This window comes from Pseudomonas sp. VE 267-6A, from assembly GCF_024126555.1.
Classification (GTDB): Bacteria; Pseudomonadota; Gammaproteobacteria; order Pseudomonadales; family Pseudomonadaceae; genus Aquipseudomonas; species Aquipseudomonas palmensis.
Genome location: NZ_JAMYBY010000004.1, coordinates 1 through 115,343, shown reverse-complemented (window position 1 = coordinate 115,343; position 115,343 = coordinate 1). Strand labels below are relative to the sequence as shown.

Genomic DNA, 115,343 nt, shown 5'->3' with positions numbered 1-115,343 from the left:
GCGCGTCACCGGTTATCACCAGGAGTAAATCATGCTCGCACCTTGGCAGCCGTTGCTGGAGTGGTGGTTCGGCTGGGGCACCAGCCCCCAGGCCGTGGCTGACGAGAAGAGTACGCTGTGGTTCGGCAAGCACCACGACGACGAGGCGCGCGAGCGCTTCGGCGAGCTGGCCGCGCAGGCGCTGGCCGGCGAGCTGGACGAATGGCTGGCAAGCCCCCAGGGCTGGCTGGGCCTGGTGCTGCTGCTGGACCAGCTGCCCCGCATGATCCACCGCGACACGCAGCACGCCTTCGATGGCGACCGGCGTGCGCAGGTGCTGGTGATGCAGGGCCTGGACAAGGCCTGGGACTACCAGCTGCTGCCGATCCAGCGGGTGTTCATCCTGCTGGTGCTGGAGCATGCCGAGGTGCTGGACTGGCAGAACATCAGCATCGAGCGCTATCAGTTGCTGCTGGATGCGCAGCCGGACAGTGACCGGCGCCTGTTCGAAGGTTTCCTGGACTATGCCGAGCAGCACCAGCGGGTGATTGCGCGGTTCGGCCGCTTCCCGCACCGCAACCTGGTGCTGGGGCGCCCGAGCACCGATGAAGAGATGGACTTTCTGCTGGAGCCGGGCTCGCGGTTCTGAGCTGAACCCAATCGCGGGTCAAGCCCGCTCCCACAAGGACAGCGATAGTCCTAGTGGGAGCGGGCTTGACCCGCGATTGTTTCACCCTAGATCCTGAAGCTGCCCACCAGCTGCTTCAACCTGTCCACCTGGCTCTGCAGGTCATTGCAGGCCCGCAGCGTCGCCTGCAAATTCTCCACCCCTTCCTGATTCAGCGTATTGATCTCGGTGATGTCGACATTGATCGATTCCACCACGGCCGTCTGCTCTTCGGTGGCGGTGGCCACCGACTGGTTCATCCCGTCGATTTCGCCAATGCGCACGGTCACGCTGCCCAGGCGCTCGCCGGCCTGGTTGGCAATGCCCACGCTGTGCTCGCTCTGGCGCTGACTCTCGGTCATGGTGCCCACCGCCACCTGTGCGCCGGCCTGCAACTGCTCGATGATCTTCTGCACCTGTTGCGCCGAGTCCTGGGTACGGTGGGCCAGGTTGCGCACCTCGTCGGCCACCACCGCAAACCCGCGACCGGCCTCGCCGGCACGTGCCGCCTCGATGGCCGCGTTCAGTGCCAGCAGGTTGGTCTGCTGGGAAATGCCGCTGATCACCTCGAGAATCTGGCCGATGTTCACCGTGTTGGCGTTGAGCGTCTCGATATGGGTGCTGGCGTCGCTGATCTTGCTCGACAGCTGGTTCATCACCGCAATGGTCTGGTCGACCACCTGCTGGCCGTCCTCGGCCAGGTTGCGTGCTTCGCTGGAGTGCTGTGAGGCAAGGGCGGCGTTGTGGGCGATCTCATGGGCGGCGGCGCCCAGCTGGTTGATCGCCGCCGCCACACTGCTGGTGCGGCCCGACTGCTGGTCGGCATTGTGGATCGACGCGTTCGAGGCGCTGACCACGCGCAGGGCCACTTCATTGACCCGACCGGTGGCCGAGGACACTTCGCTGATCGAGTTGTGGATACGTTCCACGAAGCGGTTGAACGAGGAGCCCAGCGCGCCGAACTCGTCATGGGCATGAATGCGCAGGCGCCGGGTCAGGTCGCCTTCGCCTTCGGCGATATCGTGCATGGCGCGGCCCATCACATGCAGCGGCTCCATCAGGACACGGATCAGCACGCCGAGCAAGGCGATGATGATCAACACGGCGATGGCCGTGGCCACGATGGCCGAGGTACGAAACTCGCCGAGCATGGCAAAGGCGTAGTCCTGGTCGACCACCATCGCCACGTACCAGTCGGCCGAAGGCACGCCGTTGACGCGGGTGAAGCTGATGAACTGCCGGCGCCCGTCCTGCTCGACTTCCTTGAGGCCGCTACCCGGCTGCGGCGTGCCCTGCGGGTAGGCATCGGCCAGGCGCTTGAGGGTCAGCGAGCTGTCCGGGTGGATCAGGATCTTGCCCTCGGCATTGACGATGAACGCCAGGCCGTGGCCGTCGAAGTTCAGCGAGTTGATGATGCTGCTGATGGTGTCCAGGTCGGTGTCGGCACCGCTGACACCGATCAGGCGGCCAGCCTGCTGCACCGGGGTGGCAATGGTGATCACCAGCTTGCCCGAGGAGGCCGAGACGTAGGGTTCGGTAACGATGCTGCGCCCGGCCTCGCTGGCGCCCTTGTACCAGCCGCGTACCCGCGGGTCGTAGTCGGCGGCGCGGTTGCCCGTGGGCACCGATTGCATGCTGCCGTCCTGGCCGCCGAAGTAGGTCAGGGTGAAGTTGCTGGCATACACCGGCAACGCCATCAGCCGGTCCAGGCTCGGCTTGCCGGGGCCATCCACGGCCACCTGCTGGGCAAACGAATGCTGCAGCTGGATGCGGCTCTGCAGCCAGGTCTGGATGTTGCTGGTGGTAAGGCTGCCGAGCTCCTGCATCGTGGCCTCGGTGTTGCTGCGCAGCGACTGGCGCTGGCGGTAATCGTTGAACAGGATGAAACAGGTAAACGCCACCGCGACCACGAGGGCGGCGGCCAGCAGGATCTTGTGGCTGAACTTCAGGTTTTTGGTCATTGCGAGGTCTGTCTGCACAAGGCGGTCAACGGGGAGGGCGCGGCGAAACGTCGCAGCGCCCTCCTGTGTCGTCCGCGCCGGGCAAAAAATGAGGCGGATGTGCGACTAGTCGACAAATGGCAACGATAACCGTGCAGGTAAATGGGGTTGCCGGGAACCGGATAGGGGTTTTTGCTTCTAAGCTCGAGTCAGGCCCCGTGCTTGCACCCTCATGTTCAGGAGTGACCCCATGTCGTTGCGTTCCCTCGCCCTGTTGTCGTTGTGCGTGTTGCTGGCCGCATGCAGCAAGATCAACCAGGAAAACTATTCCAAGCTCCAGGCCGGCATGCCCAAGGCCGAGGTCGAGCGACTGCTGGGCAGCCCCACCGAGTGTTCCGGCGCGCTGGGCATGACCAGTTGTACCTGGGGCGACCAGAAAGCCTTCATCAGCGTGCAGTACGCCGCCGACAAGGTGCTGATGTACTCGGGGCAGGGTCTCAAATGAAACGCCTGCCCCTGCTGTTGAGCCTGTGCGCCGGCCTGCTGCTGACCGGTTGTGCGCATTCGCGCGACGACGGGCCGTTGCCGCCCAAGACCGTCGACAGCGTCGACCTCAAGCGTTACCAGGGCAAGTGGTTCGAGCTGGCGCGGTTGCCGATGTTCTTCCAGCGCAATTGCGCGCAGAGCGAAGCGCATTACAACCTCAAGCCGGACGGCACGGTGGGCGTGCTCAACCGCTGCATCACGCTCGAGGGCGAGTGGGAGGAGGCCAGTGGTACGGCGACGCCACAGGTGCAGGGCAAGACCGACAAGCTGTGGGTGGAGTTCGACAACTGGTTCTCGCGGTTGCTGCCGGGGGTGACGAAGGGCGATTACTGGGTGCTGTACGTGGACAAGGACTACCAGACGGCACTGGTGGGCAACCCGGACCGCAAGTACCTGTGGATACTGTCGCGCACGCCGACGATTCCGGCGCTGGAGCGCGAGAGCCTGCTGGCGCGGGCGCGTCAGCAGGGGTATGACACCACGCGGCTGATCTGGCGCGTTTCGGACAGGGACATCGCGCACAGTCAGTGAGGGCCTCTTCGCGGGCCAAGCCCGCTCCCACAGGATCAGCATAAACCCTGTGGGAGCGGGCTTGACCCGCGATAATCACGGCGTGGTTCTGGCTCAGCCCAGCACTTCGCGAAGCACCCCGGCAAACGCCTGCGCACTCTGTTCTTCACCCGCATGCCTACCCTGCTTGACCACCCAATTGCCATTGACCATCACATCGCGCACCTGCCGGTCGCCGCCGGCAAACAGCCAGCGATTGAGAACCCCGTCCCCGCTCGCCGTAGCGATATACGGATCGGCCCCATCCAGCACGATCCAGTCGGCCCGCCGGCCCACCGCCAGCTCGCCAACCGGCTGCCCCAGCGCCTGCGCACCGCCGGCCAGGGCCGCATCGAACAGTGTGCGCCCCACCATCGGCTGATCGGCTCCATGCAACCGGTTGCGCCGCTGGTCGCGCAGGCGCTGGCCATATTCGAGCCAGCGCAATTCCTCCACCACGCTCAGCGACACATGGCTGTCCGAGCCGATGCCCATGCGCCCGCCCTGGGCCAGGTAGTCGACCGCAGGGAAGATGCCGTCGCCCAGGTTGGCCTCGGTCGTCAGGCACAGGCCGGCCACTGCCTTGCTGCGCGCCATGGCGCTGACTTCGCCGGGCTCGGCGTGGGTGGCATGCACCAGGCACCAGCGCTGGTCGACATCGACGTTTTCATACAGCCACTGCAACGGCCGGCGGCCACTCCAGGCCAGGCAGTCGTCGACTTCTTTCTGCTGTTCGGCAATGTGGATATGCACCGGGCAGGCCTTGTCGCCGGCAGCCATGACCTGGGCGATCTGCTGCGGGGTGACCGCGCGCAGGGAGTGAAAGCACAGCCCCAGGCGCTGCGCCGGTTGCTGGGCGAGCAGCGGCGCCAGTTGCGTGTGCAGGTGCAGGTACTGCTCGGTGCCGTTGATGAAGCGACGTTGCCCGTCATTGGGCGCCTGCCCGCCGAAACCCGAGTGGCTGTACAGCACCGGCAGCAAGGTCAGGCCGATGCCGGTGTCGGCGGCGGCCTGGCTGATGCGCAGCGACAGTTCGGCCGGGTCGGCATAGGCCTTGCCCTGGGCGTCATGGTGCACGTAATGGAATTCGGCCACCGAGGTGTAGCCGGCCTTGAGCATCTCGATGTACAGCTGGCGCGCGATGATGCCCAGTTGCTCGGGGCTGATCCGGCCCACCAGCCGGTACATCAGCTCGCGCCAGGTCCAGAAGCTGTCGTTGGGGTTGCCGGCCACTTCCGCCAGGCCGGCCATGGCGCGCTGGAAGGCGTGCGAGTGCAGGTTCGGCATGCCCGGCAGCAACGGCCCGGCCAGGCGCTCGGCGCCATCTGCCGAGGCGCCTGGCTGTACGCTATTCAACAGGCCGTCGGGGCCTGTCTCGATTCGCACGTTTTCTGCCCAGCCAGTAGGCAACAAAGCACGTTCGGCAAAGAACACGGACATCGGTACGCCACCCTTTTCTGGTTATTTGTATATACATATACAGACGTTTGCCTGCCCGGTAAACTGCGGCACTCTACCGGTCATACTCATCACCAAGGATTTTTGCCGTGTCGACACCTCCTGTCTCCGCGTTGGTTGCCCACATGGGCGAGGGCCCGGCGCCGCTGTATGCGCGGGTCAAGCAGATGATCGCCCAGCAGATCCAGAACGGCAGCTGGCCGCCGCATCACCGCGTACCGTCCGAGAGCGAACTGGTCACCGAGCTGGGCTTCAGCCGCATGACCATCAACCGCGCCTTGCGCGAGCTGACCGCCGAAGGCCTGCTGGTGCGCATGCAGGGCGTCGGCACCTTCGTCGCCGAGCCCAAGAGCCGCTCGGCGCTGTTCGAGGTCAACAACATCGCCGACGAGATCGCCGCGCGCGGCCACCAGCACAGCTGCAAGGTGATCACCCTGACCGAAGAGGCGGCAGGCTCGGAGCGGGCGCTGGCGCTGGACATGCGCGAAGGGCAGCGGGTGTTCCATTCGCTGATCGTGCACTACGAAAACGGCATCCCGGTGCAGATCGAGGACCGCTTCGTCAACGCCCAGGTCGCCCCGGACTACCTCAAGCAGGACTTCACCCGCCAGACCCCCTACGCCTACCTGTCCCAGGTGGCGCCGCTGACCGAAGGCGAGCACGTGGTCGAGGCGATCCTGGCGGAACCCGAGGAATGCCGCCTGCTGCAGATCGAGCCGGGCGAGCCGTGCCTGCTGATCCGCCGGCGCACCTGGTCGGGTCGCCAGCAGGTCACTGCGGCGCGCCTGATTCACCCCGGTTCCCGTCACCGCCTGGAAGGACGCTTCAGCAAATGAGTTCGTTGACCCTGTTACGTGCCGCCGACTACCCGCGCATGCCGTGGAAGAACGGCGGCGGCAGTACCGAAGAGATCACCCGCGATGGCGGGGCCGGCCTGGAGGGCTTTGGCTGGCGCCTGTCGATTGCCGACATCGCCGAGTCGGGCGGGTTCTCCAGCTTTGCCGGGTATCAGCGCGTGATCAGCGTGCTGCAGGGCGATGGCATGCGCCTGATGGTGGATGGCCAGGCCAGCCGCGAGCTGCTGGCATTCGATGCCTTCGCCTTCAGCGGCGAAAGTGCAGTGAGCTGCAACCTGCTGGGCGGACCGATTCGCGACTTCAACCTGATCTACGCGCCGCAGCGGTTTGCCGCGCGGTTGCAGTGGCTGCCGGGTGAAAGCCGGGTGTACAGCTCGGCCCAGACGCTGCTGGTGTTCGCGGCGCACGAGCGGGTGCGGGTCAAGGTCGCAGGGCATGCCGAGCAGTGGCTGGGTCGCTATGACTGCCTGCGGCTGGACGGCAACCACGGGTTGCTGGAGTTCGAGGTCAGTGGGCAGATCTGCCTGATCGAGCTGACCGAACGTTAAGGGCTTCGCCAGCAAGGCTGGCTCCTGCAGGTTCCATTCTTTTTTTGCGTGTGGGAGCCGGCCTTGCCGGCGAAGCGGACGACACTGTTTTTTGGTTGCCTGTACTTGTACATACAAGTAAATATATGTTTGTATTGCATCCATGGCAGTGCCATCCCGAATTCGCCTTTCGCTCGAGGAGCCCTTACGTGACGAACAAGCACAATAAATTCCGTGACGTCGAAATTCGCGCCCCGCGCGGCACCCAGCTCACCGCCAAGAGCTGGCTGACCGAAGCGCCGCTGCGCATGCTGATGAACAACCTCGACCCGCAAGTTGCCGAGAACCCCAAGGAGCTGGTGGTGTACGGCGGCATCGGCCGCGCCGCGCGCAACTGGGAGTGCTACGACAAGATCGTCGAGAGCCTCACCCACCTGAATGACGACGAGACCCTGCTGGTGCAATCCGGCAAGCCGGTCGGCGTGTTCAAGACCCACAGCAACGCCCCGCGCGTACTGATCGCCAACTCCAACCTGGTGCCGCACTGGGCCAACTGGGAACATTTCAACGAACTCGATGCCAAGGGCCTGGCCATGTACGGCCAGATGACCGCCGGCAGCTGGATCTACATCGGCAGCCAGGGCATCGTGCAGGGCACCTACGAAACCTTCGTCGAAGCCGGCCGCCAGCACTACAACGGCAGCCTCAAGGGCAAGTGGGTGCTCACCGCGGGCCTGGGCGGCATGGGCGGCGCGCAGCCACTGGCCGCGACCCTGGCCGGCGCCTGCTCGCTGAACATCGAATGCCAGCAGAGCCGCATCGACTTCCGCCTGAGCAGCCGCTACGTGGATGAACAGGCCACCGACCTGGACGACGCCCTGGCGCGCATCGCCAGATACACGGGCGAAGGCAAGGCCATCTCCATCGCCCTGCTGGGCAATGCCGCCGAAATCCTGCCCGAGCTGGTCAAGCGCGGCGTGCGCCCCGACATGGTCACCGACCAGACCAGCGCCCACGACCCGCTCAATGGCTACCTGCCGGCCGGCTGGACCTGGGAGCAGTACCGCGACCGCGCGCAGACCGAACCGGCGGCGGTGGTCAAGGCTGCCAGGCAGTCGATGGCCGTGCACGTGCAGGCCATGCTCGACTTCCAGAAGCAGGGCATCCCGACCTTCGACTACGGCAATAACATTCGTCAGATGGCCAAGGAAGAGGGTGTGACCAACGCCTTCGACTTCCCCGGCTTCGTACCTGCCTATATCCGCCCGCTGTTCTGCCGCGGCGTGGGCCCGTTCCGCTGGGCCGCGCTGTCGGGCGACGCCCAGGACATCTACAAGACCGACGCCAAGGTCAAGGAACTGATCCCCGACGACGCGCACCTGCACAACTGGCTGGACATGGCCCGCGAGCGCATCAGCTTCCAGGGCCTGCCGGCACGTATCTGCTGGGTCGGCCTGGGCCTGCGCGCCAAGCTGGGCCTGGCGTTCAACGAAATGGTGCGCAGCGGCGAGCTGTCGGCACCGATCGTGATCGGCCGCGACCACCTGGACTCCGGCTCCGTCTCCAGCCCCAACCGTGAAACCGAAGCCATGCAGGACGGCTCCGACGCCGTGTCCGACTGGCCGCTGCTCAATGCCCTGCTCAACACCGCCAGCGGCGCGACCTGGGTCTCGCTGCACCACGGCGGCGGGGTGGGCATGGGCTTCTCGCAGCACTCGGGCATGGTCATCGTGTGCGACGGCACCGACGAAGCCGCCGAGCGTATTGCCCGCGTTCTGCACAACGACCCGGCCACCGGCGTGATGCGCCATGCCGATGCCGGTTATCAGATCGCCATCGACTGCGCGAAAGAGCAGGGCCTGAACCTGCCGATGATCACGCGCTGAGCGGCGCCCTGGTCGATACTGAATTCATGATGGGCGTGAACGCCTTTCGAGACGGAGCAATAACGTGACCCAACTGACCCTGAAGCCTGGCACCCTGACCTTGGCTCAGCTGCGTGCGATCTACCAGCAACCGCTGACCCTGCAACTGGACGCCAGCGCCGACCAGCAGATCGAAGACAGCGTGGCCTGCGTCGAGCAGATCCTTGCCGAGGACCGCACCGCCTACGGCATCAACACCGGTTTCGGCCTGCTGGCCTCGACCCGCATCGCCAGCCACGACCTGGAGAACCTGCAGCGCTCGCTGGTGCTGTCCCACGCCGCCGGCGTCGGCGCGCCGCTGGACGACGCCCTGGTGCGCCTGATCATGGTGCTCAAGGTCAACAGCCTGAGCCGTGGTTTTTCCGGCATCCGGCGCAAGGTGATCGACGCGCTGATCGCCCTGATCAACGCCGAGGTCTACCCGCACATTCCGCTCAAGGGCTCGGTGGGCGCCTCCGGCGACCTCGCACCGCTGGCGCACATGTCGCTGGTGCTGCTGGGCGAAGGCAAGGCCCGCCACAAGGGCCAATGGCTGTCGGCCACCGAAGCGCTGGCGGTGGCCGGCCTCGAGCCGCTGACCCTGGCCGCCAAGGAGGGCCTGGCCCTGCTCAACGGCACCCAGGCGTCCACCGCCTATGCGCTGCGCGGGCTGTTCGAAGGCGAAGACCTGTTCGCTGCCGCCGTCGCCTGCGGCAGCCTCACCGTCGAAGCGGTGCTGGGCTCGCGCTCGCCCTTCGATGACCGCATTCATCAGGCCCGCGGCCAGCGTGGCCAGATCGACTCGGCCGCCTGCTACCGCGACCTGCTGGGCGACGGCAGCGAAGTGTCGGCCTCGCACCAGAACTGCGGCAAGGTGCAGGACCCGTACTCGCTGCGTTGCCAGCCACAGGTGATGGGCGCCTGCCTGACCCAGTTGCGCCAGGCCGCCGAGGTACTGGTGGTGGAGGCCAACGCGGTGTCCGACAACCCGCTGGTATTCGCCAAGGAGGGTGACGTGATCTCCGGTGGCAACTTCCACGCCGAGCCGGTGGCCATGGCCGCCGACAACATGGCCCTGGCCATCGCCGAAATCGGTTCGCTGAGCGAGCGGCGCATCTCGCTGATGATGGACAAGCACATGTCGCAGTTGCCGCCGTTCCTGGTGGCCAATGGCGGGGTCAACTCCGGCTTCATGATCGCCCAGGTCACCGCCGCCGCGCTGGCCAGCGAGAACAAGGCGCTGGCGCACCCGCACAGCGTCGACAGCATTCCCACCTCGGCCAACCAGGAAGACCACGTGTCGATGGCCCCGGCCGCCGGCAAGCGCCTGTGGGAAATGGCCGAGAACACCCGCGGTGTGCTGGCCGTGGAATGGCTGGCCGCCTGCCAGGGCCTGGACCTGCGCACCGGCCTCAAGACCTCGCCCAAGCTGGAGCAGGCGCGCCAGGCCCTGCGTGGCCAGGTCGCGCACTACGACAAGGACCGTTTCTTCGCCCCCGACATCGAGGCGGCCATCGCCCTGCTGGCCGCGGGCACGCTGACCGGCCTGCTGCCGGCCAAGGTGCTGCCCAGCCTCTGACGCCACCGGCTGGCCGTGCAGGCCAGCCGTCTGCCGCGCGAACCCTGGCGGGTTCGCGCTGCTTTTCGCCTACAAAAAAAACAGGAACGCGAAATGCAATCTCAAGCACAAGGTCTCAAGCGCGGGCTTACGGCCCGGCACATTCGATTCATGGCACTGGGCTCGGCCATCGGCACCGGGCTGTTCTACGGTTCGGCCGCGGCCATCCAGATGGCCGGCCCGGCGGTGTTGCTGGCCTACCTGATCGGCGGCGCGGCGGTGTTCATGGTGATGCGTGCACTGGGTGAAATGGCCGTGCACAACCCGGTGTCCGGCTCGTTCGGAAAGTACGCCAGCACCTACCTGGGGCCCATGGCCGGCTTCGTGCTGGGCTGGACCTACGCCTTTGAAATGATCATCGTGTGCCTGGCCGACGTCACGGCCTTCGGCATCTACATGGGCTTCTGGTTTCCCGAGGTGGCGCGCTGGGTGTGGGTGCTGGGCATCGTGTTCCTGATCGGCGGGCTCAACCTGTGCAACGTCAAGGTGTTCGGCGAGATGGAGTTCTGGCTGTCGCTGCTCAAGGTCGGCGCGATCGTGGCGATGATCCTGGCCGGTTTCGGCATCATGGCCTTCGGCCTGGCCAATGCCGAGGCGGGCAACACGGTGGGCATCGGCAACCTGTTCGATCACGGCGGTTTCATGCCCAACGGTGTCGGCGGCCTGATCGCCTCGTTCGCGGTGGTGATGTTCGCCTTCGGCGGCATCGAGATCATCGGTATCACTGCCGGTGAAGCCAAGGACCCGCAGCGCGTGATCCCCAAGGCGATCAACGCCGTGCCGCTGCGCATCCTGCTGTTCTATGTGCTCACCCTGTTCGTGCTGATGTGCCTGTACCCCTGGCCGCAGATCGGCAGCCAGGGCAGCCCGTTCGTGCAGATCTTCAGCAACCTGGGGATCGGTTCGGCGGCCACGGTGCTCAACATCGTGGTGATCTCGGCGGCGGTGTCGGCCATCAACAGCGATATCTTCGGTGCCGGGCGCATGATGTACGGCCTGGCCGAGCAGGGCCACGCGCCCAAGGGCTTCTCGAAGATCTCGCGCCACGGCGTGCCGTGGATGACCGTGCTGGTGATGGGCGCTGCGCTGCTCGGTGGCGTGGTGCTCAACTACCTGATTCCGGAAAACGTGTTCCTGCTGATCGCCTCCATTGCCACCTTTGCTACGGTATGGGTGTGGCTGATGATCCTGGTGACCCAGGTGGCCATGCGCCGCAGCATGAGCCGCGAAGAGGTCGCGCAACTGAAGTTCCCGGTACCGTTCTGGCCGTATGGGCCGGCCGCAGCCATCGCCTTCATGCTGTTCGTGTTCGGCGTGCTGGGCTACTTCCCCGACACCCAGGCGGCGTTGATCGTCGGCGTGGTGTGGGTGGTGTTCCTGGTGGCCGCCTACTGGCTGTGGTGCAAGCCGCGTGGCACGGTCACGCAGCCGGTGTCGACGCCTCAATAGTTACGGAGACTGTGCATGAAAACCCTCTGGCAGCACTGCCATGTGGCAAGCATGGCGCACGGCGCCTACTCGATCATCGAGGACGCGGCCATTGTCACCTGCGCCGGGCGCATCGAATGGATCGGCCCGCGCCAGGCGCTGGCAGGCCCTGTGCCTGACAGCACGGTCGACCTGGGCGGCGCCTGGGTCACTCCCGGGCTGATCGACTGCCACACCCACGCGGTGTTCGGCGGCAACCGCAGCGGCGAGTTCGAACAGCGCCTGCAGGGCGTGAGCTACGCCGAGATCGCCGCCCAGGGGGGTGGCATCGCCAGCACCGTGCGCGCCACCCGCGCCGCCAGCGAAGACGAGCTGTATGCCAGCGCCCTGCGCCGGGTGCAGGCCCTGATGCGTGATGGTGTGACCACCCTAGAGATCAAGTCCGGCTACGGCCTGGACCTGGACAACGAGCGCAAGATGCTCAAGGTGGCGCGCCGGCTCGGCGAAACGCTGCCGCTGACCGTGCGCAGCACCTGCCTGGCGGCGCATGCCTTGCCGCCCGAGTACGCCGAGCGCGCCGACGACTACATCACTCACATCTGCGAGCAGATGCTTCCGGCGCTGGCTGGCGAAGGGCTGGTGGACGCGGTGGATGCGTTCTGCGAATACCTGGCGTTTTCGCCGGCGCAGGTCGAGCGGGTGTTTCTCAAGGCCCGCGAGCTGGGCCTGCCGGTCAAGCTGCATGCCGAGCAGCTGTCGTCGCTGCACGGTTCGAGCCTGGCGGCGCGCTACCAGGCACTGTCGGCCGATCACCTGGAGTTCATGGACGAGGCCGATGCCATCGCCATGGCCCAGGCCGGTACGGTGGCGGTGCTGCTGCCGGGGGCGTTCTACTTCTTGCGCGAAACCCAGCTGCCGCCGATGGACGCGCTGCGCAGGCACGGCGTGAAGATCGCGATTGCCAGCGACCTCAACCCCGGCACCTCGCCGGCCTTGTCGCTGCGCCTGATGCTGAACATGGCCTGCACCCTGTTTCGCATGACGCCCGAAGAAGCCCTGGCCGGTGTCACCGTGCATGCCGCCACGGCGTTGGGGCTGGGCGACAGCCATGGCTCGCTGGAGGTCGGCAAGGTGGCCGACTTCGTGGCCTGGGACATCGAACGGCCGGCAGACCTGGCCTACTGGCTGGGCGGCGACCTGCACAAGCGGGTGGTGCGCCACGGCGTTGAACTGACCGATAAAGGGGAGGCTGCATGGACAAGGTCGTGAGTTTTCACCAGGGTACGCTGCCGCTGCTGGTCAGCATTCCCCATGCCGGGCTCAGGCTGACCCCGGCGGTCGAGGCCGGGCTGGTGGACGAGGCCAGGGGCCTGCCGGACACCGACTGGCACATTCCGCGCCTTTACGCCTTTGCCCGTGAGCTGGGCGCCAGCGTGGTGGTGGGCGAGTATTCGCGCTTCGTCATCGACCTGAACCGGCCCGAGGATGACCAGCCGCTGTATGCCGGCGCCACCACCGGGCTGTTTCCGGCCACGCTGTTCGAAGGGCAGCCGCTGTTCAAGGCGGGGCTGGAGCCGAGTGCGGCCGAGCGGGCGGGCTACCTGGAGGCCATCTGGCGGCCGTATCACGACACCCTCACCGGCGAGCTGGCGCGCCTGCGCGAGCAGTTCGGCTATGCGTTGCTATGGGATGCGCACTCGATCCGCCCGGTGATCCCTCATCTGTTCGACGGCACGTTGCCGGACTTCAACATCGGCACCTTCAATGGCGCGAGCTGCGACGCGGCACTGGCCGAGCGGGTCAGGGCGGTGGCGGCCGGCGCGCAGGGCTACAGCCATGTGCTCAACGGGCGCTTCAAGGGCGGGCACATCACCCGTCACTATGGCGCCCCGGCCAACAACGTGCATGCGGTGCAGATGGAACTGGCGCAGTGCAACTACATGGAGGAGGTGGCGCCGTTCACCTACCGCGACGATCTGGCGCAGCCGACCCAGCGGGTGCTGGAGCAGATGCTGGTGGCGATGCTGGGGTGGGGGCGCGAGCGTTACCCGGCATAGGACCGCGGCGCTGCCTTCGCCGGCAAGGCCGGCTCCTGCAGACGGTTGCGAACCGGTAGGAGCCGGCCTTGCCGGCGAAGGGGCCCGAAAGCCGAACACAGGTACATGCTCAAAGCGCATTTCGGGTTTATGATGCCCAACGGCAGCCTATTTCCCCACACGGAGTGCGTAATGCAGACCTTGTACCCGCAGATCAAACCCTACGCCCGGCACGATCTGGCCGTGGAAGCACCGCATGTACTGTACGTCGATGAAAGCGGTTCCCCGGAAGGTCTGCCCGTGCTGTTCATTCATGGCGGCCCGGGCGCCGGCTGCGATGCGCAAAGCCGCTGCTATTTCGACCCCAACCTGTACCGCATCGTCACCTTCGACCAGCGCGGCTGCGGTCGCTCCACCCCGCACGCGAGCCTGGAGAACAACACCACCCAGGCCCTGATCGAAGACATCGAGCGTATCCGCGAGCACCTGAACATCGAAAAATGGGTGCTGTTCGGCGGTTCCTGGGGGTCGACCCTGGCCCTGGCCTACGCCCAGACCCACCCCGAGCGCGTGCACGGGCTGATCCTGCGCGGCATCTTCCTGTGCCGCCCGCAGGAAATCGAATGGTTCTACCAGGCGGGTGCCAGCCGACTGTTCCCCGACTACTGGCAGGATTACATCGCGCCGATCCCCGCCGACGAGCGCGACGACCTGGTCAAGGCCTTTCACAAGCGCCTTACCGGCAACGACCAGATCGCCCAGATGCACGCGGCCAAGGCCTGGTCCACCTGGGAGGGCCGCACCGCGACGCTGCGTCCCAACCCGCTGGTGGTCGACCGCTTCTCCGAGCCGCAACGCGCCCTGTCGATTGCCCGCATCGAATGCCACTACTTCATGAACAACGCGTTCCTGGAGCCCGACCAGCTGATCCGCGACATGCCGCGTATCGCCCACCTGCCGGCGGTGATCGTGCACGGTCGCTATGACGTGATCTGCCCGCTGGACAACGCCTGGGCGCTGCACCAGGCCTGGCCCAACAGCGAGCTGAAAGTGATTCGCGACGCCGGCCACGCCGCCTCCGAGCCCGGCATCACCGATGCATTGGTGCGCGCCGCCGACCAGATGGCCCGGCGCCTGCTCGACCTGCCGCTGGAAGAAGCGTGAAGGGCCTGCTGCAACGCGCGCGTGGCGCGCGGGTAGAGGTCGACGGCGAGATCGTCGGGTCCATCGACCAAGGCCTGCTGGTGCTGGTCGCCGTCGAGCCCGGCGACACCCCGGCCCACGCCGACAAGCTGCTGCACAAGCTGCTCAACTACCGGGTGTTCAGCGACCCCCAGGGCAAGATGAACCTGTCGCTCAAGGACATCGACGGCGGCCTGCTGCTGGTATCGCAGTTCACCCTGGCTGCCGACACCCAGAGCGGCCTGCGCCCGAGCTTTTCCACCGCCGCGCCACCGGCACTCGGTGCCGAACTGTTCGACTATCTGCTGGCCCAGGCGAGGCTCAAGCACCCCACGGTGGCGAGCGGGCGTTTCGGTGCGGACATGCAGGTTCACCTGGTCAATGATGGCCCTGTGACATTTATGCTACAAATATGAAGGTGAAAAGGCCGCTGCTTGCATGAAAACAGCGGCTTTTCAGCATAAATAGTTGCTTGGCCCTGATGCGTTGTAACGCGGCCTGCTGGATAATCGCGCGAAATGTGGGCCTGCGTTCGCAGGCCCGTTTTACTCTGACTTGAGCATCGTCCGGAACCGTTTGGGGAATCATTGTGCCCTTTCGGAGTCCGAACAGTGCTCGCCAACCCGGCATACGTCGCTGGCCGTTGGTTCTTTGATCTGTTTTCGGCGAGGGTTGCTCGTGATTGTAAGTCCCTGTAATGCACCAAGAACTTCCGCCAATCGGCTGCGCAAGGCCTTCGTGGCAGCCTCTGCACTGGTCTGCCTGCTCAGCGCGGGCCAGCTCTGGGCGTTCAACCTCGACGACGTGGCAGCCAAGGCCAAAGACCTGGCCGGGCAGAAGTACGAAGCACCCAAGAGCAACCTGCCGGCCGTGTTCCGTGACATGAAGTACGGCGACTACCAGAAGATCCGCTTCCTGCAGGACAAGGCCGAGTGGGCCCAGGACAAGACCCCGTTCAAGCTGTCGTTCTACCACCAGGGCATGCACTTCGACACGCCGGTACGCATCAACGAAGTCACCGCCAACAAGGTGCAGGAGATCAAGTACGACCCGAGCCGCTTCGACTTCGGCGACGTGCAGTTCGACCCCAAGGCCACCGACAAGCTCGGCTACGCCGGCTTTCGCGTGCTGTACCCGATCAACAAAGCCGACAAGCAGGATGAAATCATGACCCTGCTTGGCGCCAGCTATTTCCGCGTGGTCGGCAAGGGCCATGTGTATGGCCTGTCGGCCCGTGGCCTGGCCATCGACACCGCGCTGCCGTCGGGCGAGGAGTTCCCGCGCTTCACCGAGTTCTGGGTCGAGAAGCCCAAGCCGACCGACAAGCACCTGGTGATCTACGCGCTGCTCGATTCGCCGCGCTCCACCGGCGCCTACAAGCTGACCCTGCGCCCGGGCACCGACACCATCGTCGACGTCAAGTCCAGGGTGTACCTGCGTGACCACGTCAGCCGCCTGGGCATCGCCCCGCTGACCAGCATGTTCCTGTTCGGCGGCAACCAGCCGTCCAAGGTGCCCAACTACCGCCCTGCGCTGCACGACTCCGAAGGCCTGTCGATCCATGCGGCCAACGGCGAATGGCTGTGGCGCCCGCTCAACAACCCCAAGCACCTGGCCGTGAGCAACTTCAGCGTCGAGAACCCGCGTGGGTTCGGCCTGCTGCAGCGCCAGCGCGAGTTCAGCCAGTTCGAAGACCTCGACGACAACTACCAGAAGCGCCCGAGCGCCTGGATCGAGCCGAGCGGCGACTGGGGCAAGGGCACCGTCGACCTGGTCGAGATCCCGACCGCCGACGAGACCAACGACAACATCGTGGCCTTCTGGAGCCCGGAAAAACTGCCTGAGCCCGGTGTGGCATCCGAATTCAACTACCGCCTGCACTGGACCATCGACGAGTCCGAGTTCCACTCGCCGAACCTGGGCTGGGTCAAGCAGACCCTGCGCTCCACCGGTGACGTCAAGCAGTCCAACCTGATCCGCCAGCCCGATGGCAGCATCGCCTTCCTGGTCGACTTCGAGGGCCCGGTGCTGGCCGCCCTGCCGGAAGATGCCAACGTGCGCAGCCAGGTGACCACCGACGACAACGCCGAAGTGGTCGAGAACAACCTGCGCTACAACCCCGAGATCAAGGGCTGGCGCCTGACCCTGCGCCTGAAGGTCAAAGACCCGAGCAAGGCCACCGAAATGCGCGCCGCGCTGCTGCGCGACGTGCCGGTCGAACAGCCCAAGCCGGCCAAGCCTGCCAAGCAGGACAAGGCCGCTGCCAAGCACGCCAAGCAGGAAAAACCTGCCCAGCCGCCAGCCGCCGATGCGGCGACCACCACCGGGACACCGGCCACCACCGAACAGGTGTTGACCGAGACCTGGAGCTATCAGTTGCCTGCCGATGAGTAACTCTTCACAAAGGCCGGAATCGCTTGGCGAGTACCTGGCCCATCTGCCCCTGAGCGACGAGCAGCGCGCCGAACTGGCCAGCTGCAATTCGTTCAGCGAGCTGCACCGACGCCTGTCGGCGCAGCCGCCGGTGGGTGAAAACGGTTCGGTACAGGGCTCGGTGGGCAGCCGCCTGACCCTGGACAGCGCCGCGGAACTGGAAGAGGCCGAGATGCTCGCCCTCGACGCCAGTGGCCGGGTGTGCCTGAAGGCCACCCCGCCGATCCACCGCACCCGGGTGATCCCCGAGCCATGGCGCACCAACATCCTGGTGCGCGCCTGGCGCCGGGTCACCGGACGTACCAACGCGCCGGCGCCTGAACAGCGCGAGCTGCCCAAGGCGCGCTGGCGCTGGGTGGGTTCGATGCGCCGCTACATCCTGCTGGCGTTGATGCTCGGCCAGACCGTGGTCGCCGGCTGGTACATGAAGGGCATCCTGCCGTACCAGGGCTGGTCGTTCGTCGACCTCGACGAAATCATGCACCAGTCGTTCATGCAGACCGTCACCCAGGTGTGGCCGTATGCGCTGCAGACCAGCATCCTGATCCTGTTCGGCATTCTGTTCTGCTGGGTGTCGGCCGGTTTCTGGACCGCGCTGATGGGCTTTCTGGAACTGCTCACCGGGCGTGACAAGTACCGGATTTCGGGCAGCAGCGCCGGCAACGAGCCGATCGAGGCCGGGGCGCGCACCGCACTGGTGATGCCGATCTGCAACGAAGACGTGGCCCGGGTGTTCGCCGGCCTACGTGCGACCTTCGAGTCGGTGGCGGCCACGGGCAACCTGGACCGCTTCGACTTCTTCGTGCTCAGCGACACCAACGACACCGACATCGCCGTGGCCGAACAGCAGGCCTGGCTGGACGTATGCCGTGAGGCCAAGGGCTTCGGGCGCATCTTCTACCGTCGCCGTCGTCGCCGGGTCAAACGCAAGAGCGGCAACCTCGACGACTTCTGCCGTCGCTGGGGCGCGGACTACCGCTACATGGTGGTACTCGACGCCGACAGCGTGATGAGCGGCGAATGCCTCACCAGCCTGGTGCGGCTGATGGAAGCCAACCCCGACGCCGGGATCATCCAGACCGCGCCCAAGGCGTCGGGCATGGATACCCTGTATGCGCGCATGCAGCAGTTCGCCACCCGGGTGTACGGCCCGCTGTTCACCGCCGGCCTGCACTTCTGGCAGCTGGGCGAATCGCACTACTGGGGCCACAACGCGATCATCCGCATGAAACCCTTCATCGAGCACTGCGCCCTGGCGCCGTTGCCGGGCAAGGGCGCCTTCGCTGGTGCGATCCTGTCCCACGACTTCGTCGAAGCCGCACTGATGCGCCGTGCCGGCTGGGGCGTGTGGATCGCCTATGACCTGCCGGGCAGCTATGAAGAGTTGCCGCCCAACCTGCTCGACGAGCTCAAGCGCGATCGGCGCTGGTGCCACGGCAACCTGATGAACTTCCGCCTGTTCCTGGTCAAGGGCATGCACCCGGTGCACCGTGCGGTGTTCCTCACCGGGGTGATGTCGTACCTGTCGGCGCCGCTGTGGTTCTTCTTCCTGGTGCTGTCGACCGCGCTGCTGGCGACCAACACCCTGATGGAGCCGCAGTACTTCCTCGAACCGCGTCAGCTCTACCCGCTGTGGCCGCAGTGGCACCCGGAAAAAGCCATCGCGCTGTTCTCCACCACCATCGTGCTGCTGTTCCTGCCCAAGCTGCTGAGCATCATCCTGATCTGGGCCAAGGGCGCCAAGGAGTTCGGCGGGCGCATCAAGGTCACCCTGTCGATGCTGCTGGAGATGCTGTTCTCCATGCTGCTGGCGCCGGTACGCATGATCTTCCACACCCGCTTCGTGCTGGCCGCGTTCCTGGGCTGGGCCGCGACCTGGAACTCGCCACAGCGTGACGACGACTCCACCCCGTGGAGCGAAGCGGTGCGCCGGCATGGCCCGCAGACCCTGCTGGGCGTGGCCTGGGCGCTGCTGGTGGCGTGGCTGAACCCGAGCTTCCTGTGGTGGCTGGTGCCGATCGTGGGCTCGCTGATGCTGTCGATCCCGGTGTCGGTGATTTCCAGCCGCACCAACCTGGGCCTGCGCGCCAAGGACGAGAAGCTGTTCCTGATCCCTGAGGAATACGCCACGCCGCAGGAGCTGCTGGCCACCGACCAGTACACCCACGAAAACCGCTGGCATGCGCTGAAGGACGGGTTTGTGCGGGCCGTGGTCGACCCGCAACAGAACGCCCTGGCCTGTGCCCTGGCGACCGCGCGCCATGGCGTGGCGGAGGTGGTCGAGCGCAACCGCGCCGAGCGCATCGCCAAGGCCCTGGAAGTCGGCCCGGCCGCGCTGGATGGCGCCACGCGCCTGGCGCTGCTCAGCGACCCGGTCGCCCTGGCACGGCTGCACAGCCGCGTGTGGGCCGAAGACAACCGCGCCTGGCTGGATGTGTGGCGTGAGTCGATTGCCAACGACCCGCACTCGCCGCTGTTGCCGCTGCACCCGCAGCACGAGGGGCAGGCAGCACTCGCCGGGGCCTGATCTGCGGGCCCCTTCGTCAGCAACGCTGGCTCCTACAGGTCATCCGTGCCGTTGTAGGAGCCGGCTTTGCCGGCGATGTTTCACTCCTTTTTCTGATACCAACAACGCCCCCCATGCGTTAGCATCCCCCCCGATAATAAAACTCGAAGTTTTCCTGCTGGGGGATCTGGTGATGATGAAAAAGTATCTGTCGATGCTGATGATCGGCGTCGCGGCACTGATGACGGTGAACGCTGCACAGGCAGCCGGCGCCATCGATGACGCGGTCAAGCGCGGCACCTTGCGCGTAGGCATGGACCCTACCTACATGCCGTTCCAGATGACCAACAAGCGTGGCGAGATCATCGGCTTCGAAGTCGATATCCTCAAGGCCATGGCCAAGTCCATGGGCGTCAAGCTGGAAACCGTCTCCACCGCCTACGACGGCATCATCCCGGCCCTGATGACCGACAAGTTCGACATGATCGGCAGCGGCATGACCCTGACCCAGGAGCGCAACCTCAAGCTCAACTTCAGCGAACCCTTCATCGTGGTCGGTCAGACCCTGCTGATCCGCAAGGAGCTGGCCGGCGAGATCAAGACCTACAAGGACCTGAACAACGAGAAGTACCGCCTGACCTCCAAGCTTGGCACCACCGGTGAAATGGTCGCCAAGAAGCTGATCGGCAAGGCCAAGTACCACGGCTACGACAACGAGCAGGAAGCGGTGATGGACGTGGTCAACGGCAAGGCCGACGCCTTCGTCTACGACGCCCCGTACAACGTGGTGGCAGTGAACAAGGCCGGCGCCGGCAAGCTGCTGTTCCTCGACGAGCCGTTCACCTTCGAACCGCTGGCCTTCGGCCTGAAGAAGGGCGACTACGACAGCCTGAACTTCATCAACAACTTCCTGCACCAGATCAAGCACGACGGCACCTACGATCGAATCCACGACAAGTGGTTCAAGGACACCGCCTGGCTGAAGGACATGGAATAAGGCCGCGGCCCCACGCCCGGTTCGAAACCCGACGCGCAGGCTGGCCCTGCGCGTTCGCTTTTACGGAAGTACCCCCGTGATCAAACACAAGAAAGCCCAGTGGCCCTGGCATGGGCTGACGGCGCTGGTCCTGATCGGCCTGGCGCTGAGCCTGTATTACGCAACCTCGGTGATCTCCTACGAGTGGCGCTGGAACCGTGTGCCGCAGTACTTTGCCTATCAGGCCGAAGTTGCCCAGCGCGCCGCCGAAAACGGCGTGATCGAGGCGATCGAGCGCAAGGGCGACATGGCCCGCGTCACCTTGCGTGACGAGAGCGGCGCCGAACAGGTGCTGAACGTCGAGCAGGCCAGCCTGCAGATGGACCGTGGCGACGACGTGGCCGAGGGCGACCTGATCGGCGTGACTCACCAGTGGGCCGCCGGGCCGCTGGCCTGGGGCCTGTTCACCACCTTGTGGATCTCGGTGGCGGCGGGGGTGCTGGGGTTGGTGATCGGCCTGTTCGCCGGCCTGTGCCGGTTGTCCAGCAACCCGACCCTGCGCGACCTGTCGACGGTGTATGTGGAGCTGGTGCGCGGCACGCCGCTGCTGGTGCAGATCTTCATCTTCTACTTCTTCATCGGCACCGTGCTCAACCTGTCCCGCGAGTTTGCCGGGGTGGCGGCACTGGCGCTGTTCACCGGCGCCTATGTCGCCGAGATCGTGCGCGCCGGGGTGCAGTCGATTGCCCGCGGCCAGGGCGAGGCGGCCCGTTCGCTGGGCCTGAGCGCCGGCCAGTCGATGCGCCACGTGGTATTGCCGCAGGCGTTCAAGCGCGTGCTGCCGCCGCTGGCCGGGCAGTTCATCAGCCTGGTCAAGGACACCTCGCTGGTGTCGGTGATCGCCATCACCGAACTGACCAAGAGTGGCCGCGAGGCGATCACCACCTCGTTCTCCACGTTCGAGATCTGGTTCTGCGTCGCCGGGCTGTACCTGCTGATCAACCTGCCGCTGTCGCATTTCGCCAGCCGGCTCGAGCGGAGGCTTGCGCAAAGTGATTGAAGTCCGTGACCTGGTAAAAGTCTTCGACACCCGTGGGCAGGTGGTGCGTGCGGTGGATCACGTCAGTACCGACGTGGCCAAGGGCGAAGTGCTGGTGGTGCTGGGCCCGTCGGGCTCGGGCAAGTCGACCTTCCTGCGCTGCCTCAACGGCCTGGAAACCTTCGACGAGGGCACCGTGGCCATCGACGGCCTGCAACTGGCCGACCCGAAGACCGACGTGAATGCCTACCGGCGTGAAGTCGGCATGGTGTTCCAGCACTTCAACCTGTTCCCGCACATGACCGTGCTGGAGAACCTGTGCCTGGCGCAGAAGGTGGTGCGCAAGCGTGGCAAGGCCGAGCGTGAGGCCAAGGCGCGTGCGTTGCTGGAGAAGGTGGGCATTGCGCAGAAGGCCAACGAGTTTCCCTCGCGCCTGTCTGGTGGCCAGCAGCAGCGCGTGGCGATTGCCCGTGCGCTGGCGATGGAGCCGAAGGTGATGCTGTTCGACGAGCCGACCTCGGCGCTGGACCCGGAGATGGTTGGCGAGGTGCTGGACGTGATGAAGACCCTGGCCCTGGAAGGCATGACCATGGTCTGTGTGACCCACGAAATGGGCTTTGCCCGGGAAGTGGCGGACCGCGTGCTGTTCTTCGACCATGGCAAGTTGCTGGAAGATTCGCCACCGGAGGCGTTCTTCACTGCGCCGAAGGACCCACGAGCCCAGGCGTTCCTGCGCCAGGTGCTGTAACCGCAGCGTGGCCTTCGCCAGCAAGGCTGGCTCCTGCAGGGTTTCGCCGTACCTGCAGGAACCAGCCGTGCTGGCGAAGAGGCCGTTACAGGCTGAACCGCCCGACCAACGTCTGCAACTGCCCCCCCAGCCGCGCCAGCTCCACGCTCGACGCCGCAGTCTGCTGGCTCGCCGTGGTCGTCTGATCGGCAATATCCCTCACCGTCATCACATTGCGGTTGATCTCCTCGGCCACCGAGCTCTGCTCTTCACTGGCCGTGGCGATCTGCTGGTTCATGCCCTGGATGCTCGACACTGTCTCGGTGATCTGCCCCAGCGCCGCGCCCGCCCGCCGGCTCAGTTCGACGCTGTCGCGGCTCAGGTCGCGGCTGCTGTCGAGCAGGTGCACCACCTGCGCCGTACCACTGTGCAGGTTGCCGATCAGCTCCTCGATCTCCTCGGTGGACTGCTGGGTACGCTGGGCCAGGCCGCGCACTTCATCGGCCACCACCGCAAAACCACGCCCGGCCTCGCCCGCCCGCGCAGCCTCGATGGCGGCATTGAGCGCCAGCAGGTTGGTCTGCGACGAAACCGACTTGATCACATCCAGGATGCTGCCGATACGCTCGCTCTCCTGGGCCAGCTGCTGCATGGCCAGGATCGACTCCTCCACCTGCCTGGCCAATTGCTCGATCTGCCCGATGGCGTCGTTGACCACCTGGTTGCCTTCGCGCGCCTGGCTGTCTGCGGCAGTGGCTGCCGCCGAGGCGAATTCGGCGTTGCGCGCCACCTCCAGTACCGTGGCGGCCATCTCGTTCATCGCGGTGGCCACCTGGTCGGTCTCGTCCTTCTGGTTGCCGGTCATCAGTTGGGTGCGCTCGGCGACACTCGACAGCTCGCCCACCGCAGCGGTCAACTGGCCGGTGCCCTGGCCGATGCCACCGATCAGCTCGCGCAGGCTCAGGGCCATCTGCTGCATGCTGTTCTGCAACTGCCCCAGCTCATCCTGGCGTGATACCCGCAGGTCGCTGCGCAGGTCGCCCTTGGCGATGCATTGCGCCGCTTGCAGGGTGCGTCTGAGCGGTTCGGTGATCTGGCGCGTGATCAGCCACGCGGCCAGGCTGCCGAGTACCAGCGCCAGCAAGGCGATGACGCTGAGCATGCTGCGTGCCTCGAGGGCTTCTTCGTCGCGCAGCTGGATCTGGTGTCGGGTCAGTACGCGACTGGCATCGCGCAGCTGGTTGCCCATGGTCTCCAGCCCGCCCTGAAGCTGCTCTACCGCAATGGCGGCCTGGCGGTAGCGGTCCAGCAACTGCACATAGCTGGCGAGCGCGGCGGTAGTGGCCTGCAGGTCGCTGGGCGGCAGGTTGCGCCTCAGATCGGCCAGGCTGGCCTGGGCGGCGCCGAGCGCGCTGGCACCCACCTGCTCGAAGGCACTCAGCGGGCTGAAGGTATAGGCCGGGGCGCGGCTTTGCTGGCCGGCGGTCTCGATGTGTCGTGCAAGCGTTGCGAACAGGCGCTGCTCCGAGGCCTGCCGTTCGCTGCCCTGGCGCTCGCCCAGCAGGGTCTTCTGCTCCAGCGTGTCGATGCCGTCGAGCAGGCGCTGCTCCTGTTCACGCAGGGCGGTTTCGTGCGTATGGCGCGTGCCGACGGCCTGCTGCAAGGTGTCGAAGTCGCGCACGAACTGGCCGACCACCTGCTGATTGGCCGTGATCACCTGGCGGTCGGCCGCATCGTCGAACTGCCCCAGCATGCTCTGCAGCAGGCGCTCCAGTTCGGTCAGGGTCGCGCTGATCCTGCGCCTGCTCTCGTCGTCCGCCAGCACCCGGTAGGTGATACGCTCGGCACGCAGGTCCTTGCTCAGGTCGTTGATCGCGGCAATCTGGGTGAGGCGCTGCGAGCTGTCGATGGATTCGTTCAGTGCATGCCAGCCGCCCAGGGTGGTCGCCAGCGTCAGCAGCAGGACGCTGGCAAATCCCAGGGCCAGCTTGAGCCTGACGCTCAGGTTGCCAAGCATCCGGTACAAAGGTGCGAACATGACGGTTCTCCAGTGAAATGAGAGATGTAGCGCCTGGATAGGGTCGGGCGCAGCTACCTGTGCTCATCGGCCACTGGAGGCCAAGCTGGACCTGCAAATGCTGTAGGAAAATTCCCATCTTGCAGGCGGAAAATTCCACCTAGAGCTGGAAGCGCCCGACCAGCGCCTGCAATTGAACCCCCAGGCGTGCCAGCTCGATGCTGGAGGCCGCGGTCTCTTCGCTGGCGGCGCTGGTCTGGTCGGACACGTCGCGCACGTTGATCACGCTGCGGTTGATTTCCTCGGCCACTGCACTTTGCTGTTCCGCCGCGGCCGCAATCTGCTGGTTCATCGCCTGGATCGACGACACCGTGGTGCTGATGGTGGCCAGCGAGGTGCCGGCGCGTCGGGTCAGCTCGACGCTGCTCAGGGTCAGCTCGCGGCTGTTGTCCAGAATCCCGGCGACCTCGGAGGTGCCGCGGTGCAGGCCGGCGATCAGGCCTTCGATCTCTTCGGTGGATTGCTGGGTGCGTCGGGCCAGGCCGCGTACCTCGTCGGCGACCACGGCGAAGCCGCGCCCGGCCTCGCCGGCGCGGGCGGCCTCGATGGCCGCGTTGAGCGCCAGCAGGTTGGTCTGCTGGGCTACCGACTTGATCACGTCGAGCACGCTGCCGATCTTGTCGCTTTCGGCCTTGAGCTGGGCCATGGCTTCGCCGGAGTGGTCGACCGCCGCCGCCAGGCGCTCGATCTCGTCGATGGCCTCGCTGACCACCCGATCGCCTTCGCCGGCCTGCTGGTCGGCCAGGGTGGCGGCCTCGCTGGCCTGCTCGGCATTGCGCGCCACATCCTGCACGGTAGCGGCCATTTCATGCATGGCAGTGGCCACCTGGTCGGTTTCGACCTTCTGCGTGCTGACCCCGCTGCTGGTCTGCTCGGTCACGGCCGAGAGCTGCTCGGCGGCGCTGGCGATCTGGGTCACGCCCTCGCCGATGCCACCGACCAGCTCGCGCAGGCTCACGGTCATGCGCTGCATCGCACGCTGCAGCTCGCCCAGCTCGTCGCGTCGCTCGGCCACCAGGGTCTGGCTCAGGTCGCCGCCGGCCACCCGTTCGACCAGGCGCAGGGTCTGCTGCAGGGGCGTGGTGATCTGGCGGGTGATCACCCACGCGGCCGCGATGCCCAGCAGCAGCGCAACGGCGATCGCCAGGCCCAGGTTGTAGCGTGCCTGCAGGGCCTGCTGGTCGACCAGCTCGGTCTGCGACTGGGTCAGCTCGTCGCTCACCGCCAGCAGGCTGTCGCCCAGCTGTGCCAGGTGCTGCAGGGCCGAGTCGCTGGCGCTGCGCGCCGCGCTGAAGTCGAGCACGGCAGCGCGGTAGTCGGCCAGTGCCCCCGCGGCGGCACGCAAGGTGTCGCGATAGGTGCTCGGTAGCCTGTCGGGCAGTGCGTCAAGCTGGCTGGCCGCCTGGTCGATGGCGGCCAGTGCCGGTGCCTCGAATTCGGCGCGGCCGCTGTAGGTGTAGCCGCGCAGGTGAAAGCGGGCCTGCTGGATCTGCTGGTCCACCGTCATCAGGCTGGCGTAGGCGCTGAAGTCGGCACGCTCGCGCAGGGCCTGCCCGACTGGCGCCAGCAGCACCACCGCGCGTTCGGCGCTGCTGCCCAGGGCGTCGCGTGCCTGCTGGCGCGCCTGCACCGTGGTCTGCAGCTCGGCGAAGGTGCGCCGGTACTGGTCGAGGGTGTTTTCCTGGCGTTGTACCCGGGCAAGGTTGGCCGGCACGTTGAGGCGCCGCTGCAGGTAGGCCAGGCGCTCGGCCACGTCGTCCAGCTCCTTGTCCATCTGCTGGCCGACGGCAGGCTCAAGGTTGCGCTCGTAGACCAGCCGCTGGTTGCGCACATCCTGGATCTCCTTGTTCACCGCCCCGATGTCGGTGAGCTTGTCACTGCGGTCGGCAAGGTCTTCCAGGGTGGTCCAGCCGATCAGGGCGATGCCCAGCGTCAGCAACAGAACCAGGGCAAAGCCCAGGGCCAGTTTCAGTTGAATGCTCAGGTTGCCCAGCATCCGATTCATCGTCACAAGCATGGTGGCTCTCCAGGTACGAGGTTCAGACGCACCCGTGGGTGCGCCAATGCGAACGCATCGGCTGGAGCGCCAAGGTCTGGACCTGCAAACGCTGTAGGACTTTTCGCTATTTGCTCGACGGCCACAGGGGGCCGGACACCGGCAGCGATCAACGCCGCTGCCGGCAGGGCGGGGGGTTACAGGCTGAAGCGGGCGACCAGGGTCTGCAGGTGGGTGCCCAGGCGCGCCAGCTCGACGCTGGAGGCGGCGGTCTCTTCGCTGGCGGCGCTGGTCTGGTCGGACACATCGCGCACCGTCATCACGCTGCGGTTGATCTCTTCGGCCACTGCGCTCTGCTGCTCGGCAGCGGCGGCGATCTGCTGGTTCATGGCCTGGATCGAGGACACGGTGCGGGTAATGGTTTCCAGCGAGGTGCCGGCGCGGCGGGTCAGCTCGACGCTGCTGCCGGTCAGGCTGCGGCTGTTGTCCATCACCGTGGCGACCTGCTGGGTGCCGTTCTGCAGGCCGGCGATCAGCTCCTCGATCTCTTCGGTCGATTGCTGTGTGCGCTGGGCCAGGCTGCGCACTTCATCGGCAACCACCGCGAAACCGCGCCCGGCCTCACCGGCACGAGCGGCCTCGATGGCGGCGTTGAGGGCCAGCAGGTTGGTCTGCTGGGCCACCGACTTGATCACGTCGAGCACGCTGCCGATCTTGGCGCTTTCGGCCTTGAGCTGACCCATGGCTTCGCTGGAGTGTTCCACCTCGGCGGCCAGGCGCTCGATCTGGTCGATGGCCTCGCCCACCACGCGGTCGCCTTCGCGGGCCTGCTGGTCGGCCATCTGCGCCGCCTCCGAGGCCTCTTCGGCGTTGCGCGCCACTTCCTGCACGGTGGCGGCCATCTCGTTCATGGCCGTGGCCACCTGGTCGGTCTCGACCTTTTGATTGTTGACCCCGGCGCTGGTCTGCTCGGTGACGGCCGAGAGCTGCTCGGCGGCGCTGGCGATCTGGGTGACACCATCGCCGATACCGCCGATCAGCTGGCGCAGGTTCACGGTCATGCGCTGCATGCTGTGCTGCAACTGGCCGAGTTCGTCGCTGCGCTCCACGCGCAGGTCGTGGCGCAGGTCGCCGCTGGCGATGCGGTCCACGGCGCCGAGGGTGTGGCGCAGGGGCACGACGATCTGGCGGGTGATGGCCCACGAGGCGAGGATGCCGAAGAACAGCGCCAGCGCCGTGGCCAGGGCCAGCATCGACTGGGCGTGCTGCGATTCGTCGTCGCGCAGCTGGGTGAGGCTGCGGCTCATCTGCTGGCTCAGGTCGATCAGCAGCGTGCCCTGTTCGGCCATGTGCTGCAGGGCCGCGTCATTGGCGGCCTGGGACTGGCTGAACTGCTCCACCGCGTTGCGGTAGGTGGCCAGCGCCTGGGTGGCGGCGGCCAGGGCATCGGCATGCTCGGCCGGCACCTTGGCCGGCAGGCTGCGGATGACGCTCAGGGCCTGGTCGATGGCCTGCAGGGCGGTCTGCTGCAGTTCGGCCTGCCCGCTGAAGATGTAGCCACGCACGTGGAAGCGGGCCTGCAGCATCAGCGCCTTGGCCTGCACGGCGCTGTTGAAGGTCTGGATATCGCCGCCTTGCAGCAGCCCGCGCTCTACCTGATCCAGCGATGCAGCGGTCTTTTCCGCGCTGCTGCTCATGGTCGCACGGCTGGCCTCGCGGGCCTGGGCCGCCTGCTTGAGGTCGGCGAAGGCGCGCTGGTACTGGGTAACCGCCTCGTTCTGGCGTTGCAGGCGGTCGCCGTTTTCGCTGGGCGGTATGTGCTGTTCCACGTTCTTGAGCTGGCGATCCAGCTCTACCAGGGCGTTCTCTACCGCGTCGGCGCTGGCGGCATCGCGTTTGTGCTCATAGGTCTGGCGGGCGATGCGCAGGTCCTGGGTGATCTGGTGAATCCGGGAAATCTCGCCCAGGGTGTCGCCGCGCTGGGTGACACCGTTGAGCCCCTGCCAGCCGGTGAGTGCGATCAGCAGGGTCAGCAGCAACACGGTGCCGAAGCCGATGCCGAGTTTGAGCGTGACGCTAAAATTGCCCAGATGGTGGGCGAACCAACGGTACATGGGGTGACTCCATTGCGGTCAGGCGGGGGCGGATGCGTGGTCTGTGGCCAATGCATCGGCCTGGGGTCACAAAACTGAAGGTGTGTATGAAAGGCGTCGCCGGCAAGGCCGGCTCCTACGCACAGCAGCGGACGCGGTGCTAGAACAACCGCGCCAGCAGGGCGGTGACCGCCGTCTCCACGCGCAGGATGCGCTCGCCCAGCTGTACCGGGTTCAGCCCGGCCTTGCCCAGCAGCTCGACCTCATACGGGATCCAGCCACCTTCCGGGCCGATCGCCAGGGTCACCGGCTCGGTCAATGCGCGCGGGCAGGGCGGGTGGTTGCCAGGGTGGCCGACCAGGCCCAGGGTACCCTCGGCAATCGCTGGCAGGCGATCTTCGACGAAGGGCTTGAAGCGCTTCTCGATCACCACCTCGGGCAGCACGGTGTCGCGCGCCTGCTCCAGGCCCAGCACCAGTTGCTCGCGTATCGCCGCAGGCTCCAGGAAGGGGGTTTGCCAGAAGCTCTTCTCGACCCGGTAACTGTTGACCAGGATGAGCTTGCCCACGCCCATGGTGGCCACGGTCTGGAACACCCGGCGCAGCATCTTCGGGCGCGGCAGGGCCAGCACCAGGGTCAGCGGCAGCTTGGCCGGCGGCGGCTGGGTGAACTCGACCGACAGTTCGGCTTCATGGCCCTCCAGGCGCAGCACCACGGCCTGCCCCATCAGCCCCCCCAGGCGTCCCACGCGCAGGGTGTCGCCCACCGCCACGCGGTGGATCTCCTGCATGTGGGTAAAGCGCCGGTCGCCCAGCACCACACGGTCGGCCGCGACGAAGTCGGCCTCCTCGAGCAGCAGCAGGTTCACGGCTGGGTGGCTGGCGGCTGGTCGTCAGGCTCGTCGGCCTGCACCGGGGCACTGCGCTTGCGGATGAGCCCGCCGAACAGCACGCCGACTTCGAACAGCAACCACATCGGCACGGCCAGCAGGGTCTGCGAGAAGATGTCCGGCGGGGTCAGCACCATGCCGACCACGAAGCAGCCGATGATGACGTAGGGGCGGATCTTCTTCAGGTACTTCACGTCGACCACGCCGATCCACACCAGCAGGATCACCGCCACCGGGATCTCGAAGGCCACGCCGAAGGCGAAGAACAGGGTCATGACGAAGTCGAGGTAGCTGGCGATGTCGGTCATCATCGACACGCCTTCGGGCGTGGCGCTGGCGAAGAAACCGAAGATCAGCGGGAATACCAGGAAGTACGCGAAGGCCATGCCGGCATAGAACAGGAAGATGCTCGACACCAGCAACGGCACTGCGATGCGTTTTTCATGGCGGTACAGGCCGGGGGCGATGAACCCCCAGATCTGGTGCAGGATCACCGGGATCGCCAGGAACAGCGAGACGATCATGGTCAGCTTGAATGGCGTGAGGAACGGCGAGGCCACGTCGGTGGCGATCATCGTGGCGTTGGCCGGCAGGTGGGCGCGCAACGGTGCCGAAACCAGGGTGTAGATCTGCTGGGCGAAGGCGAACAGGCCGGCGAAGATCACGAAGATGACCGCGACGCAGCGCAACAGGCGCGTGCGCAGCTCGGTAAGGTGCGAGACCAGCGGCATCGGCTGGTCGTTTTCCGGGATTTCGCTCATGGGGCTCGCGGCGGCTGTGTCGGTTCGGTGGGCGGTGCTGCTTCGACGGCAGGTGCAGGTGCAGGTGTCGGTGCAGTCACAGGTTCTGGTGCAGGCGCCGACGCAGCCTCGGTGGCGGTGGCGGCTGGCTCCGCGCCGGGGGTGTGCGCCGGATCGGGCTGTACCGATTGCGGGTTGAGGATGCGCCGGGCTTCCTGCTCCATGGAGAGGATGTGCTCGTTGTGCAGCTGGCGCCGGATATCGTCGGCACCGATCTCGCGCTCCACCTCGTTCTTGATCGCGTTGAAGCTGCGTTTCAGTCGGCCGATCCACAGCCCGGCGGTACGTGCAGCGCCCGGCAGGCGCTCGGGGCCGAGCACCAGCAGGGCCACCAGGCCGACAAGCAACAACTCACTGAAGCTGATCCCGAACATGTGTTCACTCTTTCCTGGTCGGCTCTTCGACCTTGTGCGCCTGGCCATCGAAGGTCTGCGGCTGGTTCAGCGGTGCAGCGGCGGGCGGCGGGGTTGGCTGGGCAGGCTGTACGGTGGGCTGCTCCGGCTTGTCTTCCTCTTCGTTCATGGCCTTCTTGAAGCCCTTGATCGATTCGCCCAGGTCGCTGCCCAGGTTTTTCAGTTTCTTGGTACCGAACACCAGTACAACCACCACCAGCAGGACGATCCAGTGTTTCCAGTCAAAAATACCCATGGTGCAATCCTCGATTGAATTCGTTAGGCCGACGGCTGGCGGGCGGCCTTCTCGTCGTGCCCGGACAGGCCGAAGCGGCGGTCCAGTTCGTCCAGCACGGCCTGCGGGTGCTGGCCCAGGGCGGCGAGCATGACCATGCTATGGAACCACAGGTCGGCGGTCTCGTAGATGACATCGCTGCATTCGCCACTGACGGCGGCGTCCTTGGCGGCGATGATGGTCTCGACCGATTCCTCGCCGACCTTTTCCAGGATCTTGTTCAGGCCCTTGTGGTACAGGCTGGCCACGTACGAGGTGTCGGGGGCCGCGCCCTTGCGCGATTCGAGCACTTCGGCCAGGCGGATCAGGGTGTCGCTCATGTCAGTGTCCTGCGCTGTAGATGGCATGCGGGTCTTTGAGTACCGGGTCGACGGTCTTCCACGCGCCGTTCTCGTACACGCGGTAGAAGCAGCTTTCACGGCCGGTATGGCAGGCGATGTGGCCCAGTTGCTCGACCATCAGGATGATCACGTCGGCGTCGCAGTCCAGGCGCATTTCATGCAACTTCTGCACGTGGCCGGACTCTTCGCCCTTGCGCCACAGTTTGCCACGCGAACGCGACCAGTAGATGGCGCGCTGCTCGGCGGCAGTCAGGCTCAGGGCCTCGCGGTTCATCCAGGCCATCATCAGCACGCGCCCGGTCTTGTGGTCCTGGGCGATCGCCGGTACCAGGCCATCGCTGTTCCAGTTGATCTCGTCCAGCCAGTCTTTCATGTTCGACTCCAAAATAGGCCACGGTCCCGCACCGATGCCACCTGCTAGTGTGCCAGCCACGCAGCAGGCTGGCTATCGGCGCACGATCAGGTAAAGGCCCCCGGCCAGCATCAGCCAGGCCGGCCAGGCTGCCGGGGCGCTGAGGCTCACGGCACCTGCGGCGAGGGTTGCACCGCCCGCCAGCAGGCCGGCACCGAGCAGGCGCAGGGCCCAGCGATCGCGCTGCTGCCAGGGTGGCGGCGGGTCGTTCAGGTGCGGTTGCGACATGCGTTCGAGCAGGTCGCGGGTCATGCCGGCCAGGTGCGGCAGTTGCTCGACCTGGCTGTGCAGGTTCTGCAGCACGTTTTTCGGGCTGACCCGCTCGCGCATCCAGCGCTCCAGAAACGGCTGGGCGGTGCTCCACAGGTCCAGGTCAGGGTACAGCTGACGGCCCAGGCCCTCGATGTTGAGCAGGGTCTTCTGCAGCAGCACCAGTTGCGGCTGCACTTCCATGTTGAAGCGCCGCGCTGTCTGGAACAGGCGCATCAGCACCTGGCCGAAGGAAATATCCTTTAACGGTTTTTCGAAGATCGGCTCGCACACGGTGCGGATCGCCGCCTCGAATTCGTTGAGCTTGGTCTGCGCCGGTACCCAGCCCGAGTCGATGTGCAACTGGGCCACGCGACGGTAGTCACGCTTGAAGAAGGCGAACAGGTTGCGTGCCAGGTAGTCCTGGTCCTCGGGGGTGAGGCTGCCCACGATGCCGCAGTCGATTGCGATGTACTGCGGGCTCCACGGCTTGACGGTGCTGACGAAGATGTTGCCCGGGTGCATGTCGGCGTGGAAGAAGCTGTCGCGAAACACCTGGGTGAAGAAGATCTCGACGCCGCGCTCGGCCAGCAGCTTCATGTCGGTGCGCTGGTCGGCCAGGGTGGCAAGGTCAGTGACCTGCACGCCATAGATTCGCTCCATCACCAGCACCTTGGGCCGGCACAGGTCCCAGTACACCTGGGGCACGTACATCATCTCCGAGCCTTCGAAGTTGCGTCGCAGCTGGCTGGCATTGGCCGCCTCGCGCAGCAGGTCGAGCTCGTCGTAGATGGTCTTCTCGTAATCGTTGACCACCTCGACCGGGTGCAGCAGGCGGGCATCGGCCGACACCCGCTCGGCGCCGCGAGCGATCAGGAACAGCCAGGCCAGGTCCTGCGCGATGATCGGCTTGAGGCCTGGGCGCACCACCTTGACCACCACCTCCTCGCCGCTCTTGAGGCGCGCCGCGTGCACCTGGGCCACCGAGGCCGAGGCCAGCGGTTCGACGTCGAAGCGGCTGAAGATCTCGCCCACCTTGGCGCCGAGCTGCGATTCGATCAGCGCCACGGCCTTTTGCGGGTCGAAGGGCGGCACGCGGTCCTGCAACAGCATCAGCTCGTCGGCGATGTCGGCGGGCAGCAGGTCACGGCGGGTGGAGAGCAACTGGCCGAACTTGATGAAGATCGGGCCCAGGTCCTGCAGCGCCAGGCGCAGGCGCGCGCCACGGCTCAGGGGCGACGGCTTGCGCGGCAGCCAGCGCCAGGGCATGGCGAAACGCAGGGTCATCAGCCACCAGGGCAGGGGCAGGTCGAACAGCAGGTCATCGAGACGGTAGCGGATCACGACGCGCTGGATGCGCAACAGACGGCGGACGGCAAGCAGCTTCATGCGTTATCGCTGGATTCAAGGGATCGGGCAAGGCGCGCAATGCGTGCCTCGAGGCGTTCTACATCGATTTTCAGGGCATCGAGCTCGGCGAAGCGCGCTTCGGCCTCGCGCTGGCCGACCAGGGTGCGGGCCTCTTCGGCCAGGTATTCGCCAAGGTTCTGGTTGAGGCTGGCCAGGCCCTGGCGGGTCCAGCGCGCGCGGCTGCGCAGGTGGCCGCCGATCAGCTGGGTGGCGACCGGGCCGAGCCAGCGCGAGAGTTCGTACTCCCAGTCCAGCTCCAGGTCCTGCAGCACGCCGACCAGGTCGAGCAGCACCGCGCTGTCGCCTTCGAGTTCCACCTGCGGGCTGTGCAGCACCGCCGGCTTGTCCTGGCTCAGGGCCAGTTGCAGCAGGCTGCTGGCCGGCGCACGCAGGGTGCAGTCGGCCTCGGTTTCCCAGTGGCTGGCGAGCATCAGGCCTTCATCGCCGGGCAGGATGTACAGCTGCAGCGCCGGCTGGCGGCAGTCGATGGCAATGATCTTGCCCTCGAGCGCAGCCAGGCGCGGCAGCGCAGTGCTGTCCATGCGCAACACACGGTTGAGACCGTGTTCGACGCTGGCGAGCAGCCCGGCCAGCAACATCAGGGCTTGATACCGCGGTGCAGGGCCACGATACCGCTGGTCATGTTGTGGTAGGTGACACGGTCGAAACCGGCGTCGACCATCATGGCCTTGAGGGTTTCCTGGTCGGGGTGCATGCGGATCGATTCGGCGAGGTAGCGGTAGCTGTCCGCGTCGTTGGTGATCAGCTTGCCGGCCAGCGGCATGAAGGCGAACGAGTAGGCATCGTAGACCTTGGACATCAGCTTGTTGGTCGGCTTGGAGAACTCCAGCACCAGCAGGCGGCCGCCCGGCTTGAGCACGCGCAGCATCGAGCGGATCGCGTCGTCCTTGTGGGTCACGTTGCGCAGGCCGAAGGCGATGGTCACGCAGTCGAAATGGTTGTCGGGGAAGGGCAGCTTCTCGGCGTCGGCCTGGACGAACTCGATGTTGCCGGCCACGCCCTTGTCGAGCAGGCGGTCACGACCGACCTTGAGCATCGAGGCGTTGATGTCGGCCAGTACCACCTGGCCGGTGGGGCCGACCAGCTGCGAGAACTTGCGCGCCAGGTCGCCGGTGCCGCCGGCGATGTCGAGCACGCGGTTGCCAGGGCGCACGCCCGACAGCTCGATGGTGAAGCGCTTCCACAGGCGGTGCATGCCGCCGGAGAGCACATCGTTCATCAGGTCGTACTTGGCGGCCACCGAGTGAAAGACTTCGGCGACTTTCTCGGCCTTCTGGCTTTCGGGGACATCCTTGTAGCCGAAGTGGGTGGTGGGTTCGGCGTGTTCGCCTTTGCGCTGGTCGTTCATATCGCTTCACCGGAAAAAATTACTGGCCATTCTAGGGCGTGCGGCTGCATTTGTCTTGGCGGGGTGTGTCGCAGGCGGAGGCAGGGGCATAATGGGAGTATGCCCTTCTAGCCAGGATTGATTGAATGACCCAGATCAGCGTCGAACGCAAACACAGCCTGGGGCGCGCAGCGGCCCGGGAAAAGGCCGAAGCCCTGGTGGACAAGCTGACCCGCGAGTACGACCTCAAGGCGCAGTGGAACGGTGACCGGGTAGAGGTCAGGCGCAGCGGTGCCAATGGCAGCATCGATATCGGCGACGACAGCATCCGGGTGGAGTTGAAGCTCGGGATGATGCTGTCGATGATGGGCGGCACGATCAAGGCCGAGATCGAGCGGGCCCTGGACAAGGCCCTGGCCTGAAACCGCTGTAGCGGGTCAAGCGGCTTCCGCAGGTTCACTGCAGGCCCTGTGCTCGCGGGCTTGACCCGCGACAGGGGCCTTCGCTGCACAGCAAATCCTGCCCTTAGGGTGAGGATTCTAATTTTTCCCCCTACCTTTGTGCCCAAGCCCAACTTTCACGGGCGTAACTCCATTTCCGTTCAAGCGTGAGGTGCAGAGCATGACCAAAGTGACCCTGAAGAAAATCGACGACGCCCCGGGCAAGGCCCTGGGCGAGGTGCGCGGCTACGCGCGCAAGATCTGGCTGGCAGGCCTGGGGGCCTACACCCGGGTCGGGCAGGAGGGCGCCGAGTACCTCAAGGAGCTGGTCAAGGCCGGCGAAACCGTGGAGAAAAAAGGCAAGAAACGCCTCGACCACGAACTCGATGCCGCCAACAGCGAGATCCAATCCGCCAGGCAGGAACTGGGCAGCGTGAAGGGCAAGGTCGAAGTTCAGCTGGATAAAATCGAAAAGGCTTTCGACACACGGGTCGCCAGCGCCTTGAATCGCATCGGCATTCCGTCTAAACATGACGTGGAGGCACTTTCTGCCAAGCTCGAAGAGCTGACGCTGTTGCTCGATCGTGTCGCACGCAAACAATAAGGAGAGCGGGATGGCTGGCAAAAAGACAACTGAGAAAGAGAGCAGCTCCTGGGTCGGGGGGATCGAAAAGTATTCCCGCAAGATCTGGCTGGCTGGTTTGGGTATCTACTCCAAGATCGATCAGGACGGCAGCAAGCTTTTCGAAACCCTGGTCAAGGACGGTGAGAAAGCTGAAAAGCAGGCCAAGGGCAGCGTCAACTCGGCCAAGGCCAGTGCCAAGTCTGCGACCTCGCGCGTAGGCGACGTGAAAGACCGCGCACTGGGCAAGTGGAGCGAACTCGAAGAGGCTTTCGACAAGCGCCTGAACAGTGCCATCTCGCGCCTGGGCGTGCCCAGCCGCAATGAGGTCAAGGCACTGCACCAGCAGGTCGACACCCTGACCAAGCAGATCGAGAAACTGACCGGTGCCTCGGTCAAGTCGGTCTCGGCCAAGGCGCCGGCCAAGCCACTGGCCAAGGCAGCACCTAAAGCGGCGGCCAAGCCTGCGGCCAAAACTGCGGCGGCCAAACCGGCAGCGGCCAAGCCAGCAGCCAAGCCGGCCGCGGCGAAAACCGCAGCCGCCAAGCCTGCAGCGAAAGCGGCGGCCAAACCTGCCGCCAAGCCGGCAGCAGCGAAAAAGCCAGCGGTGAAGAAAGCCCCGGCCAAGCCTGCTGCAGCCAAGCCCGCAGCGGCCAAACCGGCAGCGGCCAAACCGGCAGCGCCAAGTGCCAGTGCGGCACCGGCGCCAAGCCCGGCGGCCACTGCGGCGCCAGCCGCGTCGGCAGCACCAGCACCTTCGAGCCCGGCCAGCCAGGTCTGACTCGAGGTAGCTGTACAGAAAACGCCCGGCCTGTGTGCCGGGCGTTTTTATGTGGGGTGCCTGTGCTGGCCTCATCGCCGGCAAGGCCGGCTCCTACAGGTAGCGCGCCGTCTGTAGGAGCCGGCCTTGCCGGCGAAGCTCTTCAGCCTTCCAGGTACCTCAAGGCCAACTGCTCCGCCGCCAGGCGTGACTCCACCTCCAGGTGCGGCGCCACCAGCATCATCACCTGGTACACCACGATCCCGACCTCGCCCTCGCGCGCCAGAATCCGCTGGTAGTCCAGCGAGAACAGCAAGGTCATGCTGATCTGCTCCACCAGTTGCCCCAGTGCGCGGGTATCGCTGGTCACCTGCCCATGCGCCTTGAGGCTCGCTAGCAATGCCGCCAGCGTGCGCTTGAGCGCATTGAGCAGGGTGCGCATGCCCCGCGCCAGCTTGGGCAGGCGCCCGGTAAGGTTGGACAGGTCCTGGAACAGAAAGCGGTACTGCGCCATGCGCTCCACGATCAGGTGCAGGAACAGCCAGTAGTCCTCGGCATCCAGGCGCACCTCCAGGGGCGGGTCGAGCAGGGGCGTCAGCTCCTCCTCGAAACGCTCGAACAGGCCCAGCACCAGTGGCTCCTTGCCGTGGAAGTGGTAGTACAGGTTGCCCGGGCTGATGCCCATCTCGTTGGCGATTTCCAGCGTCGAGACATTCGGCTCGCCCTGACGATTGAACAGGTGCAGGGCGCACTCCAGGATACGGTCGCGGGTCTTCATCCGTTCTTCTTGCTCAGCGCACCAGCACGTAGGTGCCGGGTGCGGGGTCCATGGGAGGGTAATTGGCGCTGCCCAGCGACAGGTGGGTTTCGCGCTGCGCACCGGAGCGCGCCTGTATCCAGTCGAGCCACTGCGGCCACCAGCTGCCCTCGACCTTCTGCGCATCGTGGTACCAGGCCCGCGGGTCGCTGCTCAGCCTGGGGTTCTCGACAAAATGCGCCTTGGGGTGGCCCGGCGGGTTGAGGATGCTCTGCACATGCCCGCTGTTGGCCAGCACGAAGCGCCGTTCGCCGCCCAGCAGCAGGGCCGAGCGGTACACCGCGTCCCACGGGGTGATGTGGTCGTTGCTGCCGGCCACGTGGAAGCTGTCCACCGTGACCTTGTGCAGGTCGATCGGCGTGCCGCACACCTCGAGGCCGTCGGCGTGCGTCAGCGGGTTGAATTTGAAGAAGTCCAGCAGATCGCCGTGCAGCGCGGCCGGCAGGCGGCTGTTGTCGTTGTTCCAGTACAGGATGTCGAATGCCGGGGGCGCCTTGCCCAGCAGGTAGTTGTTGACGAAGTAGTTCCAGATCAGGTCGTTGGGGCGCATCCAGGCGAACACCCGTGCCATCTCGCGGCCCTCCAGCACGCCCTGCTGGTAGGAGCGGCGCTTGGCCGCCTCCAGGGTCTGCTCGTCGGCGAACAGGCTGGCGGGGCTGTCGAACTGGCTGTCGAGCAGGCTGACCAGGTAGGTGGCGCTGTGCACCCGGCGCATCTGGCGCTTGGCCTGCAGGTGGCCCTGCAGGGCCGCGATGGTCAACCCGCCGGCACAGGCGCCAAGCAGGTTGACGTCGCGGCTGCCGGTGATCGAGCGGCACACGTTCATGGCTTCCTCGACCGCCGCCACGTAGCTCGACAGGCCCCATTCGCGATGCCGGGCATCGGGGTTGCGCCAGCTGATCATGAAGGTTTGCAGGCCGTTCTTGAGGGCGTACTGCACAAAGCTGTTGGTCGGGCTGAGGTCGAAGATGTAGAACTTGTTGATCTGCGGCGGCACCACCAGCAGGGGCCGGGCGTACTGTTTTTCACTCATTGGGCGGTACTGGATCAGCTCCAGCAGCTCGTTGCGAAACACCACCGCGCCGGCGGTGCTGGCCAGGTTCCTGCCCACCTCGAAGGCGTCCGGGTTGACCTGGCGTGGCAGGCCGTCGTTGTGGCGCAGGTCGTCGAGCAGGTGGTTCAAGCCGCGCACCAGGCTCAGCCCGCCGGAGTTCAGCAGCTCCTTGACCGCCGCCGGGTTGAGCAGGGTGTTGCTGGGCGACATTGCATCGTTGAGCAGCGAGAACACGAAGTGCGCGCGGGCGCGGTCATCGTCGTCCAGCTGGCTCTCGTCGATCCACTGGCAGGTCTGCTGCTGCCAGGCCAGGTAGGCCTGCAGGCCGCGTCGGTACAGCGGGTTGAGCTGCCAGGCCGGGTCGTTGAAGCGGGTGTCGCGTGGCGAGGGCTGGTAGGGGGTATCGCCCAGCATCACGCGCCCCAGCTGGCCACCCAGCGCCAGCAGGTGGCGCGCCGTGTGCAGCGGGTGACGCAGGCCGTGGCGCCCCAGCTGGTGCACCGTCGACAGCAGGTCGCGACCGCGCAGGCCACTGATGGCGCTGCGCACGTTGAGATAGGCAGCGGGGGTCGGTACCCCGGGCTTCGCGGGCTTGTCTTTCATCCAGGCAACACTCCGTCGTCAGGCCATCAACCAATGTTTCAATGCAAGAGCGACACCAACCCGAACTGGCGCTGACATGCCCCGGCGCTCCTGCCGGGGGTGCAAGCGATAGAGGTGCTCAAGCGCTCGGGGCGGGCCGTGGATGCATGACGGCGCGTTGGCGCTCCTGCTGCAGGAATTTCATGATGATCGGGGCAACGGCTTCGGCCCGGGTGATCAGGAACAAGTGACCGTCGTCGATTATGTGTAGCTGGGCATTGGGAATTCGCCAGGCCAGCAGGCGCATATTGATCAGCGGGATCAGCGGGTCGTCGTCGCCGGCCAGCACCAGGGTCGGCTGCTGGATCTTGTGCAGCCAGTGGATGCTGGTCCAGCCCATGCCGGCGAACAGCTGCCAGTAATAGCCCAGCTTGCCCGAGGAACGCACCTTGGCCGCATGCGACGCGGCCAGGTTCGGGTCGCGGCGAAAGGCCCCGCCGTAGATTTCCGGGGCGATGCGGATCACATGGGACGGCTGTATGTAGCGCCTGGGGCTGGCCATCAGCCACAGCACCCGCGGCTTGCCCGGCACCATCACCGCACCGGCGGCGGTGGCCGCCAGCACCAGCTTCTTGCAGCGCTCGGGGTAATCGTGGGCGAACTGCTGGGCCAGCGCTCCGCCCCACGACACGCCGATGGCATTGACCTGCCCGTAGTCGAGGTAGTCGAGCATGCGCGCCGTCAGCTTGGCCAGCCCGGGGAAGCGGTAGGGCCGGCGCGGTGTCGACGAACCGCCCACGCCGGGCACGTCGAAGGCGATCACTTCAAGGTCCGGGTCCAGCGCATCGATGAACGGGAACACCAGCTCCAGGTTGGCGCCGATACCGTTGAAGATCAGCAGCGGCGTGAGGTGCGGCTTGCCGGGGCGAACGGCCGTGCGGATGGACTGGCCATCGAGCTCGACGGTTCTGAAGAGGTACGGTTGCGGCATGCGCGAGCCCTGTCGTGAGTAGCAGCGCCGCCTTGCCTGCGGCGGCGCCGGGTGTTTTCAGCGTTCGTGGACGTAGGTGCCGGGCGACGCTTCGGCGCTCGGGTAGGCCTTGTTGCCCAGCTTGGCGGGTGCCGGCTTGAGTGCGCCGGAGCGCTCGGCCAGCCACGCCTGCCAGTACAGCCACCAGGAATCGGTGTGCTTGGTGGAGTTCTCCTGCCAGTCGTCGGCCTGGGCCGGCATCTCGCTGCTGGTCATGTAGCGCGACTTGGGGTTGCCCGGCGGGTTGAGGATGCTCTGGATATGCCCGCTGTTGGACAGCAGGAACTCGACCTTGCCGCCGAACAGCTGCGCCGACTTGTAGCAGGACTTCCATGGGGTGATGTGATCGTTGGTGCCGGCCACGCTGAAGATGTCGGTGGTGACCTGGCTCAGGTCGATCGGCGTGCCGCACACTTCCAGTGCACCGGGACGCACCAGCGGGTTGTTCTTGAACATTTCGATCAGGTCGCCGTGGAAGGCGGCGGGCAGGCGCGTGGTGTCGTTGTTCCAGAACAGGATGTCGAACACCGGCGGCTCGTTGCCGAGCAGGTAGTTGTTGACCCAGTAGTTCCAGATCAGGTCGTTGGGGCGCATCCAGGCGAACACCTTGGCCATGTCGCGGCCTTCGAGCACACCGGCCTGGTAGGAATGGCGCTTGGCCGACTCCAGGGTCTGCTCGTCGACGAACAGCGCCACCTGGGTGTCGAGGGTGGTGTCGAGCACGCTCACCAGCAGGGTCAGGGCATTGACCTTCTTCTCGCCCAGTGCCGCGTAGTGGCCCACCAGCGCGGTGCAGGTGATGCCGCCGGAGCAGGCACCGAGCATGTTCAGGTCCTTGCTGCCGGTGATAGCCAGCACCACGTCGACGGCCTCCTTGAGCGCATCGATGTAGGTCGACAGGCCCCACTCGCGCTGGGACTTGTTGGGGTTGCGCCAGCTCACGATGAAGGTCTGCACCGTGGAGCGCAGGCAGAAGCGCGCCAGGCTCTTTTCCGGGCAGAGGTCGAAGACGTAGAACTTGTTGATCTGCGGCGGTACCACCAGCAGCGGCTTTTCGTGCACCTGCTCGGTGATCGGGCGGTACTGGATCAGCTCCAGCACGTCGTTGCGAAATACCACGGCGCCCTCGGTGGTGGCCAGGTTCTTGCCCACCTCGAAGGCGTCCATGTTGACCTGGCTGGGCATGCCGCCGTTGTGCACCATGTCCTTGGCCAGGTGCGACAGGCCGTCGAGCAGGCTCTTGCCACCGGTTTCGAAGAAGCGCTTGACCGCTGCCGGGTTGGCCGCGCTGTTGGTGGGGGCCATGGCCTCGGTCATCAGGTTGATGACGAAGTGCGCGCGGCTGATGTCCTGCTCCGACAGGTTGCTGTTGCCGATCCAGTCGTGCAGTTCCTTGCGCCAGGCCAGGTAGGTCTGCAGGTAGCGGCGGTACAGCGGGTTCTGGCTCCAGGCCGGGTCGCTGAAGCGGCGGTCGTCGCCCTCCGGCTGCAGGCCGGACTTGCCGAAGATCACGTCCTTGAGCTGCAGGCCGAAATGCGCGACGTGCTTGGCACTGTGCAGCGGTTGCTTGATGGCCTGACGCAGCACCATCCGGGCCGAAGACAGCAAATCCTTTCGGCGCAGGCCAATGATGGGGCTCAGGCCCAGGGTGTTTTCAGAGGCTTGGCGCTGCAGGTCATCGTTGTTCTTGTTACTCATCTACGACGCTCCGTTGTCCTGAGACGAGTACCGGCTGGGCTGTGGGCGTTGCACAGACGAATGCCCGGTACTACTGCTCGGGTGACCAGTGATAACGAACTGCGGTCCTGCGACCGGATGCGCGACGGTGATGAGCCCTGCGGGTTTATGCGTGTGAAGACAACCTGCTTTCGCTCGCGACCTCGGCATACCGGCCAGACCCTGCATCAACCCGCCCATGCAGGGTACTTGCCATATCCATTGGTTACCCGACTTTCATGGAATGCGCAAGCCGGCCAATCGCTGGCCGGCGCACGGGCATTCAAGCAAATAGAATTAGAAAATGCGCTCTAAAACGCCGGAGTGCCGGGCTAGAGCATCAGCTTGACGATCGACTCGGAAGGGTCGCGGGATTTGCCGGCCTTGGCCAGTTCGTCGAGGTACTCGGCCCACAGCTGGTCCTGGCGCAGGCACAGCTGTTCGAGGTATTCCCAGGTGAACAGGCCGCTGTCGTGGCCGTCGTCGAAGGTGAGCTTGAGCGCGTACTGCCCGGCGGGCTCGAGCTGGCTCAGGCCGACGCCGAGCTTGCCAAATTGTAAGATCGGATTGCCGTGGCCCTGGACCTCGGCGGAAGGGGAGTGCACGCGCAGAAATTCGGCGGGCAGGTGATACACCTCGTCGGGCCCGTAGGTCAGGCTCAGGGTCTTGGAGGCTTTGTGCAGATTGATGGCGGTAGGCAGACGGGGCATGGCTATAAGGCTCTTGGGCTTCAAGCTGCAAGCTACAAGCTGCAGGAGAAGGCGTCCAGCACCTCCGGCCTGCAGCTCGCCGCTTGCCGCTGAGCTACAGAATGTAGCGCGACAGATCTTCGTTCTGTGCCAATTCGCCCAGGTGGCTGTTGACGTACTCGGCGTCGATGCGGATCGGCGCTTCGCTGTGGGCGCTGGCCAGGTCGCCGGCGCTGAACGACACCTCTTCGAGCAGGCGCTCGAGCAGTGTGTGCAGGCGACGGGCACCGATGTTCTCGGTCTTCTCGTTGACCTGCCAGGCGATCTCGGCCAGGCGCTTGATGCCGTCGGCAGCGAACTCGATGTTCAGCCCCTCGGTCTTGAGCAGCTCGCGGTACTGCTCGGTGAGCGAGGCATGCGGTTCGCTGAGGATGCGCTCGAAGTCTTCCGGGCTCAGGGCCTTGAGTTCGACACGGATCGGCAGACGACCCTGCAGCTCGGGCACCAGGTCGCTCGGCTTGCTCAGGTGGAACGCACCGGAGGCGATGAACAGGATGTGGTCGGTCTTGACCATGCCCAGCTTGGTATTGACCGTGCAACCTTCGATCAGCGGCAGCAGGTCGCGCTGCACGCCTTCACGGGACACATCGGCGCCACCGACGTTGCCGCGCTTGGCTACCTTGTCGATCTCGTCGATGAACACGATACCGTGCTGCTCGACCGCCTCGAGGGCCTTGGCCTTGAGTTCTTCCTCGTTGACCAGGCGCCCGGCTTCCTCGTCGCGCACCAGCTTGAGCGCTTCCTTGACCTTGAGCTTGCGGCTCTTCTTCTTGCCCTTGCCCATGTTGGCGAACAGGTTCTGCAGCTGGTTGGTCATCTCTTCCATGCCCGGCGGCGCGGAAATGTCGACGCCGACCGCTTCGGCCACCTCGATCTCGATTTCCTTGTCGTCCAGCTGGCCTTCACGCAGGCGCTTGCGGAACAGCTGGCGGGTGTTGGAATCGCTGCTGTTGACCGGGTCTTCGTTGAAGCCGGTGCGGGCCGGTGGCAGCAGCGCATCGAGGATGCGCTCTTCGGCGGCGTCTTCGGCACGGTGGCGCACGCGCACGATCTCCTGCTCGCGCAGCAGCTTGATCGCGGCGTCGGCCAGGTCGCGGATGATCGACTCGACGTCACGGCCCACATAGCCCACTTCGGTGAACTTGGTGGCTTCGACCTTGATGAACGGCGCGTTGGCCAGCTTGGCCAGGCGACGGGCGATTTCGGTCTTGCCCACGCCGGTGGGGCCGATCATCAGGATGTTCTTGGGGGTGACTTCCACGCGCAGCTCTTCGGGCAGCTGCATGCGGCGCCAGCGGTTGCGCAGGGCGATGGCGACGGCGCGCTTGGCATCGTCCTGGCCGATGATGTGGCGGTTGAGTTCGTGGACGATTTCGCGGGGGGTCATGGACATAATGGTCGATGGTCCTGTGGGCAAGTGTTCAGCGTGGAAAAGCCCGACCGTCGGGGTCGGGCGCCAGAACAGCTGAATTACTCGGCCAGGTCCTGCTCCTCGATGGTCAGGTTGTGGTTGGTGAACACGCAGATGTCGCCGGCGATGTTCAGTGCGGTCTCGGCGATTTCGCGAGCCGACAGGTCGGTTTTCTGCAGCAGGGCGCGTGCGGCGGCCTGGGCGTAGGCGCCGCCGGAACCCATGGCGATCAGGCCGTCTTCGGGTTCGACGACGTCACCGTTGCCGGTGATGATCAAGGAGGCGTCCTTGTTGGCCACGGCCAGCATGGCTTCCAGACGGCTCAGCGAGCGGTCGGTACGCCATTCCTTGGCCAGCTCGACGGCGGCGCGAATGAGGTGGCCCTGGTGTTTTTCGAGCTGGCCTTCGAAGCGCTCGAACAGGGTGAAGGCGTCGGCGGTGGCACCGGCGAAGCCGGCGATGACCTGGCCGTGGTACAGGCGACGAACCTTCTTGGCGTTGCCTTTCATCACGGTATTGCCGAGGGAAACCTGGCCGTCGCCGCCCATGACGACTTTGCCGTGGCGACGAACTGAAACGATGGTGGTCAAGGGAGAGTCTCCACGCAGCGAGGCGAAAATGCCTGATGCAGACTCATATGGGGGTGGGGGGAAAGATTTCAACCTTTGCGGCCCCTTCGCCGGCAAGCCGGCTCCTACCGGTAGGAGCCGGCCTTGCCGGCGAAGGGTTTGACTCAGGCTTCGTGGCTGATGTGCCCGTCAACCAGGGTGTAACGCACCGCACCCGGCAGGCAGTGCCCGATGAACGGGCAGTTTTCGCCCTTGGAGCGCCATTGTTCGCCAGCCACGGTCGAGGCCTGCGGGTCGAACAGCACCAGGTCTGCCGCCGCACCCACCTGCAACTGCCCGGCCGGCAGGCGCAGGGCCGCCGCAGGGCCTGCAGACAAACGCTGCAACAAGGTTGCCAGGTCGAGCAGGCCGTCCTCGACCAGTGTCATCGCCAGCGGCAGCAGCAACTCGACGCTGCTGATGCCCGGTTCGGTGGCACCGAACGGCGCCAGCTTGGCGTCGCGCTCATGCGGCTGGTGATGGCTGGAAATCGCCTGGATCACGCCCCGCTTGACCGCATCACGCAGGCCGTCGCGGTCGGCGCGGGTGCGCAGCGGCGGTTGCACGTGGTACAGGCTGGAGAAGTCGCGCAGCGCCTCGTCGGTGAGGATCAACTGGTACAGCGCCACATCCGCCGTCACCGGCAGGCCGCGTGCCTGGGCCTGTTCGATCAGCTTGGCACCCCGGGCGCTGGTCAGCTGGCTGAAGTGCGCACGCACGCCGGTCTGTTCCACCAGCAGCAGGTCGCGGGCCAGGGCCACGGTCTCGGCGGTTTCCGGAATGCCCGGCAGGCCGAGGAAACTGGCCATCGCGCCCTCGTGGGCGAGGCCGCCCTGGGCCAGGTCGCGGTCCTGGGAATGGAAGATCACCGTCAGGTCGAAGGTGGCCGCGTAGTCCAGCGCGCGGGCCAGGGTGCGGGTGTTGGTGAAGCTGTTCAGGCCGTTGCCGAAGGCCACGCAGCCGGCATCGCGCAGGGCGATCAGCTCGGCCAGTTGCTCGCCTTCCAGGCCCTTGCTCAAGGCGCCGATCGGGTACACCTTGCTGTGCCCGGCTTCACGGGCGCGGTCCAGGATCAGCTCGGTGACTGCCGAGGTGTCGAGCACCGGCCGGGTCTGCGGCGGGCAGCACAGGCTGGTCACGCCACCGGCGGCGGCGGCGCGGGTTTCGCTGGCGATGCTGCCCTTGCGGCTGTAGCCGGGCTCGCGCAGGGCAACGCTCAGGTCGACCAGGCCGGGCGCGGCCACCAGGCCGGTGGCGTCCAGGGTCCGGGCGGGCTTGAAGCCGGCCGGGGCAGCGCCGATGGCGACGATCTTGCCGGCGTCGATGTGCAGGTCGCCGACCTGGTCCAGGCCGCTGGTTGGGTCGATGACACGGGCGCCGAGGATACTCAGGCTCACTGGGCGTTCTCCTGCTCGAATTGACGTTGCGCGGTCTGCCCGCTCATGGCCATGGACAGCACCGCCATGCGCACGGCGATGCCGTAGGTGACCTGGTTGAGGATCACCGAGTGGGCGCCGTCGGCCACGGCCGACTCGATTTCCACGCCACGGTTGATCGGCCCGGGGTGCATCACGATGGCATCGGGCTTGGCCCCGGCCAGGCGTGCGGTGGTCAGGCCGAACAGGCGGTAGAACTCGCCCTCGCTGGGCAGCAGGCCGCCGGTCATGCGCTCACGCTGCAGGCGCAGCATGATCACCACGTCGACGTCCTTCAGGCCTTGCTCCAGGTCGGTGTAGACCTTCACGCCGTACTGTTCGATGCCGATCGGCAGCAGGGTCTTGGGGCCGATCACGCGGATGTCCGGGCAACCCAGGGTTTTCAGCGCGAGCATGTTCGAGCGCGCCACCCGCGAGTGCAGGATGTCGCCGACGATGGCCACCGAGAGGTTCTCGAAGCCGCCCTTGTGGCGACGAATGGTCAGCATGTCGAGCATGCCCTGGGTGGGGTGCGCGTGGCGCCCGTCGCCACCGTTGATGATCGCCACCTCCGGGCACACGTGCTCGGCGATGAAGTGCGCGGCGCCCGAGTCGGCGTGGCGCACCACGAACATGTCGGCGGCCATGGCTTCAAGGTTGCGCAGGGTGTCGAACAGGGTCTCGCCCTTGCTGGTGGAGGAGGTTGACACGTTCAGCGTGATCACGTCGGCCGACAGCCGCTGGGCGGCCAGTTCGAAGGTGGTGCGGGTACGCGTGGAGTTCTCGAAGAACACGTTGCACACGGTCTTGCCGCGCAGCAGCGGGACTTTCTTGACCGCACGCGCGCCGACTTCGAGAAACGAGTCGGCCGTGTCGAGAATTTCGGTCAGCAGTTCGCGGGGCAAACCGTCGAGCGAGAGGAAGTGGCGCAGCTGGCCCTGGTCATTGAGCTGCAGCGGGCGCTTGGCGTCGATTGGCGTCATCGCGGGGGACTCTTAAAGGGCGGAAGCGGAAGCGAGGTCCTGGCGCTCGAGTTCGAGCGGCGCGGGGCCGGACAATTTTACCCGTTCATGGGCTTGCAGCGACAGGGTGGCGCCCACCACGTTTGGCCGGATCGGCAGTTCGCCGGCATCCAGGTCCAGCAGACACACCAGGGTCACGCTGGCCGGGCGGCCATAGTCGAACAGTTCGTTGAGGGCGGCGCGGATGGTGCGCCCGCTCATCAGCACGTCGTCCACCAGTACCAGGTGCTGGCCTTCGATCTCGAACGGCAGCTCGGACGGGCGCACCTGCGGGTGCAGGCCGTTCTGGCTGAAGTCGTCGCGGTAGAACGACACGTCGAGGGTGCCCAGCGGCGAATCGCTGCCCAGCTCGGCCAGCAGCGCCTGGGCCACCCATACGCCGCCGGTGCGGATGCCGATGAAGCGCGGTTCGGCGATGGCGCGGCGTTGCAGGTGGGCGCGAAGGTCAACGGCCATCTGCCGGATCAGTTCGGCGGGGTTGGGTAGGCTCATGCTTGCTCCTCAAGAGGCCGGGGCAGAGAGCTGGCCCGGCGTGTAACCGATGGTCGGGTTCAGGCCTGTTCGGCGTGGGCGTCGAGCCAGCCTTGCAGCAGCAGGGCGGCGGCAATCGCGTCCACCGGGTTGTCGCGGTAGCTGCCACGCTGGCCGCCACGAGCCATGCGTTCGCCCTTGGCCTCGAAGGTGGTCAGGCGCTCGTCGTGGGTGTAGGCCGGCACGTTGAAGCGGCCGTTCAGGCGTCGGGCGAATTTCTCGGCGCGCGCGCTCATTTCGCTGGGCGTGCCGTCCATGTTCAGCGGCAGGCCGACGACTACCGCGTCGGGTTGCCATTCCTTGAACAGTTTTTCCACCTGGGCCCAGTCGGGTGCGCCGTTCTGCGCCTTCAGGGTGCACAGCTCGCGTGCCTGGCCGGTGATCACCTGGCCGACGGCGACGCCGATCTGCTTGGTGCCGTAGTCGAAGCCCAGCAGCAGTTTGAGCGCCGCCATCAGGCGTGCCCCGCCTGGCTGGTGAGCAGGCTGAGGTTGATGCCCAGGCTGGCTGCGGCGGCTTCGAGGCGTTGCTCGCAGGCCATGCCGAAGATGATCTCGGGGTCGAACGGGCAGTTGAGCCAGGCGTTGTCGGCCAGTTCCGCTTCCAGCTGCCCGGCTTCCCAGCCGGCGTAGCCCAGGGTGATCAGGCTCTGCGCCGGGCCCACGCCGTCGGCGATGGCGAACAGCACGTCCTGCGAGGTCGACAGGGCCAGCCCGTCGAGCTGGACGGTGGCCTGGAAGGTCTTGTCGTTGGTGTGCAGCACAAAACCGCGGTCGGTCTGTACCGGGCCGCCGATATGGATAGGCACGTGGATGCAGCGTGCCGGCGGCTCGGTGTCCGGGCGCAGCTGCTCGAGGATATCGGCCAGGTTCAGCTCCTGCGGGCGATTGACCACCAGCCCCATGGCACCGTTGGCATTGTGCTCGACGATGTAGGTCAGGGTGTGGGCAAAGTTCGGGTCGGCCATGTGCGGCATGGCAATCAGGAACTGATGCTTGAGGTAACTCGGGCTGAGGTTTTTCATGGGGGTTAGTGTGGCGGCGAGCGGCCACGCTGACAAGGTGCGTGTCGAGCCTGCGGGCCGATTATGCCTGTTTCTTGGCGGTGCTAATCGGCACGGGCTGCTGTGTGAGGCGCTAGTTAGGTGACCCTGCGGTTGCTGATGTCGCGGCACTGCGCTGCTTTTTGAAGCGGGTACATTTTTTTCGCGGCGACCTACAACTGGTAACTGTGTCAGGTGACAGGTGGTTTGGATCAACTCATAGTCTCACCGCAAACCGAGCATTTGGCTTATCTAAAGGAGAAGTGCAATGATCACTCGGATGTCTATCAACGAAGCAATCGGAAATTTCTTTACTAGTGAGGTAACGCTTACAGGACGCGGTGACCCCGAACGCGCTTATCTGGTCTGTGTCAGTGGGACCGGAGAATACTGCGGCGAGGGTAAGACGTACGAGAATGGGTGTTTCACAATTACCTTCAAACCACCTGGCCCAAACCCTCACCATGGCTACCAATTTACGGTTAGGCATCTTGAAGACGATGGCACAGTAGGCAACAACCTGAACTGGTCTACTGCCGTCAACAACCCACTCGAAGGTTAATGATCTGACATGGCGAGTTGAAACTCTTCTCACTGTCTAGCAGTTGAGGCATGCCTCGCAGTTATTGTAAGTGCTGGTCCTGCTTCAATTGCGCGACAACATTTTTTGTTGGCCAGCTTCGGTAGTTTTGATTACGAACACTCGTACTTACAGGTGTTACTTGAGCCGCTTGACGACGTCAGGCGAGTACACCTTCGGCGATCAGTTGCTCGACAACCGATCCCCACGGGCGAAGCGCCACGTTCGAACAATTTCCAGCCGATCGATATCCGACAGGTCCCCGGTGAACGGCGCAAACGGCGCCGCCAGCCTAACGATGCGCTGCGCCGCCTGGTCCAGCAGCGGCTGCCCGGAAGATTCGAGCACCAGCACCTCGTACAGCGAACCGTCATGGTTGATCGACACCAACAGGCGCAAACTGCCGTAGATCTGCTGGCGGCGGGCCTCGTCCGGGTAGTTGAGGTTGCCGATGCGCTCGACCTTCTTGCGCCATTCATCCTTGTACCAGGCGCCCTTGTCGCGCATGGTCGAAGCCGCGCTCAGGCGGTGGATGCGCGGGCGCTTGGCATACAGCTGCTGTTCGTTGGCCAGCTCCGCCTCGAGGCTGGCGATCTGGCTGGACAGGTCGGCGCTGTCGAACGTCGGCGTGGCCGCCTTGGGTTGCACCTTGGGCTGCTGCTCCTTGGGGCGGGTCTCGACCTTCTGCGGCTTGGGCCTGGTGGTGGCCACCACCGCCTTGGGCGGGGCCGGCTGGGGCGCCACTTCGGGCTTCGCGGCCGGGGGCGGCGTCACCTTGTTGATCTTGCTGTCCTGGAACGGGGCGATCTCGGTGGTCTTGGGCACTGCCTTCTTGTCCAGCGTGCCGCTGCCCTGCTGGTTGTCCTGCGCCAGGTAATCGGCCTTCTTCGGCGGTGCCTCGCTCTTGAAGGTAGCCAGGGTGATTTCCATGGTGCGGCGGATTTCTTCAGGCTTGGCGAAGGTAAACCCCAGGCCCAGGATCAGCGCCAGGTGCAGCAGCGCCGCCAGGAACAGGGTAAAGCCCAGCCGGTCCGCCGCGCGGACACGGGGCGGGGCAAAATCGGCAGGAAGGTCGGCAGGAAGCGTCATCGATTATCCAGCAGCCGGGGCAGGGCCGGCGCAGCGGGGTGCCAGTCGAGAATGGACCGGCATGATACCCCACAACGCGGGCCCGCCACTTGTCGGCGGTCAGCGTGCCTTGAGCTTGCGATCAATGGCGTCCATCAGCTGCGCGCCGATTTGCGTGCCGTAGGCGTTGTCGATTTCGCGGATGCAGGTGGGGCTGGTCACGTTGATTTCGGTCAGGTGCTCGCCGATCACGTCCAGGCCGACGAACAGCAGGCCCTTCTCGCGCAGGGTCGGGCCCACCTGGGCGGCGATCCAGCGATCGCGCTCGGTCAGCTCGCGGGCCTCGCCACGACCGCCGGCGGCCAGGTTGCCGCGGGTTTCGCCGCTGGCCGGGATGCGCGCCAGGCAGTACGGCACCGGCTCGCCGTCGATCATCAGGATGCGCTTGTCGCCGTCCTTGATCGCCGGCAGGTAGGCCTGGGCCATGATCTGCTGGGTGCCCAGAGCGGTCAGGGTCTCGAGGATCACCGACAGGTTGGGGTCGCCCACGCGGTGGCGGAAGATCGAGGTGCCGCCCATGCCGTCCAGCGGCTTGAGGATCACGTCGCCGTGCTTGGCGGCGAATTCGCGGATGATGTCCGGGCGCCGGCTCACCAGGGTTGGCGGCGTGCACTGCGGGAACAGCGTGGCGAACAGCTTCTCGTTGCAGTCGCGCAGGCTCTGCGGACGGTTGACCACCAGCACCCCGGCGGCCTCGGCCTGCTCCAGCAGGTAGGTGCTGTAGACGAACTCCATGTCGAAGGGCGGGTCCTTGCGCATCAGGATCACGTCCAGTTCGCTCAGCGCGGCGTCGGTCTCGGCCTCCAGCTCGAACCAGTGCTCGGGGTCGGCGAACACCTTGAGCGGGCGCATGCGGGCACGGGCCACGCCTTCGCTCTGGTACAGGTCGTGCTGCTCCATGTAGAACAGCGACCAGCCACGGGCCTGGGCGGCCAGCAACATGGCCAGCGAGCTGTCCTTCTTGTAGGAGATCTGCGCGATGGGGTCCATGACAATCCCGAGGCGAACGCTCATGGGGTATTTCCTCTCGGCGGCGTGCTGCCGCAGTGGCTCGAATTGAAGTGCGTCAGGGTGGCGCCCGGCGGGCTGGCGGTCAAGGGGAAACGTCAGCCGGCAGGCATCGGCGCTGGGCGCGGCGAGGCTCGATGGAATGCACCCCCAGAGTGTGCTAAAAAGGCCTGGCACGTGGCCTGCAAGGCCCTTCCAGGCGATGGTAGAGCAATTATGGTACAGCCCGACACGGCGTTGAAGGTGATGGTGATCGATGACTCCAAGACGATTCGCAGCACTGCCGAAAAGCTGCTGGGCGAAGCCGGTTGCGAAGTCGTCACCGCAGTCGACGGTTTCGACGCCCTGGGCAAGATCGTCGACCACACCCCGGGGATCATCTTCGTCGATGTGCTGATGCCGCGCCTCGATGGCTACCAGACCTGCCTGCTGATCAAGCAGAACAGCGCGTTCAAGGACATCCCGGTGATCATGCTGTCGTCGCGCGACGGCCTGTTCGACAAGGCGCTCAGCCGCCAGGTGGGCTCTGATCAATTTCTGACCAAACCTTTCAGCAAGGAAGAACTGCTGGATGCGATCCGCGCCCATGTGCCGGGTTTCGCCGCAGAAGAACAACCCGCACCCTGACGTCGCCGCCCTCCTGGCCGCGGCGTCATGCCTTTATTGGGGAACAGCATGGCCCGAGTTCTGATCGTCGACGATTCGCCGACCGAAATGTACAAACTGACCGGAATGCTCGAAAAGCACGGGCACCAGGTGCTCAAGGCCGAGAACGGCGCCGATGGCGTGGCCCTGGCCCGCCAGGAAAAGCCCGATGCGGTGCTGATGGACATCGTGATGCCCGGCATGAACGGCTTCCAGGCGACCCGTCAGTTGAGCAAGGATGACGTCACCAAGGGCATCCCGGTGATCATCGTCACCACCAAGGACCAGGAAACCGACAAGGTCTGGGGCCAGCGCCAGGGCGCCAGCGACTACCTGACCAAGCCGGTGGACGAAGACACCCTGATCCAGGTCCTGAACAAAGTTCTCAAGGCTTGACCACGCGGCGCATGGGCGAATCGCTGACCGCCTTCGAGCTGTTGCTCGAAATCGACCGGCGCTGTCGCCTGCTGGCTGCCGACCTGCCATTGCAGGAAACCCGCCTGCAGACCTGGAGCGGCATCGGCTTTCGCATGGCCGAGCACTGGTTCGTGGCGCCCATGGGCGAGGTCGCCGAAGTGCTGCAGGAACCCCGGCTCAGCCGCATTCCCGGGGTCAAGCCATGGGTGGCGGGGGTGGCCAACCTGCGCGGGCGGCTGTTGCCGGTGATGGACCTGTGCGGTTTTCTCGGCCTGGGCCTGTCGGTGGTGCGCAAGCAGCGGCGGGTGCTGGTGCTGGACCACGAGGAGCTGTTCGCCGGGCTGCTGGTGGACGAAGTGGTGGGCCTGCAGCACTTTGCCCTGCACGGCCTTGAGCTGTCGCCGCCGGCGCCGCTGCTGCCGGCTGCGACCCCCTTCGTGCAGGGGCACTTTCAGCGCGAGCACTGCTGGGGCATTTTCAGCCCCTTCGCCCTGGCCCAGGCGCCAGGCTTTCTCGATGTGGCGTTGTAAAGGGATGCCAGACCTGTGACCAAGTTCAAGACCCGCCCCTCGGTACAAGGCTCGCGCAGCAGCGCGCAGATCGCCGCACTGTTCATCGTGCTGATCCTGTCGATCATTCTGCTGTTCGCCAACTTCGCCTACCTCAATACCCAGGCCAACTACGACAAGCAGTACATCGGCCATGCCGGCGAGCTGCGCGTGCTGTCCCAGCGCATCGCCAAGAACGCAACCGAGGCCGCCGCCGGCAAAGCCGTGGCGTTCAAGCTGCTCAACGATGCGCGCAACGATTTCGAACAGCGCTGGGGTTACCTGAAAAAAGGCGACCCGGCCACCGGCCTGCCGTCGGCCCCGGTGGCGGTACGCGGCGAGATGGATGCGGTGCAACGCGACTGGGAGAGCCTGCGCAAGAGCACCGACGCGATCCTGGCCAGCGAGCAGACCGTGCTGTCGCTGCACCAGGTGGCCGCGACCCTGGCCGAGACCGTGCCGCAGTTGCAGGTCGAGTACGAAAAGGTGGTGGAGATCCTGCTGCAAAGTGGCGCCCCCGCCAGCCAGGTGGCGGTGGCCCAGCGCCAGTCGCTGCTGGCCGAGCGCATCCTGGGCTCGGTCAACACCGTGCTGGCCGGCGACGACACCGCGGTGCAGGCCGCCGATGCCTTCGGCCGCGATGCCAGCCGCTTCGGCCAGGTGCTCGACGGCATGCTCGGCGGCGCGCCGTCGATCCAGGTCACCCGCGTCCAGGACCCGGATGCCCGTGCGCGCCTGGCCGAGATCGCCGAGCTGTTCCAGTTTGTCGCAGGCTCCGTCGACGAGATTCTTGAAACCTCGCCCGAGCTGTTTCGCGTGCGCGAGGCGGCCGGCAGCATCTTCAGCCTGTCGCAGACATTGCTCGACGAAGCCTCGCACCTGGCCAACGGCTTCGAGAACCTGGCCTCCGGGCGCACCCTGGATACCGTCGGCGGCTACGTGCTGGGCCTGCTGGCGCTGGCCTCGATCATCCTGATCGGGCTGGTGATGGTGCGCGAAACCAATCGCCAGCTCAGCGAAACCGCCGAAACCAACGAACGCAACCAGCAGGCGATCATGCGCCTGCTCAACGAGATCCAGGAACTGGCCGACGGCAACCTGACCGTCACCGCCTCGGTCACCGAGGACTTCACCGGGGCCATCGCCGACTCCATCAACTATTCCATCGACCAGTTGCGCGACCTGGTGGCGACCATCAACCTCAGCGCCGAGGAAGTCGCCAGCGCGGTGCAGGAGACCCAGACCACCGCACACCTGCTGGCCAAGGCCTCCGAGCACCAGGCCCAGCAGATCACCGATGCGTCGATTGCGGTGGGCGACATGGCGGAGTCCATCGACCGGGTGTCGGGGCACGCCTACGAGTCGGCCAAGGTGGCCGAGCGCTCGGTGGCCATTGCCAACAAGGGCAACGAGGTGGTGCACAACACCATCAACGGCATGGACAACATCCGCGAGCAGATCCAGGACACTGCCAAGCGCATCAAGCGCCTGGGCGAGTCGTCCCAGGAAATCGGCGACATCGTCAGCCTGATCGACGACATTGCCGACCAGACCAACATCCTCGCCCTCAACGCGGCGATCCAGGCGTCGATGGCCGGCGAGGCCGGGCGCGGCTTTGCGGTGGTGGCCGACGAGGTGCAGCGCCTGGCCGAACGCTCATCTTCGGCCACGCGCCAGATCGAGGCGCTGGTACGCGCGATCCAGGCCGACACCAACGAGGCGGTCATCTCCATGGAGCAGACCACCGCCGAAGTGGTGCGCGGGGCGCGTCTGGCGCAGGATGCCGGGGTGGCGCTGGCCGAAATCGAGGGTGTATCGCAGACCCTGGCCGAACTGATCCACAGCATTTCCGATGCCGCGCAGTTGCAGACCTCTTCGGCCGGGCAGATCTCCCACACCATGGCGGTGATCCAGCAGATCACCTCGCAGACCTCGTCCGGCTCGACCGCCACCGCCGAGAGCATCGGCAACCTGGCGCGCATGGCCAGCGAGATGCGCCGTTCGGTGTCGGGCTTCACCTTGCCGCCAACCACGGAGCCGCGCTGACCGGCGCGTGGGACTTTATGGCTACTAAAGTGCGTATCGCCGAGCGCCACGACAAGGTGGCCCTGGCCTGGGTCAAGGGCCCCATCGACGACTGCCTGGCCCAGGCCCGCCAGGCGTTGGAGCAGTTTGCCGGCGACGCTGGCGACAGCCAGGTGCTGGAGCGTTTCGACGCGCCGCTGCGCCAGGTGCGCGGCTGCCTGCAGATGCTCGAGCTGGAAGGTGCGGCCTTGCTGACCCGTGAAATGCAGCAGCTGGCCCAGGCCCTGGGCGAAGGCCGCGTGGCCTCTCGCGGTGACGCGCTGGGCGCGTTGTTCAGGGCGCTGGAGCAGTTGCCGCAGTACCTGCAACACCTGCGCGGCGCCCGGCACGAGCTGCCGTTGCTGGTGCTGCCACTGCTCAACCCGTTGCGTGCCGCGCGTGGCGCGCCGGCGCTGGCCCAGGCCAGCCTGCCGGGCGAGCAGGCCGTCGCCGAGCCCGCTGCGGGGCTAGGCCTGAGCCTCGGCGCGCTGCGGGACCCGCTTGAGGCGGTGCCGGGGCGCGATGCGATGCGTTCGGTGGTGCTGGCAGTGCGCGAAGACCTGGTGCGCATCAAGGAGCTACTGGACCTGTTCGTGCGCAGCGACCGCCAGCAGGTCGAGGCGCTGGCCCCGCTGCTGGCGCCGTTGCGCCAGATCGCCGATACCCTGGCGGTGCTCGGCTTCGGCCAGCCGCGCCGGGTGATCATCGACCAGGTGGCGGTGCTTCAGGCCCTGGCCCAGGGCCAGCGGGTGCCCGAGGACGCGCTGCTGATGGATGTTGCCGGGGCGCTGCTGTATGTCGAGGCGACCCTGGGCGGCATGGTGGGCTCGATCGAGTCGGTCAGCCAGGCCAGCGTACCCGGCACCGACCTGGACGACATTCGCCGACTGGTGCTGGACGAGGCCCACGGCGTGCTGCTGCAGGCCAAGGACCTGATCGCCGATTGCCTGGAGGCCGGCTGGGATCGCCTGCGCCTGCAACCGCTGCCGGGGCTGTTCACGCAGATCCGCGGGGCGCTGGCGATGCTCATGCTGCCCCGGGCGGCGGCGCTGGTGCGGCGTTGCCATGATTACGTCGAGACCCACCTGCTGTACGCCGAGCGGCTGCCGGACAACGCCGCGCTGGATCACCTGGCCGATGCCCTGTGCAGCCTGGAACTGTACCTGCAATGGCGCGCCATCGACCCCCAGGCCGACCTGGACGAATGGCTCGAGCGCACCCAGCTGGCCCTGACCGCACTGGGGTTCCCGAGCCTGCCGCCGGCCCCGTCGGCACCCGCGCCTGCGCCCGAGATGCACGAGGCACCGCTGGACGACGAGCTGCGCGAGGTGTTCCTGGAGGAAGCCGAGGAGGTGCTGCAGCAGTTGCAACAGCACTGGGCGATATGGCGGGGCAACCCGGCGGCACGTGACGCGCTGGTGGAAATGCGCCGCGCCTTCCACACCCTCAAGGGCAGCGGCCGCATGGTGCGCGCCCAGGTGCTGGCCGAGCTTGCCTGGGCCGCCGAGCACCTGCTCAACCGCATGCTCGAAGGCCGGGTCGAAGCCTGCGGCGATGTGCTGGCCGGGCTCGAGCAGAGCATTGCGCTGCTGACGCCGTTGCTGGATGAATTCGCCCAGGCCCAGGCTCTGCCCCATGCCGAGGTCGAGCGCCTGGCCACGCGCCTGCATGCGCTGGCGATGAACGACCCGCTGGGCGTCACAGCCCCGGAGCCGGCCTTCGACCCGCGCCTGCTGGAGATCTTCCGCAACGAGGCGCAGACCCACCTGGCCAGTGTCGACGAGTTTCTGCAGGCCGCCGAGGCGCAGTTGCCGGTGCCAGTCAGCGACAGCCTGCAACGGGCGCTGCATACCCTCAAGGGCAGCGCCGCGATGGCCGGGGTGGTGCCGATCGCCGAGCTGGCCAGCGCACTGGACCTGCTGGCCCGCGAATTCAAGGCCCACCAGCTGGGCCTGGACCTTGACGAGCTGTACCTGCTGCAGATGGCCGAACCGCTGCTGCGCCGCGGTCTGGCACAGCTCGACAGCACCCCGCTGGCACCCATCGGCGGTGCCCGGACCCTCATCGAACAGATCGACCAGCTGGTTGCTGCGCGCCTGCAGGCACTGCGCGATGCGCCGAGCCAGGGCCTGCGGGTCAAGCGCGACCCGCAACTGATCGCCAGCTTCCTGGCCCAGGGCATGGACATCCTGCTGGACGCCGAAACCCTGTTGCAACGCTGGCAGGAGCACCCCGGCGAGCGCCAGGAGCTGACTGCGCTGCTGGATGAACTGACCACCCTGGGGCAGAGCGCGCACCTGGCCGACCTGTGGCAGGTGGACGAACTGTGCGAGGCGCTGCTGGACCTGTACGGCGCGGTGGAGGAGAGCAGCCTGGCGGTCAGCGAGCGCTTCTTCGGCGAGGCGCAAAGGGCCCATGAAGCCCTGATCGACATGCTCGACCAGATTGCCGCCGGCCAGGAAGTGGACCCGCAACCACAACGCCTGCACGCTTTGCGCGAGCTGCTCGAACAAGGCCTGGCGCCGGATGCCATGGGCCTGGTGCGCAGCCAGGGCGAGCAGCCCGGGCAGATCGCCGAACTGGGCGACGCCACCCGCGCGCTGCAACGCCAGGCGCACGACAGCGAGGTGGTCGAGCTGTTTCTGGAGGAGGCCCGCGACATCCTCGAAGGGGCCGACCAGGCCCTGGCGCGCTGGGCCGGCGACCCCGACAACGGCTCGGCGCTGTCGTCGCTGCAGCGCGACCTGCAGACCCTCAAGGGTGGCGCACAGCTGGCGCAGGTGGGTGCGGTCGAGGTGCTGGCCCAGGAGCTGGAGTTGCTCTACGAGGGCCTGGTCGATCGCCGTTACCAGCCCGGCAACCTGTTGCCGGGCCTGCTGCGTGAAAGCCATGCGTTGCTCGGGCGTCTGCTCGAGCAGGTGCAGCAGGGACAGGCAACGGAGCTGGTGGTGGAACAGCTGGCAGCCCTGCGCGAGTTCCGTCACACCGCACCGGCGCCCGAGCCCCAAGGCAAGCCGGCGGAGCCCCAGCGTCACGAGGGCGACAAGGAACTGCTGGAGATCTTTCTCGAGGAAGGCTTCGACATCGCCGAAAGTGCCGGTGCCGCGCTGCTGCGCTGGCAGGCCGACCCGCGCAACGGGGTGGAGGTGGAGAACCTGCTGCGCGACCTGCACACCCTCAAGGGCGGTGCGCGCATGGTCGAGATCGCGCCCATCGGCGACCTGGCCCATGAACTCGAATTCCTCTATGAACACCTGGCGGCCGGGCAGCTGCAACCCAGCCCGGCGCTGTTCAGCCTGCTGCAGAACTGCCATGACCGCCTGGCGCACATGCTCGATGCGGTGCGCCTGCACCAGCCGCTGCACGCCGCCACGGCGCTGATCGACTATATCCGTAATTTCAGCAGTGCTGCCCTGAGCGACACCGCCGCCGCAACGCCCGGCGCCGAGGTGGCCCCGGTGGAAGTGGCGGCGCCGAGCCCGGAGCGTGCCCCGGCCGACATGGTCAAGGTGACGGCCGAGCTGCTCGACGACCTGGGCAACCTGGCGGGCGAGAACTCGATCATTCGCGGGCGCATCGAACAGCAGGTGAACGATGCGCAGGTGGCCCTGGGCGAGATGGAAACCACGCTCGAGCGCATGCGCGACCAGCTGCGCCGGCTCGATACCGAGACCCAGGGGCGCATCCTCAGCCGCCAGCAGAGCGAAGGCGAGGCGCTGGGCTATGACGACTTCGACCCGTTGGAAATGGACCGTCATTCACAGTTGCAGCAGCTGTCGCGGGCCCTGTTCGAGTCGGCCTCCGATCTGCTGGACCTGAAGGAAACCCTGGCCGTGCGTGCCCATGACGCCTACAGCCTGCTGCAACAGCAGGCGCGGGTGAACAGCGAGTTGCAGGAAGGCCTGACGCGCACCCGCATGGTGCCGTTCGAGCGCCTGGTGCCGCGCCTGCAGCGGGTGGTGCGCCAGGTTGCCAGCGAGCTGGGCAAGCAGGTCGAGCTGGTGGTGGGCAATGCCGAGGGCGAGCTGGACCGCAGTGTGCTCGAACGCATGGTGGCGCCGCTGGAACACATGCTGCGCAACGCCGTCGACCACGGCATGGAAAACCGTGCGGCGCGCCTGGCGGCGGGCAAGCCGGAGCAGGGCACCATCGCCCTCAACCTGCTGCACGAAGGCGCCGATATCGTTATCGAAATGACCGACGATGGCGCCGGCGTGCCGCTGGAGGCGGTGCGGCAAAAGGCGATCAAGCGCGGCCTGCTGGACCCGGCCACCGAACTGAGCGATCACGAGGTGATGCAGTTCATCCTGCGGCCCGGGTTCTCCACTGCCGAGAAGATCACCCAGATTTCCGGGCGTGGCCTGGGCATGGACGTGGTGCACGAAGAGGTCAAGCAACTGGGCGGCTCGATGGTGATCAACTCGGTGCCGGGCAAGGGTGCGCGTTTTCTGATTCGCCTGCCGTTCACCGTGTCGGTCAATCGCGCACTGATGGTGAACTACGGCGAAGAACAGTACGCGGTGCCGCTGAACACCATCGAGGGCGTGGTCCGTGTACCGCCGGCCGAGCTCGAGGCCTGCTACCAGCTGGACCCGCCGTGCTACCGCTACGCCGGCCACCGCTATGAACTGCGCTACCTCGGCGAACTGCTGCAGGGCGAGGTGCAGCCGCGCCTGCTGGGGCAGAGCCTGCCGCTGCCGGTACTGTTGGTGCAGGCCCACGACCAGCAGTTCGCCGTGCAGGTGGACAGCCTGGCGGCCAGCCGTGAAATCGTGGTCAAGAGCCTTGGCCCGCAGTTTGCCGCAGTGCACGGGCTGGCCGGGGCGACCCTGCTGGGCGATGGCCGCGTGGTACTGATTCTCGACCTGCTGGCGCAACTGCGTGCGCTGCACCTGCAGTTGTCCAAGGTGGCCCAGGGCGCCGCACGCCTGCGCCTGGAGCACCCTGGCAATGCCGCCGCACGTCCGTTGCTGGTGCTGGTGGTGGACGATTCGGTCACGGTGCGCAAGGTGACCGGGCGCCTGCTGGAGCGCCATGGCATGAACGTGCTGACGGCCAAGGATGGGGTCGATGCCATGAGTGTGCTGGCCGAACACCGTCCCGACATCCTGCTGCTGGACATCGAGATGCCACGCATGGACGGCTTCGAGGTGGCCACCCAGGTGCGCCAGGACCCGCACCTGAAGGACCTGCCGATCATCATGATCACCTCGCGTACCGGCCAGAAGCACCGCGACCGCGCCATGGCCATTGGCGTCAACGACTACCTGGGCAAGCCCTACCAGGAGTCGGTGCTGCTGCAGAGCATCGCCCGCTGGAGTACCCCGCATGCTTGAACAGACCCCTCGCAACAATCGGCGCAACACCCTCACCGGGCTGTTGCTGCCGTTGAGCGACCGCAGCCTGGTGCTGCCCAACGTGGCGGTGGCCGAGCTGATCGGCTACCAGCCGTGCACGCCCTTGCCGCATCAGCCGGCCTGGTTGCTGGGCTGGATCGACTGGCGCAGCCAGCGCCTGCCGCTGCTGAGCTTCGAGGCGGCCTGCGGTGGCCAGACCCAGGTTGGCGAGCGCGCGCGCATCGTGGTACTCAATGCCCTGGGCGATACGCCGCGGCGTTTCTTCGCCCTGCTGGTGCAGGGCATACCGCGCACGTGCAAGCTCGACAGCCAGCTCAACTACGTCGATGTGCCGCTGGCGCCGCTGGAGCTGGCGGCGGTGCAGGTGGGCGAGCAGGTGGCGCGGGTACCGGACCTGCCCGGGCTGGAACAGCTGTTGCAGACGGCCGGGGCCTAGTACCAACCGCGTAATGCACTTGATGCCGGGCTTGTGTAGGGTAGGGGAGCGAATCATTCTACGGAGGGCATCAATGCATGTACCACGGTGAACGTTTCAATGCCTGGACCCACCTGGTGGGCGCGGTTCTGGCCTGCATCGGCGCGATCTGGCTGCTGGTGGTGGCCGGGATGCAGGGCGACCCCTGGAAGATCGTCAGCCTGGCCATCTACGGCTTCACGCTGATGCTGCTGTACAGCACTTCGACCCTTTATCACAGCGTGCGCGGGCGGGCGAAGGTGATCATGCGCAAGCTCGATCACCTGTCGATCTACCTGCTGATTGCCGGCAGCTATACCCCGTTCTGCCTGGTGAGCCTGCGCGGTCCGTGGGGCTGGAGCCTGTTCGGGGTGGTGTGGGGGCTGGCGGTTATCGGCATGCTGCAGGAGATCAAGCCGCGCTCCGAGGCGCGCGTGCTGTCCATCGTGATCTACGCACTGATGGGCTGGATCGTGCTGGTGGCGGTCAAACCGCTGCTGGCCAGCCTGGGTACGGCGGGGTTCGCCTGGCTGGCGGCGGGGGGCGCGCTGTACACCATCGGCATCATCTTCTTTGCCTATGACAGCCGCTTCCGCCATTGGCATGGCATCTGGCACCTGTTCGTGATTGCCGGCAGCCTGCTGCACTTTATCGCGATATTTTTCTACGTGCTTTAGGGCCCCTTCGCCGGCAAGGCCGGCTCCTGCAGTAGGAGCCGGCCTTGCCGGCGAACGCCGCGACGCGGTCTAGAAGTCGCCCCACAGCTGCTGCGCCACTGCCAGCGCCACCACTGGCGCCGTTTCGGTACGCAGCACCCGCGGGCCCAGGCGCGCGGCATGGAACCCTGCCGCCTTGGCCTGCTCCACTTCTACCTCCGACAAGCCGCCCTCCGGCCCGATCAGAAACGCCAGGCTCGCGGGCCTGGCATGGCTGGTCAAGGGTTCGGCCACCGGGTGCAGCACCAGTTTCAGCGCCTCGTCTCGCGCCTTGAGCCAGTCTGCCAACAGCACCGGTGAATGGATCGTCGGCACTGTCGAGCGCCCGCATTGTTCGCAGGCACTGATCGCCACCTGGCGCCAGTGGGCCAGGCGCTTGTCGGCACGTTCGTCCTTCAGACGCACCTCGCAGCGTTCGCTGACGATCGGGGTGATCACGCTGGCACCCAGTTCGGTGGCCTTCTGGATCGCCCAGTCCATGCGCTCGCCACGGGACAGGCCCTGGCCCAGGTGCACGTGCAGGGGGGATTCGGCCTGGCCGGGGAGGGCCTGGGCGAGCGTGACGCGCACGCTCTTCTTGCCGACCTCGAGCAGTTCGCCCAGGTATTCCTGGCCGCTGCCGTCGAACAGTTGCACCGCATCGCCCGGCGCCATGCGCAGCACGCGGCCGATGTAGTGGGCCTGGGCCTCGGGCAGGTCGTGCTCGCCCAGGCTCAGGGGGGCGTCGATGAAGAAGCGGGACAGTCTCATGGTTCTGCTCTGAATAAGATGGAGGCAGTTCGGGCGCCATCGCGGGTAAAGCCTGCTCCTGCAGGGTTACAGGTGATCCCTGTTGGAGCTGGGACCCGCGATGCTGTTTAGCCCGGATCGCGGAAATCAGGATGGAAATCGGCCGGCACCGCCACGCTCACGCTGCTGCGCGTGGCGATATCGATGCCCTCGCTGGCCACCTCGGCCAGGAAGTCGATCTGTTCGGGGGTGATCACGTACGGCGGCAGAAAGTACACCACGCTGCCCAGCGGGCGCAGCAGCGCACCACGGGTCAGGGCATGCTCGAACACCTTCAGGCCGCGCCGCTCCTGCCACGGGTAGGCGGTCTTGCTGACCTTGTCCTGCACCATCTCGATGGCCAGGGCCATGCCGGTCTGGCGCACTTCGGCCACATGCGGGTGGTCGACCAGGTGCGCGGTGGCCGTGGCCATGCGTGTGGCCAGGGCCTTGTTGGCCTCGATCACGTTGTCCTGCTCGAAGATGTCCAGGGTCGCCAGCGCCGCGGCACAGGCCAGCGGGTTGCCGGTATAGCTGTGCGAGTGCAGGAACGCGCGCAGGGTCGGGTAATCGTCGTAGAACGCGCTGTACACCTCGTCGGTGGTCAGGCACGCGGCCAGCGGCAGGTAGCCGCCGGTGAGGGCCTTGGACAGGCACAGGAAGTCGGGGCGGATGCCGGCCTGCTCGCAGGCGAACATCGTGCCGGTGCGCCCGAAGCCTACGGCGATCTCGTCGTGGATCAGGTGCACGCCGTAGCGGTCGCACGCCTCGCGCAGCAGCCTGAGGTACACCGGGTGGTACATGCGCATGCCGCCGGCGCCCTGGATCAGCGGTTCGACGATCACGGCGGCGATGCTCTGGTGGTGTTCGGCCAGGGTCTGTTCCATGGCGGCGAACATCGTGCGCGAATGGTCTTCCCAGCTCACGCCCTCGGGGCGCAGGTAGCAGTCGGGGCTGGGCACCTTGAGGGTGTCGAGCAGCAGTGCCTTGTAGGTCTCGGTGAACAGCGGAACGTCGCCCACCGACATCGCCGCGATGGTCTCGCCGTGGTAGCTGTTGCTCAGGGTGACGAAGCGCTTCTTGTCCGGCTGGCCCTTGTTGAGCCAGTAATGGAAGCTCATCTTCAGCGCCACTTCGATGCACGAGGAGCCATTGTCGGCGTAGAAGCAGCGGTTCAGGCCCTCGGGGGTGAGCTTGACCAGGCGCTCGGACAGCTCGATCACCGGCTGGTGGCTGAAGCCTGCGAGGATCACGTGTTCGAGCTGGTCGACCTGGTCCTTGATGCGCTGGTTGATCTTCGGGTTGGCGTGGCCGAACACGTTGACCCACCAGGAACTCACCGCGTCGAGGTAGCGCTTGCCTTCGAAGTCTTCGAGCCATACGCCTTCGCCACGCTTGATCGGGATCAGCGGCAGGTGCTCGTGGTCTTTCATCTGGGTGCAGGGATGCCACAGGACCTTGAGGTCACGTTCCATCCACTGTTGATTCAGGCCCATGGGCTCTCTCCTGGCGACGCGGGTTCGGGTAACCGCGCAAGCCTATGCAAAGCGCCGGGGCAGGACAACCCATAAGGCGCAAACGGTGCGGGCATTAGTGGCAGGCCCGGGCGGCCTGACGTATCCTTCACCGACGTTTTTCCCGGGGGGATCACCCCGCATTTTCCGCCTTTGATCCGGAGTTCGCCGAATGTCTGCTGGTTGGCTGCGCGCCTGCGCGCTGGTAATGATAGGGCTGTTCAGCGCGGGCGCCCTCGCGGCTGCCAAGCAGCCGACGGCCATCGTGGTCGGTGGCGGCCTGGCAGGCCTCACCGCCGCCTACGAACTGCAAAACAAGGGCTGGCAGGTGACCCTGCTGGAAGCCAAGCCGGGCATGGGCGGGCGTTCGGGCCTGGCCACCAGCGAGTGGATCGGCAACAGCAAGGCCCAGCCGACCCTCAACCGCTACCTCGACACCTTCAAGCTGGCCACCCTGCCGGCGCCGGAGTTCGTGCGCGTACCGAGCTACCTGATCGATGGCGAGTACTTCAGCGCCGCAGACCTGGCCACCAAGCAGCCGGCCACCGCCGAGGCACTCAAGCGCTACGAGAAGACCCTCGACGACCTGGCGCGCTCGATCAGCGACCCTGAAAACCCGGCGGCCAACAGCACCCTGTTCGCCCTCGACCAGCTCAACGTTTCCGGCTGGCTGGACAAGCTGCAACTGCCACCGACCGCGCGCCAGTTGGTCAACCAGCAGATCCGTACCCGCTATGACGAGCCTTCGCGCCTGTCATTGCTGTATTTCGCGCAGCAGACCCGCGTGTACCGCGATGTGAGCGATCGCGACCTGCGCGCCGCCCGTCTGCCCGGCGGCAGCCCGGTGCTGGCGCAGGCTTTCGTCAAGCAACTGAAGACCATCAAGACCAGCGCACCGGTCAGCGCGATCATCCAGGACAAGGACGGCGTCACGGTCAAGATCGGCGCGGTGGGCTACAGCGCCGACTACGTGGTGCTGGCGGTACCGTTGCGCGCCCTGGCCAAGATCCAGATGACCCCGAGCCTGGACAACCAGCACCTGGCGGCGCTCAAGGGCACCAACTACGGCTGGCGCGACCAGCTGCTGCTCAAGTTCAAGACCCCGGTCTGGGAAAGCCGTGCGCGCATGTCGGGCGAAATCTACAGCAACACCGGCCTGGGCATGCTGTGGATCGAACCGGCGCTCAAGGGTGGCGCCAACGTGGTGATCAACCTGTCCGGTGACAACGCGCGCCTGCTGCAGGCGTTCGGCGACAAGCAGATGGTCGACCAGGTGCTGATTCGCCTGCATGCGTTCTACCCGCAGGCGCGTGGCGCGTTCACCGGCTATGAAGTGCGTCGCTACAGCACCGATGCCGGCACGGGCGGTGCGTACCTCGCCTACGGGCCGGGGCAGATCAGCAAGTTCTGGCGCCTGTGGGAGCGTCCGGTGCAGCGCGTGGCGTTTGCCGGCGAACACACCGATGCGCTGTACCCCGGCACACTGGAAGGCGCTCTGCGCAGCGGCCAGCGCGCGGCGGGCCAGGTGGTGGACATGTCCAACGGCAAGTCGTTCGACCCGGCCAAGCTGGCGCCGGTGGCGGCCGGGGCCGCAGCGGCAGCGGTGGCGGCCAAGGACAGCAAGCCTGGCTTCTTCTCGAGGTTGTTCGGTGGCGGTGACAAGCCGGTAGACAACGCGCCGGCCAAGCCGGTTGATGCGGCGCCAGCTCCTGCGCCAGCCCCAGCCCCAGCCGCTGCACCTGCGCCGGCGCCAACGCCCGCTGCGGCTGCGCCAGTAGCCAGGCAGGCGCCGGCAAAGCCTGCGCCTGCTGCCAAGAAGGCCCCGGCGAAAGCTGCGCCAGCCAAGAAGCCTGCGGCCAAGGCCCAGCCGGTCAAAAAGCCTGCGGCCAAGCCGGTGGCGAAGAAGCCGGCGGCGGCTACCCAAGCCAAGACGCAGTAATGCAGTGACCGCATCGCGGGTCAAGCCCGCTCCCACAGGATCGCCGAAGACCCTGTGGGGGCGGGCTTGACCCGCGATGCGCGTCCAGCAGCACCAGAATTCCTTCCTGCCGAGTTAATGTTTCCTTAACCTGTTCGTCTCACACTAAAGATCATGTTTCTCGATCGTTCAAAGCGAAATTTTCCGCTTTAATTCGATAGATAACCGGTTAGTCTTGGGCACAGTTCTTACAGGGAAACACGGCAATGCAACTGCGCAATTCTCCTTCTCGCTATGGCGTGGTCAGTATCGTCCTGCACTGGGGCGTGGCCCTGGCGGTTTTCGGCCTGTTCGGCCTGGGGCTGTGGATGGTCGGCCTGGACTACTATAGTGCGTGGCGCAAAACGGCACCCGACCTGCACAAGAGTATCGGCCTGACCCTGCTGGCGATCATGCTCGGTCGCGTGCTGTGGCGCTTCATCAGCCCGCCACCACCGGCCCCGGCCAACCACGGCCCGCTTACCCGCTTCGCCGCCAAGGCCGGCCACGGCCTGCTGTACGTGGGCCTGTTCGGGGTGATGATCACCGGCTACCTGATCTCCACCGCCGACGGCGTGGGCATCCCGGTGTTCGGCCTGTTCGAGGTGCCGGCACTGGTCAGCGACCTGCCCAACCAGGCGGATGTCGCCGGGGAAATCCATTTCTACCTGGCCTGGGGGTTGGTGATCTTCGCCGGCCTGCATGGCCTGGCCGCCCTCAAGCACCACTTTATCGACCGTGACGCGACCCTCACCCGCATGCTGGGCCGCAAAGCTTGATGTTCAACCTCAACTCCAAAGGAATAGAAGTAATGTTGAAAAAGACTTTTGCCGCTCTGGCGCTCGGTACCGCCCTGTTCACCGCTGGCCAGGCCATGGCTGCCGACTACAAGATCGACAAGGAAGGCCAGCACGCCTTCATCGACTGGAAAGTCAGCCACCTGGGCTACAGCTTCATCCACGGCACCTTCAAGGACTGGGACGGTACCTTCAGCTGGGATTCCGCCAAGCCGCAGGACAGCAAGATCTCGGTAGACGTGAAGACCGCCAGCCTGTGGTCCAACCACGCCGAGCGTGACAAGCACATCGCCAGCAAGGACTTCCTGGACGTTTCGAAATTCGCCGACGCCAAGTTCGTCTCCACCGCCGTCAAGCCCACTGGCGACAAGACTGCCGACGTGACCGGCGACCTGACCTTCCACGGCGTGACCAAGCCAGTGACCTTCAAGGCCACCTTCAACGGTGAAGGCAAGGACCCATGGGGCGGCGAGCGCGCCGGTTTCAACGCCACCACCACGCTGGATCTGAAAGACTTCGGCATCAAGCTGCCTGGCGACGTGGCACAGACCGCCCAGCTGGACATCTCGCTGGAAGGCGTCAAGCAGAAGTAATTGCCTGGCCTGTAAACAAGAACGCCGCCCCTAGGGGCGGCGTTTTTGTGTGCGCAGTGGCGGGATCAGCGGTTGCGCGTCAGCAGCGCAGGCTTCTCGCCACGTGGGCGGCTTGGCAGCTGCTCGAGCTGTTCGGCGGTCGGGAACCGGTCGATCTTGGATTCCTTGTGCACGATCTTGGGCTGCGACTGGCCGTCACGCGGGTTGCGCACTGCCGGTTCCTGCGACGACTGATCGTCACGGGCCGGGCGGCGGTTGCGGTTGTTGCTGCCGTCACGGCGCGCCTGGCCATCGCGACCACCGCCACCGCTGCGTGCACCACCGCGCTTCTCGCCATTGCTGCCGGCGCCACCGCTACGTGCACCACCACCGGTGTTGCTGCGTGGCTGGCCACCGCGGGGTGCGCCGGTGCCGGTACCGGCGGCTGCCGGTGCGCCCGGGCGACGGTTGCGGCCCTGGCCGCCCTTGTTCTGGTACGGGCTGACGTAGTCGGCACGGTTGCCGAAGTTGTCCACTTCGTCGTCCAGGAAGGCTTCAGGGTCACGGTCGGCCGGGATTTTCGGAACTACTGCTGCCTGACCCGAGGGTGCCTGGCGGGTTTTGCTGTTGTCACGGGGCTTGCGCTCTTGGCGCCCGCCGGCGGCCTTCTCAGTGGCTCTGTCGCCTGCGGGCTTATCCTTTTCCTGGCCTTTGTCCTTGCCCTTGTCCTTGCGCCCGCCGGCATTGCTGCCGTCGGCACGCTGGCCACGGCCACCGCGCGGGTTCATCTGCGGACGTTCACGGGCTTCGGGTTTTTCGGCTTCGACCGTCGAGGCATCGAAGCCCATCAGGTCGCCGTCCTGGATTTTCTGGCGGGTGACGCGCTCGATGCTCTTGAGCAGCTTCTCTTCGTCCGGCGCCACCAGCGAGATGGCCTCGCCGGAACGGCCCGCACGGCCGGTACGGCCGATACGGTGCACGTAGTCTTCCTCGACGTTGGGCAGCTCGAAGTTGACCACGTGGGGCAACTGGTCGATGTCCAGGCCGCGGGCGGCGATGTCGGTGGCGACCATGATGCGCACGGTGCCGGCCTTGAAGTCGGCCAGGGCCTTGGTGCGCGCGTTCTGGCTCTTGTTGCCGTGAATCGCCGCGGCAGTCAGGCCGTGCTTCTCGAGGTACTCGGCCAGGCGGTTGGCGCCGTGCTTGGTACGTGTGAAGACCAGTACCTGCTCCCAGGCACCCTGGGTGATCAGGTGGGCCAGCAGGGCACGCTTGTGGCTGGCGGGCAGACGGTACACACGCTGCTCGATACGCTCGACCGTGGTGTTGGGCGGCGTGACCTCGATGCGCTCGGGGTTGTGCAGCAGCTTGTCGGCCAGGTTGGTGATGTCTTTGGAGAAGGTCGCCGAGAACAGCAGGTTCTGGCGCTTGGCAGGCAAGCGTGCGAGGACCTTCTTCACGTCATGGATGAAGCCCATGTCGAGCATGCGGTCGGCTTCGTCGAGCACCAGGATCTCAACGTGGCTCAGGTCGACGCTGCCCTGGCCGGCGAGGTCCAGCAGACGGCCGGGGCAGGCCACCAGCACGTCGACGCCGCGGGACATGGCCTGCACCTGCGGGTTCATGCCGACACCGCCGAAGATGCAGGCGCTGACGAACTTGAGGTCGCGGGCGTAGATCTTGAAGCTGTCGTGGACCTGGGCGGCGAGTTCGCGGGTGGGGGTCAGCACCAGTACCCGCGGCTGGCGTGGGCCATGGCGCTGGGACTTGTCGGGGTGGCCACCTGGAAACAGGCGTTCGAGAATCGGCAGTGCAAAGCCACCGGTTTTACCAGTACCTGTCTGCGCCGCGACCATCAGGTCGCGACCTTGCAACACGGCGGGAATGGCCCGCTGTTGCACCGGCGTAGGCTGGGTATAGCCCGCTGCCTCGATAGCGCGGACTAGAGCCTCGGAGAGACCGAGGGAAGCAAAGGACATGAGTAATCCTGTTCTAGTGGGGGCTAAGCCCTATGGGAAGTTCGTGCCTGGCGCGACGGGCATCAGGTGATGCTATCGCGTCCGGTCCTGCTGGGCCTTCAATGCGCATCCGGGGGGCGGCGGGCGGGCTCTGGGCGCGCTGTCCTGCCGATCGGGATGCCTTTTGCAAGGCCGAGCGTCCGGGCGTAAGCCTGGCGGGGTTGGCGGAGTATAACAGAGCAATCAGTGCGTGCTGCGTTCCTGCTGCTCAACGGTTTGCGGAATATTCACCTCGGCGCCTGCGTAGCGTGCGTTCAGCTCGGCATAGGCCGGCTCCTGCTTGAAGCGGCGCAGCTCGGCGGCGAAGCGTTGCGCCAGCAGGTCCATGCCGGCATTGCGGCGTACTGCCAGGAACTGGGGCTGGCGGTCGATCACCAGCCCCAGTTCACTGACCTGTTGCTCCAGGCCCAGGCTCTTGATCACATGCCGGCCAACCCGGCGATCGGTGACCAGCAGGTCGATGCGACCCAGTTGCAGCTTGCCCAGGTTGGCTTCCAGGGTAGGTGCCGGCTCGCGCTTGAAGTCGGGTGAATCGGCAAACGCCGGGCCGTAGGTATAGCCGGGCGCGGTGCCCACGGTCAGCCCCTTGAGGTCTTCCAGGTGCCTGATGGCGTGGGGCCGGGCGTTGGCCTGGAACAGCACGAACTCCACGTGCGACAGCGGTTCGCTGGGGTAGAACAGCTGGGCGTCGCGCTGCTCGGTCTTGAAGATGTCGAGCACGCCGTCGGCCAGCCCCTGTTCGACCATCGCCAGGCAGCGCTTCCATGGCAGGAACTGCCATTGCACCTCGATGCCCAGGCGCTTGAACACCTCGGCGGTGACCTCGTAGTCGATGCCCTTGGCCTCTCCGTTTTCCTGGTACACATAGGGCGGCCAGGGGTCGGTGACGATGCGCAGCCTCTCGCCATGAGCCAGGGTACTCAGGCAGGCGAGAAACAGGGCGGCGAACAGTCGGTAAAGATCGGGCATGGCTGGAGAGTACGATGGCTGCTCGAGAATGGCCAGCGCGCCCAGGCTTCAGCCCTCGCGGCGCTGCTCCAGGTGAGCTTTCACGATCGGCAGCTGACGACCCAGGGCCAGGCGCATGCCTGGATGCCTGAACCACTGCCCGAGCTGGTTGGCGCAGGCGGGCTTGCCCTGGCGCCTCTCGACGTTCTCCAGGGCTTTTTCCCACCAGGCCTGGGCGCAGGCGCGATCGAATTCGTTGGCATAGGGATGACAGCCGTAGGCCAGTTCACGCATGAACTGACGTTGCCTTGCCGGCAGCAACAGCCCCAGCAGCTTGCAGTGCAGGCGTTGCAGCAGCGGCGGGCGTGGCAGCTGTGTGTTGACCTGGGCGATATCGGCCATGGCCTGTGTCGAGAGCGGGTCGCTACCGTGCTTGTTCAGCCAGGCCTGGATCTTGGCTCGGAACAGTTGCTTGCGGCTCCAGTAGTGGTGGATCAGGTCGGGGCATTCCTGCACGTTCAAGGTGTCATGGGCGGCGACCGCCAGGCAGAACTCTTCGAGGGTATAGGCGCGCGGGGCCAGCGGATAGAACTCGTCCATCAAGGCGATGGACTGGTCGAGCAGGCCCGCGTCCTGCCGGTACAGGCCGATGACGCCCGAATTGAGCAATGGCATGCCGTCTTTGGCCAGGCCGCGTGCCTGCAGTGGGCCTGCAAGGTTTTGGTACAGTGCGCATTGCTGATTTACGCCGTATTTGCCGCCGACCGCATTGCACAGCAGCGTGCCGGGCTGCATGCGCCGGAACAGCTCGATGGGTGACTGATGGAAAAACGTGTCGGTGTCGATCAGCAGGGCGTGTTCGTGGTCCTGCAGCACCTGGCGCAGCAGCACGTGCTTGGTGCGAAAGTGATAACCGTGCGGCTCGCTCCATGCCTTGCGGGTGTCGGCATCGAGTGCATGCACCGTTACCGGCAAGTGGCGATAGGGGTGCGGGTCGTCGCTGAACACCTGGATATCGAGGGGTTGCCCCGGCGTCTTGTGCAGGTTGGCCAAGGCGCTGGAGATGCTGAACTGCGCTTCCTGATGGTAAGTCTGGGCACCGAAGACAAGATAGATCAGTTGGGGACGTGCGGAAGGGGAAGCGAGGGGCATAGAAACGCGAAGATCCGTATCTGTAAGGGAAAATGGAAAGGGCCTTAGCGTACGCTAAAGCCCTTACCGTTTTCGCAACTATTTATTACCGTGTTTGACAGTAATCAGCGTGGCAGCTTGAGGTTGTTCCACACTGCCAGGCTGGGTTCGGCCTGGTTCAGGGTATAGAAGTGCAGCCCCGGTGCGCCGCCTTGCAGCAGTTTTTCGCACATTTCGGTGATGACCTGTTCGCCGAAGGCCTGGATGCTTTGCACATCGTCGCCATAGGCTTCCAGCTGCTTGCGGACCCAGCGCGGGATCTCGGCGCCGCACGCATCGGAGAAGCGCGCCAGCTTGCTGTAGTTGGTGATCGGCATGATGCCGGGTACCACCGGGATGTCCACGCCCAGCTTCTGCACGCGCTCGACGAAGTGGAAGTAGCAGTCGGCGTTGAAGAAGTACTGGGTGATGGCGCTGTCGGCGCCGGCCTTGGCCTTGCGCACGAAATTGATCAGGTCGTCTTCGAAGTGACGGGCCTGGGGGTGCATTTCCGGGTAGGCGGCCACTTCGATGTGAAAGTGATCACCGCTTTCCTGGCGAATGAATTCGACCAGCTCGTTGGCGTAGCGCAGCTCGCCACTGGCCATGCCCATGCCCGACGGCAGGTCGCCGCGCAGGGCCACGATACGCTTGATGCCGGCGGCCTTGTACTGGGCCAGCAGGCTGCGCAGGTCGTCCTTGCTGTCGCCCACGCACGACAGGTGCGGCGCGGCCGGTACCTTCACTTCGCTTTCCAGCTGCAGCACGGTGTTGAGCGTGCGGTCGCGGGTCGAGCCACCGGCACCATAGGTGCAGGAGAAGAAGTCCGGGTTGTAGCTGGCCAGGGTGCGAGCCGTGGCGAGCAGTTTTTCATGTCCAGCGTCGGTCTTGGTCGGGAAGAACTCGAAGCTGTAACGGCGTTCCTGAGACATGGCGAAATCCTGGTAAACCGATCGTGCTGGCCAGCCGTGAGGCTGGCCACAGAAAAAAGCCGGTGACGCTGTGGCAGCGTCACCGGCTTTGGCCCATCAGTAGCGGTAGGCGTCTGGTTTGAACGGGCCTTCAACAGTCACGCCGATGTAGTCGGCCTGCTGTTTGGTCAGTTGGGTTACCACGCCGCCGAAACCGCGGACCATTTCCAGGGCCACTTCTTCGTCGAGTTTTTTCGGCAGTACTTCAACGGTCAGGCGCTCGGCTTTCTGGGCCGGCGACAGGTCGGCGTACTTCTGGCCGAACAGGAAGATCTGTGCCAGTACCTGGTTGGCGAACGAACCGTCCATGATGCGGCTCGGGTGGCCAGTGGCGTTGCCCAGGTTCACCAGGCGGCCTTCGGCCAGCAGGATCAGGTAGTCGTCGTTCTGCGCGTCGAAATCGCCAGGGCCGGTACGGTGGATCTTGTGAACCTGTGGCTTGACCTCTTCCCATGCCCAGTTCTTGCGCATGAAGGCGGTGTCGATTTCGTTGTCGAAGTGACCGATGTTGCATACCACGGCGCGCTTTTTCAGGGCCTTGAGCATGTTGGCATCGCACACGTTGACGTTACCGGTGGTGGTCACGATCAGGTCGATCTTGCCCAGCAGGGCCTTGTCGACGCTGGCTTCGGTGCCGTTGTTGATACCGTCGATGAACGGCGAAACCAGCTCGAAGCCGTCCATGCAGGCTTGCATGGCGCAGATCGGGTCGACTTCCGAGACCTTGACGATCATGCCTTCCTGACGCAGCGACTGGGCCGAACCCTTGCCCACGTCACCGTAGCCGATCACCAGCGCCTGCTTGCCCGACAGCAGGTGGTCGGTGCCGCGCTTGATGGCGTCGTTGAGGCTGTGACGGCAGCCGTACTTGTTGTCGTTCTTGCTCTTGGTGACCGAGTCGTTGACGTTGATCGCCGGGATCTTCAGCTCGCCCTTGGCCAGCATGTCGAGCAGACGGTGCACACCGGTGGTGGTCTCTTCGGTCACGCCGTGAACGCGGTCCAGTACCTGCGGGTACTTCTTGTGCAGCAGCTCGGTGAGGTCGCCGCCGTCGTCGAGGATCATGTTGGCATCCCATGGCGCGCCATCCTTGAGGATGGTCTGCTCCAGGCACCACTCGTATTCCTGCTCGGTCTCGCCCTTCCAGGCGAACACCGGGATGCCGGCGGCGGCGATGGAGGCAGCGGCCTGATCCTGGGTGGAGAAGATGTTGCACGACGACCAGCGAACTTCGGCGCCCAGCGCGACCAGGGTTTCGATCAGCACGGCGGTCTGGATGGTCATGTGGATGCAGCCGAGGATTTTTGCACCCTTGAGCGGCTGTTCAGCGGCGTACTTGCGGCGCAGACCCATCAGGGCCGGCATTTCGGACTCGGCGATGATGGTTTCGCGGCGGCCCCAGGCAGCCAGGGACATGTCGGCGACTTTGTAGTCGGTAAAATCTGCAGGCGTGTTTACAGCGCTCATCAAGAGCCTCCATTCGTAGTGTGCGAATGGGCGCCGTTGTGCGTTTAGTGCCCGTGCGGGGAACCCCGTGCAGGCAACGCCCCATCCGAGCCTGACAGGAGAACCTGCTGCAGCGCCCCTCGGACAGGTGGCGGGAACGGCATCGAGTGGTGATGACCGTCTGTGAAACGTTGGCGATTATAGCTGCGCCCGCGCATCGGCCCAAGGCTTTCTGTCAATTAATCGAGACGATAGTCGATGTTCAATGGAGGCCGCCGGCAGGCTCTGCCATCATTGTCGGCATCGATTGGCAAGACGGTCAGGAGTACGCATGAACTTTCACACCCGCAAATGGGTAAAACCCGAAGACCTCAACCCCAACGGCACCCTGTTCGGTGGCAGCCTGTTGCGCTGGATCGACGAAGAGGCGGCGATCTACGCGATCGTGCAACTGGGCAACCAGCGTGTGGTGACCAAGTACATTTCGGAGATCAACTTCGTCAGCGCCTCGCGCCAGGGCGACATCATCGAGCTGGGCATCACCGCCACGGAATTCGGCCGCACCTCCATCACCCTCAAATGCGAAGTGCGCAACAAGATCACCCGCAAGAGCATCCTCACCGTCGACAAGATGGTCTTCGTCAACCTGGGTGAGGACGGCTTGCCTGCACCCCATGGGCGTACCGAGATCAAGTTCATCAAGGATCAGTTCGATACCTCGGTGGAATGACGGCGGTAGCTGCACAGTTCAAGCTTCAAGCTTCAAGTCAGGGGCAGCGGGGCTGGCGGGGGCGGTTTGGCCAGGTGCCTTGAGCTGGCCCTCCCAGCGTGCGATCACCAGTGGCGCCAGCGCGTTACCCAGCACGTTGAGTGCAGTGACCGGCATGTCCATCAGCCGATACACCCCGGCGATGATCGCCACGCCCTCGACCGGCAGCCCTGCCGCGGTCAGCGTGGCGGTGAGGATGATGAACATGAAGCCCGGCACCCCCGCCGCACCCTTGGAGGTCAGCACCATGATCAGCACCAGCATCGCCTGGTCAGCCAGGCCCAGGTCGATGCCATAGGCCTGGGCGATGAACAGCGTGCCAAGCGCTGCGAACAGCGACGCACCATCGAGGTTGAATGAATACCCCAACGGAATGACCATGCTGGTGATCGGGCGTGGCGCGCCGTAGCGCTCCATCTTCTCGATCAGTTGCGGCATCACCGTGGCCGAGGCGGCGCTGCTGTAGGCCAGCAGCAACTCGCTGCGTATCTCGCGCAACAGGTGGAAGAACCGCACCCCCGCCAGCCTGGCCACCGCCCCCAGCACGCACAGCGCAAACAGCAGCACCGCGACGTAGGTAATGCCGATCAGCTTGGCCAGTGGCAGCAGTGCGCTCAGGCCGAAGCTGGCAACGGTGACGCCGATCAGCCCGAAGATGCCGATGGGTGAGTAGTGCATCACCAGGTGGGTGACCTTGAACATGGTGTCCGATACGCCCTGCATCACGCTGATCAACGGTGCCTTCTGCTGCTGGGGCAGCATCGACAGGGCGCAGCCGAACAGGATGGCGAAGAACAGCACCGACAGCAGCTTGCCCTCGGCCATGGCCAGCACGATGTTGTCCGGCACGATGGCCACCAGGGTGCGCCCCAGGTTCTGCGTTTCGGTGCTGGATGCCAGCGTGGTGACCGGTGCCTGCAGCGTGCTGCTGAAGTCCGCGCCGGCGCCGGGCTGGAACACGTTGCCGACCACCAGCCCGAACAGGATCGCGATGCTGGTGATGGTGAAGAAGTACACGAACGTCTTCATCCCGACCCGGCCCAGGGCGCGCGTGCTGCCGGCGCCGGCGATGCCGACGGTCATGCAGGCGAACACCAGCGGTACCACGATCATCTTCATCAGCTTGATGAACAGGTCGCCGGCAGGCTGCAGCAGGTTGTCGATGAACCAGGCCTTGTGCTCGGGGAACTGGTTGAGAAGGATGCCGACGATCACGCCGGCGACCAGGCCGATCATGATGCGCGTGACCAGGCTGGAAGGTGTGCGAATGCCCATGGGGTGCCCCTTGTTGTTGTGGTTGTGGGGAGTGCGAAGGGTGCGTTACTGCGCGAACAGGCCGGCGAAATCCTTGAAGCCCTTGACCTCGATCGGATTGCCGCTGGGGTCGAGGAAGAACATCGTGCGTTGTTCGCCCGGCTCGCCCACAAAGCGCACCACCGGCGGGATCTCGAATGCCAGGCCACGCCGGGTGAGGCGCACGGCCAGGGTCATCCACTCGTCCAGTGGCAGTACCACGCCGATATGCGGCATCAGTACCTTGTGCTCGCCAACCTGCCCGGTACGGGTGGTGGCGAACGGCGTGCCCAGGTGCAACGAGAGCTGGTTGCCGAAGAAGTCGAAGTCGACCCAGGTCGCGGTGCTGCGCCCTTCGGTGCAGCCCAGAACATCTCGATAAAAAGTACGCGCCTGTTCCAGGTCGCAAACGTGGTATGCAGCGTGAAAGGGTCTGTTCATGGCGTATCCCCCGTGTGGTTGAGCGTTGAGGGTAAGTAGGCCGTGTGACGGGGTAAAACGGCTTTGCCTTGCTCTGAGCGAAAGAAAAACTTATGGATGTGCGCTTTCTGAAAAGCCTGGTGGCAGTGGTGGAAACCGGCTCGATTGCCGCGGCCGCGCGTCGCGAGAACCGCACGGCAGCGGCGATCAGCCAGCGCGTGCAGGCGCTGGAACGCACACTGGGCTGCACCTTGCTGCTGCGTACTGCGCATGCCATCCGCCCCTCGGACCAGTGCCTGCTGCTGTTGCCCAGAATCCAGGCGATCATCGAGCAGGCGCGTGAATTGCAGCACGACCTGAGCCAGGACGGATTGACGGGGGACGTCAGGGTGGGCGCGGTGTCGACGGCGTTGACCGGGGTATTGCCGGGGCTTATCGAGCGTCTGGCGCGATCGGCGCCGGGGCTCAAGCTGCAGATCACCCCGGGTGATTCGCGCAGCCTGTACGAGAAGGTGCTCGGCGGCGAACTGGATGCCGCGATTCTGGTGCGCCCGCCCTTCACGCTGCCCAAGGCACTGGCGTTGCAGGTGCTCAAGGTCGAGCCGCTGATTCTGATCGCGCCGGCTGCACAGGCCGCACTGACCCCCGATACGCTGCTGCGCGAGCACCCGTTCATTCGCTACGACGCGCAGTCGTGGGGCGGGCAGATCGCCCAGCGCTACCTGGATGAGCAACTGATCACGCCGCAGTTGCTGTGCGAGCTGGATGCGCTGGAAACCATCGTGATGCTGGTGGCCCAGGGCATGGGGGTATCGTTGGTGCCGCAATGGGCCGGCATGCCCCATGAGGGCATCTGTGCCTGGCCGCTGGGCGATGACCCGCGCCACGCGCGGGCACTGGTGGTGCTGCACGGCTCGACGCCGCGCCGGCCAGTGGCGATGCGGCATCTGCTGGGGCTGCTGGGCAGCCCCTCGCCGGTCAAGGCTGCTCGGTAACCCCGCGCACCACACGACCGATGCTCAAGCCCTGCAGCAGGATCGACGACAGCACCACGATGTAGGTGATGCTCAGCAGCAGGTCACGTTCGGGGCCCGATGGCAGCGACAGCGCCAGGGCCACGGACACACCGCCGCGCAGGCCGCCCCAGGTGAGCACGCGGATGGTGCCGCGCGGCACCGTTCTCCAGCGGCGCAGCATGACGATCGCCGGCGCCACGGTCAGCAGGCGCGACAGCAGGATCGCCACTGCCAGCACCCCGGCCGCAGCCAGGTGCATCCACGAGAACGGCAGCAGCAACAGCTCCAGGCCGATCAGTGCGAACAGCAGCGCGTTGAGCATGTCGTCGATCAGTTCCCAGAAGCCGTCCATGTAGCGCCGGGTCATGTCGTTCATAGCCAGGTTGCGACCCAGGTTGCCGATGATCAGGCCCGCTACCACCATCGCGATGGGCGCCGAGACGTGCAGTTCGTAGGCTGCGGCCGAGCCGCCGATCACCAGCGCCAGGGTCAGCATGACCTCCACCTGGTACTGCTCGATGCTCTTGATCATGCGGTAGGTGACGTAGCCGATCACCGCGCCGAACAGCGCGCCGCCGATGGCCTCGCGGGCGAACAGGATCGCGGTGTCGCTCACGCTCGGGGTCTCGCCCAGTTGTGCGATGCCCAGCAGCACGGTGAACACCACGACCGCGGTGCCGTCGTTGAACAGCGACTCGCCGACGATGGTGGTCTTCAGCGGCTTGGACGCATTGGCGGTACGCAGGGCGCCGAGCACCGCGATCGGGTCGGTGGGCGAGATCAGTGCGCCGAACAGCAGGCAGTACAGCAGGTTCACGTGCCAGCCGAACAGGGCGAAGATCCAGTGTGCCAGGTAGCCGATCACCACCGTGGCGATCAGCACGCCGACGGTGGCCAGGAGACCGATCGGCCAGCGGTAGTCGCGCAGGTCGGCCAGGTTCACGTGCAGCGCCCCGGCGAACAGCAGGAACGCCAGCATCCAGTGCATCAGCAGGTCGTTGAAGTCGATCTGGCTCATCAGGCCCTGCACCCGTTCTTCCAGGCCCGGGTAGCCGATGACGCTCAGGCCCTGGAGTATCAGGGAAAACAGCAGTGCAGTGACCATCACGCCAATGGTCGGCGGCAGGCCGATAAAGCGGTAGTTCACATAGGTGAGGAGGGTGGTGAGGCAAATAAACGCGGCAACTAGCTCAAGCATCCTAGGTCCTGTAATGGCTTCCAAGTCAGTGCCCGAATGGCTCGGGCAGGGCTTGGATGCGCCGGCGCGAGGTTCAGGACACACTTTTTCGATCAACGTTGACCGCAGGCTGGCTGTTTTGTTGCGCCTGGTTGAAACTGCGCAGCCGTGCACTACCCAGGAACTCAACCGTGCTCGCCACTTCGCTGGTGCTGATCGCCGCCCTGCTGCATGCCACCTGGAACACCCTGATCAAGTTCAGCGGCGAGCGTCTGCTGGTGATTGCCAGCATGGACGTGGTGGCGCTGCTGTTCGCCCTGGCGATGGTGGCGTTCGTGCAGGTACCGCCGCCCGAGATCTGGCCTTGGATGCTGGCCTCGGCGGCGTTCGAGCTGTTGTACCGCTACCTGCTGATCAAGGCCTACCGGGTCGGCGACCTGGGCCTGGTCTACCCCCTGATGCGCGGGTTGTCGCCGCTGGTGGTGCTGGCGCTGACCCTGACCTTTGCCGGCGAGACGCTGAGCACCCAGCAGATCTTCGGCATTCTGCTGATCCCGTGCGGCATGGCCTGCCTGCTGTGGCAGGGCGGTGGCGGCGAACGTCTGCCCTGGTCGATGCTGCCGGTGGTGGCGCTGATCGGCCTGTGCATCGGCTGCTACACCTGGCTCGACGGCAGCGCGATCCGGCTGTGGTCGCAGCCGCTGGACTACCTGGTGTGGCTGACGCTGATCAGCGCCTGGCCGTTCCCGTTGCTGGCGACGGTGGCCCGGCGCGCGCCGTTTGTGCAGTTCTGGCGCAGCCAGTGGAAGCTGGGCCTGGCCGTGGGGTTGTGCGTGCTGTCCAGCTACGCGCTGGTACTGTGGGCCATGCAACTGGGCTCGGTGGCCGAGGCTGCGGCGCTGCGCGAGGTGAGCGTGATCCTGGTGGTGCTGATGGGCATGCGCTACCTCAAAGAACCTTTCGGCGGGCCGAGGCTCTTAGCTTGTGCATTGGTACTGATCGGCATGCTGATCATGAAACTCTGACCCCAACAACAAGGACCCCTGCCATGACCGTCGCTTTCTGGTGTGTATTGATCGCGTTGCTGCTGCCGTTCGTGTGCACCAGCATCGCCAAGTTCGGCAGTGGTCGCTTCAGCCTGCGACAGAACCATGACCCGCGCGGTTTTCTGGACAAGCTCGAAGGCCTGCCGCGCCGCGCCCATGCGGCGCAGCTCAACAGTTTCGAGTCGATTCCGGCGTTCGTCGCGGCGGTGGTGATCGCCGACATCGTCGGCAATGCCGAGCAGGTCACCCAGGACGTGCTGGCGGTGCTCTACATCACCAGCCGCCTGCTCTACATCATCTGCTACCTGGCCGACTGGGCCGCGCTGCGCTCGGTGGTGTGGTTCGCGGGCATTGGCCTGATCGTCAGCTTCTTCGTGGTCTCGGCCTGAGCTACTTGCCTTCCACCTGCGGCACCACCGGCAGTGCCGCGCCCTTGGGCCACAGCAGCCAGATCTGACCCTGCTGCTTCATGTCCCCGGCCAGAGCGCCGGCCTCGCTGCCGGTACCCCAGAACAGATCGGCGCGCACTTCGCCGGTGATGGCCCCGCCGGTGTCCTGCGCGGCCACCGGGCGTACCACCGGCGCGCCGTCCGGGCGGGTGGTTGACAGCCACAGCAGGCTGCCCAGCGGGATCACCTTGCGGTCGATGGCCACGCTGTAGCCGGCGGTCAGCGGCACGTTCAGCGAACCGCGCGGGCCTTCGTTGCTGTCCGGGCGGGTGCTGAAGAACACGTAGCTGGGGTTGCTGGCCAGCAGCTCGGGCACGCGGCTCGGGTTGGCCTGGGCCCAGGCGTGGATGCTGCCCATGGTCACGTCTTCCTTCTTGAGCTGGCCCTGCTCGACCAGCCAGCGGCCCACCGGGCGATACGGGTGGCCGTTCTGGTCGGCATAGCCCACGCGCAGCTGCTGCCCACTTTCGAGCTGGATGCGCCCGGAGCCCTGGATCTGCAGAAACTGCAGGTCCATCGGGTCGGTCAGCCAGGCCAGCACCGGCGCCTTGACGCCTTGCTGCTGGATCACCCCGGCGGTGTCGTAGGGCTTGAGCACGCGCCCGTCCAGGCGACCGCGCAGGCGCTTGCCCTTGAGTTCGGGGTAGATGCTGTCGAGCGCCACCACCACCAGGTCATCGGGGATGCCATACACCGGCACGTTGGCCGTGGCGGTACGGGTCATGCTGCCGGGGTACACCGGTTCGTAGTACCCGGTGATCAGGCCGTTGGCGTTGTTTTCGGCCGAGCGCAGGCCGTACACCTCGAGCTGCGTCTGCAAAAAGCCACGCACCTGGGTGGCGTCGTCGGGCACCTGCACCGCAGCAGCGCAGGGGGTGGCCCAGACCGGATCGTTCTTGAGGCGCTCGCACGCGCTGCGCCAGGCATTGAAGCCGGCCAGCAGGTCGCTGTCGGAGACCTTGGGCAGGTCTTTCCAGGTGGCTGGGCTGTAGGTGGCGAGCGGGTGCGGTGCGGATTTATCCGGGGCGCTGCCGTTGCAGCCGACCAGCAGGGCCAGCAACGCGGCGGTCAGGCCAAGGCGGCTCAGGGCGGTTTTCATGCGGGGTAGTCCTCTACGGTGTGCCTGGCGTTCAGGGCGGCCAGGCAACCCTTGTTTTTGGTAGGGGTATTGGTGTTTGCCGGCAAGGCGGGGATACTGGCCGCCTTTTTCCGTGTGCCGAGCCAAGCATGATGTTCAAGCGAATGACTGTGATCCTGGTGGCCTGCCTGGCCCTGAGCGCCTGTGGCGGTGTCGACCCCAACTCGCCGTTGGGCCAGCGCAAGGCGATTTTCAAGCAGATGCTCAAGACCAGCGAAGACCTCGGCGGCATGCTGCGTGGCCGGCTGGCGTTCGACGGGCAGAAATTTGCCGATGGTGCGGTGAAGCTCGACGCGTTGTCGCACCAGCCGTGGCAGCATTTCCCGCAGGTGCGCGAGGAGGACAGCAGCGCCACGCCCGATGTGTGGCAAAAGCAGGCGCGCTTCCAGGAGCTGGCGCGGCAGATGGAGCAGGTGACCGGCGAGCTGGTCGCCCAGACCCGTACCCAGCCATTGGAGCCTGCGGCGGTCGCGGCCCCGATGGGCAAGGTGGAGGCGGCGTGCAAGGCCTGTCATACCGAGTTTCGCAATCATTGATGGGGTGAGCTGGCCGGCCTTTTCGCCGCAGGGCCGGCTCCTACAGGTGGCGCGCTGTACGTAGGAGCCGGCCTTGCCGGCGAAGGGTTCAACGCGGACTACTTCTCCAGCTCATCCAGTGCCTGTTGCAGTTCCTTCTTCGACTCGGCCAGTTTGTCCTTGCGCTTGTTGATCTTGTCGGCGTCGCCTTTCTTCATGGCCTTGTCCAGGTCCTTGGTGCGCTGCGTCACTTCATGACGGGCATCCAGCACCTTCTGTTCACGCTGTTTCTTCAGGCCGGCATCGGTGCAGTGCTCGGTCACTTCGCTCAGGGCCTTCTCGAGGCCGGCCTGCTGGGCGCTGTTGCCGTGGGCGCGGGCCTGTTCGATCTGTTCGCTGATCGCCTGCTTCTTGGCAGCGCAGCCGGTCAGGCCGGGTTGTTCCTCGGCAGCCATCAGCGAAGTGGCGAGCAACGAGCAGGCGGCGAACAGGGCAAGCGGGGAAAGCAGTTTCATAGTGGCTCCGTGGTCGCGGGCTTGGCAGAAACCCATGATGCTGCCCTGATCCGACAAATTTAGAAACCCTCGATTGTATGTTCACGTAACCGCGCCGCCAGGGCCTGCACCTGCGGGTGAGCGAAAAAGGCCAGCAACTGGCCGGCACGGTGGGCACCCACGCCAGGCTCGGCCTGCCACTGCGCCGCATCGCGGGCAGCCAGCGCGGCCCACGTGTCGCCCGCTGCCAACGCACGCGGGGCCGGCATACCCAGGGCCCGCGCCCAGGTGGCAAAGGGTCGCTGACGGGCCTGTTCGAGGGCGGGGTACAACGGATGTTCGGCGGGCAGTTCCAGCACATCGGCCAGTGTGCGCAACTGGCCGGCGTCGACCAGGCGCTCCCAGCTGGCCGGCCCGGCACCTGGGAGTGCCAGGCCCTGCTTGCCGCCCAGCCACTGCAACCTGGCCAGGAACTGCTGACGACACTCGGCGCTCAGCTCCCAGCAGCTCAACGGATGAAACGCATCGGCTGCCGGTACCTTCATCTCACGCCGTTCGAGGGCGCGGTGCACCACGCCGTCCAGACGGGGAATGGTCAGGCCTGCCAGGCTGATCGCCACCTGATCGCCCGGGCGAATGTCCAGTTGCTGCCAGCGTCTTAGCGAGCCCACGCTGACCTGGCGCACCGTGCGGTCATCCAACTGCACCGGTGCCAGTTGCAGCACCGGGGTGATGCGACCGGTGCGCCCCACGTTGAACTGCACGCGTCGCACCTCTGCCAGCACCTGGGCGAAGGGGTATTTCCATGCCGCTATCCAGTACGGCGCCCGGGCCTGCCAGCGCTCGCCGGGCGGACGCCGGCCCTGGCGCAGCACCACGCCGTCGCTGGCGAATGGCAGTGGCGTGCGGTACCAGTGCTGGCGCCAGTGGGCGGCCTGGTCGAAGGTCTGCACCGGCTGGCTGAACGCCTCGCTGTAGGCAAAGCCCAGGGCGCTCAGGCGTGCCAGGCGCTCGCGCTGGTCCAGGGGGCCCTGCGGCCAGGCCCAGGCGAACAGCTCGACCACCGCGCCCTGCGCGGGGGTGAGCTGCTTGCGCGCCATCAGCCCGGCGACGTTGCCGCGGGCATTCCGGCTGCCCGCTGCGGCCTGCACATGCCCGTCCAGGCGCCAGAACAGCTCGCCTTGCAGTATCAGGTCCAGAGGTTCGGGCAACGTGTGGGGTAGGGCGCCCAGTGCCGGCAGGTGGCGGCTCCAGTCATGCCCGTAGGCGCCGTCGCCGCGGCTGATCAGGCGCACCAGCCGGCCCTTTGCATAGACCAGCGTGGCGGCCACGCCATCCACCTTGGGTTGTATCCAGAGGTCCTGCTTGCCGTGCATCCAGGCGCGCACGGCGGCTTCGTCGGGCAACTTGTTCAGGCCGGTGTGGGGGATGGGGTGGCGCAACGGGCCGGTGGCGGTTCCGAGCGGGTCTGCCGGGGGTGCACCGGTGCCGGGGAAGCAGGCTTGCAAGTGTTGCAGGCGCGCCCGGCTCTGGTCGTACAGCTCGTCGCTGATCAACGCGACGCCCAGGCGATGGTAATGATCGTCCCAGTCGGCCAGGCGCTCGCCCAGCTGCTTGAGTTCGCTTTGCGCCACTGCCGGTGGCCAGTCGGGGCAGGGCCGGGCGAGGGCGGTGGTTGGGGTACAGGCGAGCGTGCTGGCGAACAGCAGGCCGGACAACAGCTTGAAGGGCATGGCGAGCGTCCTTGCTCGGCGGGTGGAACTTCAAGCCTAGGCAAGAAAAAGCCCCTGCCAGTCGCCTGGCAGGGGCTCTTGTTTACCGGGTGTTGCTTGTACCGGGTGTTGCTTACAGCCCGGCGGCCGCGCGCAGCGCGTCGACACGGTCGGTGCGTTCCCAGGTGAACGTGGTGAAGGTGTCGTCGCCCACGGTCTTGACCTGCGGGGTGCGGCCGAAGTGACCGTAGGCCGCGGTTTCCTGGTACATCGGGTGCAGCAGGTCGAGCATGGTGGTGATCGCATACGGACGCAGGTCGAAACACTCACGCACGATCTGGATGATCTTCTCGTCGGCAACCTTGCCGGTGCCGAAGGTGTTCAGCGAGATCGAGGTCGGCTGGGCCACGCCGATGGCGTACGACACCTGGATTTCGCAGCGCTCGGCCAGGCCTGCGGCAACGATGTTCTTGGCCACGTAGCGACCGGCGTAGGCGGCCGAACGGTCAACCTTGGACGGGTCCTTGCCGGAGAAAGCGCCACCCCCGTGACGGGCCATGCCGCCGTAGGTGTCGACGATGATCTTGCGGCCGGTCAGGCCGCAGTCGCCCACCGGGCCACCGATGATGAAGTTGCCGGTGGGGTTGATGTGGAACTGGGTGTCCTTGTGCAGCAGCTCGGCCGGCAGCACGTGCTTGACGATCAGCTCCATCACGCCTTCGCGCAGGTCGGCGTAGGACACGTCCGGGTTGTGCTGGGTCGACAGCACGATGGCGTCGATGCCCACCACCTTGCCGCCTTCGTAGCGGCAGGTGACCTGGGACTTGGCGTCCGGGCGCAGCCACGGCAACAGGCCGGACTTGCGCGCTTCGGCCTGACGCTGCACCAGCTGGTGCGAGAAGCTGATCGGGGCTGGCATCAGCTCCGGGGTTTCGTTGCTGGCGTAGCCGAACATCAGGCCCTGGTCGCCCGCGCCCTGGTCTTCAGGCTTGCTGCGGTCAACGCCCTGGGCGATGTCTACCGACTGCTTGCCGATGATGTTCATCACCGCGCAGGTGGCGCCATCGAAACCGACGTCGGAGCTGTTGTAGCCGATGTCGACGATCACGTTGCGCACGATGTCTTCGAGGTCGACCCAGGCCGAAGTGGTCACTTCGCCGGCGATGATGGCCACACCGGTTTTCACCAGGGTCTCGCACGCCACGCGGGCGAACTTGTCTTCGGCGATGATGGCGTCGAGCACCGCATCCGAAATCTGGTCGGCGATTTTATCCGGATGCCCTTCAGACACGGACTCGGAGGTGAAAAGGGAGTATTCGCTCATCTCGACGGGTTCCTAAAATTTACCGATGGTGAGTGTCGCCAGGTGGTCGCTGAAAGTGGCGAACCTGAATCTGGAAACCATTACGTAAGCCCACATAGAGGCTGTCCTCGGGAACCAGCCCCGCGGCGCTGGCCCAACGGGCCAAATCATCCTGTTCAAAGCCCAGCCAGAGATCGCCGCACGCCTGGCGCGCCCAGCTCTGGTCGTGGCTGCACAGTTCTGTTACCAACAGGCTTCCGCCTGGTCTGACACGCTTGGCCAGGTGCCCGAGGGCCTGGGCAGGCTCGCTGAAATGGTGCAGCACCATGTTCAGCACCACGCAGTCGGCCTGTACATCCGTTGCATGCAGGGCATCGGCCAACAGCAGGGTTACGTTAGCCAGGCGCTCGCGCTGGCACACCTGGCGCGCCAGCTCGAGCATGGTCGGGCTGTTGTCCAGGGCGGTGACGTGGGTGAAGCGCCGCGCCAGTTCGGGCAGAAACTCGCCATCGCCGGGGCCGACCTCCAGGGCGCTGGCCAGCGGGTCGAAGCTGAGCTTGTCGAGCAGCGCCAGCAGGCTTTCGCGGTACTGCGCCAGGCCGGCGATCAGGTCCTGCTGGGCGCGGAACTTCTCTTCCACACGCAGGAAGAAGTCCTGGCTGGTGGCGGCCCGGCGCACCTGCACCTGGCCGATGCGCGCCTGCACCTCGGCCGGCAGTTCCAGCGCGTCGACCTCCTCCAGCAGCGCCCCGTGCAGCTTGCCGCCCAGGCGCTGGCTGTCGGGCAGTGCGCGGCGATAGAAGATCGCGTTGCCTTCGCGCCGGGTGGCCACCAGGTCGGCCTGGGCCAGTACCTTGAGATGGTGGCTCATGCCCGACTGGCCGATGGCGAAGATCTGCGCCAGCTCCAGCACCCCGAACGAATCGCTGGCCAGCGCGCGCAGCACGTTCAGCCGCAGCGGGTCGCCGCCGGCCTTGCACAGGGCAGCCAGCGCGTCGCTTTGCTCGGGGTCGATGGAGGGGGCGTGAAGGTTCATGGGCGGCAGTCTAGTCAGCGTGCAGCGGCCTCGCAAGTTCTATATCAAAAAGTTTTGATATTGCTCGATGGGCGGGCCCGGCCCGGCATGGCAGGCGACAATTTCTGCCGTTTTGTCGGCGCAACACGGGATTAGTCGCTCAATCGCACTAAAAACATCCCTCATCGACCATCCGTGATTGCCCCCGGGCACGTGCCTGGGCGAAAATGGCCGCCTTTTTCCGTTCGTTAATATTCAAGCCCCCCAGGAGACAAGCGATGCCCAGCCGTCGTGAGCGTGCCAACGCCATTCGTGCCCTCAGCATGGATGCCGTGCAAAAAGCCAACAGCGGCCATCCCGGTGCCCCGATGGGCATGGCGGATATCGCCGAGGTTCTTTGGCGTGACTTCTTGAAGCACAACCCGAGCAACCCGCACTTCGCCGACCGTGACCGCTTCGTGCTGTCCAACGGCCACGGCTCGATGCTGATCTACTCGCTGCTGCACCTGACCGGCTACGACCTGTCGATCGACGACCTCAAGGCGTTCCGTCAACTGCACAGCCGCACCCCGGGCCACCCGGAATTCGGCTACACCCCAGGCGTCGAGACCACCACCGGCCCGCTGGGCCAGGGTCTGGCCAACGCCGTGGGCTTTGCCCTGGCCGAAAAAGTGCTGGGCGCCCAGTTCAACCGTCCAGGCCACGACGTCGTCGACCACCACACCTATGTGTTCCTGGGTGATGGCTGCATGATGGAAGGTATTTCCCACGAAGTCGCTGCACTGGCCGGTACCCTGGGCCTGGGCAAGCTGATCGCCTTCTACGACGACAACGGTATCTCCATCGACGGCGAAGTCGAAGGCTGGTTCACCGACGACACGCCGAAGCGTTTCGAAGCCTACCACTGGCAGGTGATCCGCAATGTCGACGGTCACGACCCAGAAGAGATCAAGACCGCCATCGAGACCGCGCGCAAGAGCGCGCAGCCGACCCTGATCTGCTGCAAGACCACCATCGGCTTCGGTTCGCCGAACAAGGGCGGCAAGGAAGACTGCCACGGCGCGCCACTGGGCGATGCCGAAATCGCCCTGACCCGCCAGGCCCTGAACTGGAACCACGGCCCGTTCGAAATCCCGGCCGACATCTATGCCGAGTGGGATGCCAAGCAGGCCGGCGCCGCCGCCGAAGCCGCCTGGGACCAGCGCTTTGCTGCCTACGCTGCAGCCTTCCCTGAACTGGCCAGCGAACTCAAGCGTCGCCTGAGCGGCGAACTGCCAGCCGACTTCGCCGAGAAGGCTGCCGTCTACATCGCCGAAGTGGACGCCAAGGGCGAAAGCATCGCCAGCCGCAAGGCCAGCCAGAACACCCTGAACGCCTTCGGCCCGCTGCTGCCGGAGTTCCTCGGTGGCTCGGCGGACCTCGCCGGCTCCAACCTGACCCTGTGGAAAGGTTGCAAGGGCGTCAGCGCCGAAGATGCCAGCGGCAACTACATGTACTACGGCGTGCGCGAGTTCGGCATGACCGCCATCATGAACGGCGTTGCCCTGCACGGCGGCCTGGTGCCTTACGGCGCGACCTTCCTGATGTTCATGGAATACGCCCGCAATGCCGTGCGCATGTCGGCCCTGATGAAGCAGCGCGTGATCCACGTCTACACCCACGACTCCATCGGCCTGGGCGAAGACGGCCCGACTCACCAGCCGATCGAGCAGCTGACCAGCCTGCGCACCACGCCGAACCTGGACACCTGGCGTCCGGCCGACGCGGTCGAATCGGCCGTGAGCTGGAAGCACGCCCTGGAGCGCAAGGACGGCCCTTCGGCGCTGATCTTCTCGCGTCAGAACCTGCAGCACCAAACCCGCGACGCCGGCCAGATCGCCGACATCAGCCGTGGTGGCTACGTGCTCAAGGACTGCGCAGGCGAGCCTGAGCTGATCCTGATCGCCACCGGTTCCGAAGTGGGCCTGGCGGTGCAGGCGTTCGACAAGCTGACCGAGCAGGGCCGCAAGGTGCGCGTGGTATCGATGCCATGCACCAGCGTGTTCGATGCCCAGGACGCCAGCTACAAGCAGTCGGTTCTGCCACTGCAGGTGGGCGCGCGGATTGCCATCGAAGCTGCCCACGCCGACTTCTGGTACAAGTACGTGGGCCTGGAAGGCCGCGTCATCGGCATGACCACCTACGGTGAATCGGCGCCGGCTTCGGCACTGTTCGAAGAGTTCGGCTTCACCCTGGAAAACATCCTGGGTACGGCTGAAGAGCTGCTGGAAGACTGATAAAACCAGTTGGAGCGGCGTTGAACCCATCGCGGGTCAAGCCCGCTCCCACAGGGATCACGAGTGTCCTTGTGGGAGCGGGCTTGACCCGCGATTGCCGCGACTCGGTTCCTGCAGGTTGCAGATAACATTCTGTTCCGTGAGCATCCCATGCCCCAACCGCGTCCCTACAAAGTTGCACTCAACGGCTACGGCCGCATCGGTCGTTGCGTCCTGCGCGCACTCTTTGAACGGGGGGCCAGCGCGGGCTTCGAGATCGTTGCACTGAACGACCTGGCCGATCAGGCCAGCCTCGAATACCTGACACGCTTCGACTCCACCCACGGGCGCTTTCCCGGTGAGGTCAGGGTCGACGGCGATTGTCTGCATATCAATGGCGACTGCGTCAAAGTACTGCGCAGCGCCACCCCCGAAGGCATCGACTGGGCCGCGCTCGACGTCGACCTGGTGCTCGAATGCTCCGGGGCCTACAACACCCGCGCCGACGGCCAGCGTTTCCTCGACGCCGGCGCACCACGGGTGCTGTTTTCCCAGCCGATGGCCAGCGAGGCGGATGTCGACGCCACCGTTGTCTACGGCATCAACCAGGATTGCCTTGAAGGCGGCGAACGGCTGGTATCCAACGCCTCCTGCACCACCAACTGCGGCGTGCCGCTGCTGCGTGTGCTCGACCAGGCCTTCGGCATCGAGTACGTGCAGATCACCACCATCCACTCGGCAATGAACGACCAGCCGGTGATCGATGCCTACCACCACGAAGACCTGCGCCGCACCCGTTCGGCGTTCCAGTCGGTGATTCCGGTGTCTACCGGGCTCGCGCGGGGTATCGAACGCCTGCTGCCGGAACTTGCCGGGCGAATCCAGGCCAAAGCGGTACGCGTGCCGACGGTGAACGTGTCGTGCCTGGACATCACCCTGCAGACCGCCCGCGATACCACCGCGGCCGAAGTCAACCAGGTGCTGCGTGAAGCGGCCCTGAGTGGCCCGCTCAAGGGGTTGCTGGCCTACACCGAACTGCCCCACGCCAGCTGTGATTTCAACCATGACCCACATTCGGCCATCGTCGATGCCAGCCAGACCCGCGTTTGCGGCCCCCGCCTGGTGAACCTGCTGGCCTGGTTCGACAACGAATGGGGGTTCGCCAACCGCATGCTCGACGTCGCCGAACATTTTCTGCGCGTCGTGGACTCAACCAGCACCACTCGCAAACAGCCCTGAAGGACTGCATTCATGACCGTTTTGAAGATGACCGACCTCGATCTGCAAGGTAAGCGCGTACTGATCCGCGAAGACCTCAACGTGCCTGTGAAGGACGGTGTGGTCAGCAGCGACGCGCGCATCCTGGCCTCGCTGCCGACCATCAAGCTGGCCCTGGAGAAGGGCGCGGCCGTGATGGTCTGCTCGCACCTGGGGCGCCCGACCGAAGGCGAGTTCTCGGCCGAGAACAGCCTCAAGCCGGTGGCCGACTACCTGAGCAAGGCGCTGGGCCGTGAGGTGCCGCTGGTGGCCGACTACCTGGGCGGCGTGGACGTGAAGGCCGGCGACATCGTGCTGTTCGAGAACGTGCGCTTCAACAAGGGCGAGAAAAAGAACGCCGACGAACTGGCCCAGCAATACGCCGCCCTGTGCGACGTGTTCGTGATGGACGCCTTCGGTACCGCCCACCGTGCCGAGGGCTCGACCCACGGCGTGGCCAAGTTCGCCAAGGTCGCCGCTGCCGGTCCGCTGCTGGCCGCCGAGCTGGATGCACTGGGCAAGGCCCTGAAGGCCCCTGCCAAGCCGATGGCCGCCATCGTCGCCGGTTCCAAGGTATCGACCAAGCTGGACGTGCTCAACAGCCTGAGCCAGGTGTGCGACCTGCTGATCGTCGGTGGCGGCATCGCCAACACCTTCCTGGCCGCTGCCGGCCACCCGGTGGGCAAGTCGCTGTACGAAGCCGACCTGATCGACACCGCCAAGGCCATCGCGGCCAAGGTCAACGTGCCGCTGCCGGTGGACGTGGTGGTGGCCAAGGAATTTGCCGAAAGCGCCACGGCTACCGTCAAGCTGGTGGGCGAGGTGGCCGAGGACGACATGATCCTGGACATCGGCCCGCAGACCGCCGAACAGTTCGCCGAGCTGCTGAAGTCGTCCAAGACCATCCTGTGGAACGGCCCGGTGGGCGTGTTCGAGTTCGACCAGTTCGGCAACGGCACCAGGACCCTGGCCAAGGCCATCGCCGACAGCGCCGCGTTCTCGATTGCCGGCGGTGGCGACACCCTGGCGGCCATCGACAAGTATGGCGTGGCCAGCCAGATCTCCTACATTTCTACCGGTGGCGGTGCATTCCTCGAGTTCGTCGAGGGCAAGGTGCTGCCGGCGGTGGACGTGCTGGAACAACGGGCCAAGGCCTGACTCGCTCAGCCTGGCAAAGGGAGTGTGACCTGATGGTCAAGCGGTTGCCTGTGTTTATCCTGGCCGGTCTGCTCAGCGCCTGTGCTGGCAGCCCGGAGCCTGCGGCGGATGCCCCCGGCAAGCCGAAGGGCGGTTGCTACCAGTCGCAGTGGCAGGCAGAGACCGTGCCGGTGATCAACAAGAGGCTCGGCCCGGACGGGCTGGAGAAGTATGACGAGGAACACCAGCGCCAGGCCCCGGGTTGCCCTTGATCGGTTCGAGGCAACCTGTTGGCCGGTTCGTGGTCTTCTAGAGGATATTCGATGAAAAGCGTTGTAGCCCTGATGGCCCTGGTTCTGATGGCAGGTTGCGCAAGCCTCAAGCCAACCCCGGCCCCGACCGACAACTGGACCCGCTGGGTCTGTGACAGTCAGGCCGAGGTGCTGTGGCGGTTTGCCGATGCCAGCCAGGAAGAGGTGGATGTACGCCTTGGTGGCGGCGATCAGGTCTACCGGCTCAAGCCGGAGCCCGGTGCGTCGGGTGCGCTGTACAGCGATGGCGTGCTGGCCCTGCACACCAAGGGCGATGAAGGCCTGGTGTACTGGGTAGCGACCAACGATTTGATAGGGCGGGGCTGCAAGGCACCGTGACTGGCCGGGCCGACCGCTGTCGGCCCACACTACTTGAATAGCAACCGCCGCTGCGGCAGGCTTGCACGAAAAACGACGCTTGTCGGGAGAGAGATACACAATGGCACTCATTAGCATGCGCCAGATGCTGGACCACGCCGCCGAGTTCGGCTACGGCGTTCCGGCTTTCAACGTCAACAACCTCGAGCAAATGCGCGCCATCATGGAAGCCGCCGACAAGACCGACTCCCCGGTGATTGTCCAGGCCTCGGCCGGTGCCCGCAAATACGCCGGTGCGCCGTTCCTGCGCCACCTGATCCTGGCGGCGATCGAAGAATTCCCGCACATCCCGGTGTGCATGCACCAGGACCACGGCACCAGCCCTGACGTGTGCCAGCGTTCGATCCAGCTGGGCTTCAGCTCGGTGATGATGGACGGCTCGCTGGGCGAAGACGGCAAGACCCCGACCGACTACGACTACAACGTGCGTGTCACCCAGCAGACCGTGGCCATGGCCCACGCCTGCGGCGTTTCGGTAGAGGGCGAGCTGGGCTGCCTGGGTTCGCTGGAAACCGGCATGGCCGGTGAAGAAGACGGCATCGGCGCCGAAGGCGTGCTGGATCACAGCCAGATGCTGACCGACCCTGAAGAAGCTGCCGATTTCGTCAAGCGTACCCAGGTCGATGCCCTGGCCATCGCCATCGGCACCAGCCACGGCGCCTACAAGTTCACCAAGCCGCCTACCGGCGACGTGCTGGCGATCGACCGCATCAAGGAGATCCACAAGCGCATCCCCAACACTCACCTGGTGATGCACGGTTCGTCTTCGGTGCCGCAGGAGTGGCTGGCGATCATCAACCAGTACGGTGGCGACATCAAGGAAACCTACGGCGTACCGGTTGAAGAAATCGTCGAAGGCATCAAGTACGGCGTGCGCAAGGTCAACATCGACACCGACCTGCGCCTGGCGTCCACCGGTGCCATGCGCCGCCTGATGGCCACCAACCCGAGCGAGTTCGACCCGCGCAAGTTCTTCGGTGAAACCGTCAAGGCCATGCGCGACGTGTGCATCGCTCGCTACGAAGCCTTCGGCACCGCCGGCAACGCCTCGAAGATCAAGCCGATCTCCCTCGAAGCGATGTTCCAGCGCTATGCCAAGGGCGAGCTGGCCGCCAAGGTCAACTAAGCCTGGTTGGTTGTACGAAAAACCCGCAGCGATGCGGGTTTTTTTGTGCCCGTGCGGCTTGCTTCACCGGCCGGAACCGGGGGTTTTCGGCTGCGGGGCCGCCACGGACACCGGATCTGGCCCAACGCGACAGACCGTTAGTCGGGCAACACTTTGTTTATACCGATGATGCCAATGTGCTGACTTCAGATTTGTTTCAGCCAGGTCTAGAGTAAAGCCTCAAGTTCCATCCGGAATCTGGCGTCGTTACACAAGAGAAGCAGCATGGATTGCGCGCACCCTCACACTCACGACAGCGGTTCGGTTTTACTGATCGTCGATGACTACCCGGAAAACCTGATCAGCCTGCAAGCCTTGCTTGCGCGTGAGGACTGGCATGTGCTGACCGCAAGCTCCGGTACCGAAGCCCTGAGCACGCTGCTCGAGCATGAGGTGGACCTGGTGCTGCTGGATGTGCAGATGCCCGGTATGGACGGCTTCGAAGTCGCGCGCCTGATGCGCGGCAGCCAGCGCACCTGCCTGACCCCGATCATCTTCCTGACCGCCAATGAACAGTCCCAGGCGGCGGTGCTCAAGGGCTATGCCAGTGGCGCGGTGGACTACCTGTTCAAGCCATTCGACCCGCACATTCTCAAGCCCAAGGTCCAGGCCCTGCTCGACCAGCAGCGTAACCGGCGTGCCTTGCAGCGCCTGAGCCGCGACCTGGAGGCCGAGCGCGCATTCAACGCCTCGGTGCTGGACAACGCCGCCGAAGGCATCCTGGTGGTGGCCGAGGACGGTCGCATCCGCTTTGCCAACCCGGCCATCTCGCGCCTGCTCCAGGCCCCGGTGGAGCAATTGCAGGGCGCAGACCTGCTGGGCTTCGTGCAGTCGCCCGTGCCAACCCGGTGGTGTGACTCGGCGTTCTACCAGGCCTACCAGGAGCGCGATATCTACCGCCTGCACGACGCCGTGCTGCTCACCGCCTCCGGGTTGCCGCTGCCGGTGGCGTTGTCGTGCGCGGCGCTGCCCGGCGAGCAGCGGGCGATGGTGGTGACGGTGCTGGACATGTCGGTGGTGCGCAACCTGCACCAGCAGCTGGAGTTCCAGGCCGTGACCGACCCGCTGACCGGGCTGCTCAACCGCCGCGGGTTCTGCCAGGCCGCCGAAGCTGCGCTGCTGCGCAGCGAGCATTCCGACAAGGCCCAGGCCCTGATGTACATGGACCTTGACGGTTTCAAACGGATCAACGACTCGCTCGGCCATGCAGCCGGCGACCGCGTGCTGCACTGGGTGGGCGAACAGCTCAAGGAATGCCTGGGCGCCTACGCGATCCTCGGGCGTATGGGCGGCGACGAGTTCACGGCCTTGCTCGATACCCTGGAATACCCGGAGCAGGCGGCGCGCTTTGCCGAAAAGCTGATCGAGCGCATGTCCATCTGCCAGCAGATCGATGGCCTGGAGGTGACGCTTGGCGTGAGCATCGGCATCGCCACCTACTCCGACTGCGGGCCGCACCTGGACGGCCTGCTGCGTGCGGCGGACGCGGCCATGTATGCCGCCAAGCAGGCCGGCCGACAGCAGTACCGCTACTACGACCAGGAGCTCAACGGTCGTGCTCGCTCGCGCCTGATGCTCGAAGACAGTGTGCGCGACGCGATCGAGCGGCACGACTTCAGCCTGGTGTATCAGCCGCAGGTGGCGTTTGCCGATGGTCGCCTGCGCGGGTTCGAGGCGTTGTTGCGCTGGCAGCACCCCAGTGTCGGCGATGTGCCGCCGGGGTTGTTCCTGCCGTTGCTGGAGGAGGCCAGGCTGGTCTCGCGGCTGGCCAGCTGGATCTACACCCAGGGTGCGGCGCAGCGGCGCGCCTGGGAGGCTCGGTTCGAGCCGGACCTGGTGCTGAGCATCAGCCTCAGCCGCGTGCAGTTCGCCATGCCCAACCTGGTCGAGGAACTGGGGCGGGTGATCGCCAGCCATGGCCTGCGCCCGGCCCAGCTTGAGGTGGAGGTGGCGGAAACCTCGCTGGCCGCCAACCTCGACATCGCGCTGCGTCAGTTGCGCAGGCTGCGCGAGCTGGGCGTGCGAGTGGCGCTGGACGATTTCGGCGCCGGAGAGTGCTCGCTGCGCCTGCTGCGCGACCTGCCCATCGACACGCTCAAGCTCGACCGGCACCTGGTGGCGCGTCTGCCCGGTTCGGCGGCGGACGCGGCGCTGGTCCGCAGTGTCATCGGCCTGTGCCGCGACTATGGCGTGTGTGTGGTGGCCGAGGGCGTCGAGACGCGGGAGCAGGCGCAGTGGCTGCTGGCAAACGGTTGCGCCTATGCCCAGGGCTTCCTGGTGGCACGGCCCCTGACGGCGCAGCGCGCCGGTGATTTCCCGGCTTTTTTCGACTGGCGCAACGAGGCGGCCGGGGAATTGAGTACACTGACGCCTTTGCCTGCAATGCCCCGTGCCCATGACCGTACTCAAGTACCTGCAAGCCTATCCGCCTGCCCTGCAAGACCAGGTGCGCCAGATGATTGCCCAGAACCGTCTGGGTGACTACCTGCGCCAGCGCTACCCCGAGCGCCATGCGGTACAGAGCGACAAGGCGCTGTATGCCTATGCCCAGGCCCTGAAGCAGGAGCACCTGCGCAATGCGCCGAACCTGGACAAGGTGCTGTTCGACAATCGCCTCGATCTCACCCACCGCGCACTGGGCCTGCACACTGCGGTATCGCGCGTGCAGGGCGGCAAGCTCAAGGCCAAGAAGGAAATCCGCATCGCCTCGCTGTTCAAGGACGCGGCGCCGCAGTTTCTGAAGATGATCGTGGTGCACGAACTGGCGCACCTCAAGGAGAGCGACCACAACAAGGCGTTCTACCAACTCTGCGAATACATGCAGCCGGGCTACCATCAACTGGAGTTCGACCTGCGCATCTACCTGACCTGGCGCGACCTGTCCGGCGCCCAGTGAGCGAAAGGGAATTGCCAATGGAAGTGAGCAAGACCAAGACCAGTTTCTATCGTCGCCTGTACGTGGCGTGGCTGATCGACAGCCGTACCGCCAGCAGCGTACCGGCGCTGATGGAGGCCACCGGCATGCCGCGGCGCACGGCGCAGGACACCATCGCGGCGCTGGCCGACCTGGACATCGTGTGCGAGTTCGAGCAGCAGGAAGGTGCGCGCAACCATGCCGGGCATTACCGGATACGTGACTGGGGCGCGATCGACAAGCAGTGGATCACCCAGCATCTGCGCAGTATCCGCCAGGTGCTGGGCTACCCCTGAAGCCCCTCCGCCGGCAAGCCCGGCCCCTGCACCTACCCCTGTAGGAGCCGGCCTTGCCGGCGAAGCGTCTAGCCCCGGCGCATGCCGATGTGCGGGATGCCATCCTCCAGATACGCCTCCCCGGCCACCTCGAACCCGTGCCGCGCATAGTAGGCCTGCAGGTGCGCCTGTGCGGACAGGTACACCGGCACCCCTGGCCAGTGCTTCTCGGCCTGTGCCAGCCCCTGCACCATCAGTGCATGCCCCAGCCCCTCGCCCCGCGCCGACGGCGCAATCACCACCCGCCCGATCACCACGTCGCCGCCCTGTGACTCGGGGTCCAGCAGGCGCAGGTACGCCACCAGCTCGCCATCGCGCCAGGCCATCAGGTGGCAGGTGTCGCCCTCCAGGTCCTGGCCATCGGTTTCCAGGTACGGGCATTTCTGCTCCACCACGAACACCTCGATGCGCAGCGTCAGCAGCGCGTACAGCTGTTGCTTGCCAAGGTCGGTGTGATGCTTGCAGATCCAGTCGATGCTCATCGCGTTTCTCTCCTGTGTAATGCCCCGATCATAACCACGCCGAGCACCTCAGGGCGAAGGTCGCGAATTGCCATGGATCAAGTCGGCGCGGAATCGGCAAAAATAGAGGCAATTAGCTATCACCCGGCACTGCCCGATACCGGAATCTTTGTGTAATCTGGCCGTGCAGCCTAGCTTTGCGCCAACAGAAATCTCATGCCATTCAACAAGAACGCGGACCCGATCCGCTAAGGGATTTGAGCATGCGGCCACTGCTTCGAGCCTTGGGTTTGCTTGGATTGCTGCTCTGTGCCCAGTCGGCCCAGGCCGAAAAACTGCGGCTGGTGGCCGATGCCTGGCCCCCCTTCACCGACGCCCGCCTACCCAGGGGCGGGCTGGCCACCGCCCTTGTCACCACCGCCCTGGAGCGTGCCGGGTTTGCCAGCGAGTTCGAGCAGGCGCCGTGGGCGCGCGCGCTGCGGGGCATCGGCGAGGGCCGCTACGATGTGCTGATCAACGCCTGGCAGAGCGATGCGCGTACCCGCATCGGGGCCTTCTCCCAAGGCTACCTGAGCAACCGCGTGCGGCTGCTCAAGCGCAAGGGCGACGTGCTGCGTTTCGATACCCTGAGCGATCTCTACCCGCACACCATCGCGGTGGTGCGCGACTATGCCTATGCGGCCGAATTCGACAATGACGGGCGTCTGCAGAAGGTGCCGGTGCGCGACTTTTCGGTGGCGGTGGGCATGCTGGCTGCCGGGCGGGTGCGCCTGACCCTGGAGGACGAATACGTGGCGCGCTACTACCTGCAGCGTGAAAGCGCGAACGTGCGCAACCGCGTGCAGTTCTTCGGCAAGCCGGTGAGCGAGAACAGCCTGCACATCCTGGTCAGCCTCAGGCATCCGCAGCATGCCCAGATCGTGGCCGGCTTCGACAAGGCCATCGCCGCCATGAAGGCCGATGGCAGCTATGCCCGGTTGCTCAAGGACTACGGCCTGTAGTCAGGCCGGGGTGTCCTTGATCAGGTGCGCGGCCAGGGTGCGCAGCGGGCCCAGCTGGCGGCAGATCAGTGCCAGCTGGGTCTGCACCAGGCGCTGGTTCTCGTCCATTTCCTCGGGCATCTGCTCAAGGCTCGCCGCCAGGGCTTCCTCGGCGTCGCTGTGGATCGCCACCGGGGTCTTGCTGGCAAGGCCAGTGGCGATTTCGTCGAGGCTGGCGGCCAGGCTGGCACCCGCGCCGTCGATCAACTGCTCGTGGGCTTCGGGTGCCAGTGCGCTGTCACGGTGTGCACCCAGCCCGGAGAGGTAGCTGAGCAGGGTGTGCGAGAGCACCAGGAAGCGAAAGCCCACGTCGGCCTCTTTGCGAAAATGCCCCGGCTCCATGAGCATGTTGGCCAGCGTGGTCGACAGCGCCGCGTCGGCGTTGTGCGCGTTGCGCCGGGCCAGGCGGTAGGCCAGGTCGTCGCTCTTGCCCTGGGCGTACTGCTGCATGATCTGGCGCAGGTAGGTGCTGTTGCAGCTCAGGGTGTTGGCCAGCACCTTGTTCAGCCGACGGCCCTGCCAGTCGGGCAGGAACAGGAACACCGCCAGGATCGCGATCAGGCTGCCCACCAGGGTGTCGAACAGGCGCGGCAGGAACAGACCGTAGCCGTCGCCGATCTGGTTGAAGCAGAACAGCACCATCAGCGTGATCGCCGCCGTGGCCAGGGTGTAGCGGGTGGTGCGGTTGACGAAGAACACCACCCCGGCGGCCACCGCGAACAGCGACTGGATGATCGCGCTGGGGAACAGGTCGAACAGCGCCCAGCCCACGGTCAGGCCGATGGCGGTGCCGATGATCCGCTGCACCAGCTTGCGCCGGGTGGCGCCATAGCTGGGCTGGCACACGAACAGCGTGGTGAGGATGATCCAGTAGCCCTGGGTGGGGTGGATCAGGTGCACCATGCCGTAGCCGATCGACAGCGCCAGCGGCAGGCGCAGGGCGTGGCGAAAGATCAGCGAGGTCGGCGTGAGGTGCTGGCGCAGGCGGCTCCACACATCCTTGAGGCTGCGCGGCGAACGGTCGAGCAGGCTCGAGTCGCTGTTGTCGGCCAGGTTGTCGGGGTTGCTGGCATCGCCGAGCAGGCGGTCGAGGGTTGCCAGGTTCGCCGCCAGCGCCCGCAGCGAGCGCAGCAGGCCGCGCCAGGCCGGGTTGCTCTGGATGCGCAGGTGCTCGAGCGAGGCGTGCAGGTCTTCCAGTGCGGCGGCGAAGCTGGTGTCGTAGACGAACGGCTGGCGCAGCTGGATCGACTCGGACAATTGCACGCACGCCTTGCCCTGCTGGCGCAGCAAACGCTGGCAGCGAAACAGCACGTCGCTGTGGAAGAACGCCTCGGTGAGCGCGTTGTAGGGGTAGTGCGAGGAACTGGCGCGCTCGTGGATGTCCTGGGCCAGAAAGTACAGCTTCAGGTAGCGGCTCACCTTGGAGCCGGGGCGGCCATTGCCCACGCGGTGCAGGATGATTTCCTTGGCGGCGTTGAGGGCGGCCACCACCTTGCCGTTCTGCTGGGCCAGTTCCAGGCGGCGGGCCTCCACGTCCAGCTGGCGGATGGGCTCGAACAGGGTGGCCTTGAGCTTGAGGTAGCGGCCCAGTTCGCGAAACAGCCGCGCCAGGCTCTGTTGCACCGGCTGGTTGGAGAACAGCGCCTGCCACAGCACCGACAGCAATCCGTACCAGGCGGCGCCTGCCACCAGCAGCAAGGGCTCGTGCCAGAAGTCGGTGACCTGGCCGCCGCGCTGGTCCACGCCGATCATGGTGTACACCGACAGGATCAGTGTGGCCGAGGCGATGGCGCCGTAGCGCTCGCCCAGCGCGCCGAGCATGGTCAGCGCGAACGCCGCCAGCGCCAGGGCGCAGCCGAAGAGGATCGGGTAGGGGAACAGCAGCTCCACCGACAGCGCAGCGACGGTGAAGCACACCAGGGTCACGGCCAGGGCGTTGAGCCGGCCCTGCCAGCTGTCGTCGGTCTCGGCCAGGGCGCTGGCGATGATGCCCAGGAACAGCGGGATCAGCAGCCCCATCTCGTCCTGGTACCAGCACAGCGCCATGCTGCCGGTCAGCGCGATCAATACCCGGATGCTGTAGCTGAACTTGTCCAGGGCCCACAAACGACGCAGCGAGTGACGCAAGGAAGACGATGACATGATAGGGCGGCAGGCCTGCTTGGCGATGATCGAAATTGAGCCGGTCACGGTGGCAGCGAACTGTCACCGTGGTCACGTACCAGCAAAATTTGTTCCGTGATGCGCGATTCTAACGCGAAGGTTAGACGAACTGCGCGGCCGCGTAGGCCGATGCCCAGGCCCACTGGAAATTGAACCCGCCCAGGTGCCCGCTGACGTCCAGCACTTCGCCCACGAAATACAGGCCGGGGCTTTTCAGCGACTCCAGGGTCTTGGACGACACTTCGCGGGTGTCGACCCCGCCCAGGGTGACTTCGGCGGTGCGATAGCCCTCGGTGCCGGCCGGTACCACCTGCCAGGCCGCCAGTTTGTCGGCGACCTCGGCCAGTTCGGCCGGGGTGTACTGCTTCATCGGCCGGGACACGAACCAGTGCTCGGCCAGCAGGTTGGCCATCTTCTTGGTGAAGACCTCGCCAAGCAGGGTCTTGAGTTCGCTGTTGGGGCGTTCGGCCTGTTGCTGTTGCAGCCAGGCGAGGGCGTCATGCTCGGGCAGCAGGTTGATCTCGACGCTGTCGCCGCTGTGCCAGAACGACGACACCTGCAGGATCGCCGGGCCGCTGAGGCCGCGGTGGGTGAACAGCAGGTTCTCGCGAAAGCTGGTGCCGTTGCAGCTGGCCACGCAGTCCACCGAGGTGCCCGACAGCTCGGTGCACATGGCCTTGAGCTGCGGCTCGGTGATGGTGAAGGGCACCAGCCCGGCGCGGGTCGGCAGCAGGGTGTGGCCGAACTGGCGGGCCACCTGGTAGCCGAAACCGGTGGCACCCAAAGTCGGGATCGACAGGCCGCCGGTGGCGATCACCAGCGACTGGCATTGCAGCGTGCCCATGCTGGTTTCGAGCAGGTAGCCATGCTCGAGCTTTTCGATCTGCTCGATGCGCGTGTCCATGCGCAGCTCGGCGCCGGCGCTCTGAAGCTCGCTGAGCAGCATGTCGAGGATGTCGCTGGACTTGTTGTCGCAGAAAAGCTGGCCGAGTTTTTTCTCGTGATAGGGCACGGCGTGCTTGCCGACCATCTCGATGAAGTCCCACTGGGTGTAGCGGGCCAGGGCCGACTTGCAGAAGTGCGGGTTGTGCGAGAGGAAGTTGGCCGGCTCGGTGTACAGGTTGGTGAAGTTGCAGCGCCCGCCACCGGACATCAGGATCTTCTTGCCGGGCTTGTTGGCATGGTCCAGCAGCAGCACCTGGCGGCCGCGGTTGGCGGCGTGGATGGCGCACATCAGGCCGGCGGCGCCAGCGCCGATGATGATCACTTCGGTGGAACGCACTGCAAAATCCTCAAATAGGTGTTGAAGCTATCGCGGGTCAAGCCCGCTCCCACAGGAGGTACGCAAGTCCTTGTGGGAGCGGGCTTGACCCGCGATGAGGCCCTGATAGGCGATAAACGACTCAGACGATGCGAACCCGCAGCGAGCGCCCCTTGATCTTGCCGCTGTTGAGCCGCTGCAGCGCCTGCTTGGCCACGCCGCGTTCCACCGCCACGAAGGCCTGGAAATCGAAGATCGCGATCTTGCCCACCTGGGTGCCCGGGATGCCGGCATCACCGGTCAGCGCACCCAGGATGTCGCCCGGCCGCAGCTTGTCCTTGCGCCCGGCACCGATGCACAGCGTGCTCATGGTCGGCACCAGCGGGCCGCCGGCCTGGGGCTTGAGGCTGTCGATCTGCTCCCAGCGCAGGGGCGCCTTCTGCAGCTGCTCGATGGCCTGGGCGCGGTGCGCTTCGGACGGGGCCACCAGGCTCGCCGCCAGGCCCTTCTCGCCGGCACGCCCGGTGCGGCCCACGCGGTGCACGTGAATTTCCGAGTCCCGCGCCAGCTCCACGTTGATGACCATGTCCAGCGCATCGATATCCAGCCCGCGCGCGGCCACGTCGGTGGCCACCAGCACCGAGGTGCTGCGGTTGGCGAACAGGGTCAGCACCTGGTCACGGTCGCGCTGCTCCAGGTCGCCATGCAGCGACTCGGCGGCGATGCCCTTGGCCTTGAGGTGATCGACCACTTCCTGGCACTGCTGCTTGGTGAAGCAGAACGCCACGCACGACTGCGGACGAAAGTGCGCCAGCAGGGTAGTCACCGCGTCCATGCGCTGCTCGGGCGAGATCTCGTAGAAGCGCTGCTCGATCTGCGTGTCGGCATGCAGCGACTCGGCCTTGACCTGCTGCGGGTTGCGCATGAATGCGGCCGACAGCTGCTTGATGCCGGCCGGGTAGGTGGCCGAGAACAGCAGGGTCTGGCGACGCTCCGGGGTTTGCCCGAGGATGTCGGCGATGGCGTCGTAGAAGCCCATGTCGAGCATGCGGTCGGCTTCGTCGAGCACCAGGGTGTTGAGCCCGTCGAGCACCAGGGTGCCCTTGCGCAGGTGCTGCTGCACGCGGCCCGGGGTGCCCACGATGATGTGCGCGCCGTGCTCCAGCGAGGCGATCTGCGGGCCCAGGGAAACGCCGCCGCACAGGGTCAGGATCTTGATGTTGTCTTCGGAGCGGGCCAGACGGCGCAGCTCCTTGGCCACCTGGTCGGCCAGCTCGCGGGTGGGGCACAGCACCAGGGCCTGGCAGCCGAAGTAGCGCGGGTTGATCGGGTTGAGCAGGCCGATGCCGAACGCGGCGGTCTTGCCGCTGCCGGTCTTGGCCTGGGCGATCAGGTCCATGCCCTTGAGGATCACCGGCAGGCTCTGGGCCTGGATCGGGGTCATCTGGGCGTAGCCGAGGGCGTCCAGGTTGGCCAGCATGGCGGCGGACAGCGGCAAGGTGGCGAATTCGGTGGCAATGGTGGTCACGAGGCGGGCCTGCAAAACAAAATGTCGCGCAGTGTACCAGCCTCGTGGCCATTAGCCCTAAGCCTCGATCTCCGGTTCCGGACGACGGGCACGCCTTCCGTCCGCCCTGGACAGCTGCATGAAGATCGCCGCCGCCAGCATCGACATCAGGCCGATGGTCAGGAAGGTCAGCTGGAACGCGCCCAGCGTGGTCTCCACCCCATCGCCGCTGCCGGCGCCGGTAAAGCCGCCCAGCAGTGCGCCAGCGCAGGCCACACCCAGGCTCAGCGAGAGCTGCGCCACCACCGACAGCAGGCTGTTGCCGCTGCTGGCGCTGGCGTCGTCCAGGTCGATCAGGGTCACGGTGTTCATCGCCGTGAACTGCAGCGAGTTCACCGCCCCCAGCAGCCCCAGTTGCACCAGCAGCAGGGCATACGGGGTGTGTTCGTTGACCAGCCCCAGGCTGCACAGCAACACGCCCAGCAGCAGGGTGTTGCCGGTGAGGATGGTGCGGTAGCCCAGGCGCTCGATCAGCGGCCGGGCGATGGACTTGGCGACCATTGCCGAGGCGGCCAGCGGGATCATGCTCATGCCGGCCTGGGACGGCGAATAGCCCAGCGCCACCTGCAGCAGCAACGGCACCAGAAACGGCAGTGCGCCGCTGCCCAGGCGGGCGAACAGGTTGCCGAGGATGCCCACCGAGAAGGTGCGGGTGCGAAACAGCCGGGGCGAGAACAGCGGGTTGTCGATGCTGCCGGCGCGCAGCCAGTAGGCGGCCAGGCACGCCATGCCGGCGAACAGCAGCAGCATCACGCGCAGGTGCGGCAGGTGCAGCTCGCCCAGGCCCTCCATGGCGATGGTGATCAGCACCATCGCGGCGCCGAACAGCACAAAGCCCACGCCGTCGAAGCGTGTGCGCTCGGAGCCGCGCAGGTCGGGGATGAACTTCCACACCGCGTAGCAGCCCAGCGCGCCGACCGGCAGGTTGAGCAGGAAGATCCAGTGCCAGCTCAGGTACTCCACCAGCCAGCCGCCCATGGTCGGGCCCAGCAGCGGGCCGAGCAGGCCGGGGATGGTGATGAAACTCATGATGCGCACCAGTTCGGTGCGCGGGTAGGCGCGCAGCACCACCAGGCGCCCCACCGGCAGCATCAGCGCGCCGCCCAGGCCCTGGATCACGCGGGCGCCGACCAGCATGCCGAGGCTGTTGGACAGTGCACACAGCAGCGAGCCGATGCTGAACAGCAGGATCGCGCTGAAGAAGATGCGCTTGGTGCCGAAGCGGTCGGCGATCCAGCCCGAGGCCGGGATCAGCAGGGCCACGGTGAGCATGTAGGCGATGATCACCGACTGCATGCGCAGCGGGTTTTCCGCCAGGTCGCGGGCCATGGCCGGCAGCGCGGTGTTGAGGATGGTGCCGTCCAGCGACTGCATGAAGAAGGCGATGGCCACCACCCAGGGAATCCAGCGGGCGGTGACGGGGTCCAGCGGGGTGCGGTTGGGCATGCTCTATGTCCTTGAGGGCCCCTTCGCGGGCAAGTCGAAGCGTCGAACCGCAGCTCCCACAGGGGCGGCGGTGATCCCTGTGGGAGCGGGCTTGACCCGCGATGGCGGCATCACAATGTCAGCGTCAGGCGTTTGACCAGCGCCCCCGGCAAATGGCTCGAACTGGTCTGGCGCTGTCCGTAGGTGCTGGTCGACAGGATCAGCTCGCGCTCGGTCGTGAGCGCCTCCAGCTGCGAGCCGAGCAGGCTGTATACGCTGTCGTCGAAGCGCATGGTGCTGACCGGCGCCTGGATCTGACCGTCCTCGACCCAGAATGTCGCAAAGCGCGTCAGCCCGGTCATGCGCGCCGCCGGCAGGTCGGAGTAGTTCAGGTACCACAGGTTGCTGATGTACAGCCCCGTACCCAGCCTGGCGAGCACCTCATCCAGCGCCAGCTCGCCGGCGGCCAGGCTCAAGGCGCTCGGCCACTCGTGGGCCTCGGCGCCATTGGCGACCTGCTCGAACTCGGCGGCGCTGCGCGCATTGGTCAGCTGTTCGCGCGCCTGCCCTGCGTCGACCAGCTGCACGTCGCTGCGTGGGTAGCCTTCGCCGGAGAACGCCGGGCTCAGCGAGCCGCTGACCTGTTCGGTGATGTTCACCAGCGGGCTCAATGCCGCATCGCCGGCATACAGGCGTTGCAGCGGGCTGTCCTTGCTGGCGATGGCCTGCGCCGAAAAACCGCCCCAGCACAGCATGCCCATGATCTCGTCCATCGCTGCCGGTGCCAGGTAGGCGCGGTACTGGCCGGGGGCGAGGGTCTTGAGTGGACGACCCAGGTACTCCAGCTGCTCGCGGGCCTGGGCCAGGCGCCGGGCGAACGCGGCGTTGTCCCACACCTGCCCGGCGTAGTTGGCCTTCACCGCCTGGCCGTTGGCGTGGAACAGGCTGAAGTCGAAATTGAAGCTGTTGGCCTGATGCCAGCCAGAGGCGCCGAACGAACTGGCAAAGCCGCGACTGATCGGCCCGGCGGCATAGATGCCCACCAGGTCCAGCGCGCCGGCGCCGTGTTCGATCTGCTCGAGCACCCGTGCGGTATCCGGCAGCGGGCCGTCCTGTACCTGATGGCTGTGCCAGGCACTGTCGTTGAGCAACAGGTACGGGTCGGCAGGGATCAGTGGCAGGATCTGGCGCAGCTCGGCCAGTGCCTGGTGCAGGCGCTCGCGGTCCAGCGCCGGCTCGCCGCTGAGGGTCAGGTGCAGGTCGGCCTGGCGACCGTCGGCAATCAGCTTCAGGCTCGCGCCGGCCTGTTGCACGTCGCCGGCCTGGCGCACCCTGGCATGGTTGAAACGGATGAATTGCGACTGCTCGGCGCTGTAGCTCAGGGTGAACTGTTCGGGGGCGCGCACGTTGTCGCGCAGCCATGCGACCAGGTCCTGGAAGTTGTGCAAAGGGCTGGCGGCCATCAGGCGTCTCCTCCGAATACGTCGATCTGGCTGAACACGCAGGCCGGCGAGGCATGGCCCACGCGCACCACCTGGTTGGGTTCGCCCTTGCCGCAGTTGGGCGTGCCGAGCACCTGGAAGGTACTGGCGTCGCCCACGGCGCTGAGGTTGCGCCAGAAACCGGCGGAAATACCGCGGTAGTTGGGGTTCTTGACCACGCCCTTGAGTTCGCCGTGCTCGATCAACTGGCCCCATTCGCAGCCGAACTGGAACTTGTTGCGCGCATCGTCGATGGACCACGAGCGGTTGGTGCGCATCAGGATGCCGTGCTCGATGCCGCCGATCAGTTGCGCCAGGGACTTGTCGCCCGGCTCGATGTTGAGGTTGGCCATGCGGTCGATCGGTGCGCGGTTCCAGCCGCAGGCGCGGCTGTTGGCCACGCCGTCCAGGCCCGAGCGGAACTGCGACAGCGCACCGCCCAGCGGGCGCACCAGTACACCCTCGCGAATCAGGAACTGCTTGTGGGCCGGGGTGCCGTCGTCATCGTGCGCGTAGCTGGCCAGCTCTTCGGGGATGGCCGGGTCGAAGGTCACGTTGAGCAGTGCCGAGCCGTACTGCAGGTGGCCGAAGTCCTGGGCCTTGATGAAGCTGGTGCCGGCGTAGTTGCGCTCGTCGCCCAGGATGCGGTCCATCTCCAGCGGGTGGCCGATGGACTCGTGGATCTGCAGCATCATCTGGTCGGGCATCAGCAGCAGGTCGCGTACCCCGCTCGGGGTGTTGGGCGCCAGCAGCAGTTGCAGGGCCTGGTCGGCCACCTGGGCCCCGGCACCGAGCAGGCCGCAGCGCTCGATCACATCCACGCCGCCCTGCTGGCCGAAGTTCTCGCGGCCCAGGCTGCGGCTCTGGCTGTCGCTGCCGTCGAAGGCGGTGACGCTCATGCCGGGGAACACGAAGCGTTGCGCCTGGCGCAGTTCGGCGCCGGCACTGTTGAGGTAGATCTGCTCGACCGTGCTCAGGCCCAGGCTGGCCTGCCAGTTCACCAGACGCGAATCGCCCGGCACGCTGGCCGATTCGCGGGCCAGCAGTTCATAGCAGTCGGCCAGGGCCGGGAAGGTGCTGTTGAGGTTGGGCGAGCAGTAGTCGGCGCGGGCGCTGGACACCGGTTGCTCGCGCAGGTCGAGCAGGGCGTGGCGCGCGATCTGGCGGGCCAGCGCCTCGGCCTGGTCAAGGGCGCGTTGCAGGCCGGCCTGGGACAGGTCGGCGGTGGCCGCGTAGGCCTCCACGCCGTTGACGCGCACGGTGAGCATCGCGCCCTGGTCGCGGGTCAGGCTGGGTGGTTCGGCGATGTTCTTGCGCACCGACAGGTGCTGGTGGGCTTCCTGCACATAGCGCAGGGAGAAAAACTCGGCGCCGCTGTTCAGGCCAGCGAAACGCTGGCGCAGCGGCGCGGTGAAATCGAACATGCGCGAACCTCCGGGTGACGGTGGTTCCCCCTCAGAACCACTCCTCGTGCATGCCCGGGCAGGTGTCGTCGCGGGCCTCGAGCAATGCGAGGTCATTATGGCAGGCCGGTACTTCCCAGGTGAGGAAAAACCGTGCGGCCTGCAACTTGCCCCGATAGAACCCGGTATCGGCCGGGTTGCCGCGGGCCAGGCCCTGTTCGGCGCGAATCGCCTGCTCCAGCCAGCGCCAGCCGATCACGCAGTGACCGAAGGCCTTGAGGTACAGCGCCGAGTTGGCCAGGGCGCTGTTGACCTGGCCTGTGGACAACTCGCCAAGCAGGCCCAGGGTCACGTGCTGCAGGCGGCTGAGCAGTTGTTCCAGCGGTTCGCGCAACGGGTCCAGGCGGGTGTAGGCCTGGGCCTGGGCGCAAGTGCCGGCGATCAGGCGTACCAGTTGCTTGAGGCCGGCGCCACCGTGCTGGGCCAGCTTGCGCCCGAGCAGGTCGAGTGACTGGATGCCGTGGGTGCCTTCGTGGATCGGGTTCAGGCGGTTGTCGCGGTAGTACTGCTCTACCGGGTAATCGCGGGTGTAGCCGTGGCCACCGAGGATCTGGATCGCCAGCTCATTGGCCTTGAGGCAGAACTCGGACGGCCACGACTTGACGATCGGGGTCAGCAGGTCGAGCAGTTGCTGGGCCTGTTGGCGCTCGTCTTCGGTGGCGGCGGTATGGCTGTCGTCGAACAGCCGGGCGGCGTACAGGCCCAGGTCGAAAGCGCCTTCGACGTAGGCCTTCTGCGTCAGCAGCATGCGTTTCACATCGCTGTGCTGGATGATCGGCACGGCGGCGGTGGCGGGGTTCTTGTTGTCGGGCAGGCGGCCTTGCGGGCGCTGGCGGGCGTAGTCCAGCGAGTACAGGTAGCCGGCGTAGCCGAGCATCACCGCGCCCATGCCCACGCCGATGCGCGCCTCGTTCATCATCTGGAACATGCAGGCCAGGCCCTGGTGCGGCTGGCCGATCAGGTAGCCGACGCACTGGCCGTTGTCGCCGAAGTTGAGTGCGGTGGAGGTGGTGCCGCGCCAGCCCATCTTGTGGAACAGGCCGGCCAGCACCACATCGTTGCGCTGGCCCAGGCTGGCGTCCGGGTTGACCAGGAACTTGGGCACGATGAACAGCGAAATGCCCTTTACCCCGGGTGGTGCGTCGGGGAGTTTGGCCAGCACCAGGTGCACGATGTTCTCGGACAGCGTGTGATCGCCCCCGGAGATGAAGATCTTGTTGCCCTTGAGGCGGAAGCTGCCGTCGGCGGCGGGTTCGGCGCGGGTGCGGATATCGGCCAGCGAGCTGCCGGCGTGGGGTTCGGTGAGGGCCATGGTGCCGAAGAAGCGGCCCTCGATCATCGGTTGCAGGAACAGGCGCTTTTGCTCGTCGGTGCCGAAGTTCTCGATCAGGTTGGCGGCGCCCATGGTCAGGAACGGGTAGGCGGTGGTGCCGGCGTTGGCGGCCTGAAAGTGGGCGAAGCAGGCTTGCGAGAGCAGGGTGGGCAACTGCATGCCGCCGGCCTCGAAGTCGCGGTTGGCGTTGAGAAATCCGGCGTCGAGGAAGGCGTCGACGGCAGGTTTGACCTCGGGGATGAGGATGGCCTGGCCGTTCTCGAAGCGTGGCTCGTGCTCGTCGCCCTTGCGGTTGTGCGGGGCGAAGTACTTTTCGGCCAGGGTGCGAGCGGTGTGCAGCGCGGCGTCGAAGGTTTCGCGGCTGTGCTCGGCGAAGCGTGGGCGTTGGGTGAGGGCCTCGGCGTCAAGCACTTCGTAGAGTTCGAAGGCCAGGTTGCGGGCGCTGAGCAGGGTGTCGGACATGGCGGCCATACCTTGGTGGGGATGGGGCCGAGTCTAGGCATGCGGGCGGGAGGTGGACAGGTTAATAGGTGGGGGTGATGAGGGGTCAGAACCGTTGTCAGGTGTGTGTCCGCAAAAAAAATCGCGGGCCAGGCCGTCCCCCACAAGAATCTGCATCGATCCTGTGGGGGCGGGCTTGACCCGCGATTGGCAACGCCTCGGTGGTTAGCCGATGGTCATCAGGCTGGCATTGCCGCCCGCTGCGGCGGTGTTCACGCTCAACGCACGCTCGATCACCAGGCGCTCCAGCGCAATCGCGGTTTCACCCGACGACAAGCCCTGCACACCCACGATCGCACCGGCACGCTTGGCCACCTGCTCGCACACTGCGCGCAGCTGGTCCGAATGGCCGTGATGCAGCACCGCGTCGAACACCACCTCGTCCTTGGCCCAGTCGCTCACCAGCTTGATGCGCGCCTGCACATCCTTCGGCAAGCGCCCACGCAAGGCCTTGCCCGGCTCGCCGTCGACGAACACTGCCGAGCTGCCCACCGCCAGTACCGCTGCCAGTTGAGTCAGCAGATCAGCCTCCGACTCGGCCAGGCACAGCACGTGCTCGCGCGGCAGGATGGTGTAGCTGTTGCGCTCGCCGGTCGGGCCGTTGAGCAGGCGGGTGACGCCGCTCTGCGACTGCTGCGCGAACTGCTCGCACAGCTGCGCCAGCTCGGCCTGCTGGTTGCTGCCGGCCCACGCCTTGAGCGATTGCAGCGGCTTGAGCAACTGCTCGCGCAGACGCACGTCCGGGGCAGTGCCGGCGTCGCTGCGCTGGAACGACTGCTCGATGGCATCGGCCGGGCGCGTGGACAGCAAACGGTACAGGTACAGCGGGCCACCGGCCTTGGGGCCGGTACCCGACAGGCCTTCACCACCGAACGGCTGCACGCCGACCACGGCGCCGACGATGTTGCGGTTGACGTAGACGTTGCCGGCATGGACGTTGTCGATCACCTTGGCGATGGTCTCGTCGATGCGGGTGTGCACGCCCAGGGTCAGGCCGTAGCCGGATGCATTGATCTGCTCGATCAGCTGGTCGAGGTGCTTGCGGTTGTAGCGCACCACGTGCAGGACGGGGCCGAAGATCTCACGCTGCAGTTCATCGAAGCTTTCCAGCTCGATCAGGGTCGGCATCACGAAGGTGCCGCGCTTGATCTCTTCACCGTCGGCAATGGCCACCTGATACACGTTGCGACCCTTGTCGCGCATGCCCTGGATGTGTTTTTCGATGCCAGCCTTGGCCTCGGCGTCGATCACCGGGCCGATGTCCACGCTCAGGCGCTCCGGGTTGCCCAGGCGGCTTTCGGCCATGGCGCCCTTGAGCATCTCGATCACGCGGTCGGCCGAGTCTTCCTGCAGGCACAGCACGCGCAGGGCCGAGCAACGCTGGCCGGCGCTGTCGAAGGCCGAGGAGACCACGTCGATGACCACCTGCTCGGTCAGCGCCGAGGAGTCGACGATCATCGCGTTCTGGCCACCGGTTTCGGCGATCAGCGGGATCGGACGGCCCTGGCTGTCCAGGCGGCCGGCAATGTTGCGTTGCAGCAGGCGCGCCACTTCGGTGGAACCGGTGAACATCACGCCCTTGACCCGGTCATCGCCTACCAGGCGCGCACCGACGGTCTCGCCACGGCCCGGCAGCAGTTGCACCACGCCTTGCGGGATGCCGGCCTCAAGCAGCAGGCGCACGGCCTGGGCGGCCACCAGCGGGGTCTGCTCGGCAGGCTTGGCCAGTACCGGGTTGCCGGCAGCGAGCGCTGCAGCCACCTGGCCACTGAAGATCGCCAGCGGGAAGTTCCACGGGCTGATGCACACCACCGGGCCCAGCGGGCGGTGGGCGTCGTTGCTGAAGTCGTTGCGTGCCTGCACCGCGTAGTAGCGCAGGAAGTCGACCGCTTCGCGCACCTCGGCGATGGCGTTGGCGTAGGTCTTGCCGGCTTCGCGGGCCAGCAGGCCCATCAGCGGCTGGATCTCGCCTTCCATCAGGTCGGCGGCACGTTCCAGGATCGCGGCACGCTCGGCCGGCGGGGTGGCCTGCCAGATCGGTGCGGCGTTGAGTGCGCACTGGATGGCGTTGTCGGCGTCCTCGACGGTGGCTTCCTGCACGTGGCCGACCACGTCACGGTGGTCGGACGGGTTCAGCACCGGTGCGGCAGCTTCGTCGCTGGACGCGCAACCGAGCATCGGCTCGGCCTTCCAGTCGTTGTGCGCGGTGGCCAGCAGGGCGCACGACAGCGAGGCCAGGCGGTGTTCGTTGGCCATGTCGATGCCGCTGGAGTTGGCGCGCTCGGCACCGTACAGGTCACGCGGCAACGGGATGCGCGGGTGCGGCAGGCCGAAGCCGCCTTCCTGGGTGGCCATGCGCTCGATGGTCGCGACCGGGTCGGCCACCAGTTCCTGGATCGAGATCGACTGGTCGGCGATACGGTTGACGAACGAGGTGTTGGCGCCGTTTTCCAGCAGGCGACGCACCAGGTAGGCCAGCAGCGTTTCGTGGGTGCCGACCGGGGCGTACACGCGGCACGGACGGTTCAGCTTGCCGTCGGCCACCTTGCCCACCACCTGTTCGTACAGCGGCTCGCCCATGCCGTGCAGGCACTGGAACTCGTACTGGCCTGGGTAGTAGTTCTGCCCGGCGATATGGTAGATGGCCGACAGGGTGTGGGCGTTGTGGGTGGCGAACTGCGGGTAGATGGCTTCGGGCACCGACAGCAGCTTGCGGGCGCAGGCGATGTAGGAGACGTCGGTGTACACCTTGCGGGTGTACACCGGGTAGCCTTCCAGGCCTTCGACCTGGGCGCGCTTGATCTCGCTGTCCCAGTACGCGCCCTTTACCAGGCGGATCATCAGGCGGTGACGGCTGCGGCGTGCCAGGTCGATGACGTAGTCGATCACGTAAGGGCAGCGCTTCTGGTAGGCCTGGATCACGAAGCCGATGCCGTTCCAGCCGCTCAACTGCGGCTCGAAGCACAGGCGTTCGAGCAGGTCCAGCGACAGCTCCAGGCGGTCGGCCTCTTCGGCGTCGATGTTCAGGCCGATGTCGTACTGCTTGGCCAGCAGGGTCAGCGACAGCAGGCGCGGGTACAGCTCGTCCATCACGCGCTCGTACTGGGCGCGGCTGTAGCGCGGGTGCAGGGCCGAGAGCTTGATCGAGATGCCAGGGCCTTCATAGATGCCGCGGCCATGGGAGGCCTTGCCGATGGCGTGGATGGCCTGCTCGTAGGAGGCCAGGTATTTCTGCGCGTCGTGCTCGGTGAGCGCGGCTTCACCGAGCATGTCGTAGGAGTAGCGGAAACCCTTGGCTTCGAACTTGCTGGCATTGGCCAGGGCTTCGGCAATGGTCTCGCCGGTGACGAACTGCTCGCCCATCAGGCGCATGGCCATGTCGACGCCCTTGCGGATCATCGGCTCGCCGCTCTTGCCGATGATGCGGCTGAGCGAGGAGGTGAGGCCGGATTCGTTGTGCGTGGACACCAGTTTGCCGGTCAGCAGCAGGCCCCAGGTGGCGGCGTTGACGAACAGCGACGGGCTGTTGCCCAGGTGCGGCTGCCAGTTGCCGGTGCTGATCTTGTCGCGGATCAGCGCATCGCGGGTGCCCTTGTCGGGAATGCGCAGCAGGGCTTCGGCCAGGCACATCAGCGCCACGCCTTCCTGGGACGACAGCGAGAACTCCTGCAGCAGGCCCTGGACGATGCCGGCGCGGCCGCTGGCGCTCTTCTGGTTGCGCAGCTTTTCGGCAATGCCGGCGGCCAGCTTGTGGGTGGCCTCAGCCATGGGCGCGGGCAGGCGTGCCTGCTCCAGCAGCATCGGCACCACTTCCGGTTCCGGACGACGGTAGGCGGCGGTGATCGAGGCGCGCAGCACCGACTGCGGCAGGATGCTCTCGGCGAACTCGAGGAAGCACTGGTGCGAGTGGTCGGCCTGCACATCGCCGGCGTCGTCGCTCTGATTGCCGGGCTGACCGCTGAGTTCGGTCAGGGTGGCGCCACCCTCGAGCTTCTCCAGGTAGTTGAAGATCGCCTGCTTGATCAACCAGTGCGGGGTGCGGTCGATGGACTGCGCAGCCGTTTTCAGTCGCTCGCGGGTAGGGTCGTCGAGTTTGACCCCAAGGGTGGTCGTCGCCATTTCTTATCCTCATTATTGCCACTGGGCCGTGGCTAAGCTGGCGCCAAGATTAGCCGGGCGCCTTTGTGGGTGCAACCTAGTGCAACCCAAATAATCGCGTTGAGGAGTGCAACTCGTCCGGTGGCTAAAACCCCACAGCATAAATGGCTGTTCAAGGTGCATTTGCTTATGTAAACGGCGGTTTTTGCTCCCAAATGGAGCAAAAACACGTTGTTATGCGAAATATCCGACCAGGTGCAACTTGACTGAAGAAACTGGTTGCACCTTGTTTGCGTTGTTGCATAGGATTCGCCGCCTGGGTGCAACCGTTAGCGGCTGTCACTACATAAAAACAAACGCCAGGGCGCAACAATGAGTTTTAGCAATCCAATCACGATCACGTTCGTGATCTATATCGCGGCAATGGTGCTGATCGGCTTCATGGCCTATCGCTCCACCAACAACCTTTCCGATTACATCCTCGGTGGCCGCAGCCTCGGCAGCGTGGTGACCGCGCTCTCGGCCGGTGCCTCGGACATGAGCGGCTGGTTGCTGATGGGCCTGCCGGGCGCCATCTACATGTCGGGCCTTTCCGAAGCCTGGATCGCCATCGGCCTGACCGTCGGTGCCTACCTGAACTGGCTGTTCGTGGCCGGCCGCCTGCGCGTGCAGACCGAGCACAACGGCGACGCGCTGACCCTGCCGGACTATTTCGCCAGCCGTTTCGAAGACCACAGCGGCCTGCTGCGCATCATTTCGGCAATCGTGATCCTGGTGTTCTTCACCATCTATTGCGCCTCCGGCATCGTGGCCGGTGCCCGCCTGTTCGAAAGCACCTTCGGCATGTCGTATGAAACGGCGCTGTGGGCCGGTGCTGCTGCCACCATCGCCTACACCTTCGTCGGTGGCTTCCTGGCGGTGAGCTGGACCGATACCGTGCAGGCCACGCTGATGATCTTCGCGCTGATCCTGACCCCGGTGATCGTGCTGATCGCCACCGGCGGCTTCGACACCACCTTCCTGGCCATCGAAGCCCAGGGCGCGGGCAACTTCGACATGTTCAAGGGCGCGACCTTCATCGGCATCATCTCGCTGATGGGCTGGGGCCTGGGCTACTTCGGCCAGCCGCACATCCTGGCGCGCTTCATGGCGGCAGACTCGGTGAAATCGATCGCCAATGCCCGTCGCATCTCCATGACCTGGATGATCCTGTGCCTGGCCGGTACCGTGGCCGTGGGCTTCTTCGGCATCGCCTACTTCTCGGCGCACCCTGAAGTGGCCGGCCCGGTCACCGAGAACCACGAGCGCGTGTTCATCGAACTGGCCAAGATCCTGTTCAACCCGTGGATTGCCGGTGTGCTGCTGTCGGCCATCCTGGCAGCAGTGATGAGTACCCTGAGCTGCCAGCTGCTGGTGTGCTCCAGCGCCCTGACCGAAGACTTCTACAAGACCTTCCTGCGCAAGAACGCCTCGCAGGTCGAGCTGGTATGGGTCGGTCGCCTGATGGTGCTGGCGGTTGCGCTGATCGCCATCGCGCTGGCCGCCAACCCGGACAACCGCGTGCTGGGCCTGGTGGCCTACGCCTGGGCCGGCTTCGGTGCCGCCTTCGGCCCGGTGGTGCTGATTTCGGTACTGTGGAAGGGCATGACCCGCGACGGCGCACTGGCCGGTATCGTGGTGGGCGCGGTGACCGTGATCCTGTGGAAGCAGTTCGACACCATGGGCCTGTACGAAATCATCCCGGGCTTCCTGTTCGCATCGCTGGCGATCTACTTCGTGAGCAAGGCGGGCAGCCCGTCGGCTGCGATGGTCAAGCGATTCGAAACCGCTGAAGCGGCGTTCCACGCCGACAAGTAACACGGCTGCATCATGCTGCCCGGCAACGGCCCGGCCTCTTCTGGAGGTCGGGCCGTTGTCATTCTGGCGGCTGTCACCTGACGGCGCGGGCCTGACAGGGTAAACTTCCGGGCCTTGCAGGAGTTGCCATGAACTATCGTCACGCCTTTCACGCCGGCAACCACGCCGACGTGTTCAAACACCTCGTATTGACCCGGCTGATTGCGCTGATGTCGCGCAAGGAGCAGCCGTTCGCCTACCTCGACACCCACGCCGGCCTTGGCCTGTATGACCTGCAGGGTGACCAGGCGACCCGCACCGGTGAGTGGCTGGAAGGCATCGGCCGGCTCTGGGGGCGCGACGACCTGCCCGAGGTGACGGCCGATTACCTGCGCATCCTGCGCAAGATGAACCCCGACGGCGAGCTGCGCTACTACCCGGGGTCGCCCGAGCTGGCACGGCGCCTGGCGCGCCAGCAGGACCGCGTGCTGCTCAACGAGAAGCACCCCGAAGACGGGCGCCTGCTCAAGGAAAACATGAAGAAGGACCCACGCGTGGCGGTGCACCTGGGCGAGGGCTGGCACGTGCCGAGGGCCTTGCTGCCGGTGCAGGAGAAGCGCGCGGTGATGCTGATCGACCCGCCCTTCGAGCAGGCCGACGAGCTCAAGCGCTGCACGGTGGCGATGAAGGAGACGATTGGCCGCATGCGCCAGACGGTCGCGGCCATCTGGTACCCGATCAAGGACCAGCGCCAGCTGGTGCGTTTCTATCAGGACCTGACCAGCACCGGTGCGCCGAAGCTGCTGCGGGTGGAGCTGTACGTGCACCCGCAGGACAGCCCGCAGGGCTTGAACGGCTCTGGCCTGGCGATCGCCAACCCGCCATGGGGCCTGGAAGAAGAGCTGCGCGCACTGCTGCCGTGGCTGGCCCAGGTGCTGGGGCAGACCCAGGGCAGCTGGCGCATGGACTGGCTGATTGCCGAGTAGGGTGTTGTGAATGTGTTGGCCTATCGCGGGTCAAGCCCGCTCCCACAGAGGCAATGATGTCCTTGTGGGAGCGGGCTT

Annotated in this window: 99 protein-coding genes, 1 pseudogene and 1 riboswitch (1 of these 101 running past the window's edge); of the genes and pseudogenes, 48 read left to right on the top strand and 52 right to left on the bottom strand. The window is 65.8% G+C overall.

The annotated features are described in order from the left end of the window. Positions 1-28, top strand: the 3' end of a protein-coding gene (locus tag NJH59_RS05585; RefSeq protein ID WP_043862187.1) for a class 1 fructose-bisphosphatase. It extends 983 nt beyond the left edge of the window; the window shows 28 of its 1,011 coding nt (coding positions 984-1,011); its start codon lies beyond the left edge, outside the window; the stop codon is at positions 26-28. Between the two features lie 3 nt (positions 29-31). After that, positions 32-628, top strand: a complete 597-nt coding sequence (locus NJH59_RS05580; protein WP_043862186.1) for a DUF924 family protein — start codon at positions 32-34, stop codon at positions 626-628. A gap of 86 nt (positions 629-714) precedes the next feature. On the opposite strand, the gene NJH59_RS05575 is transcribed toward NJH59_RS05580, so the two are convergent. Next, a complete protein-coding gene (locus NJH59_RS05575) occupies positions 715-2,607 on the bottom strand; it encodes a methyl-accepting chemotaxis protein (RefSeq protein ID WP_043862185.1) in 1,893 nt (630 codons plus the stop codon). A gap of 229 nt (positions 2,608-2,836) precedes the next feature. On the opposite strand from NJH59_RS05575, the gene bamE reads away from it, so the two are divergent. After that, positions 2,837-3,091, top strand: a complete 255-nt coding sequence (gene bamE, locus NJH59_RS05570) for an outer membrane protein assembly factor BamE (RefSeq protein ID WP_043862184.1) — start codon at positions 2,837-2,839, stop codon at positions 3,089-3,091. Next, complete coding sequence (locus NJH59_RS05565) at positions 3,088-3,663, top strand: lipocalin family protein (RefSeq protein WP_043862183.1); 576 nt, start codon at positions 3,088-3,090, stop codon at positions 3,661-3,663. The genes bamE and NJH59_RS05565 overlap by 4 nt, the downstream gene beginning before the upstream one ends. Before the next feature lie 93 nt (positions 3,664-3,756). Here NJH59_RS05565 and NJH59_RS05560 read toward each other — a convergent pair whose 3' ends face one another. Further along, on the bottom strand, positions 3,757-5,121 hold the full coding sequence (locus NJH59_RS05560; protein WP_253086495.1) for a formimidoylglutamate deiminase: 1,365 nt from the start codon (positions 5,119-5,121) through the stop codon (positions 3,757-3,759). 143 nt (positions 5,122-5,264) lie between these two features. Here NJH59_RS05560 and hutC point away from each other — a divergent pair, with 143 nt between their 5' ends. The 14 genes from hutC to NJH59_RS05490 all read left to right on the top strand — a co-directional run bounded on the left by hutC (position 5,265) and on the right by NJH59_RS05490 (position 22,393). After that, on the top strand, positions 5,265-5,975 hold the full coding sequence (gene hutC, locus NJH59_RS05555; protein ID WP_253086553.1) for a histidine utilization repressor: 711 nt from the start codon (positions 5,265-5,267) through the stop codon (positions 5,973-5,975). Next, positions 5,972-6,544, top strand: coding sequence for a HutD family protein (locus NJH59_RS05550; RefSeq protein WP_116052515.1), 573 nt, complete (start codon positions 5,972-5,974; stop codon positions 6,542-6,544). The genes hutC and NJH59_RS05550 overlap by 4 nt, the downstream gene beginning before the upstream one ends. A 188-nt stretch (positions 6,545-6,732) precedes the next feature. Next, positions 6,733-8,409 carry a urocanate hydratase gene (hutU, locus tag NJH59_RS05545; protein ID WP_043862179.1) on the top strand — a complete coding sequence of 559 codons (1,677 nt, stop codon included), beginning with the start codon at positions 6,733-6,735 and terminating at the stop codon, positions 8,407-8,409. Positions 8,410-8,473: 64 nt separating this feature from the next. Next, positions 8,474-10,006 carry a histidine ammonia-lyase gene (gene hutH, locus NJH59_RS05540; RefSeq protein ID WP_213606779.1) on the top strand — a complete coding sequence of 511 codons (1,533 nt, stop codon included), beginning with the start codon at positions 8,474-8,476 and terminating at the stop codon, positions 10,004-10,006. A 93-nt stretch (positions 10,007-10,099) separates the two neighbouring features. Further along, entirely contained in the window at positions 10,100-11,494 is a 1,395-nt protein-coding gene (locus tag NJH59_RS05535; RefSeq protein WP_123753321.1) for an amino acid permease, read from the top strand. 15 nt (positions 11,495-11,509) lie between these two features. Then, positions 11,510-12,742, top strand: a complete 1,233-nt coding sequence (gene hutI, locus NJH59_RS05530) for an imidazolonepropionase (protein WP_058541645.1) — start codon at positions 11,510-11,512, stop codon at positions 12,740-12,742. Continuing rightward, positions 12,727-13,530 carry an N-formylglutamate deformylase gene (hutG, locus tag NJH59_RS05525; protein ID WP_253086494.1) on the top strand — a complete coding sequence of 268 codons (804 nt, stop codon included), beginning with the start codon at positions 12,727-12,729 and terminating at the stop codon, positions 13,528-13,530. Before hutI ends, hutG begins: the two co-directional genes overlap by 16 nt. A 171-nt stretch (positions 13,531-13,701) precedes the next feature. Further along, positions 13,702-14,673 (top strand): prolyl aminopeptidase, encoded by a 972-nt coding sequence (pip, locus tag NJH59_RS05520; RefSeq protein ID WP_058541644.1) that lies wholly within the window; start codon positions 13,702-13,704, stop codon positions 14,671-14,673. Beyond that, a complete protein-coding gene (gene dtd / locus NJH59_RS05515; protein WP_088514678.1) occupies positions 14,670-15,107 on the top strand; it encodes a D-aminoacyl-tRNA deacylase in 438 nt (145 codons plus the stop codon). Before pip ends, dtd begins: the two co-directional genes overlap by 4 nt. Positions 15,108-15,369: 262 nt before the next feature. Continuing rightward, on the top strand, positions 15,370-17,085 hold the full coding sequence (locus NJH59_RS05510) for a glucan biosynthesis protein G (RefSeq protein WP_078479895.1): 1,716 nt from the start codon (positions 15,370-15,372) through the stop codon (positions 17,083-17,085). Continuing rightward, entirely contained in the window at positions 17,078-19,651 is a 2,574-nt protein-coding gene (mdoH, locus tag NJH59_RS05505) for a glucans biosynthesis glucosyltransferase MdoH (RefSeq protein ID WP_043862171.1), read from the top strand. Before NJH59_RS05510 ends, mdoH begins: the two co-directional genes overlap by 8 nt. A 175-nt stretch (positions 19,652-19,826) precedes the next feature. After that, complete coding sequence (locus NJH59_RS05500; RefSeq protein ID WP_043862230.1) at positions 19,827-20,627, top strand: transporter substrate-binding domain-containing protein; 801 nt, start codon at positions 19,827-19,829, stop codon at positions 20,625-20,627. Positions 20,628-20,703: 76 nt separating this feature from the next. After that, a complete protein-coding gene (locus NJH59_RS05495) occupies positions 20,704-21,666 on the top strand; it encodes an amino acid ABC transporter permease (RefSeq protein WP_043862170.1) in 963 nt (320 codons plus the stop codon). Next, entirely contained in the window at positions 21,659-22,393 is a 735-nt protein-coding gene (locus NJH59_RS05490) for an amino acid ABC transporter ATP-binding protein (RefSeq protein ID WP_043862229.1), read from the top strand. Before NJH59_RS05495 ends, NJH59_RS05490 begins: the two co-directional genes overlap by 8 nt. Before the next feature lie 85 nt (positions 22,394-22,478). Here the strand turns inward: NJH59_RS05490 and NJH59_RS05485 are convergent, their stop codons facing one another. The 12 genes from NJH59_RS05485 to ubiE form a co-directional block, all read right to left on the bottom strand. Continuing rightward, positions 22,479-24,410, bottom strand: a complete 1,932-nt coding sequence (locus NJH59_RS05485; protein ID WP_116052519.1) for a methyl-accepting chemotaxis protein — start codon at positions 24,408-24,410, stop codon at positions 22,479-22,481. Between the two features lie 139 nt (positions 24,411-24,549). Further along, a complete protein-coding gene (locus NJH59_RS05480) occupies positions 24,550-26,466 on the bottom strand; it encodes a methyl-accepting chemotaxis protein (protein WP_253086493.1) in 1,917 nt (638 codons plus the stop codon). A 176-nt stretch (positions 26,467-26,642) separates the two neighbouring features. Beyond that, positions 26,643-28,559 carry a methyl-accepting chemotaxis protein gene (locus tag NJH59_RS05475; RefSeq protein ID WP_253086492.1) on the bottom strand — a complete coding sequence of 639 codons (1,917 nt, stop codon included), beginning with the start codon at positions 28,557-28,559 and terminating at the stop codon, positions 26,643-26,645. Positions 28,560-28,698: 139 nt separating this feature from the next. After that, a complete protein-coding gene (locus NJH59_RS05470) occupies positions 28,699-29,406 on the bottom strand; it encodes a 16S rRNA (uracil(1498)-N(3))-methyltransferase (RefSeq protein WP_043862166.1) in 708 nt (235 codons plus the stop codon). Beyond that, positions 29,403-30,188, bottom strand: a complete 786-nt coding sequence (gene tatC / locus NJH59_RS05465; RefSeq protein WP_043862165.1) for a twin-arginine translocase subunit TatC — start codon at positions 30,186-30,188, stop codon at positions 29,403-29,405. The genes NJH59_RS05470 and tatC overlap by 4 nt, the downstream gene beginning before the upstream one ends. Then, positions 30,185-30,601 (bottom strand): Sec-independent protein translocase protein TatB, encoded by a 417-nt coding sequence (gene tatB, locus NJH59_RS05460; protein WP_253086491.1) that lies wholly within the window; start codon positions 30,599-30,601, stop codon positions 30,185-30,187. The genes tatC and tatB overlap by 4 nt, the downstream gene beginning before the upstream one ends. A gap of 4 nt (positions 30,602-30,605) precedes the next feature. After that, positions 30,606-30,875 (bottom strand): twin-arginine translocase TatA/TatE family subunit, encoded by a 270-nt coding sequence (locus NJH59_RS05455; protein ID WP_043862163.1) that lies wholly within the window; start codon positions 30,873-30,875, stop codon positions 30,606-30,608. A gap of 23 nt (positions 30,876-30,898) precedes the next feature. Further along, positions 30,899-31,234 carry a phosphoribosyl-ATP diphosphatase gene (locus tag NJH59_RS05450; RefSeq protein ID WP_043862162.1) on the bottom strand — a complete coding sequence of 112 codons (336 nt, stop codon included), beginning with the start codon at positions 31,232-31,234 and terminating at the stop codon, positions 30,899-30,901. A 1-nt stretch (position 31,235) separates the two neighbouring features. Continuing rightward, positions 31,236-31,628, bottom strand: a complete 393-nt coding sequence (hisI, locus tag NJH59_RS05445; protein WP_043862161.1) for a phosphoribosyl-AMP cyclohydrolase — start codon at positions 31,626-31,628, stop codon at positions 31,236-31,238. A gap of 72 nt (positions 31,629-31,700) precedes the next feature. Then, a complete protein-coding gene (gene ubiB, locus NJH59_RS05440; protein ID WP_043862160.1) occupies positions 31,701-33,305 on the bottom strand; it encodes a ubiquinone biosynthesis regulatory protein kinase UbiB in 1,605 nt (534 codons plus the stop codon). Further along, on the bottom strand, positions 33,302-33,925 hold the full coding sequence (locus NJH59_RS05435) for an SCP2 sterol-binding domain-containing protein (protein WP_043862159.1): 624 nt from the start codon (positions 33,923-33,925) through the stop codon (positions 33,302-33,304). Before NJH59_RS05435 ends, ubiB begins: the two co-directional genes overlap by 4 nt. Further along, positions 33,925-34,695, bottom strand: a complete 771-nt coding sequence (gene ubiE, locus NJH59_RS05430; RefSeq protein ID WP_043862158.1) for a bifunctional demethylmenaquinone methyltransferase/2-methoxy-6-polyprenyl-1,4-benzoquinol methylase UbiE — start codon at positions 34,693-34,695, stop codon at positions 33,925-33,927. Before ubiE ends, NJH59_RS05435 begins: the two co-directional genes overlap by 1 nt. A gap of 125 nt (positions 34,696-34,820) precedes the next feature. On the opposite strand from ubiE, the gene NJH59_RS05425 reads away from it, so the two are divergent. The 3 genes from NJH59_RS05425 to NJH59_RS05415 all read left to right on the top strand — a co-directional run bounded on the left by NJH59_RS05425 (position 34,821) and on the right by NJH59_RS05415 (position 36,517). Then, positions 34,821-35,096: a polyhydroxyalkanoic acid system family protein gene (locus NJH59_RS05425; protein ID WP_043862157.1), complete on the top strand. Its 276-nt coding sequence runs from the start codon at positions 34,821-34,823 to the stop codon at positions 35,094-35,096. A gap of 199 nt (positions 35,097-35,295) precedes the next feature. Beyond that, entirely contained in the window at positions 35,296-35,718 is a 423-nt protein-coding gene (locus NJH59_RS05420; protein WP_253086490.1) for a phasin family protein, read from the top strand. A gap of 10 nt (positions 35,719-35,728) precedes the next feature. Continuing rightward, the gene (locus NJH59_RS05415; protein ID WP_253086489.1) at positions 35,729-36,517 is read left to right on the top strand and encodes a phasin family protein; all 789 of its coding nucleotides are present in this window, start codon (positions 35,729-35,731) and stop codon (positions 36,515-36,517) included. A 142-nt stretch (positions 36,518-36,659) separates the two neighbouring features. Here NJH59_RS05415 and NJH59_RS05410 read toward each other — a convergent pair whose 3' ends face one another. The 14 genes from NJH59_RS05410 to gshB form a co-directional block, all read right to left on the bottom strand. Continuing rightward, positions 36,660-37,274, bottom strand: coding sequence for a TetR/AcrR family transcriptional regulator (locus NJH59_RS05410; RefSeq protein ID WP_043862154.1), 615 nt, complete (start codon positions 37,272-37,274; stop codon positions 36,660-36,662). Between the two features lie 13 nt (positions 37,275-37,287). Then, positions 37,288-38,970, bottom strand: coding sequence for a class II poly(R)-hydroxyalkanoic acid synthase (phaC, locus tag NJH59_RS05405; RefSeq protein ID WP_043862153.1), 1,683 nt, complete (start codon positions 38,968-38,970; stop codon positions 37,288-37,290). A 118-nt stretch (positions 38,971-39,088) separates the two neighbouring features. Then, on the bottom strand, positions 39,089-39,940 hold the full coding sequence (gene phaZ / locus NJH59_RS05400; RefSeq protein ID WP_043862152.1) for a poly(3-hydroxyalkanoate) depolymerase: 852 nt from the start codon (positions 39,938-39,940) through the stop codon (positions 39,089-39,091). A 57-nt stretch (positions 39,941-39,997) separates the two neighbouring features. After that, positions 39,998-41,677 (bottom strand): class II poly(R)-hydroxyalkanoic acid synthase, encoded by a 1,680-nt coding sequence (gene phaC, locus NJH59_RS05395; protein WP_253086488.1) that lies wholly within the window; start codon positions 41,675-41,677, stop codon positions 39,998-40,000. Between the two features lie 350 nt (positions 41,678-42,027). Beyond that, a complete protein-coding gene (locus tag NJH59_RS05390; protein WP_043862150.1) occupies positions 42,028-42,405 on the bottom strand; it encodes a DUF971 domain-containing protein in 378 nt (125 codons plus the stop codon). Between the two features lie 94 nt (positions 42,406-42,499). After that, positions 42,500-43,837 carry an ATP-dependent protease ATPase subunit HslU gene (hslU, locus tag NJH59_RS05385; protein WP_054915767.1) on the bottom strand — a complete coding sequence of 446 codons (1,338 nt, stop codon included), beginning with the start codon at positions 43,835-43,837 and terminating at the stop codon, positions 42,500-42,502. Between the two features lie 77 nt (positions 43,838-43,914). Next, a complete protein-coding gene (gene hslV, locus NJH59_RS05380) occupies positions 43,915-44,445 on the bottom strand; it encodes an ATP-dependent protease subunit HslV (protein ID WP_028945572.1) in 531 nt (176 codons plus the stop codon). Positions 44,446-44,588: 143 nt separating this feature from the next. Continuing rightward, positions 44,589-45,860, bottom strand: coding sequence for a dihydroorotase (locus NJH59_RS05375; protein ID WP_043862148.1), 1,272 nt, complete (start codon positions 45,858-45,860; stop codon positions 44,589-44,591). Next, entirely contained in the window at positions 45,857-46,861 is a 1,005-nt protein-coding gene (locus NJH59_RS05370; protein WP_043862147.1) for an aspartate carbamoyltransferase catalytic subunit, read from the bottom strand. Before NJH59_RS05370 ends, NJH59_RS05375 begins: the two co-directional genes overlap by 4 nt. A gap of 12 nt (positions 46,862-46,873) precedes the next feature. After that, positions 46,874-47,392 (bottom strand): bifunctional pyr operon transcriptional regulator/uracil phosphoribosyltransferase PyrR, encoded by a 519-nt coding sequence (pyrR, locus tag NJH59_RS05365; RefSeq protein WP_054915766.1) that lies wholly within the window; start codon positions 47,390-47,392, stop codon positions 46,874-46,876. A 59-nt stretch (positions 47,393-47,451) separates the two neighbouring features. Then, positions 47,452-47,886 carry a Holliday junction resolvase RuvX gene (gene ruvX / locus NJH59_RS05360; protein WP_043862145.1) on the bottom strand — a complete coding sequence of 145 codons (435 nt, stop codon included), beginning with the start codon at positions 47,884-47,886 and terminating at the stop codon, positions 47,452-47,454. Continuing rightward, positions 47,886-48,455 carry a YqgE/AlgH family protein gene (locus tag NJH59_RS05355; RefSeq protein ID WP_043862144.1) on the bottom strand — a complete coding sequence of 190 codons (570 nt, stop codon included), beginning with the start codon at positions 48,453-48,455 and terminating at the stop codon, positions 47,886-47,888. The genes ruvX and NJH59_RS05355 overlap by 1 nt, the downstream gene beginning before the upstream one ends. Positions 48,456-49,236: 781 nt before the next feature. Beyond that, positions 49,237-50,142 carry an energy transducer TonB gene (locus NJH59_RS05350; RefSeq protein ID WP_043862143.1) on the bottom strand — a complete coding sequence of 302 codons (906 nt, stop codon included), beginning with the start codon at positions 50,140-50,142 and terminating at the stop codon, positions 49,237-49,239. A 99-nt stretch (positions 50,143-50,241) separates the two neighbouring features. Next, positions 50,242-51,195, bottom strand: coding sequence for a glutathione synthase (gene gshB, locus NJH59_RS05345; RefSeq protein ID WP_043862142.1), 954 nt, complete (start codon positions 51,193-51,195; stop codon positions 50,242-50,244). Positions 51,196-51,405: 210 nt separating this feature from the next. Here gshB and pilG point away from each other — a divergent pair, with 210 nt between their 5' ends. The 7 genes from pilG to NJH59_RS05310 all read left to right on the top strand — a co-directional run bounded on the left by pilG (position 51,406) and on the right by NJH59_RS05310 (position 61,351). Continuing rightward, entirely contained in the window at positions 51,406-51,816 is a 411-nt protein-coding gene (gene pilG / locus NJH59_RS05340; protein ID WP_043862141.1) for a twitching motility response regulator PilG, read from the top strand. 48 nt (positions 51,817-51,864) lie between these two features. Beyond that, entirely contained in the window at positions 51,865-52,230 is a 366-nt protein-coding gene (pilH, locus tag NJH59_RS05335) for a twitching motility response regulator PilH (RefSeq protein WP_043862140.1), read from the top strand. Further along, positions 52,227-52,781: a chemotaxis protein CheW gene (locus NJH59_RS05330; RefSeq protein ID WP_253086487.1), complete on the top strand. Its 555-nt coding sequence runs from the start codon at positions 52,227-52,229 to the stop codon at positions 52,779-52,781. Before pilH ends, NJH59_RS05330 begins: the two co-directional genes overlap by 4 nt. Before the next feature lie 15 nt (positions 52,782-52,796). Then, complete coding sequence (locus NJH59_RS05325; protein ID WP_043862138.1) at positions 52,797-54,845, top strand: methyl-accepting chemotaxis protein; 2,049 nt, start codon at positions 52,797-52,799, stop codon at positions 54,843-54,845. A gap of 35 nt (positions 54,846-54,880) precedes the next feature. After that, a complete protein-coding gene (locus NJH59_RS05320; protein WP_253086552.1) occupies positions 54,881-60,199 on the top strand; it encodes an Hpt domain-containing protein in 5,319 nt (1,772 codons plus the stop codon). After that, positions 60,192-60,656: a chemotaxis protein CheW gene (locus NJH59_RS05315; protein WP_043862137.1), complete on the top strand. Its 465-nt coding sequence runs from the start codon at positions 60,192-60,194 to the stop codon at positions 60,654-60,656. The genes NJH59_RS05320 and NJH59_RS05315 overlap by 8 nt, the downstream gene beginning before the upstream one ends. A 77-nt stretch (positions 60,657-60,733) precedes the next feature. After that, complete coding sequence (locus NJH59_RS05310) at positions 60,734-61,351, top strand: hemolysin III family protein (RefSeq protein WP_043862136.1); 618 nt, start codon at positions 60,734-60,736, stop codon at positions 61,349-61,351. A gap of 69 nt (positions 61,352-61,420) precedes the next feature. Here the strand turns inward: NJH59_RS05310 and NJH59_RS05305 are convergent, their stop codons facing one another. Beyond that, entirely contained in the window at positions 61,421-62,140 is a 720-nt protein-coding gene (locus tag NJH59_RS05305) for a 16S rRNA (uracil(1498)-N(3))-methyltransferase (RefSeq protein WP_043859631.1), read from the bottom strand. Between the two features lie 107 nt (positions 62,141-62,247). Further along, positions 62,248-63,654, bottom strand: a complete 1,407-nt coding sequence (locus tag NJH59_RS05300) for an adenosylmethionine--8-amino-7-oxononanoate transaminase (RefSeq protein WP_078479848.1) — start codon at positions 63,652-63,654, stop codon at positions 62,248-62,250. A gap of 190 nt (positions 63,655-63,844) precedes the next feature. On the opposite strand from NJH59_RS05300, the gene NJH59_RS05295 reads away from it, so the two are divergent. The 3 genes from NJH59_RS05295 (at position 63,845) to NJH59_RS05285 (ending at position 67,019) form a co-directional block, all read left to right on the top strand. Beyond that, entirely contained in the window at positions 63,845-65,611 is a 1,767-nt protein-coding gene (locus NJH59_RS05295; protein WP_253086486.1) for a flavin monoamine oxidase family protein, read from the top strand. Between the two features lie 245 nt (positions 65,612-65,856). Further along, positions 65,857-66,408, top strand: a complete 552-nt coding sequence (locus NJH59_RS05290; RefSeq protein ID WP_043863618.1) for a cytochrome b — start codon at positions 65,857-65,859, stop codon at positions 66,406-66,408. 32 nt (positions 66,409-66,440) lie between these two features. Beyond that, positions 66,441-67,019: a YceI family protein gene (locus NJH59_RS05285; RefSeq protein ID WP_043863617.1), complete on the top strand. Its 579-nt coding sequence runs from the start codon at positions 66,441-66,443 to the stop codon at positions 67,017-67,019. 65 nt (positions 67,020-67,084) lie between these two features. On the opposite strand, the gene NJH59_RS05280 is transcribed toward NJH59_RS05285, so the two are convergent. The 5 genes from NJH59_RS05280 to ahcY form a co-directional block, all read right to left on the bottom strand. Continuing rightward, entirely contained in the window at positions 67,085-68,977 is a 1,893-nt protein-coding gene (locus NJH59_RS05280; RefSeq protein ID WP_043863616.1) for a DEAD/DEAH box helicase, read from the bottom strand. A 222-nt stretch (positions 68,978-69,199) separates the two neighbouring features. Further along, positions 69,200-69,985 (bottom strand): ABC transporter substrate-binding protein, encoded by a 786-nt coding sequence (locus NJH59_RS05275; RefSeq protein ID WP_043863615.1) that lies wholly within the window; start codon positions 69,983-69,985, stop codon positions 69,200-69,202. 48 nt (positions 69,986-70,033) lie between these two features. Next, positions 70,034-71,116: a hypothetical protein gene (locus NJH59_RS05270; RefSeq protein WP_253086485.1), complete on the bottom strand. Its 1,083-nt coding sequence runs from the start codon at positions 71,114-71,116 to the stop codon at positions 70,034-70,036. A gap of 104 nt (positions 71,117-71,220) precedes the next feature. Further along, on the bottom strand, positions 71,221-72,066 hold the full coding sequence (metF, locus tag NJH59_RS05265) for a methylenetetrahydrofolate reductase [NAD(P)H] (RefSeq protein ID WP_043863614.1): 846 nt from the start codon (positions 72,064-72,066) through the stop codon (positions 71,221-71,223). 96 nt (positions 72,067-72,162) lie between these two features. Next, positions 72,163-73,572 (bottom strand): adenosylhomocysteinase, encoded by a 1,410-nt coding sequence (gene ahcY / locus NJH59_RS05260; protein WP_054915763.1) that lies wholly within the window; start codon positions 73,570-73,572, stop codon positions 72,163-72,165. Positions 73,573-73,593: 21 nt separating this feature from the next. After that, positions 73,594-73,699, bottom strand: a riboswitch (S-adenosyl-L-homocysteine riboswitch). A 183-nt stretch (positions 73,700-73,882) separates the two neighbouring features. Between ahcY and NJH59_RS05255 the strand changes: the two genes are divergently transcribed. Continuing rightward, positions 73,883-74,281, top strand: a complete 399-nt coding sequence (locus tag NJH59_RS05255) for a hotdog domain-containing protein (protein ID WP_043863612.1) — start codon at positions 73,883-73,885, stop codon at positions 74,279-74,281. An 18-nt stretch (positions 74,282-74,299) separates the two neighbouring features. On the opposite strand, the gene NJH59_RS05250 is transcribed toward NJH59_RS05255, so the two are convergent. Together NJH59_RS05250 and NJH59_RS05245 are read right to left on the bottom strand one after the other, a co-directional pair. After that, a complete protein-coding gene (locus tag NJH59_RS05250; RefSeq protein WP_235593722.1) occupies positions 74,300-75,595 on the bottom strand; it encodes a cation:dicarboxylase symporter family transporter in 1,296 nt (431 codons plus the stop codon). Between the two features lie 45 nt (positions 75,596-75,640). Beyond that, positions 75,641-76,054 (bottom strand): VOC family protein, encoded by a 414-nt coding sequence (locus tag NJH59_RS05245; RefSeq protein WP_116052532.1) that lies wholly within the window; start codon positions 76,052-76,054, stop codon positions 75,641-75,643. Positions 76,055-76,146: 92 nt separating this feature from the next. Between NJH59_RS05245 and NJH59_RS05240 the strand changes: the two genes are divergently transcribed. Next, positions 76,147-77,028, top strand: a complete 882-nt coding sequence (locus NJH59_RS05240) for a LysR family transcriptional regulator (RefSeq protein WP_043863610.1) — start codon at positions 76,147-76,149, stop codon at positions 77,026-77,028. Here the strand turns inward: NJH59_RS05240 and NJH59_RS05235 are convergent. Then, positions 77,012-78,247, bottom strand: coding sequence for a sodium:proton antiporter (locus NJH59_RS05235; protein WP_043863609.1), 1,236 nt, complete (start codon positions 78,245-78,247; stop codon positions 77,012-77,014). The two genes, NJH59_RS05240 and NJH59_RS05235, sit on opposite strands and share 17 nt — an antisense overlap. 170 nt (positions 78,248-78,417) lie before the next feature. On the opposite strand from NJH59_RS05235, the gene NJH59_RS05230 reads away from it, so the two are divergent. Continuing rightward, complete coding sequence (locus tag NJH59_RS05230) at positions 78,418-79,251, top strand: DMT family transporter (RefSeq protein WP_104573011.1); 834 nt, start codon at positions 78,418-78,420, stop codon at positions 79,249-79,251. 23 nt (positions 79,252-79,274) lie between these two features. Further along, positions 79,275-79,661 carry an MAPEG family protein gene (locus NJH59_RS05225; protein WP_054915760.1) on the top strand — a complete coding sequence of 129 codons (387 nt, stop codon included), beginning with the start codon at positions 79,275-79,277 and terminating at the stop codon, positions 79,659-79,661. Position 79,662: 1 nt separating this feature from the next. On the opposite strand, the gene NJH59_RS05220 is transcribed toward NJH59_RS05225, so the two are convergent. After that, entirely contained in the window at positions 79,663-80,820 is a 1,158-nt protein-coding gene (locus NJH59_RS05220; RefSeq protein ID WP_054915759.1) for an MltA domain-containing protein, read from the bottom strand. A 131-nt stretch (positions 80,821-80,951) separates the two neighbouring features. Here NJH59_RS05220 and NJH59_RS05215 point away from each other — a divergent pair, with 131 nt between their 5' ends. Next, entirely contained in the window at positions 80,952-81,395 is a 444-nt protein-coding gene (locus NJH59_RS05215; RefSeq protein ID WP_173925103.1) for a cytochrome c, read from the top strand. 98 nt (positions 81,396-81,493) lie between these two features. On the opposite strand, the gene NJH59_RS05210 is transcribed toward NJH59_RS05215, so the two are convergent. From NJH59_RS05210 to NJH59_RS05195, 4 genes are all read right to left on the bottom strand, one after another. Then, the gene (locus NJH59_RS05210) at positions 81,494-81,889 is read right to left on the bottom strand and encodes a DUF1090 domain-containing protein (protein ID WP_043863604.1); all 396 of its coding nucleotides are present in this window, start codon (positions 81,887-81,889) and stop codon (positions 81,494-81,496) included. A gap of 59 nt (positions 81,890-81,948) precedes the next feature. Next, entirely contained in the window at positions 81,949-83,601 is a 1,653-nt protein-coding gene (gene ligB / locus NJH59_RS05205) for an NAD-dependent DNA ligase LigB (RefSeq protein ID WP_123753309.1), read from the bottom strand. A gap of 112 nt (positions 83,602-83,713) precedes the next feature. Beyond that, the gene (gene metK / locus NJH59_RS05200) at positions 83,714-84,904 is read right to left on the bottom strand and encodes a methionine adenosyltransferase (RefSeq protein WP_043863602.1); all 1,191 of its coding nucleotides are present in this window, start codon (positions 84,902-84,904) and stop codon (positions 83,714-83,716) included. A 19-nt stretch (positions 84,905-84,923) separates the two neighbouring features. Further along, a complete protein-coding gene (locus NJH59_RS05195) occupies positions 84,924-85,919 on the bottom strand; it encodes a metalloregulator ArsR/SmtB family transcription factor (protein ID WP_043863601.1) in 996 nt (331 codons plus the stop codon). Between the two features lie 257 nt (positions 85,920-86,176). Between NJH59_RS05195 and tkt the strand changes: the two genes are divergently transcribed. The 9 genes and pseudogenes from tkt (at position 86,177) to NJH59_RS05150 (ending at position 95,611) form a co-directional block, all read left to right on the top strand. Continuing rightward, positions 86,177-88,174 (top strand): transketolase, encoded by a 1,998-nt coding sequence (gene tkt, locus NJH59_RS05190; RefSeq protein ID WP_253086484.1) that lies wholly within the window; start codon positions 86,177-86,179, stop codon positions 88,172-88,174. 150 nt (positions 88,175-88,324) lie between these two features. Continuing rightward, positions 88,325-89,392: an erythrose-4-phosphate dehydrogenase gene (gene epd / locus NJH59_RS05185; protein WP_043863599.1), complete on the top strand. Its 1,068-nt coding sequence runs from the start codon at positions 88,325-88,327 to the stop codon at positions 89,390-89,392. Positions 89,393-89,404: 12 nt separating this feature from the next. Next, complete coding sequence (locus NJH59_RS05180) at positions 89,405-90,568, top strand: phosphoglycerate kinase (protein WP_043863598.1); 1,164 nt, start codon at positions 89,405-89,407, stop codon at positions 90,566-90,568. A 32-nt stretch (positions 90,569-90,600) separates the two neighbouring features. After that, positions 90,601-90,819: a hypothetical protein gene (locus tag NJH59_RS05175; protein WP_043863597.1), complete on the top strand. Its 219-nt coding sequence runs from the start codon at positions 90,601-90,603 to the stop codon at positions 90,817-90,819. A gap of 51 nt (positions 90,820-90,870) precedes the next feature. Further along, positions 90,871-91,197 (top strand): MliC family protein, encoded by a 327-nt coding sequence (locus NJH59_RS05170; protein ID WP_043863596.1) that lies wholly within the window; start codon positions 90,871-90,873, stop codon positions 91,195-91,197. Between the two features lie 100 nt (positions 91,198-91,297). Then, positions 91,298-92,362 carry a class II fructose-bisphosphate aldolase gene (gene fba, locus NJH59_RS05165; RefSeq protein WP_043863595.1) on the top strand — a complete coding sequence of 355 codons (1,065 nt, stop codon included), beginning with the start codon at positions 91,298-91,300 and terminating at the stop codon, positions 92,360-92,362. 264 nt (positions 92,363-92,626) lie between these two features. Further along, positions 92,627-94,735: pseudogene (locus NJH59_RS05160) on the top strand (putative bifunctional diguanylate cyclase/phosphodiesterase); the annotation flags it as partial. Between the two features lie 61 nt (positions 94,736-94,796). Next, positions 94,797-95,297 (top strand): YgjP-like metallopeptidase domain-containing protein, encoded by a 501-nt coding sequence (locus NJH59_RS05155; RefSeq protein ID WP_043863594.1) that lies wholly within the window; start codon positions 94,797-94,799, stop codon positions 95,295-95,297. A 17-nt stretch (positions 95,298-95,314) separates the two neighbouring features. Then, complete coding sequence (locus NJH59_RS05150) at positions 95,315-95,611, top strand: helix-turn-helix domain-containing protein (protein ID WP_043863593.1); 297 nt, start codon at positions 95,315-95,317, stop codon at positions 95,609-95,611. A gap of 68 nt (positions 95,612-95,679) precedes the next feature. Here NJH59_RS05150 and NJH59_RS05145 read toward each other — a convergent pair whose 3' ends face one another. Continuing rightward, positions 95,680-96,132: a GNAT family N-acetyltransferase gene (locus NJH59_RS05145; RefSeq protein ID WP_054915757.1), complete on the bottom strand. Its 453-nt coding sequence runs from the start codon at positions 96,130-96,132 to the stop codon at positions 95,680-95,682. Between the two features lie 242 nt (positions 96,133-96,374). Here NJH59_RS05145 and NJH59_RS05140 point away from each other — a divergent pair, with 242 nt between their 5' ends. Beyond that, complete coding sequence (locus NJH59_RS05140; protein WP_253086483.1) at positions 96,375-97,112, top strand: ABC transporter substrate-binding protein; 738 nt, start codon at positions 96,375-96,377, stop codon at positions 97,110-97,112. On the opposite strand, the gene yccS is transcribed toward NJH59_RS05140, so the two are convergent. The 8 genes from yccS to putA form a co-directional block, all read right to left on the bottom strand. Continuing rightward, positions 97,113-99,293 carry a YccS family putative transporter gene (gene yccS, locus NJH59_RS05135; RefSeq protein WP_043863622.1) on the bottom strand — a complete coding sequence of 727 codons (2,181 nt, stop codon included), beginning with the start codon at positions 99,291-99,293 and terminating at the stop codon, positions 97,113-97,115. Between the two features lie 121 nt (positions 99,294-99,414). Further along, positions 99,415-100,596 carry an NAD(P)/FAD-dependent oxidoreductase gene (locus tag NJH59_RS05130; RefSeq protein WP_043863590.1) on the bottom strand — a complete coding sequence of 394 codons (1,182 nt, stop codon included), beginning with the start codon at positions 100,594-100,596 and terminating at the stop codon, positions 99,415-99,417. A gap of 121 nt (positions 100,597-100,717) precedes the next feature. Beyond that, on the bottom strand, positions 100,718-102,055 hold the full coding sequence (gene dbpA, locus NJH59_RS05125) for an ATP-dependent RNA helicase DbpA (RefSeq protein WP_229589801.1): 1,338 nt from the start codon (positions 102,053-102,055) through the stop codon (positions 100,718-100,720). A gap of 105 nt (positions 102,056-102,160) precedes the next feature. Beyond that, the gene (gene mdtD, locus NJH59_RS05120) at positions 102,161-103,588 is read right to left on the bottom strand and encodes a multidrug transporter subunit MdtD (RefSeq protein WP_043863589.1); all 1,428 of its coding nucleotides are present in this window, start codon (positions 103,586-103,588) and stop codon (positions 102,161-102,163) included. 110 nt (positions 103,589-103,698) lie between these two features. After that, on the bottom strand, positions 103,699-105,030 hold the full coding sequence (locus NJH59_RS05115) for a TldD/PmbA family protein (RefSeq protein ID WP_054915755.1): 1,332 nt from the start codon (positions 105,028-105,030) through the stop codon (positions 103,699-103,701). Then, on the bottom strand, positions 105,030-106,472 hold the full coding sequence (locus tag NJH59_RS05110) for a TldD/PmbA family protein (protein WP_196933008.1): 1,443 nt from the start codon (positions 106,470-106,472) through the stop codon (positions 105,030-105,032). The genes NJH59_RS05115 and NJH59_RS05110 overlap by 1 nt, the downstream gene beginning before the upstream one ends. 31 nt (positions 106,473-106,503) lie before the next feature. Next, positions 106,504-108,306, bottom strand: coding sequence for an acyl-CoA dehydrogenase (locus NJH59_RS05105; RefSeq protein WP_104573004.1), 1,803 nt, complete (start codon positions 108,304-108,306; stop codon positions 106,504-106,506). 204 nt (positions 108,307-108,510) lie between these two features. Further along, positions 108,511-112,464 (bottom strand): trifunctional transcriptional regulator/proline dehydrogenase/L-glutamate gamma-semialdehyde dehydrogenase, encoded by a 3,954-nt coding sequence (putA, locus tag NJH59_RS05100; protein WP_100632915.1) that lies wholly within the window; start codon positions 112,462-112,464, stop codon positions 108,511-108,513. Between the two features lie 351 nt (positions 112,465-112,815). Between putA and putP the strand changes: the two genes are divergently transcribed. Together putP and NJH59_RS05090 are read left to right on the top strand one after the other, a co-directional pair. Further along, positions 112,816-114,300 (top strand): sodium/proline symporter PutP, encoded by a 1,485-nt coding sequence (gene putP, locus NJH59_RS05095; protein ID WP_210013885.1) that lies wholly within the window; start codon positions 112,816-112,818, stop codon positions 114,298-114,300. A gap of 128 nt (positions 114,301-114,428) precedes the next feature. Continuing rightward, positions 114,429-115,265, top strand: a complete 837-nt coding sequence (locus NJH59_RS05090; protein ID WP_043863583.1) for a 23S rRNA (adenine(2030)-N(6))-methyltransferase RlmJ — start codon at positions 114,429-114,431, stop codon at positions 115,263-115,265. Positions 115,266-115,343: the final 78 nt, after the last annotated feature.

Coding starts and splice junctions, on each gene's coding strand:
- NJH59_RS05425 (WP_043862157.1), top strand. CDS start 34,821: ATGACCCAGATCAGCGTCGAACGCAAACACAGCCTGGGGCGCGCAGCG.
- NJH59_RS05450 (WP_043862162.1), bottom strand. CDS start 31,234: ATGAGCGACACCCTGATCCGCCTGGCCGAAGTGCTCGAATCGCGCAAG.
- ligB (WP_123753309.1), bottom strand. CDS start 83,601: ATGCCCTTCAAGCTGTTGTCCGGCCTGCTGTTCGCCAGCACGCTCGCC.
- NJH59_RS05250 (WP_235593722.1), bottom strand. CDS start 75,595: ATGGGCATTCGCACACCTTCCAGCCTGGTCACGCGCATCATGATCGGC.
- NJH59_RS05485 (WP_116052519.1), bottom strand. CDS start 24,410: ATGTTCGCACCTTTGTACCGGATGCTTGGCAACCTGAGCGTCAGGCTC.
- NJH59_RS05150 (WP_043863593.1), top strand. CDS start 95,315: ATGGAAGTGAGCAAGACCAAGACCAGTTTCTATCGTCGCCTGTACGTG.
- hutG (WP_253086494.1), top strand. CDS start 12,727: ATGGACAAGGTCGTGAGTTTTCACCAGGGTACGCTGCCGCTGCTGGTC.
- ubiB (WP_043862160.1), bottom strand. CDS start 33,305: ATGAAGCTGCTTGCCGTCCGCCGTCTGTTGCGCATCCAGCGCGTCGTG.
- NJH59_RS05255 (WP_043863612.1), top strand. CDS start 73,883: ATGAACTTTCACACCCGCAAATGGGTAAAACCCGAAGACCTCAACCCC.
- NJH59_RS05145 (WP_054915757.1), bottom strand. CDS start 96,132: ATGAGCATCGACTGGATCTGCAAGCATCACACCGACCTTGGCAAGCAA.
- putA (WP_100632915.1), bottom strand. CDS start 112,464: ATGGCGACGACCACCCTTGGGGTCAAACTCGACGACCCTACCCGCGAG.
- hslU (WP_054915767.1), bottom strand. CDS start 43,837: ATGTCCATGACCCCCCGCGAAATCGTCCACGAACTCAACCGCCACATC.
- NJH59_RS05225 (WP_054915760.1), top strand. CDS start 79,275: ATGACCGTCGCTTTCTGGTGTGTATTGATCGCGTTGCTGCTGCCGTTC.
- pilG (WP_043862141.1), top strand. CDS start 51,406: ATGGTACAGCCCGACACGGCGTTGAAGGTGATGGTGATCGATGACTCC.
- NJH59_RS05175 (WP_043863597.1), top strand. CDS start 90,601: ATGGTCAAGCGGTTGCCTGTGTTTATCCTGGCCGGTCTGCTCAGCGCC.
- hutC (WP_253086553.1), top strand. CDS start 5,265: ATGGGCGAGGGCCCGGCGCCGCTGTATGCGCGGGTCAAGCAGATGATC.
- ahcY (WP_054915763.1), bottom strand. CDS start 73,572: ATGAGCGCTGTAAACACGCCTGCAGATTTTACCGACTACAAAGTCGCC.
- dbpA (WP_229589801.1), bottom strand. CDS start 102,055: ATGCTGGCCAACCTGGACGCCCTCGGCTACGCCCAGATGACCCCGATC.
- NJH59_RS05370 (WP_043862147.1), bottom strand. CDS start 46,861: ATGACGCCAATCGACGCCAAGCGCCCGCTGCAGCTCAATGACCAGGGC.
- NJH59_RS05300 (WP_078479848.1), bottom strand. CDS start 63,654: ATGGGCCTGAATCAACAGTGGATGGAACGTGACCTCAAGGTCCTGTGG.
- NJH59_RS05350 (WP_043862143.1), bottom strand. CDS start 50,142: ATGACGCTTCCTGCCGACCTTCCTGCCGATTTTGCCCCGCCCCGTGTC.
- pilH (WP_043862140.1), top strand. CDS start 51,865: ATGGCCCGAGTTCTGATCGTCGACGATTCGCCGACCGAAATGTACAAA.
- NJH59_RS05410 (WP_043862154.1), bottom strand. CDS start 37,274: ATGAAGACCCGCGACCGTATCCTGGAGTGCGCCCTGCACCTGTTCAAT.
- NJH59_RS05180 (WP_043863598.1), top strand. CDS start 89,405: ATGACCGTTTTGAAGATGACCGACCTCGATCTGCAAGGTAAGCGCGTA.
- ubiE (WP_043862158.1), bottom strand. CDS start 34,695: ATGAACGACCAGCGCAAAGGCGAACACGCCGAACCCACCACCCACTTC.
- NJH59_RS05315 (WP_043862137.1), top strand. CDS start 60,192: ATGCTTGAACAGACCCCTCGCAACAATCGGCGCAACACCCTCACCGGG.
- phaC (WP_253086488.1), bottom strand. CDS start 41,677: ATGAGTAACAAGAACAACGATGACCTGCAGCGCCAAGCCTCTGAAAAC.
- NJH59_RS05310 (WP_043862136.1), top strand. CDS start 60,734: ATGTACCACGGTGAACGTTTCAATGCCTGGACCCACCTGGTGGGCGCG.
- phaZ (WP_043862152.1), bottom strand. CDS start 39,940: ATGCCGCAACCGTACCTCTTCAGAACCGTCGAGCTCGATGGCCAGTCC.
- hutI (WP_058541645.1), top strand. CDS start 11,510: ATGAAAACCCTCTGGCAGCACTGCCATGTGGCAAGCATGGCGCACGGC.
- NJH59_RS05105 (WP_104573004.1), bottom strand. CDS start 108,306: ATGTCCGACACCCTGCTCAGCGCCCGCAACCTGGCCTTCGAACTCTAC.
- tatB (WP_253086491.1), bottom strand. CDS start 30,601: ATGTTCGGGATCAGCTTCAGTGAGTTGTTGCTTGTCGGCCTGGTGGCC.
- metF (WP_043863614.1), bottom strand. CDS start 72,066: ATGTCTCAGGAACGCCGTTACAGCTTCGAGTTCTTCCCGACCAAGACC.
- NJH59_RS05170 (WP_043863596.1), top strand. CDS start 90,871: ATGAAAAGCGTTGTAGCCCTGATGGCCCTGGTTCTGATGGCAGGTTGC.
- NJH59_RS05115 (WP_054915755.1), bottom strand. CDS start 105,030: ATGGCCGCCAGCCCTTTGCACAACTTCCAGGACCTGGTCGCATGGCTG.
- NJH59_RS05575 (WP_043862185.1), bottom strand. CDS start 2,607: ATGACCAAAAACCTGAAGTTCAGCCACAAGATCCTGCTGGCCGCCGCC.
- NJH59_RS05155 (WP_043863594.1), top strand. CDS start 94,797: ATGACCGTACTCAAGTACCTGCAAGCCTATCCGCCTGCCCTGCAAGAC.
- tatC (WP_043862165.1), bottom strand. CDS start 30,188: ATGAGCGAAATCCCGGAAAACGACCAGCCGATGCCGCTGGTCTCGCAC.
- phaC (WP_043862153.1), bottom strand. CDS start 38,970: ATGAAAGACAAGCCCGCGAAGCCCGGGGTACCGACCCCCGCTGCCTAT.
- pip (WP_058541644.1), top strand. CDS start 13,702: ATGCAGACCTTGTACCCGCAGATCAAACCCTACGCCCGGCACGATCTG.
- gshB (WP_043862142.1), bottom strand. CDS start 51,195: ATGAGCGTTCGCCTCGGGATTGTCATGGACCCCATCGCGCAGATCTCC.
- tkt (WP_253086484.1), top strand. CDS start 86,177: ATGCCCAGCCGTCGTGAGCGTGCCAACGCCATTCGTGCCCTCAGCATG.
- NJH59_RS05195 (WP_043863601.1), bottom strand. CDS start 85,919: ATGAACCTTCACGCCCCCTCCATCGACCCCGAGCAAAGCGACGCGCTG.
- NJH59_RS05565 (WP_043862183.1), top strand. CDS start 3,088: ATGAAACGCCTGCCCCTGCTGTTGAGCCTGTGCGCCGGCCTGCTGCTG.
- epd (WP_043863599.1), top strand. CDS start 88,325: ATGCCCCAACCGCGTCCCTACAAAGTTGCACTCAACGGCTACGGCCGC.
- NJH59_RS05110 (WP_196933008.1), bottom strand. CDS start 106,472: ATGTTCGATTTCACCGCGCCGCTGCGCCAGCGTTTCGCTGGCCTGAAC.
- NJH59_RS05280 (WP_043863616.1), bottom strand. CDS start 68,977: ATGTCCTTTGCTTCCCTCGGTCTCTCCGAGGCTCTAGTCCGCGCTATC.
- NJH59_RS05415 (WP_253086489.1), top strand. CDS start 35,729: ATGGCTGGCAAAAAGACAACTGAGAAAGAGAGCAGCTCCTGGGTCGGG.
- NJH59_RS05580 (WP_043862186.1), top strand. CDS start 32: ATGCTCGCACCTTGGCAGCCGTTGCTGGAGTGGTGGTTCGGCTGGGGC.
- NJH59_RS05420 (WP_253086490.1), top strand. CDS start 35,296: ATGACCAAAGTGACCCTGAAGAAAATCGACGACGCCCCGGGCAAGGCC.
- ruvX (WP_043862145.1), bottom strand. CDS start 47,886: ATGGCGGCGCTCAAACTGCTGCTGGGCTTCGACTACGGCACCAAGCAG.
- pyrR (WP_054915766.1), bottom strand. CDS start 47,392: ATGAGCCTACCCAACCCCGCCGAACTGATCCGGCAGATGGCCGTTGAC.
- NJH59_RS05140 (WP_253086483.1), top strand. CDS start 96,375: ATGCGGCCACTGCTTCGAGCCTTGGGTTTGCTTGGATTGCTGCTCTGT.
- NJH59_RS05535 (WP_123753321.1), top strand. CDS start 10,100: ATGCAATCTCAAGCACAAGGTCTCAAGCGCGGGCTTACGGCCCGGCAC.
- NJH59_RS05270 (WP_253086485.1), bottom strand. CDS start 71,116: ATGCCCCTCGCTTCCCCTTCCGCACGTCCCCAACTGATCTATCTTGTC.
- NJH59_RS05390 (WP_043862150.1), bottom strand. CDS start 42,405: ATGCCCCGTCTGCCTACCGCCATCAATCTGCACAAAGCCTCCAAGACC.
- NJH59_RS05210 (WP_043863604.1), bottom strand. CDS start 81,889: ATGAAACTGCTTTCCCCGCTTGCCCTGTTCGCCGCCTGCTCGTTGCTC.
- NJH59_RS05500 (WP_043862230.1), top strand. CDS start 19,827: ATGAAAAAGTATCTGTCGATGCTGATGATCGGCGTCGCGGCACTGATG.
- NJH59_RS05245 (WP_116052532.1), bottom strand. CDS start 76,054: ATGAACAGACCCTTTCACGCTGCATACCACGTTTGCGACCTGGAACAG.
- bamE (WP_043862184.1), top strand. CDS start 2,837: ATGTCGTTGCGTTCCCTCGCCCTGTTGTCGTTGTGCGTGTTGCTGGCC.
- putP (WP_210013885.1), top strand. CDS start 112,816: ATGAGTTTTAGCAATCCAATCACGATCACGTTCGTGATCTATATCGCG.
- NJH59_RS05240 (WP_043863610.1), top strand. CDS start 76,147: ATGGATGTGCGCTTTCTGAAAAGCCTGGTGGCAGTGGTGGAAACCGGC.
- NJH59_RS05480 (WP_253086493.1), bottom strand. CDS start 26,466: ATGCTTGTGACGATGAATCGGATGCTGGGCAACCTGAGCATTCAACTG.
- NJH59_RS05475 (WP_253086492.1), bottom strand. CDS start 28,559: ATGTACCGTTGGTTCGCCCACCATCTGGGCAATTTTAGCGTCACGCTC.
- NJH59_RS05235 (WP_043863609.1), bottom strand. CDS start 78,247: ATGCTTGAGCTAGTTGCCGCGTTTATTTGCCTCACCACCCTCCTCACC.
- fba (WP_043863595.1), top strand. CDS start 91,298: ATGGCACTCATTAGCATGCGCCAGATGCTGGACCACGCCGCCGAGTTC.
- NJH59_RS05220 (WP_054915759.1), bottom strand. CDS start 80,820: ATGAAAACCGCCCTGAGCCGCCTTGGCCTGACCGCCGCGTTGCTGGCC.
- hisI (WP_043862161.1), bottom strand. CDS start 31,628: ATGAAAGACTGGCTGGACGAGATCAACTGGAACAGCGATGGCCTGGTA.
- mdoH (WP_043862171.1), top strand. CDS start 17,078: ATGAGTAACTCTTCACAAAGGCCGGAATCGCTTGGCGAGTACCTGGCC.
- NJH59_RS05215 (WP_173925103.1), top strand. CDS start 80,952: ATGTTCAAGCGAATGACTGTGATCCTGGTGGCCTGCCTGGCCCTGAGC.
- NJH59_RS05560 (WP_253086495.1), bottom strand. CDS start 5,121: ATGTCCGTGTTCTTTGCCGAACGTGCTTTGTTGCCTACTGGCTGGGCA.
- mdtD (WP_043863589.1), bottom strand. CDS start 103,588: ATGCCCAACCGCACCCCGCTGGACCCCGTCACCGCCCGCTGGATTCCC.
- NJH59_RS05455 (WP_043862163.1), bottom strand. CDS start 30,875: ATGGGTATTTTTGACTGGAAACACTGGATCGTCCTGCTGGTGGTGGTT.
- NJH59_RS05275 (WP_043863615.1), bottom strand. CDS start 69,985: ATGCCCGATCTTTACCGACTGTTCGCCGCCCTGTTTCTCGCCTGCCTG.
- NJH59_RS05285 (WP_043863617.1), top strand. CDS start 66,441: ATGTTGAAAAAGACTTTTGCCGCTCTGGCGCTCGGTACCGCCCTGTTC.
- NJH59_RS05305 (WP_043859631.1), bottom strand. CDS start 62,140: ATGAGACTGTCCCGCTTCTTCATCGACGCCCCCCTGAGCCTGGGCGAG.
- NJH59_RS05090 (WP_043863583.1), top strand. CDS start 114,429: ATGAACTATCGTCACGCCTTTCACGCCGGCAACCACGCCGACGTGTTC.
- NJH59_RS05355 (WP_043862144.1), bottom strand. CDS start 48,455: ATGAAAAACCTCAGCCCGAGTTACCTCAAGCATCAGTTCCTGATTGCC.
- NJH59_RS05290 (WP_043863618.1), top strand. CDS start 65,857: ATGCAACTGCGCAATTCTCCTTCTCGCTATGGCGTGGTCAGTATCGTC.
- NJH59_RS05295 (WP_253086486.1), top strand. CDS start 63,845: ATGTCTGCTGGTTGGCTGCGCGCCTGCGCGCTGGTAATGATAGGGCTG.
- yccS (WP_043863622.1), bottom strand. CDS start 99,293: ATGTCATCGTCTTCCTTGCGTCACTCGCTGCGTCGTTTGTGGGCCCTG.
- NJH59_RS05435 (WP_043862159.1), bottom strand. CDS start 33,925: ATGTTGCTGGCCGGGCTGCTCGCCAGCGTCGAACACGGTCTCAACCGT.
- metK (WP_043863602.1), bottom strand. CDS start 84,904: ATGAGCGAATACTCCCTTTTCACCTCCGAGTCCGTGTCTGAAGGGCAT.
- NJH59_RS05550 (WP_116052515.1), top strand. CDS start 5,972: ATGAGTTCGTTGACCCTGTTACGTGCCGCCGACTACCCGCGCATGCCG.